Annotated in this window: 115 protein-coding genes and 1 riboswitch (2 of these 116 cut by a window edge); of the genes, 82 read left to right on the top strand and 33 right to left on the bottom strand. The window is 72.9% G+C overall.

Annotated elements, in window-relative coordinates; genetic code table 11:
* From rplC to truA, 32 genes are all read left to right on the top strand, one after another.
* On the top strand, positions 1-118 hold the 3' end of the coding sequence (gene rplC / locus AMK25_RS14840) for a 50S ribosomal protein L3 (RefSeq protein WP_073828947.1). 548 nt of this gene lie to the left of the window's left edge; the window shows 118 of its 666 coding nt (coding positions 549-666); the start codon falls outside the window, past its left edge; the stop codon is at positions 116-118.
* Entirely contained in the window at positions 115-780 is a 666-nt protein-coding gene (gene rplD / locus AMK25_RS14835) for a 50S ribosomal protein L4 (protein ID WP_073828946.1), read from the top strand. The genes rplC and rplD overlap by 4 nt, the downstream gene beginning before the upstream one ends.
* The gene (rplW, locus tag AMK25_RS14830) at positions 777-1,079 is read left to right on the top strand and encodes a 50S ribosomal protein L23 (protein WP_013288632.1); all 303 of its coding nucleotides are present in this window, start codon (positions 777-779) and stop codon (positions 1,077-1,079) included. Before rplD ends, rplW begins: the two co-directional genes overlap by 4 nt.
* Before the next feature lie 12 nt (positions 1,080-1,091).
* Positions 1,092-1,931, top strand: coding sequence for a 50S ribosomal protein L2 (gene rplB, locus AMK25_RS14825; RefSeq protein ID WP_030489588.1), 840 nt, complete (start codon positions 1,092-1,094; stop codon positions 1,929-1,931).
* Between the two features lie 12 nt (positions 1,932-1,943).
* Complete coding sequence (gene rpsS / locus AMK25_RS14820) at positions 1,944-2,225, top strand: 30S ribosomal protein S19 (protein WP_007073032.1); 282 nt, start codon at positions 1,944-1,946, stop codon at positions 2,223-2,225.
* A gap of 40 nt (positions 2,226-2,265) precedes the next feature.
* Complete coding sequence (rplV, locus tag AMK25_RS14815; protein ID WP_013288630.1) at positions 2,266-2,715, top strand: 50S ribosomal protein L22; 450 nt, start codon at positions 2,266-2,268, stop codon at positions 2,713-2,715.
* Complete coding sequence (rpsC, locus tag AMK25_RS14810) at positions 2,715-3,587, top strand: 30S ribosomal protein S3 (RefSeq protein ID WP_073828945.1); 873 nt, start codon at positions 2,715-2,717, stop codon at positions 3,585-3,587. The genes rplV and rpsC overlap by 1 nt, the downstream gene beginning before the upstream one ends.
* A gap of 3 nt (positions 3,588-3,590) precedes the next feature.
* Complete coding sequence (gene rplP, locus AMK25_RS14805) at positions 3,591-4,016, top strand: 50S ribosomal protein L16 (protein WP_007465292.1); 426 nt, start codon at positions 3,591-3,593, stop codon at positions 4,014-4,016.
* Entirely contained in the window at positions 4,016-4,252 is a 237-nt protein-coding gene (gene rpmC / locus AMK25_RS14800; protein ID WP_013288628.1) for a 50S ribosomal protein L29, read from the top strand. The genes rplP and rpmC overlap by 1 nt, the downstream gene beginning before the upstream one ends.
* A complete protein-coding gene (gene rpsQ / locus AMK25_RS14795; RefSeq protein WP_073828944.1) occupies positions 4,249-4,527 on the top strand; it encodes a 30S ribosomal protein S17 in 279 nt (92 codons plus the stop codon). The genes rpmC and rpsQ overlap by 4 nt, the downstream gene beginning before the upstream one ends.
* A 97-nt stretch (positions 4,528-4,624) precedes the next feature.
* Positions 4,625-4,993, top strand: a complete 369-nt coding sequence (gene rplN, locus AMK25_RS14790; RefSeq protein ID WP_007073026.1) for a 50S ribosomal protein L14 — start codon at positions 4,625-4,627, stop codon at positions 4,991-4,993.
* A complete protein-coding gene (gene rplX, locus AMK25_RS14785) occupies positions 4,990-5,310 on the top strand; it encodes a 50S ribosomal protein L24 (RefSeq protein WP_192900122.1) in 321 nt (106 codons plus the stop codon). Before rplN ends, rplX begins: the two co-directional genes overlap by 4 nt.
* Positions 5,310-5,879: a 50S ribosomal protein L5 gene (gene rplE, locus AMK25_RS14780; protein ID WP_018784556.1), complete on the top strand. Its 570-nt coding sequence runs from the start codon at positions 5,310-5,312 to the stop codon at positions 5,877-5,879. Before rplX ends, rplE begins: the two co-directional genes overlap by 1 nt.
* A gap of 1 nt (position 5,880) precedes the next feature.
* Positions 5,881-6,066, top strand: a complete 186-nt coding sequence (locus tag AMK25_RS14775; protein ID WP_007465272.1) for a type Z 30S ribosomal protein S14 — start codon at positions 5,881-5,883, stop codon at positions 6,064-6,066.
* A 98-nt stretch (positions 6,067-6,164) separates the two neighbouring features.
* Positions 6,165-6,572 carry a 30S ribosomal protein S8 gene (gene rpsH / locus AMK25_RS14770; RefSeq protein ID WP_073828943.1) on the top strand — a complete coding sequence of 136 codons (408 nt, stop codon included), beginning with the start codon at positions 6,165-6,167 and terminating at the stop codon, positions 6,570-6,572.
* Positions 6,573-6,588: 16 nt separating this feature from the next.
* On the top strand, positions 6,589-7,131 hold the full coding sequence (gene rplF, locus AMK25_RS14765) for a 50S ribosomal protein L6 (protein WP_073828942.1): 543 nt from the start codon (positions 6,589-6,591) through the stop codon (positions 7,129-7,131).
* On the top strand, positions 7,128-7,517 hold the full coding sequence (gene rplR, locus AMK25_RS14760; RefSeq protein WP_073828941.1) for a 50S ribosomal protein L18: 390 nt from the start codon (positions 7,128-7,130) through the stop codon (positions 7,515-7,517). The genes rplF and rplR overlap by 4 nt, the downstream gene beginning before the upstream one ends.
* A gap of 33 nt (positions 7,518-7,550) precedes the next feature.
* Entirely contained in the window at positions 7,551-8,165 is a 615-nt protein-coding gene (gene rpsE / locus AMK25_RS14755; RefSeq protein ID WP_013288621.1) for a 30S ribosomal protein S5, read from the top strand.
* Entirely contained in the window at positions 8,165-8,347 is a 183-nt protein-coding gene (gene rpmD / locus AMK25_RS14750) for a 50S ribosomal protein L30 (protein ID WP_073828940.1), read from the top strand. The genes rpsE and rpmD overlap by 1 nt, the downstream gene beginning before the upstream one ends.
* Entirely contained in the window at positions 8,347-8,790 is a 444-nt protein-coding gene (gene rplO, locus AMK25_RS14745) for a 50S ribosomal protein L15 (protein WP_018784561.1), read from the top strand. Before rpmD ends, rplO begins: the two co-directional genes overlap by 1 nt.
* A gap of 237 nt (positions 8,791-9,027) precedes the next feature.
* A complete protein-coding gene (gene secY / locus AMK25_RS14740; RefSeq protein ID WP_073828939.1) occupies positions 9,028-10,356 on the top strand; it encodes a preprotein translocase subunit SecY in 1,329 nt (442 codons plus the stop codon).
* A complete protein-coding gene (locus tag AMK25_RS14735) occupies positions 10,357-11,010 on the top strand; it encodes an adenylate kinase (protein ID WP_030501603.1) in 654 nt (217 codons plus the stop codon).
* A gap of 96 nt (positions 11,011-11,106) precedes the next feature.
* Positions 11,107-11,961 carry a type I methionyl aminopeptidase gene (map, locus tag AMK25_RS14730; RefSeq protein WP_073828938.1) on the top strand — a complete coding sequence of 285 codons (855 nt, stop codon included), beginning with the start codon at positions 11,107-11,109 and terminating at the stop codon, positions 11,959-11,961.
* 92 nt (positions 11,962-12,053) lie between these two features.
* Entirely contained in the window at positions 12,054-12,578 is a 525-nt protein-coding gene (locus tag AMK25_RS14725) for a DUF1707 SHOCT-like domain-containing protein (protein WP_073828937.1), read from the top strand.
* A 232-nt stretch (positions 12,579-12,810) separates the two neighbouring features.
* Positions 12,811-13,032: a translation initiation factor IF-1 gene (gene infA / locus AMK25_RS14720; RefSeq protein WP_007073013.1), complete on the top strand. Its 222-nt coding sequence runs from the start codon at positions 12,811-12,813 to the stop codon at positions 13,030-13,032.
* A gap of 92 nt (positions 13,033-13,124) precedes the next feature.
* On the top strand, positions 13,125-13,238 hold the full coding sequence (rpmJ, locus tag AMK25_RS14715) for a 50S ribosomal protein L36 (protein ID WP_012184307.1): 114 nt from the start codon (positions 13,125-13,127) through the stop codon (positions 13,236-13,238).
* A 207-nt stretch (positions 13,239-13,445) separates the two neighbouring features.
* Positions 13,446-13,826 carry a 30S ribosomal protein S13 gene (rpsM, locus tag AMK25_RS14710; RefSeq protein WP_013288614.1) on the top strand — a complete coding sequence of 127 codons (381 nt, stop codon included), beginning with the start codon at positions 13,446-13,448 and terminating at the stop codon, positions 13,824-13,826.
* 18 nt (positions 13,827-13,844) lie between these two features.
* On the top strand, positions 13,845-14,252 hold the full coding sequence (gene rpsK / locus AMK25_RS14705; protein ID WP_013288613.1) for a 30S ribosomal protein S11: 408 nt from the start codon (positions 13,845-13,847) through the stop codon (positions 14,250-14,252).
* A gap of 14 nt (positions 14,253-14,266) precedes the next feature.
* Positions 14,267-14,893, top strand: coding sequence for a 30S ribosomal protein S4 (gene rpsD / locus AMK25_RS14700; RefSeq protein ID WP_073828936.1), 627 nt, complete (start codon positions 14,267-14,269; stop codon positions 14,891-14,893).
* Between the two features lie 95 nt (positions 14,894-14,988).
* Positions 14,989-16,011, top strand: coding sequence for a DNA-directed RNA polymerase subunit alpha (locus AMK25_RS14695; protein ID WP_007073009.1), 1,023 nt, complete (start codon positions 14,989-14,991; stop codon positions 16,009-16,011).
* A 34-nt stretch (positions 16,012-16,045) separates the two neighbouring features.
* Positions 16,046-16,606 (top strand): 50S ribosomal protein L17, encoded by a 561-nt coding sequence (gene rplQ, locus AMK25_RS14690; RefSeq protein ID WP_030501600.1) that lies wholly within the window; start codon positions 16,046-16,048, stop codon positions 16,604-16,606.
* Positions 16,607-16,676: 70 nt separating this feature from the next.
* Positions 16,677-17,510: a tRNA pseudouridine(38-40) synthase TruA gene (gene truA / locus AMK25_RS14685; RefSeq protein WP_073828935.1), complete on the top strand. Its 834-nt coding sequence runs from the start codon at positions 16,677-16,679 to the stop codon at positions 17,508-17,510.
* Between the two features lie 7 nt (positions 17,511-17,517).
* Here truA and AMK25_RS14680 read toward each other — a convergent pair whose 3' ends face one another.
* The gene (locus tag AMK25_RS14680; RefSeq protein WP_241826362.1) at positions 17,518-18,747 is read right to left on the bottom strand and encodes a hypothetical protein; all 1,230 of its coding nucleotides are present in this window, start codon (positions 18,745-18,747) and stop codon (positions 17,518-17,520) included.
* 125 nt (positions 18,748-18,872) lie between these two features.
* Between AMK25_RS14680 and AMK25_RS14675 the strand changes: the two genes are divergently transcribed.
* From AMK25_RS14675 to AMK25_RS14665, 3 genes are read left to right on the top strand one after another with little or no spacing between them, the layout of a single operon-like run.
* Positions 18,873-19,478 (top strand): class I SAM-dependent methyltransferase, encoded by a 606-nt coding sequence (locus AMK25_RS14675; RefSeq protein WP_073829340.1) that lies wholly within the window; start codon positions 18,873-18,875, stop codon positions 19,476-19,478.
* Positions 19,479-19,519: 41 nt separating this feature from the next.
* On the top strand, positions 19,520-21,199 hold the full coding sequence (locus tag AMK25_RS14670) for an ABC-F family ATP-binding cassette domain-containing protein (protein ID WP_073828934.1): 1,680 nt from the start codon (positions 19,520-19,522) through the stop codon (positions 21,197-21,199).
* A 38-nt stretch (positions 21,200-21,237) separates the two neighbouring features.
* The gene (locus tag AMK25_RS14665) at positions 21,238-22,200 is read left to right on the top strand and encodes an aldo/keto reductase (protein WP_198937522.1); all 963 of its coding nucleotides are present in this window, start codon (positions 21,238-21,240) and stop codon (positions 22,198-22,200) included.
* Positions 22,201-22,646: 446 nt separating this feature from the next.
* Here the strand turns inward: AMK25_RS14665 and AMK25_RS14660 are convergent, their stop codons facing one another.
* Positions 22,647-23,558, bottom strand: a complete 912-nt coding sequence (locus AMK25_RS14660; protein WP_073828932.1) for a DUF559 domain-containing protein — start codon at positions 23,556-23,558, stop codon at positions 22,647-22,649.
* A 119-nt stretch (positions 23,559-23,677) separates the two neighbouring features.
* A riboswitch (TPP riboswitch) is annotated at positions 23,678-23,789 on the top strand.
* Between AMK25_RS14660 and thiE the strand changes: the two genes are divergently transcribed.
* From thiE to thiC, 7 genes are all read left to right on the top strand, one after another.
* A complete protein-coding gene (thiE, locus tag AMK25_RS14655) occupies positions 23,784-24,410 on the top strand; it encodes a thiamine phosphate synthase (RefSeq protein WP_073828931.1) in 627 nt (208 codons plus the stop codon). It overlaps the preceding riboswitch by 6 nt.
* Complete coding sequence (gene thiO, locus AMK25_RS14650) at positions 24,404-25,534, top strand: glycine oxidase ThiO (RefSeq protein WP_073828930.1); 1,131 nt, start codon at positions 24,404-24,406, stop codon at positions 25,532-25,534. The genes thiE and thiO overlap by 7 nt, the downstream gene beginning before the upstream one ends.
* Entirely contained in the window at positions 25,525-25,725 is a 201-nt protein-coding gene (thiS, locus tag AMK25_RS14645) for a sulfur carrier protein ThiS (RefSeq protein ID WP_073828929.1), read from the top strand. Before thiO ends, thiS begins: the two co-directional genes overlap by 10 nt.
* Before the next feature lie 5 nt (positions 25,726-25,730).
* Positions 25,731-26,504: a thiazole synthase gene (locus AMK25_RS14640; protein ID WP_073829339.1), complete on the top strand. Its 774-nt coding sequence runs from the start codon at positions 25,731-25,733 to the stop codon at positions 26,502-26,504.
* 62 nt (positions 26,505-26,566) lie between these two features.
* On the top strand, positions 26,567-27,319 hold the full coding sequence (locus AMK25_RS14635) for a thiamine phosphate synthase (protein ID WP_073829338.1): 753 nt from the start codon (positions 26,567-26,569) through the stop codon (positions 27,317-27,319).
* Positions 27,316-28,104, top strand: a complete 789-nt coding sequence (gene thiD, locus AMK25_RS14630) for a bifunctional hydroxymethylpyrimidine kinase/phosphomethylpyrimidine kinase (RefSeq protein WP_073828928.1) — start codon at positions 27,316-27,318, stop codon at positions 28,102-28,104. Before AMK25_RS14635 ends, thiD begins: the two co-directional genes overlap by 4 nt.
* A gap of 17 nt (positions 28,105-28,121) precedes the next feature.
* Positions 28,122-29,705, top strand: coding sequence for a phosphomethylpyrimidine synthase ThiC (gene thiC / locus AMK25_RS14625; RefSeq protein ID WP_073828927.1), 1,584 nt, complete (start codon positions 28,122-28,124; stop codon positions 29,703-29,705).
* Positions 29,706-29,749: 44 nt separating this feature from the next.
* On the opposite strand, the gene AMK25_RS14620 is transcribed toward thiC, so the two are convergent.
* From AMK25_RS14620 to AMK25_RS14605, 4 genes are all read right to left on the bottom strand, one after another.
* On the bottom strand, positions 29,750-32,440 hold the full coding sequence (locus AMK25_RS14620; RefSeq protein WP_073828926.1) for a hypothetical protein: 2,691 nt from the start codon (positions 32,438-32,440) through the stop codon (positions 29,750-29,752).
* 74 nt (positions 32,441-32,514) lie between these two features.
* A complete protein-coding gene (locus AMK25_RS14615; RefSeq protein WP_073828925.1) occupies positions 32,515-32,823 on the bottom strand; it encodes a cupin in 309 nt (102 codons plus the stop codon).
* The gene (locus tag AMK25_RS14610; RefSeq protein ID WP_073828924.1) at positions 32,820-33,770 is read right to left on the bottom strand and encodes an LLM class F420-dependent oxidoreductase; all 951 of its coding nucleotides are present in this window, start codon (positions 33,768-33,770) and stop codon (positions 32,820-32,822) included. Before AMK25_RS14610 ends, AMK25_RS14615 begins: the two co-directional genes overlap by 4 nt.
* Positions 33,771-33,772: 2 nt before the next feature.
* Positions 33,773-34,558, bottom strand: a complete 786-nt coding sequence (locus AMK25_RS14605) for an ABC transporter ATP-binding protein (RefSeq protein WP_073828923.1) — start codon at positions 34,556-34,558, stop codon at positions 33,773-33,775.
* A 286-nt stretch (positions 34,559-34,844) separates the two neighbouring features.
* Here AMK25_RS14605 and AMK25_RS14600 point away from each other — a divergent pair, with 286 nt between their 5' ends.
* Together AMK25_RS14600 and AMK25_RS14595 are read left to right on the top strand one after the other, a co-directional pair.
* The gene (locus tag AMK25_RS14600; protein WP_073828922.1) at positions 34,845-35,873 is read left to right on the top strand and encodes an ABC transporter substrate-binding protein; all 1,029 of its coding nucleotides are present in this window, start codon (positions 34,845-34,847) and stop codon (positions 35,871-35,873) included.
* Between the two features lie 102 nt (positions 35,874-35,975).
* Positions 35,976-36,809, top strand: a complete 834-nt coding sequence (locus AMK25_RS14595) for an ABC transporter permease (RefSeq protein WP_073828921.1) — start codon at positions 35,976-35,978, stop codon at positions 36,807-36,809.
* Positions 36,810-36,971: 162 nt separating this feature from the next.
* Here the strand turns inward: AMK25_RS14595 and AMK25_RS14590 are convergent, their stop codons facing one another.
* Positions 36,972-38,153 (bottom strand): ABC transporter substrate-binding protein, encoded by a 1,182-nt coding sequence (locus tag AMK25_RS14590; protein ID WP_073828920.1) that lies wholly within the window; start codon positions 38,151-38,153, stop codon positions 36,972-36,974.
* A 447-nt stretch (positions 38,154-38,600) separates the two neighbouring features.
* Here AMK25_RS14590 and AMK25_RS14585 point away from each other — a divergent pair, with 447 nt between their 5' ends.
* From AMK25_RS14585 to AMK25_RS14570, 4 genes are read left to right on the top strand one after another with little or no spacing between them, the layout of a single operon-like run.
* Entirely contained in the window at positions 38,601-41,645 is a 3,045-nt protein-coding gene (locus AMK25_RS14585; RefSeq protein WP_073828919.1) for a sensor histidine kinase, read from the top strand.
* Complete coding sequence (locus tag AMK25_RS14580; RefSeq protein ID WP_013288588.1) at positions 41,642-42,049, top strand: roadblock/LC7 domain-containing protein; 408 nt, start codon at positions 41,642-41,644, stop codon at positions 42,047-42,049. The genes AMK25_RS14585 and AMK25_RS14580 overlap by 4 nt, the downstream gene beginning before the upstream one ends.
* Before the next feature lie 59 nt (positions 42,050-42,108).
* Positions 42,109-42,471, top strand: a complete 363-nt coding sequence (locus AMK25_RS14575; RefSeq protein WP_030501578.1) for a DUF742 domain-containing protein — start codon at positions 42,109-42,111, stop codon at positions 42,469-42,471.
* On the top strand, positions 42,452-43,069 hold the full coding sequence (locus tag AMK25_RS14570; protein ID WP_073828918.1) for a GTP-binding protein: 618 nt from the start codon (positions 42,452-42,454) through the stop codon (positions 43,067-43,069). The genes AMK25_RS14575 and AMK25_RS14570 overlap by 20 nt, the downstream gene beginning before the upstream one ends.
* A gap of 11 nt (positions 43,070-43,080) precedes the next feature.
* Here AMK25_RS14570 and AMK25_RS14565 read toward each other — a convergent pair whose 3' ends face one another.
* Genes AMK25_RS14565 through AMK25_RS14545 form a run of 5 tightly spaced genes read right to left on the bottom strand, consistent with a single transcriptional unit; the run spans position 43,081 to position 50,609 of the window.
* Positions 43,081-44,169 (bottom strand): uroporphyrinogen-III synthase, encoded by a 1,089-nt coding sequence (locus tag AMK25_RS14565; RefSeq protein WP_073828917.1) that lies wholly within the window; start codon positions 44,167-44,169, stop codon positions 43,081-43,083.
* Positions 44,169-44,516, bottom strand: a complete 348-nt coding sequence (nirD, locus tag AMK25_RS14560) for a nitrite reductase small subunit NirD (protein ID WP_073828916.1) — start codon at positions 44,514-44,516, stop codon at positions 44,169-44,171. The genes AMK25_RS14565 and nirD overlap by 1 nt, the downstream gene beginning before the upstream one ends.
* Positions 44,513-47,032: a nitrite reductase large subunit NirB gene (nirB, locus tag AMK25_RS14555; protein WP_073828915.1), complete on the bottom strand. Its 2,520-nt coding sequence runs from the start codon at positions 47,030-47,032 to the stop codon at positions 44,513-44,515. The genes nirD and nirB overlap by 4 nt, the downstream gene beginning before the upstream one ends.
* The gene (locus tag AMK25_RS14550) at positions 47,029-48,504 is read right to left on the bottom strand and encodes an FAD-dependent oxidoreductase (RefSeq protein WP_073828914.1); all 1,476 of its coding nucleotides are present in this window, start codon (positions 48,502-48,504) and stop codon (positions 47,029-47,031) included. Before AMK25_RS14550 ends, nirB begins: the two co-directional genes overlap by 4 nt.
* Positions 48,501-50,609, bottom strand: coding sequence for a molybdopterin oxidoreductase family protein (locus AMK25_RS14545; protein WP_073828913.1), 2,109 nt, complete (start codon positions 50,607-50,609; stop codon positions 48,501-48,503). Before AMK25_RS14545 ends, AMK25_RS14550 begins: the two co-directional genes overlap by 4 nt.
* A 261-nt stretch (positions 50,610-50,870) precedes the next feature.
* Between AMK25_RS14545 and AMK25_RS14540 the strand changes: the two genes are divergently transcribed.
* From AMK25_RS14540 to glmM, 6 genes are all read left to right on the top strand, one after another.
* Positions 50,871-51,128, top strand: coding sequence for a DUF6364 family protein (locus AMK25_RS14540; protein ID WP_030269378.1), 258 nt, complete (start codon positions 50,871-50,873; stop codon positions 51,126-51,128).
* A complete protein-coding gene (locus AMK25_RS14535; protein ID WP_030501569.1) occupies positions 51,118-51,411 on the top strand; it encodes a type II toxin-antitoxin system PemK/MazF family toxin in 294 nt (97 codons plus the stop codon). The genes AMK25_RS14540 and AMK25_RS14535 overlap by 11 nt, the downstream gene beginning before the upstream one ends.
* 123 nt (positions 51,412-51,534) lie before the next feature.
* Positions 51,535-52,902: an MFS transporter gene (locus AMK25_RS14530; protein WP_073828912.1), complete on the top strand. Its 1,368-nt coding sequence runs from the start codon at positions 51,535-51,537 to the stop codon at positions 52,900-52,902.
* Between the two features lie 209 nt (positions 52,903-53,111).
* The gene (gene rplM, locus AMK25_RS14525; protein WP_013288574.1) at positions 53,112-53,555 is read left to right on the top strand and encodes a 50S ribosomal protein L13; all 444 of its coding nucleotides are present in this window, start codon (positions 53,112-53,114) and stop codon (positions 53,553-53,555) included.
* Between the two features lie 20 nt (positions 53,556-53,575).
* Positions 53,576-54,040: a 30S ribosomal protein S9 gene (gene rpsI, locus AMK25_RS14520; RefSeq protein ID WP_018784602.1), complete on the top strand. Its 465-nt coding sequence runs from the start codon at positions 53,576-53,578 to the stop codon at positions 54,038-54,040.
* A gap of 116 nt (positions 54,041-54,156) precedes the next feature.
* Complete coding sequence (gene glmM / locus AMK25_RS14515; protein ID WP_073828911.1) at positions 54,157-55,512, top strand: phosphoglucosamine mutase; 1,356 nt, start codon at positions 54,157-54,159, stop codon at positions 55,510-55,512.
* Between the two features lie 35 nt (positions 55,513-55,547).
* On the opposite strand, the gene AMK25_RS14510 is transcribed toward glmM, so the two are convergent.
* Genes AMK25_RS14510 through AMK25_RS14500 form a run of 3 tightly spaced genes read right to left on the bottom strand, consistent with a single transcriptional unit; the run spans position 55,548 to position 58,883 of the window.
* Positions 55,548-56,654, bottom strand: coding sequence for a threonine aldolase family protein (locus AMK25_RS14510; protein WP_073828910.1), 1,107 nt, complete (start codon positions 56,652-56,654; stop codon positions 55,548-55,550).
* Positions 56,651-57,838: a pyridoxal phosphate-dependent aminotransferase gene (locus AMK25_RS14505; protein ID WP_073828909.1), complete on the bottom strand. Its 1,188-nt coding sequence runs from the start codon at positions 57,836-57,838 to the stop codon at positions 56,651-56,653. The genes AMK25_RS14510 and AMK25_RS14505 overlap by 4 nt, the downstream gene beginning before the upstream one ends.
* A 31-nt stretch (positions 57,839-57,869) precedes the next feature.
* Positions 57,870-58,883, bottom strand: coding sequence for an MmpS family transport accessory protein (locus AMK25_RS14500; protein ID WP_073828908.1), 1,014 nt, complete (start codon positions 58,881-58,883; stop codon positions 57,870-57,872).
* Positions 58,884-59,155: 272 nt separating this feature from the next.
* Here AMK25_RS14500 and glmS point away from each other — a divergent pair, with 272 nt between their 5' ends.
* Positions 59,156-61,069 (top strand): glutamine--fructose-6-phosphate transaminase (isomerizing), encoded by a 1,914-nt coding sequence (glmS, locus tag AMK25_RS14495; RefSeq protein ID WP_073828907.1) that lies wholly within the window; start codon positions 59,156-59,158, stop codon positions 61,067-61,069.
* A 77-nt stretch (positions 61,070-61,146) separates the two neighbouring features.
* Here the strand turns inward: glmS and AMK25_RS14490 are convergent, their stop codons facing one another.
* Together AMK25_RS14490 and AMK25_RS14485 are read right to left on the bottom strand one after the other, a co-directional pair.
* Positions 61,147-62,814, bottom strand: a complete 1,668-nt coding sequence (locus tag AMK25_RS14490; RefSeq protein WP_241826361.1) for an alpha/beta hydrolase — start codon at positions 62,812-62,814, stop codon at positions 61,147-61,149.
* Positions 62,811-63,113 carry a hypothetical protein gene (locus AMK25_RS14485; RefSeq protein ID WP_073828905.1) on the bottom strand — a complete coding sequence of 101 codons (303 nt, stop codon included), beginning with the start codon at positions 63,111-63,113 and terminating at the stop codon, positions 62,811-62,813. The genes AMK25_RS14490 and AMK25_RS14485 overlap by 4 nt, the downstream gene beginning before the upstream one ends.
* A gap of 230 nt (positions 63,114-63,343) precedes the next feature.
* Between AMK25_RS14485 and AMK25_RS14480 the strand changes: the two genes are divergently transcribed.
* From AMK25_RS14480 to tsaE, 4 genes are all read left to right on the top strand, one after another.
* Positions 63,344-64,813: an NAD(P)H-hydrate dehydratase gene (locus AMK25_RS14480; RefSeq protein ID WP_073828904.1), complete on the top strand. Its 1,470-nt coding sequence runs from the start codon at positions 63,344-63,346 to the stop codon at positions 64,811-64,813.
* 85 nt (positions 64,814-64,898) lie between these two features.
* Positions 64,899-66,017 (top strand): alanine racemase, encoded by a 1,119-nt coding sequence (gene alr, locus AMK25_RS14475; protein ID WP_073828903.1) that lies wholly within the window; start codon positions 64,899-64,901, stop codon positions 66,015-66,017.
* A complete protein-coding gene (locus AMK25_RS14470; RefSeq protein WP_073828902.1) occupies positions 66,014-67,099 on the top strand; it encodes an alpha/beta fold hydrolase in 1,086 nt (361 codons plus the stop codon). The genes alr and AMK25_RS14470 overlap by 4 nt, the downstream gene beginning before the upstream one ends.
* Entirely contained in the window at positions 67,096-67,578 is a 483-nt protein-coding gene (tsaE, locus tag AMK25_RS14465; protein ID WP_073828901.1) for a tRNA (adenosine(37)-N6)-threonylcarbamoyltransferase complex ATPase subunit type 1 TsaE, read from the top strand. Before AMK25_RS14470 ends, tsaE begins: the two co-directional genes overlap by 4 nt.
* 1 nt (position 67,579) lies before the next feature.
* On the opposite strand, the gene AMK25_RS14460 is transcribed toward tsaE, so the two are convergent.
* Complete coding sequence (locus AMK25_RS14460) at positions 67,580-68,962, bottom strand: lipase family protein (RefSeq protein WP_073828900.1); 1,383 nt, start codon at positions 68,960-68,962, stop codon at positions 67,580-67,582.
* 182 nt (positions 68,963-69,144) lie between these two features.
* Here AMK25_RS14460 and ung point away from each other — a divergent pair, with 182 nt between their 5' ends.
* Positions 69,145-69,843, top strand: coding sequence for a uracil-DNA glycosylase (ung, locus tag AMK25_RS14455; RefSeq protein ID WP_073828899.1), 699 nt, complete (start codon positions 69,145-69,147; stop codon positions 69,841-69,843).
* Here the strand turns inward: ung and AMK25_RS14450 are convergent.
* A complete protein-coding gene (locus AMK25_RS14450) occupies positions 69,832-70,557 on the bottom strand; it encodes a helix-turn-helix domain-containing protein (RefSeq protein ID WP_073828898.1) in 726 nt (241 codons plus the stop codon). The two genes, ung and AMK25_RS14450, sit on opposite strands and share 12 nt — an antisense overlap.
* A 171-nt stretch (positions 70,558-70,728) precedes the next feature.
* Here AMK25_RS14450 and tsaB point away from each other — a divergent pair, with 171 nt between their 5' ends.
* The 6 genes from tsaB to AMK25_RS14420 all read left to right on the top strand — a co-directional run bounded on the left by tsaB (position 70,729) and on the right by AMK25_RS14420 (position 76,713).
* Positions 70,729-71,406: a tRNA (adenosine(37)-N6)-threonylcarbamoyltransferase complex dimerization subunit type 1 TsaB gene (gene tsaB, locus AMK25_RS14445; protein WP_073828897.1), complete on the top strand. Its 678-nt coding sequence runs from the start codon at positions 70,729-70,731 to the stop codon at positions 71,404-71,406.
* A complete protein-coding gene (gene rimI, locus AMK25_RS14440) occupies positions 71,403-71,846 on the top strand; it encodes a ribosomal protein S18-alanine N-acetyltransferase (RefSeq protein ID WP_073828896.1) in 444 nt (147 codons plus the stop codon). The genes tsaB and rimI overlap by 4 nt, the downstream gene beginning before the upstream one ends.
* Positions 71,847-71,851: 5 nt before the next feature.
* Positions 71,852-72,898: a tRNA (adenosine(37)-N6)-threonylcarbamoyltransferase complex transferase subunit TsaD gene (gene tsaD, locus AMK25_RS14435; RefSeq protein ID WP_073828895.1), complete on the top strand. Its 1,047-nt coding sequence runs from the start codon at positions 71,852-71,854 to the stop codon at positions 72,896-72,898.
* A 17-nt stretch (positions 72,899-72,915) separates the two neighbouring features.
* Complete coding sequence (locus AMK25_RS14430; RefSeq protein WP_030501549.1) at positions 72,916-73,170, top strand: hypothetical protein; 255 nt, start codon at positions 72,916-72,918, stop codon at positions 73,168-73,170.
* Positions 73,171-73,240: 70 nt separating this feature from the next.
* Positions 73,241-74,947, top strand: coding sequence for an ABC transporter ATP-binding protein (locus tag AMK25_RS14425; protein ID WP_073828894.1), 1,707 nt, complete (start codon positions 73,241-73,243; stop codon positions 74,945-74,947).
* On the top strand, positions 74,944-76,713 hold the full coding sequence (locus AMK25_RS14420; RefSeq protein ID WP_073828893.1) for an ABC transporter ATP-binding protein: 1,770 nt from the start codon (positions 74,944-74,946) through the stop codon (positions 76,711-76,713). Before AMK25_RS14425 ends, AMK25_RS14420 begins: the two co-directional genes overlap by 4 nt.
* Positions 76,714-76,767: 54 nt before the next feature.
* Here AMK25_RS14420 and AMK25_RS14415 read toward each other — a convergent pair whose 3' ends face one another.
* The 7 genes from AMK25_RS14415 to AMK25_RS14385 form a co-directional block, all read right to left on the bottom strand.
* On the bottom strand, positions 76,768-77,505 hold the full coding sequence (locus AMK25_RS14415; protein WP_073828892.1) for a DUF4142 domain-containing protein: 738 nt from the start codon (positions 77,503-77,505) through the stop codon (positions 76,768-76,770).
* 87 nt (positions 77,506-77,592) lie between these two features.
* On the bottom strand, positions 77,593-78,768 hold the full coding sequence (locus AMK25_RS14410) for an ROK family protein (RefSeq protein ID WP_073828891.1): 1,176 nt from the start codon (positions 78,766-78,768) through the stop codon (positions 77,593-77,595).
* Between the two features lie 30 nt (positions 78,769-78,798).
* A complete protein-coding gene (locus AMK25_RS14405; RefSeq protein WP_043328321.1) occupies positions 78,799-80,058 on the bottom strand; it encodes a sugar ABC transporter permease in 1,260 nt (419 codons plus the stop codon).
* Positions 80,055-80,867 carry an ATP-binding cassette domain-containing protein gene (locus AMK25_RS14400; protein ID WP_073828890.1) on the bottom strand — a complete coding sequence of 271 codons (813 nt, stop codon included), beginning with the start codon at positions 80,865-80,867 and terminating at the stop codon, positions 80,055-80,057. The genes AMK25_RS14405 and AMK25_RS14400 overlap by 4 nt, the downstream gene beginning before the upstream one ends.
* A gap of 103 nt (positions 80,868-80,970) precedes the next feature.
* Positions 80,971-82,074: a sugar ABC transporter substrate-binding protein gene (locus AMK25_RS14395; protein WP_073828889.1), complete on the bottom strand. Its 1,104-nt coding sequence runs from the start codon at positions 82,072-82,074 to the stop codon at positions 80,971-80,973.
* A 204-nt stretch (positions 82,075-82,278) separates the two neighbouring features.
* Entirely contained in the window at positions 82,279-82,758 is a 480-nt protein-coding gene (gene ybaK / locus AMK25_RS14390) for a Cys-tRNA(Pro) deacylase (RefSeq protein WP_073828888.1), read from the bottom strand.
* A 48-nt stretch (positions 82,759-82,806) separates the two neighbouring features.
* Positions 82,807-84,039 (bottom strand): THUMP-like domain-containing protein, encoded by a 1,233-nt coding sequence (locus tag AMK25_RS14385; protein WP_073828887.1) that lies wholly within the window; start codon positions 84,037-84,039, stop codon positions 82,807-82,809.
* Between the two features lie 255 nt (positions 84,040-84,294).
* Here AMK25_RS14385 and groES point away from each other — a divergent pair, with 255 nt between their 5' ends.
* The 3 genes from groES (at position 84,295) to AMK25_RS14370 (ending at position 88,055) form a co-directional block, all read left to right on the top strand.
* Positions 84,295-84,609 carry a co-chaperone GroES gene (gene groES / locus AMK25_RS14380; protein ID WP_018222648.1) on the top strand — a complete coding sequence of 105 codons (315 nt, stop codon included), beginning with the start codon at positions 84,295-84,297 and terminating at the stop codon, positions 84,607-84,609.
* A gap of 70 nt (positions 84,610-84,679) precedes the next feature.
* Positions 84,680-86,326, top strand: coding sequence for a chaperonin GroEL (groL, locus tag AMK25_RS14375; RefSeq protein ID WP_073828886.1), 1,647 nt, complete (start codon positions 84,680-84,682; stop codon positions 86,324-86,326).
* A 136-nt stretch (positions 86,327-86,462) separates the two neighbouring features.
* Positions 86,463-88,055, top strand: a complete 1,593-nt coding sequence (locus tag AMK25_RS14370; RefSeq protein ID WP_073828885.1) for a molybdopterin-dependent oxidoreductase — start codon at positions 86,463-86,465, stop codon at positions 88,053-88,055.
* A 168-nt stretch (positions 88,056-88,223) separates the two neighbouring features.
* Here AMK25_RS14370 and AMK25_RS14365 read toward each other — a convergent pair whose 3' ends face one another.
* Positions 88,224-88,607: a WhiB family transcriptional regulator gene (locus tag AMK25_RS14365; RefSeq protein ID WP_073829337.1), complete on the bottom strand. Its 384-nt coding sequence runs from the start codon at positions 88,605-88,607 to the stop codon at positions 88,224-88,226.
* A gap of 252 nt (positions 88,608-88,859) precedes the next feature.
* On the opposite strand from AMK25_RS14365, the gene AMK25_RS14360 reads away from it, so the two are divergent.
* Positions 88,860-89,669 carry a helix-turn-helix transcriptional regulator gene (locus tag AMK25_RS14360; protein WP_073828884.1) on the top strand — a complete coding sequence of 270 codons (810 nt, stop codon included), beginning with the start codon at positions 88,860-88,862 and terminating at the stop codon, positions 89,667-89,669.
* A gap of 18 nt (positions 89,670-89,687) precedes the next feature.
* On the opposite strand, the gene AMK25_RS14355 is transcribed toward AMK25_RS14360, so the two are convergent.
* A complete protein-coding gene (locus AMK25_RS14355; protein ID WP_073828883.1) occupies positions 89,688-90,092 on the bottom strand; it encodes a DUF5319 domain-containing protein in 405 nt (134 codons plus the stop codon).
* Between the two features lie 197 nt (positions 90,093-90,289).
* Between AMK25_RS14355 and guaB the strand changes: the two genes are divergently transcribed.
* The 4 genes from guaB to AMK25_RS14335 all read left to right on the top strand — a co-directional run bounded on the left by guaB (position 90,290) and on the right by AMK25_RS14335 (position 96,030).
* Entirely contained in the window at positions 90,290-91,852 is a 1,563-nt protein-coding gene (gene guaB, locus AMK25_RS14350) for an IMP dehydrogenase (RefSeq protein ID WP_073828882.1), read from the top strand.
* A 30-nt stretch (positions 91,853-91,882) separates the two neighbouring features.
* Entirely contained in the window at positions 91,883-93,001 is a 1,119-nt protein-coding gene (locus tag AMK25_RS14345) for a GuaB3 family IMP dehydrogenase-related protein (protein WP_073828881.1), read from the top strand.
* 87 nt (positions 93,002-93,088) lie between these two features.
* Entirely contained in the window at positions 93,089-94,483 is a 1,395-nt protein-coding gene (locus AMK25_RS14340) for a M1 family metallopeptidase (protein ID WP_073828880.1), read from the top strand.
* A gap of 89 nt (positions 94,484-94,572) precedes the next feature.
* Positions 94,573-96,030 carry a M1 family metallopeptidase gene (locus AMK25_RS14335; RefSeq protein WP_073828879.1) on the top strand — a complete coding sequence of 486 codons (1,458 nt, stop codon included), beginning with the start codon at positions 94,573-94,575 and terminating at the stop codon, positions 96,028-96,030.
* Between the two features lie 6 nt (positions 96,031-96,036).
* On the opposite strand, the gene AMK25_RS14330 is transcribed toward AMK25_RS14335, so the two are convergent.
* Complete coding sequence (locus AMK25_RS14330) at positions 96,037-97,137, bottom strand: LCP family protein (RefSeq protein ID WP_073828878.1); 1,101 nt, start codon at positions 97,135-97,137, stop codon at positions 96,037-96,039.
* Between the two features lie 140 nt (positions 97,138-97,277).
* Between AMK25_RS14330 and AMK25_RS14325 the strand changes: the two genes are divergently transcribed.
* Positions 97,278-98,960, top strand: a complete 1,683-nt coding sequence (locus AMK25_RS14325; RefSeq protein ID WP_073828877.1) for an FAD-dependent oxidoreductase — start codon at positions 97,278-97,280, stop codon at positions 98,958-98,960.
* Positions 98,961-99,079: 119 nt separating this feature from the next.
* Positions 99,080-100,636, top strand: coding sequence for a glutamine-hydrolyzing GMP synthase (gene guaA, locus AMK25_RS14320; protein WP_073828876.1), 1,557 nt, complete (start codon positions 99,080-99,082; stop codon positions 100,634-100,636).
* 6 nt (positions 100,637-100,642) lie between these two features.
* Here the strand turns inward: guaA and AMK25_RS14315 are convergent, their stop codons facing one another.
* A complete protein-coding gene (locus AMK25_RS14315) occupies positions 100,643-100,990 on the bottom strand; it encodes a PspC domain-containing protein (RefSeq protein WP_073828875.1) in 348 nt (115 codons plus the stop codon).
* Positions 100,991-101,134: 144 nt separating this feature from the next.
* On the opposite strand from AMK25_RS14315, the gene AMK25_RS14310 reads away from it, so the two are divergent.
* The 3 genes from AMK25_RS14310 (at position 101,135) to AMK25_RS14300 (ending at position 104,390) form a co-directional block, all read left to right on the top strand.
* Entirely contained in the window at positions 101,135-102,082 is a 948-nt protein-coding gene (locus tag AMK25_RS14310; protein ID WP_073828874.1) for an NUDIX domain-containing protein, read from the top strand.
* Positions 102,083-102,217: 135 nt separating this feature from the next.
* Complete coding sequence (locus tag AMK25_RS14305; RefSeq protein ID WP_073829336.1) at positions 102,218-103,129, top strand: NUDIX hydrolase; 912 nt, start codon at positions 102,218-102,220, stop codon at positions 103,127-103,129.
* A 346-nt stretch (positions 103,130-103,475) separates the two neighbouring features.
* A complete protein-coding gene (locus tag AMK25_RS14300; protein ID WP_073828873.1) occupies positions 103,476-104,390 on the top strand; it encodes a CDP-alcohol phosphatidyltransferase family protein in 915 nt (304 codons plus the stop codon).
* Between the two features lie 60 nt (positions 104,391-104,450).
* Here AMK25_RS14300 and AMK25_RS14295 read toward each other — a convergent pair whose 3' ends face one another.
* The 3 genes from AMK25_RS14295 to AMK25_RS14285 form a co-directional block, all read right to left on the bottom strand.
* Complete coding sequence (locus tag AMK25_RS14295; RefSeq protein WP_073828872.1) at positions 104,451-105,698, bottom strand: phosphatidylserine decarboxylase; 1,248 nt, start codon at positions 105,696-105,698, stop codon at positions 104,451-104,453.
* Positions 105,699-105,853: 155 nt separating this feature from the next.
* A complete protein-coding gene (locus AMK25_RS33225) occupies positions 105,854-106,255 on the bottom strand; it encodes a hypothetical protein (protein WP_073828871.1) in 402 nt (133 codons plus the stop codon).
* A complete protein-coding gene (locus AMK25_RS14285; protein ID WP_073828870.1) occupies positions 106,252-108,063 on the bottom strand; it encodes a PspC domain-containing protein in 1,812 nt (603 codons plus the stop codon). The genes AMK25_RS33225 and AMK25_RS14285 overlap by 4 nt, the downstream gene beginning before the upstream one ends.
* 176 nt (positions 108,064-108,239) lie before the next feature.
* Between AMK25_RS14285 and AMK25_RS14280 the strand changes: the two genes are divergently transcribed.
* From AMK25_RS14280 to AMK25_RS14270, 3 genes are all read left to right on the top strand, one after another.
* Entirely contained in the window at positions 108,240-109,490 is a 1,251-nt protein-coding gene (locus tag AMK25_RS14280) for an ATP-binding protein (protein WP_143194737.1), read from the top strand.
* A gap of 1 nt (position 109,491) precedes the next feature.
* On the top strand, positions 109,492-110,169 hold the full coding sequence (locus AMK25_RS14275) for a response regulator (RefSeq protein ID WP_073828868.1): 678 nt from the start codon (positions 109,492-109,494) through the stop codon (positions 110,167-110,169).
* Positions 110,170-110,752: 583 nt separating this feature from the next.
* A protein-coding gene (locus AMK25_RS14270) for a peptide ABC transporter substrate-binding protein (RefSeq protein ID WP_073828867.1) crosses the window boundary here: on the top strand, positions 110,753-111,134 show its start. Its footprint extends 1,262 nt past the window's final position; 382 of the gene's 1,644 nt are visible here — the first part of the coding sequence; it begins with the start codon at positions 110,753-110,755; the stop codon falls past the right edge of the window.

Below are 111,134 nucleotides of genomic sequence, written 5' to 3'. Positions count from 1 at the left end.
CGACACCGAGAACAACCTCCTGCTCGTCCGCGGCGCCATCCCTGGCCCGAAGGGCGCGCTGGTCCTGGTCCGCACCGCGGCCAAGGCGAAGGTGAAGAAGGGCGGTGCGGCCAAGTGACCACCGTTGACGTCATCAACGTCGAAGGCGCCAAGAGCGGCTCCGTGGAGCTGCCGGCCGACATCTTCGACGCGCAGGCCAACATCGCCCTGATGCACCAGGTCGTGGTGGCCCAGCTTGCGGCGGCCCGCCAGGGTACGCACAAGACGAAGACCCGCGGCGAGGTCTCCGGTGGAGGCAAGAAGCCGTACAAGCAGAAGGGCACCGGTCGTGCCCGCCAGGGCTCGACCCGCGCGCCGCAGTTCGCCGGCGGTGGCGTGGTCCACGGCCCGGTGCCGCGCGACTACAGCCAGCGCACCCCGAAGAAGATGAAGGCCGCCGCCCTGCGTGGCGCCCTCTCGGACCGGGCCCGCGCCGGCCAGGTGCACGTCGTCGAGGCGTTCGTCTCGGGTGAGAAGCCGTCCACCAAGGCGGCCCTGGCCACGCTGACCAAGCTGACCCAGGCCCGTCGGGTCCTGGTCGTGCTGAGCAGCACCGACGAGCTGAACTGGGTGTCGCTGCGGAACCTGCGCAACACGCAGGACGGCCGGGTGCACCTGATCGAGGCCGGCCAGCTCAACACCTACGACGTGCTGGTGGCCGACGACGTGGTCTTCACCAAGGAGGCCCTGGACGAGTTCCTGGGCGTTCCCGCCGAGACCACCGAGGAGGATGGCAAGTGAGCACGATCGCCGATCCGCGTGACGTCATCGTCGCGCCGGTCGTCTCGGAGAAGAGCTACAGCGAGCTGAACCGCAACTGGTACACCTTCCTGGTGCACCCGGACGCGAACAAGACGGAGATCAAGATCGCTATCCAGCAGATCTTCAACGTCCGCGTCCTGACGGTCAACACGCTCAACCGCGAGGGCAAGCGCAAGCGGACCCGTACCGGGTTCGGCAAGCGCAAGGACACCAAGCGCGCGATGGTGAAGCTGGCTGACGGTGACCGTATCGAGGCCTTCGGCGGCCCGGTCAGCTGAGGGGTGTAGACAATGGCTATCCGTAAGTACAAGCCGACGACGCCGGGCCGGCGTGGCTCGAGCGTTGCCGACTTCGCCGAGATCACCCGGTCGACGCCCGAGAAGTCGCTGCTGGCTCCGCTGCCGAAGAAGGGCGGACGCAACGCCCACGGCCGGATCACCACGCGGCACCACGGTGGCGGTCACAAGCGCCAGTACCGTCTGATCGACTTCAAGCGGGTCGACAAGGACGGCGTGCCGGCGAAGGTCGCCCACATCGAGTACGACCCGAACCGCACCGCGCGCATCGCGCTGCTGCACTACGCCGACGGCGAGAAGCGCTACATCCTCGCGCCGAAGGACATGAAGCAGGGCGACCGCGTCGAGTCCGGTCCGGGCGCCGACATCAAGCCGGGCAACAACCTGCCGCTGCGCAACATCCCGGTCGGTACCACCATCCACAACGTGGAGCTGCGTCCGGGCGGCGGCGCCAAGCTGGCCCGTTCGGCCGGCGTCGGCATCCAGCTGCTCGGCCGTGAGGGCGCGTACGCGACCCTGCGTATGCCGTCCGGTGAGATCCGGCGCGTGGACGTGCGCTGCCGCGCCAGCATCGGCGAGATCGGCAACGCCGACCAGTCGAACATCAACTGGGGTAAGGCCGGCCGTATGCGGTGGAAGGGCAAGCGCCCGACCGTCCGTGGTGTCGCGATGAACCCGGTCGACCACCCGCACGGTGGTGGTGAGGGTAAGACCTCCGGTGGTCGCCACCCGGTCAACCCGCAGGGTAAGCCCGAGGGCCGCACCCGTCGTAAGGGCCAGCCGAGCGACCGGCTGATCGTCCGCCGCCGCTACGCCACGCGTAAGCGCGGCTGAGGGAGATAAGACATGCCTCGCAGCCTGAAGAAGGGCCCGTTCGTCGACGACCACCTGCTCAAGAAGGTGGAGACGCAGAACGACAAGGGCTCGAAGAACGTCATCAAGACCTGGTCGCGCCGCTCGACGATCATCCCGGAGATGCTGGGTCACACGATCGCCGTGCACGACGGACGTAAGCACGTCCCGGTCTTCGTGACCGAGGCCATGGTCGGGCACAAGCTCGGCGAGTTCGCGCTGACCCGCACGTTCAAGGGTCACGAGAAGGACGACCGGAAGAGCCGCCGGCGCTGACGCCGCGGGCATACGGATAGAGGAACAAGGGGTTACAGCGATGCCAGGAAAGGGCGACGCTCCGGTGCTTCCGGGCGCGCGGGCGGTTGCGCGGCACGTGCGCATCTCGCCGATGAAGGCGCGCCGGGTGGTCAACCTCGTCCGCGGCCTGCCCGCGAAGGAGGCTCTCACGGTGCTGCAGTTCGCGCCGCAGGCTGCGAGCGAGCAGGTGTACAAGGTGCTCGCGAGCGCGATCGCCAACGCGGAGAACAACGAGCGGCTGGACCCCGACGCGCTGCTCGTCAGCGAGGCGTTCGTCGACGAGGGCCCGACCATGAAGCGGTTCCGGCCGCGTGCGCAGGGCCGGGCGTACCGGATCCGCAAGCGCACCTGCCACATCACCGTGGCGGTCGAGGCGGTCGCGGCGGCCACGCCGAAGAAGTCGGCGAAGAAGGCCGCTCCGGCCAAGCCGGCGGCTGAGGAGCAGAGCACGACGGAGGGTGCCGAGTAATGGGTCAGAAGGTTCACCCGACCGGGTTCCGGCTCGGCATCTCGACCGACTGGAAGTCCCGCTGGTTCGCGGACAAGCTCTACAAGGACTACATCGGCGAGGACGTCAAGATCCGCCGCATGATGTCCAAGGGCCTCGAGCGCGCCGGCATTTCCAAGGTCGACATCGAGCGCACCCGGGACCGGGTCCGCGTCGACATCCACACCGCCCGGCCGGGCATCGTCATCGGCCGTAAGGGTGCGGAGGCCGACCGGATCCGCGGCGAGCTGGAGAAGCTCACCGGCAAGCAGGTCCAGCTGAACATCATCGAGGTCAAGAACCCCGAGTCGGACGCGCAGCTGGTCGCCCAGGGCGTTGCCGAGCAGCTGTCCAGCCGGGTCAGCTTCCGTCGGGCCATGCGCAAGGCGATGCAGTCCGCGATGAAGAACCCCGCCTGCAAGGGCATCCGGGTTCAGGTCTCGGGCCGTCTCGGCGGCGCCGAGATGAGCCGGACCGAGTTCTACCGCGAGGGCCGGGTTCCGCTGCACACGCTGCGGGCCAACATCGAGTACGGCTTCTTCGAGGCCCGTACCACCTTCGGCCGGATCGGCGTGAAGGTCTGGATCTACAAGGGCGACGCCGTCCCGGGCCGCGAGGCCCCGGCCGAGGCCGCCCCGTCGCGCGGGCCGCGCCGCGACCGTGGCGACCGGCCGGACCGGCCGCGCCGTGGCCGCTCGGGCTCGTCCGGTACGACCGCCGGTGGCACCGAGGCCGGCCGGGCTGCCGCGACGACCATCGCGCAGCAGGCGGAGACGCCGGCCGGTGAGCCGGTCGACGCCGGCGCCGTGGCAGCGGCCACGACCCAGCCGGCAGAAACGCAGCAGGAGGGCTGACAGATGCTGATGCCGCGCAAGCCCCCGAAGGGCTTCCGCAAGCCGCACCACCCGGACCGCAGTGGCGCGTCCAAGGGTGGTAACCGGGTGGTGTTCGGCGAGTTCGGGATCCAGGCTCTCGAGCCGGCGTACGTGACCAACCGCCAGATCGAGTCGGCGCGTATCGCGATGACCCGTCACATCAAGCGTGGCGGCAAGGTCTGGATCACGATCTTCCCGGACCAGGCCCTCACCAAGAAGCCGGCCGAGACCCGGATGGGTTCCGGTAAGGGTTCGCCCGAGTGGTGGGTCGCCAACGTCAAGCCGGGGCGGGTCCTCTTCGAGATGTCCTTCCCCAACGAGCAGATCGCGCGAGAGGCGATGCGTCGCGCGATCCACAAGCTCCCGATGAAGTGCCGCATTGTTACGCGCGAAGTGGGTGAATCCTGATGGCAGCTGGCGTCAAGCCCTCCGAGCTGCGTGAGCTCTCCGAGGAGGAGCTGGTCACGAAGTTGCGCGAGGCGAAGGCGGAGCTGTTCAACCTCCGCGTGCAGGCCGCAACCGGGCAGCTGGACAACAACCGGCGGCTGCAGGTCATCCGTCGGGAGATCGCCCGGATCTACACGATCATGCGTGAGCGTGAGCTGGGTCTCTCGGCCGCGCCGACTGAGGTGACTGCATCATGAGTGAGAACACCACCACCGCCGCCGCGCGGGCCCGCCGCAAGGTTCGCGACGGCCTCGTGGTCAGCGACAAGATGGACAAGACCGTCGTGGTCGAGGTCGAGGACCGGGTCAAGCACGCGCTGTACGGCAAGATCATGCGCCGTACGCGCAAGCTGAAGGTCCACGACGAGCAGAACTCGGCCGGCATCGGTGACCGGGTCCTGATCATGGAGACCCGGCCGCTGTCCGCCACCAAGCGCTGGCGGCTCGTGGAGATCCTCGAGAAGGCCAAGTAGCGAAGGCTCGAGCTCGGCCGGTTTCGGTCGGGCGCAGGTTCCGCCAGGCTCCGGCCGCCCCGAGCGGCCGGAGAACCGGCAGACATAGGAGATAGACGTGATTCAGCAGGAGTCGCGACTGCGCGTCGCCGACAACACGGGTGCCCGGGAGATCCTGTGCATCCGGGTGCTCGGTGGCTCCGGTCGGCGCTACGCGAGCATCGGCGACGTCATCGTGGCCACCGTCAAGGACGCGATCCCCGGTGCCGGTGTGAAGAAGGGCGACGTCGTCAAGGCCGTCGTCGTTCGGACCGCCAAGGAGAAGCGGCGGCCGGACGGGTCGTACATCCGCTTCGACGAGAACGCCGCCGTCATCATCAAGGACGGTGGGGACCCGCGCGGTACCCGCATCTTCGGCCCGGTGGGCCGGGAGCTGCGGGACAAGCGGTTCATGAAGATCATCTCTCTCGCGCCGGAGGTGTTGTGACCGTGAAGGTCAAGAAGGGCGACACGGTCGTCGTCATCGCCGGCAAGGACAAGGGTGCCAAGGGCAAGGTCATCGCGGCCTACCCGCGGCAGGACAAGGTCCTGGTCGAGGGCGTGAACCGGGTCAAGAAGCACACCCGTATCAGCACCACCCAGCGTGGCGCCAAGACCGGTGGCATCGTCACCCAGGAGGCCCCGATCCACGTCTCGAACGTGATGGTCCTGGACTCCGAAGGCAAGCCGACCCGCGTCGGCTACCGGATCGACGACAACGGCCAGAAGGTCCGCATCGCGCGTAGCACCGGTAAGGACCTCTGATGACCACGGCTACCGAAACCAAGACTCTGCCGCGCCTCAAGGAGCGGTACCGCAACGAGGTGGTGGCCGAGCTGCAGAAGCAGTTCGAGTTCGCCAACCCGATGCAGGTGCCGCGGCTGGTCAAGATCGTCGTCAACATGGGTGTCGGCGAGGCCGCTCGCGACGCCAAGCTGATCGACGGGGCCGTTCGCGACCTGGCCACCATCACCGGCCAGAAGCCGCAGGTCCGGCGGGCCACCAAGTCCATCGCGCAGTTCAAGCTCCGCGAGGGCATGCCGATCGGCGCGAAGGTCACCCTGCGCGGCGACCGGATGTGGGAGTTCCTGGACCGGCTGCTCTCGATCGCGCTGCCGCGTATCCGCGACTTCCGCGGCCTGGACGGGCGCAAGCTCGACGGGCACGGCAACTACACGTTCGGTCTGACCGAGCAGTCGGTGTTCCACGAGATCGATCAGGACAAGATCGATCGCCAGCGGGGCATGGACATCACGGTGGTCACGACCGCCACGACCGACGACGAGGGCCGGGCGCTTCTCAAGCTCCTGGGCTTCCCGTTCAAGGAGAACTGAGATGGCCAAGAAGGCGCTGATCATCAAGGCGGCCGCGAAGCCGAAGTTCTCGGTTCGCGCGTACACCCGCTGCCAGCGGTGCGGTCGTCCGAAGGCGGTCTACCGCAAGTTCGGTCTCTGCCGGGTGTGCATCCGGGAGATGGCCCACCGCGGTGAGCTGCCCGGCGTGTCCAAGGCTTCCTGGTAATAGCCCGGCGCGCTCCGGCGCGTCAGCTGAACTGTCTCTTCGCCGTAGGCCCCGGGCCTGGCCCGGGGAACCCCGGCGAGAAAGGTTGACGAGTTTTCATGACGATGACCGACCCGATCGCAGACATGCTCACGCGTCTGCGTAACGCCAACCAGGCGTACCACGACCAGGTGACGATGCCGTACTCGAAGATCAAGGCGAACATCGCCGAGGTCCTCAAGGCCGAGGGCTACATCGCCACCTGGTCGGTCGAGGAGCCCGAGGAGGGTGCCGTCGGCAAGCGACTGGTCGTCGAGCTGAAGTACGGCCAGAACCGCGAGCGGAGCCTGGCCGGCATCAAGCGCGTGTCCAAGCCCGGTCTCCGGGTGTACGCCAAGTCGGACGGGCTCCCGCGGGTGCTCGGCGGGCTGGGCGTGGCGATCATTTCGACGTCCCAGGGGCTGCTCACCGACCGGCAGGCCCGCAAGCGGAGCGTTGGCGGGGAAGTCCTCGCCTTCGTCTGGTAACGGGAGACAGGTAGAAATGTCGCGTATTGGACGTAAGTCGATCCCGGTGCCTGCCGGCGTCGACATCACGATCGACGGCCGGACCGTCAAGGTCAAGGGCCCCAAGGGCGAGCTGAGCCACGTACTGGCCGAGCCGATCACGGCGGAGCGGGGCGAGGACGGCGAGCTGCACGTCAACCGGCCCAACGACGAGCGCAAGGCCAAGGAGCTGCACGGCCTGAGCCGGACGCTGGTGGCCAACATGATCGTCGGCGTGACCGAGGGCTATCGCAAGAGCCTGGAGATCGCCGGCACCGGTTACCGCGTGACCGCCAAGGGCAAGGACCTGGAGTTCGCGCTCGGGTTCTCGCACCCGGTCCTGGTGCAGGCGCCGGACGGCATCACCTTCACGGTGGAGAAGCCGACGCTGTTCCACGTGGCCGGCATCGACAAGCAGCAGGTCGGTGAGGTCGCCGCCAACATCCGGAAGATCCGCCCGCCGGAGCCCTACAAGGGCAAGGGCGTGAAGTACCAGGGCGAGGTCATCCGCCGCAAGGCTGGAAAGGCAGGTAAGAAGTGAGCGCCACGCTGCTCAAGCGCCGCCGCGGCGTCGCCGCCAAGCGTGCCGTCGGGCGTGCGCGTCGGCACTTCCGGGTCCGCAAGAACGTCAGCGGCACCGCCGAGCGTCCCCGCCTCGTCGTCACCCGCTCCCTGCGGCACATGGTGGCCCAGGTCGTGGACGACACCAAGGGTCACACCCTGGCGTCGGCCTCGACCATGGACGCCTCGCTGCGCGGCACCGAGGGCGACAAGAGCGCCCTGGCCGGCAAGGTCGGCGCCCTGCTCGCCGAGCGTGCCAAGGCCGCCGGCGTCTCGAAGGTCGTCTTCGACCGCGGTGGCAACCGGTACGCGGGGCGTGTCGCCGCGCTTGCCGACGCCGCCCGCGAAGCCGGGCTCGAGTTCTAGAAACCCCGTCACGAGAGAGAAGGAAGGCTGCTGATGCCAGGTCAACAGCGCCGTGGCGGCGGGTCCGGTGGCAACGAGGGTGGTCGCCGCGACAACCGCCGTGAGGGCGGCCGCGGAAACGCGCCCGTCGAGAAGACCCCGCACCTCGAGCGGGTCGTCGCGATCAACCGCGTCGCCAAGGTCGTGAAGGGTGGTCGTCGCTTCAGCTTCACCGCCCTCGTGATCGTGGGCGACGGCGACGGCACCGTCGGTGTGGGCTACGGAAAGGCCAAGGAGGTGCCCGCGGCGATCGCCAAGGGTGTCGAGGAGGCCAAGAAGCACTTCTTCAAGGTGCCGCGGATCGGTCAGTCGATCCCGCACCCGGTCACGGGCGAGGACGCCGCCGGTGTGGTGCTGCTCAAGCCGGCCTCCGCCGGTACGGGTGTCATCGCCGGTGGCCCGGTGCGTGCCGTGCTGGAGTGCGCGGGCATCCACGACGTGCTCTCCAAGAGCCTCGGCTCGTCCAACCCGATCAACATCGTGCACGCCACGGTGGCTGCCCTGAAGGGACTCGAGTCCCCGGAGCAGGTCGCGGCCCGTCGTGGTCTGCCGGTCGAGGACGTCGCGCCGGCCGCCATGCTGGCGTCGCGGGCGGGGGTGGCGTCCTGATGGCACGCCTGAAGGTCACCCAGCTCCGGTCCGTGATCGGGACCAAGAAGAACCAGCGTGATTCGCTGCGTTCGCTCGGTCTCAAGCGGATCAACGACGTGGTGGTCAAGGAGGACCGGCCGGAGATCCGCGGCATGATCTTCACGGTCAACCACCTCGTGAAGGTCGAGGAGGTCGAGTAATGACGATCAAGGTGCACCACCTGCGTCCGGCCCCTGGTGCCAAGACCGACAAGACCCGGGTGGGTCGCGGTGAGGGCTCGAAGGGCAAGACCGCCGGTCGCGGTACCAAGGGTTCGAAGGCCCGGAAGAACATCTCACCGGCGTTCGAGGGTGGGCAGATGCCCATCCACATGCGCCTGCCGAAGATGAAGGGCTTCAAGAACAAGTTCAAGGTCGTGTTCCAGGTGGTCAACCTGGACCGGCTGGCCGAGCTGTTCCCGAACGGCGGCCAGGTCGGCCCGGTCGAGCTGGTCGAGGCCGGCGCGGTCCGCAAGGGTCACCCGGTCAAGGTGCTCGGCACCGGCGACCTCGGTGGCGTGTCTCTCCAGGTCTCGGCGCACGCGTTCAGCGCGTCGGCCAAGGAGAAGATCACCGCCGCCGGTGGCTCGGTCACCGAGCTGTAAGGCGATGTTCATGGCGCCCGCTCAGTTGTTCGCAACTGGGCGGGCGCCATGGTCTACCGGCCACGTGTGCGCCGGGTAACATCGGATTCGTTTTATGTAGCCGGGCACATCTGCCCGGACCGGGGTCGGACTGTTAGAGTCCGTTCCCAGCCATGGATTCCGGGCACGCCGCCCGGCACACCACCCCGCCCCGCCAGGATTCGTCACCGGCGGCCCGCGTCGCGCAGGAGGAAGAAGTTGCTGTCCGCCTTTCTCAGTGCGTTCCGTACGCCTGACCTGCGCAAGAAGCTGCTGTTCACAGTAGGCATCATCGCGGTCTACCGGCTGGGCGCCACGCTGCCCAGCCCGGGCGTCTCGTACGGCAACGTGCAGAAGTGTCTCGACACCATCCAGGGTGGCAGCACCGGCGTGCTCAACCTGCTGGATCTCTTCTCCGGTGGCGCGCTGCTCCAGCTCTCGGTCTTCGCGCTGGGCATCATGCCCTACATCACCGCGTCGATCATCCTGCAGCTGCTGACGGTGGTGATCCCGCGCCTGGAGCAGCTCCGCAAGGAGGGCCAGGCCGGTCAAGCCAAGATCACGCAGTACACCCGCTACCTGACGCTGGGCCTGGGCGTCCTGCAGGCCTCTGCCTTCGTGGCGCTGGCCCGCTCCGGCCAGCTGTTCAACAACCAGTGCGACCAGTTCCCGATCGTGCCCCAGGGCACCGGCATCCCGGACTGGCTGACGCTGACCATCCTGGTCATGACCATGACCGCCGGCACCGGCGTGGTGATGTGGCTCGGTGAGCTGATCACCGACCGGGGCGTCGGCAACGGCATGTCCGTGCTGATCTTCACCTCGATCGCGGCTCGCCTCCCCAGCGAGGGCTGGAAGATCAAGACCACCAAGGGCTGGGGGATGTTCCTCCTCGTCATCGCCCTGGTGCTGGTGGTCATCACCGCTGTCACGTTCATCGAGCAGGCGCAGCGCCGCATCCCGGTGCAGTACGCCAAGCGCATGATCGGCCGGCGGATGTACGGCGGCACCTCGACCTACATCCCGCTCAAGGTGAACCAGGCCGGCGTCATCCCGGTCATCTTCGCCTCGTCGCTGCTCTACCTGCCGCAGCTCGCGCTCCAGTTCTTCGATCAGAACGACCCGGGCAAGGTCCAGGCGTGGATCCAGAACCACATCGTGAAGGCGAGCGCGCCGGAGCACATCGCGATCTACTTCCTGCTGATCATCTTCTTCACGTACTTCTACGTGTCGATCACGTTCAACCCGACCGAGGTCGCGGACAACATGAAGAAGTACGGCGGCTTCGTGCCGGGCATCCGCCCCGGCAAGCCGACCGCCGAGTACCTCGACTTCATCCTCAGCCGGATCACCCTGCCGGGCGCGCTCTACCTGGGCATCGTCGCGATCCTGCCGAACTTCTTCTTCATCTGGCTGGACAACCAGCAGTTCCAGAACTTCCCGTTCGGCGGCACCGCTGTGCTGATCATGGTCGGCGTCGGTCTGGAGACCGTGAAGCAGATCGAAAGCCAACTCATGCAGCGGAACTACGAAGGGTTCCTGCGGTAGATGCGACTCGTTCTGGTTGGCCCGCCGGGCGCGGGCAAGGGCACACAGGCGGAGTTCATCGCCGCGCACCTCTCGGTGCCGAAGATCTCGACCGGTGACATCTTCCGGGCGAACGTCTCCCAGGGCACGCCCCTGGGAGTCGAGGCCAAGCGGTACATGGACGCCGGCAAGCTGGTCCCGGACGAGGTCACCATCAACATGGTGCGCGACCGGCTCGCCGAGCCGGACGCGAGCGAGGGCTTCCTGCTCGACGGCTTCCCGCGGACCACTCCGCAGGCCGCCGCGCTGGACAAGCTCCTCGCCGACCTCGGCACCGCGCTGGACCTGGTCCTGGAGCTGGTCGTCGACGACGACGAGGTGATCCGGCGGCTGTCCGGCCGGCGCACGTGCCGGGGCTGCGGCAAGATCTGGCACGTCGAGTTCGACGCGACCAGCCGGGAGGGCATCTGCGACCGCTGCGGCGCGGAGCTGTTCCAGCGGGACGACGACAAGCCGGAGACCATCGCCGCCCGGCTGCGCGAGTACGCCGAGAAGACCGCGCCGCTTGTCGACTACTACGGCGCCCAGGGCAAGCTCGTCGGCATCGACGCGACCGGCCCGGTGGAGGACGTCACGGTCCGCGCCATCGACGCGCTGCGGTCGTACGGCGGCTGAGGTCCCACCCGCCACCTGGCGGATAGAGTGCGAGCAGCGGGGTACGTGCGACGTGCCCCGCTGCTCCGCGTACGCGCGACGAAAGGTAACACCACCATGCGCCGTCACCAGCTGGACATCCAGCTGAAGACCCCCGAGCAGATCGAGCTGATGCGGGCCGCCGGTCTGGTCGTCGCCCGTGCCCTGCGCCGGATGCGCGAGGCGGTGGCGCCGGGCGTGTCGACGGCCGACCTGGACGCGATCGCCGAGTCGACGATCCGCGAGGCCGGCGCGGTGCCGTCCTTCAAGGGCTACCACGGGTTCCCGGCGTCGATCTGCTCGTCGGTGAACCAGCAGGTGGTGCACGCCATCCCGTCGGCTCAGCAGGTGCTGCGCGAGGGTGACCTGATCTCGATCGACTGTGGCGCGGTGCTGGACGGCTGGCACGGCGACGCGGCCGTCACGGTGCCCGTCGGCGAGGTCGACCCGGCGCTGCTGAGGATGACGGCGGTGGCCGAGGACGCGATGTGGGCCGGGATCGCGGCGGCGGCGCGCGGGGCGGCCTCGGGCAAGGGCCGGCTCACCGACATCTCCCACGCGGTGGAGAGCGCGGTCCGCAAGGGCGGCCGGTACGGCATTGTCGACGGCTACGGCGGTCACGGCATCGGCACCGAGATGCACCAGGACCCGCACGTGCTCAACCACGGTCGTCCCGGCAAGGGCCCGCGGCTGGTTCCCGGCCTGGCGCTCGCCATCGAGCCGATGATCACCATGGGTTCGCCGCGTACTGTCGAGATGGCCGACGGCTGGACCGTGGTGACCCGGGACGGCTCGATGGCGGTGCACGTGGAGCACTCGATGGCGCTGCTGGACGACGGCGTGTGGGTGCTCACGGCCGAGGACGGCGGACGGGGCCGCCTGGGCGACCTGGTGACCGCCCGGCAGACTTCTGTCGACTCTCCGGCGGTCTGAGCCGGTGCCTCGACCCGTCCGGATGACCGGCACACGCCGTGCCGCCTTGGCCATGGGGTGCCATGCTGGTTCCCATGGATGAGCGCAACCGGATGCGGGCGGCCGACGCGGACCGGGAGGCCACCGCGGAGCGGCTTCGGGCCGCGCTGGCCGAGGGCCGGCTCGACCTGGGTGAGTACGACGACCGGCTGCGTCAGGCGTACGGGGCGAAGACCTACGGCGAGCTGGACGAGCTGCTGACCGACCTGCCCGGTCCCCGGCCGGCGGAGAGCTCGCTGCCGGCTCCGCGCGCGCCCGGGAAGAACCGGGTGGCCGATCGGGACCAGGCGGCCGTGAGCGCGCGCAACGCCTGGCTGCTGGGGGTGTGGGGGCCCTGGCTGAAGGTGGCCCTGATCCTCACCGCGATCTGGTTCGTCTCCCAGTTGGGTGAGGGCGAGTTCGAGGTCGACGACTACTGGCCGATCTGGGTGCTCGGCCCGTGGGGCGCCGTGGTGCTCTACCAGACGATCCAAGGGCTGGCGCACGGGGCGCCGGAGAACGACGCCGAGCGCCGGCGGCGCAAGCAGGTCGAGCGGGAGGCGCGTCGCCGGGCGAAGCGCGAGCTGCCGGAGACGTGAGCTGCGTCATATCCGCGTCCTGCGGGTGACAGTTGCGCCGGTCGGTTTGGCGAGCGCGCGCGGGTCGGCGTACACTTTCAGATCGGCGCACAGCGTCCACTCCGCCATGCCCACCCTGCGCTTCGGTGGGAGTCGGAGCCGCGGCTGGCGCGGGTTTCCTGATCTTGGTCAGTTCTCCCGTGTAAGACGTTGTGGGCCGTCCGGAGTAACCGACGTCAGGACAGCGGAGGACATGCCGAAAAAAGACGGAGCCATCGAGATCGAGGGTCGGGTCATCGAGCCCCTGCCGAACGCCATGTTCCGGGTGGAGCTCGCGAACGGTCACAAGGTGCTGGCTCACATCAGCGGCAAGATGCGGCAGCACTACATCCGCATCCTGCCGGAGGACCGGGTCGTCGTCGAACTCTCGCCGTACGACCTGACCCGCGGGCGCATCGTCTACCGCTACAAGTAAGCCTGACGGCGGCCGGGACGTTCCCGTGTCCGTCTTCGACGTCCGGGTCGCGCTGCGTCGCGCCTCCGGGCCAGATGGGAAGTAAGGCAACCGTGAAGGTCAAGCCGAGCGTCAAGAGGATCTGCAACAAGTGCCGGGTGATCCGCCGGCACGGCCGGGTCATGGTGATCTGCACCGACCCGCGCCACAAGCAGCGCCAGGGCTGACGCCCCACACATCACCAACTCGTCCCAGCCGCGGTCGGTGCGCAGCGCGTACCCCTCGTGGTTGACCCCCGGTCGGAGGCCGGGGCCCGCTCGGGCAGCGACCCATCCCGGTCGCCGGCGTTCGTCGCCGGAAGGACAGGGACGGTCGGGTAGCGGGGTGGGACGGGTCCACACCTCCGCCACACATCACGAGGAGTACGCCCGCACATGGCACGTCTAGTCGGCGTGGATCTCCCCCGCGAGAAGCGGATGGAGATCGCGCTCACCTACATCTTCGGGGTCGGTCGCACCCGCGCCCTGGAGACGCTCGCCGCGACCGGCATCTCGCCGGACAAGCGCGTTCGGGACCTCACGGACGAGGAGCTCGTCGAGCTCCGGAACCACATCGAGGGCAACTACAAGGTTGAAGGCGACCTGCGCCGCGAGGTCGCCGCTGACATCCGCCGCAAGGTCGAGATCGGCTGCTACGCCGGTATCCGGCACCGCCGCGGTCTGCCCGTGCGTGGTCAGCGCACCAAGACCAACGCGCGGACCCGGAAGGGCCCGAAGCGGACCGTGGCCGGCAAGAAGAAGCCCGGCAAGAAGTAACTAGGAGCGCACAGACTTATGCCACCGAAGGCTCGTGCCGGAGCCGCCGTCAAGAAGGTCCGGCGCAAGGAACGCAAGAACGTCGCCCACGGGCAGGCGCACATCAAGAGCACCTTCAACAACACCATCGTGTCCATCACGGACCCGACCGGTGCGGTCATCTCCTGGGCCTCCTCCGGCCAGGTGGGCTTCAAGGGCTCCCGCAAGTCGACTCCGTTCGCCGCGCAGCTCGCCGCCGAGGCCGCCGCGCGTCGCGCGATGGAGCACGGCATGCGCAAGGTCGACGTGTTCGTCAAGGGTCCCGGCTCCGGCCGGGAGACCGCCATCCGTTCGCTGCAGGCAGTGGGCCTCGAGGTCGGGCAGATCTCCGACGTCACGCCGCAGCCGCACAACGGCTGCCGTCCGCCGAAGCGTCGCCGGGTCTGAGAGGTTAGAGAGAGATGGCTCGTTACACCGGTGCTGACTGCCGCCGTTGCCGGCGGGAGAAGATGAAGCTGTTCCTCAAGGGCAGCAAGTGCGATGGCCCGAAGTGCCCGTTCGAGTCCCGGCCGTTCCCGCCCGGGCAGCACGGCCGCGGCCGCACGAAGGAGACGGAGTACCTGCTCCAGCTTCGTGAGAAGCAGAAGGCCCGTCGTGTCTACGGCGTGCTGGAGAAGCAGTTCCGCGGCTACTACGAAGAGGCCGTGAGCAAGGAGGCCAAGACCGGCGAGGTCCTGCTGCAGATCCTCGAGTCGCGGCTGGACAACGTGGTCTACCGGGCCGGCTACGCCAAGTCCCGGGACATGGCCCGTCAGCTGGTCAAGCACGGCCACTTCACGGTGAACGGCAAGAAGGTCGACATCCCGTCGTACCGCGTCAAGGAGCACGACATCGTCGAGGTGCGTGCGAAGAGCAAGGAGCTCACCCCGTTCCTCGTGGCGCAGGGTGAGGCCGGCTCGCGGACCGTTCCGGCTTGGCTGGAGGCGATCCCGAGCCAGATGAAGATCCTCGTGCACTCGCTCCCGGCCCGCCAGGTGATCGACACCCAGGTCCAGGAGCAGCTGATCGTCGAGCTCTACTCCAAGTAAGGGCTCGTTGCGGTGGCCCGTCCTCCGGGGCGGGCCACCGGAACAGTTGTGTCGTGGGCGTCAAATAGCGGGCGCCCCGGAAGAGAAGAGAAAAGATGCTCATCAGCCAGCGACCGTCTCTCTCCGAAGAGTCGATCAACGAGACCCGCTCCCGGTTCACCATCGAGCCGCTGGAGCCCGGCTTCGGCTACACGCTGGGCAACTCGCTGCGGCGTACGCTGCTGTCCTCCATCCCGGGTGCGGCGGTCACCTCGATCAAGATCGACGGTGTGCTGCACGAGTTCACCACGATCCCCGGGGTCAAGGAGGACGTGGTCGAGCTCGTCATGAACATCAAGGAGCTGTGCGTCAGCTCCGAGCACGACGAGCCGGTCAGCATGTACCTGCGCAAGCAGGGCCCGGGCGACGTGACCGCCGGTGACATCCAGCCCCCGGCCGGTGTCTCGGTGCACAACCCGGACCTGAAGCTCGCCACCCTCAACGGCAAGGGCCGGCTCGACATGGAGCTGACCGTCGAGCGGGGTCGCGGCTACGTCACGGCGGCGCAGAACAAGCAGGCGGGCGCCGAGATCGGCCGGATCCCGGTCGACTCGATCTACTCGCCGGTGCTCAAGGTGACGTACCGGGTCGAGGCGACGCGTGTCGAGCAGCGGACCGACTTCGACCGGCTGATCATCGACGTCGAGACCAAGCCGTCGATGGGCCCGCGTACCGCGCTGGCCTCGGCCGGCTCGACGCTGGTGGAGCTGTTCGGGCTCGCCCGTGAGCTGGACGAGACCGCCGAGGGCATCGACATCGGGCCGTCCCCGCAGGACGCCCAGCTGGCGGCCGACCTGGCCCTGCCGATCGAGGAGCTGGACCTGACCGTCCGCTCCTACAACTGCCTCAAGCGCGAGGGCATCAACTCCGTTGGTGAGCTCATCGGGCGTACCGAGGCCGACCTTCTCGACATCCGCAACTTCGGCCAGAAGTCGATCGACGAGGTCAAGATGAAGCTCGCCGGGATGGGCCTGGGGCTGAAGGACTCGGCTCCGAACTTCGACCCGGCGCACGTCGTGGACGCCTTCGGTGAGGCGGACTACGACACCGACGACTACCGCGAGACCGAGCAGCTCTAGTCCGCGCTGCCGCCACACCTGAGGAGCACCAAGCATGCCCACGCCCACCAAGGGCCCCCGCCTCGGCGGCAGCCCCGCGCACGAGCGGCTGATGCTGGCCAACCTGGCCACCGCGCTGTTCCAGCACGGCAAGATCCAGACCACCGAGACGAAGGCCCGGCGGCTCCGTCCGCTGGCCGAGCAGCTCATCACCAAGGCCAAGCGCGGCGACCTCGCCTCGCGCCGCCGGGTGCTGGGCGTCGTCAAGGACAAGGACGTGGTCTACGCCCTGTTCGACCAGATCGCGCCCCGGTACGCCAACCGCAACGGTGGCTACACCCGGATCGTGAAGACCGGTCCGCGCAAGGGTGACGCCGCTCCGATGGCGATCATCGAGCTGGTGGAGGAGCTTCAGGTCGCCGAGCCGAAGGCGAACAAGAAGACCGCCGCCCGTAAGGCCGCGCAGCAGGACAAGGTCGAGGCCCTGGCCCCGGCCGAGGAGAAGCCGCGCTCCAGCGAGGGCGACCAGGACGCCGAGGCCCCGGTCTCCGCGTCGGGTGACACCGCCGCCGCCCGCGAGGACAGCGACGAGGCCACCGAGAACGACAAGGCCTGAGATCAGGCTCGACCGGGCCCGGCATCCCCTCGGGGGTGCCGGGCCCGTCGCCGTCGACAGGAGGTACGAGGTGGACGAGCGGATCCGGCTGCGGCTGGACGTCTCGTACGACGGCACGGACTTCTCCGGCTGGGCGCCCCAGCCGACCCGGCGCACGGTGGCCGGCGTGCTCATGCAGACGCTGGACCTGGTGCTCGGCGCGGGCACGGCGACCGGCCTCACAGTGGCCGGGCGTACCGACGCCGGGGTGCACGCCACCGGGCAGGTCTGCCACCTCGACCTGCCCGCTGCGGTGTGGCGGGAGCACGAGGGGCGGTTGCTGCGCCGGCTGGCCCGGCTCCTCCCGCCGGACGTGCGGGTACGCGCCATGACCGAGGTGCCGGCCGACTTCGACGCCCGGTTCTCGGCCACGTTCCGGCGCTACGAGTACCGGGTCACCGACGCCCCGTGGGGCGCCGAGCCGCTGCGTCGCGGGGACACTCTGGCCTGGCCCAAGCCGCTGGACCTGGCGGCGCTGAACGCCTCCGCGGCCGGTCTGGTGGGCGAGCACGACTTCGCCGCGTACTGCCGGCGCAAGGAGAACGCGACCACGCTGCGCGAGGTGACCCGGCTGGACTGGCGGCGCGACCCGGACGGGATCCTGGTGGCCACCGTCCAGGCCGACGCGTTCTGCCAGAACATGGTGCGCAGCCTGGTGGGGGCGATGCTTGTCGCCGGGGACGGGCGGCGGCCGGTCCAGTGGCCGGCCGGCCTGCTGACCCGCCGGGAGCGGTCCAGCGAGGTGACGGTGGCGCCCGCGCACGGCCTGGCCCTGGTCGAGGTGGGCTACCCGGCCGACCCGGCCGAGTACGCCCGCCGCGCAGAGGAGACCCGCCGGTTGCGGGTGCCGGTGGCCGAGGGCTGACCGGAGGTCAGTCGGTGCCCCGCTGACCGGCGCTGTCCTCGGCCGAGTCGGCGTCCGGCTGTCCGGCCGTTCCACTCGCCGCGCGAAGGTCGAGCACGCCCCGGTTCAGGTGCAGCTCGATCAGGTCGTACATGATCTCTCGGGCGGTGGCGTCGTCGCTGCCAATGCGTTCCCCGTCGGCGCGGGTGACCAGGCAGAAGGCGACGTAGTGGCCGCGTACCTGCCAGGCGACCCGGGCCGCGGCCCGCTCCACCGCCTCGGTGTCGTCGCCCGCCGCCATGCCACGGAACCGTCCCTGCCGCTGGTCGAGCAGCGGCCGGATGCGGTCGCGTACCCGCTGGGCGGTGGCCACGTCGGTGAGGTTGAACAGGCCGGCGGTGACCAGGTGGTCGCCGTCGGGGGAGCGGAGCGTCCCCCGCACGACCTGGTTGCAGCCGAGCCGGACCAGCAGGTCGGCGATCTCGCCGGTGGCCGCGACCTGGCACTTCGTGCTGGCCTGGGTCTTGAGCACCCGGTAGGCCGGCTTTCCGTCGGTGACCACCAGGTCCTTGGCCGGGAAGACCTCCTTGGCGGTGAGCGCCGCCTGGTCGGTGTCCCGGGAGTCCAGGTCGGTCCCGCCGGACGGGGCGCTCGACTGGCTCGGCTGCGGCGTCGGCTGGCCTGTCGGCGGCGTGGTGGTGCGTTCGTCGAGCAGCGCGGCGACGGCGAGCCCGGTGAGTGAGAGCAGGAGCAGCACGGCGGCGCCGCCGACGAGCGCCTGCCAGAACCGGCTGCCGCCGTTACGGCGGTCGGCGCGCCGGGTCCGGGGCACCTCGGAGACGTCACCGGCGCGGGTGGTCGGGCTGGTCGGGATCGGCACGGCCTGCCGGGTCGCGGCCGCCGGCACGGGCGCGGGGGCGGGCGGTGCGGGCTGCGGCACCGGGGAAGGCGCCGGGGGTGGCGCGGGCCGCCCCGGTGTCGGCGCCGGGGCCGGCGGTGCCGGAGCAGGGGCGCGGGCGTCGTCGGCCACCCGTTGCTCGTCGGGTCCGGCCGGCGGCAGGGCCGGCTGCTCGGGCGGTCCGGCCGGCGGCAGGGCCGGCTGGGCGGCGGGACGGGCCGGTGGCGGCAGCGACGGCGTGGGAAAGCGGGAGCGCGACGGACCCGCGGGCGGCGGCGCGGCTGCGGGCCCGGTCGGGGCCGACCCGGGCTTCGGGTACTCCAGGAAGGCATCCTCATCGGACTCGTACCGGTACACCATGTGGCATAGAGTAGGACTGATTGTCCCTTTCAGGGGTAATATCGGGAAATTCTGGCGGAGTGGCGTCCCACTCCGCCCACGACACCGTCGCCGGAACCGTTCCGGCCCGGTGCGACAATGCCGACGTGACCGGCGACCATTACTTCACCGCTGAGCCAACGGCCCCGGCGCGTCCGCGCGAGGTCGAGTTCACAGTCGGCGGGCGCGACTACACGCTCGGCTCCGCCGCGGGCGTCTTCTCCGCCGACCGGCTCGACCCCGGCACCGCGGTCCTGCTGCGCAAGGCCGAACTGCCGGACGCCGACGTCACCGGCGCGCTGCTCGACATCGGCTGCGGCTTCGGCCCGATCACCTGCGTCCTCGCCACGTTCGCGCCGAAGGCCACGGTCTGGGCGGTGGACGTCAACGAGCGGGCCCGCGCCCTCACCACCGCCAACGCGGCCCGGGTCGACGCCGCCGACCGCGTCCACGCCGTCGCGCCCGACGAACTGCCGGACGACGTCACCTTCACCCAGATCTGGTCCAACCCGCCGATCCACATCGGCAAGCCGGAGCTGCACGGCCTGCTGCTGCGCTGGCTGCCGCGGCTCACCCCGGACGGCGTCGCCTGGCTCGTCGTCGCCCGGCACCTCGGCGGCGACTCGCTGCACCGCTGGCTCGTCGAGCAGGGCTGGTCAGTCGAGCGGCACGCCAGCCAGAAGGGCTACCGGGTGCTGCGGGTCACCCGGTAATCCGGTGTCGTCCACCGGCCCCGCTCGGGCAGGATGCCCGCGTGGGATACGTGGACGTGGCAGGGGTCGGGCACATCCTCCCGGACGGACGGGAGCTGTTCGCCGACGTGTCGTTCCGCGTCGGCGAAGGCGCCAAGGTGGCGCTCGTCGGCCCGAACGGCGCCGGCAAGACCACGCTGCTGCGGATGGTCGCCGGTGACCTGCCGGTGAAGACCGGCGCGATCGCCCGCTCCGGCGGACTCGGCGTGATGCGGCAGTTCATCGGCATGATCGGGGACGAGTCCACGCTCGCCGACCTGGCGCTCTCCCTCGCCCCGCCGGCGCTGCGCGACGCCGGGCGGCGGCTCGCCGAGACCGAGGCGGCCATGCGGACTGCAGAGGTCCGCGGCAAGTACAGCTCCACCGCCGCCAAGGCCCAGCTCGCGTACGCCGAAGCGCTCGCCGCCTGGGGCGAGACCGGCGGGTACGACGCCGAGGTGCTCTTCGACACCGTTGCCACGATCGTGCTGGACCTGCCCTGGGACAGCGCTCGCGACCGGCCGGTACGCACCCTGTCCGGCGGCCAGCAGAAGCGCTTCGCCCTGGAGTTGCTGCTGCGCGGCCCGGACGAGGTGCTGCTGCTCGACGAGCCGGACAACTTCCTCGACGTACCCGGCAAACGCTGGCTGGAGGCGCGGCTGCGCGAGTCGGCCAAGTCGGTGCTCTACGTCTCACACGACCGGGAACTGCTGGCGCAGACCGCCGACCGGGTCGTCGCGGTGGAGGGCGGCAGCGCCTGGGTGCACCCGGGCGGCTTCGCGAGCTGGCACGACGCCCGGTTGGCCCGCCACGCCCGCCTCGACGAGCTGCGCAAACGCTGGGACGAGGAGCACCAGAAGCTGCGCGAGCTGATGCTGATGTACAAGCAGAAGGCCGCGTACAACGACGGGATGGCCTCCCGCTACCAGGCGGCGCAGACCCGGTTGCGCAAGTTCGAGGAAGCCGGGCCGCCGCCCGTACCCCCGAAGGACCAGGACATCCGGATGCGCCTGACCGGCGGGCGGACCGGCAAGCGCGCGGTGATCGCCGAGCAGTTGGAGCTGGACGGCCTGACGTACCCGTTCGACCTGGAACTCTGGTACGGCGACCGGGTCGCGGTGCTCGGCGCGAACGGCACCGGCAAGTCGCACTTCCTGCGCCTGCTGGCCCGGGGCGGCACCGACCCGGAGCCGGGCAACACCCCCGTCGACGGCGCCGCCGCGCTCGCGCCCGTCGCGCACGGCGGCATGGTCCGGCTCGGCGCGCGCGTGCGGCCCGGGCACTTCTCGCAGACCCACGACCGGCCCGAGTTGATGGCGAAGACGCTGGTCGAGGTGCTGTGGCGCGGCGACGAGCACCGGGCCGGCATGGACCGGCACGCCGCCATGGCGGCGCTGTCCCGGTACGAGCTGGCCGGTCAGGGCGACCAGCGGTTCGGCACGCTCTCCGGCGGTCAGCAGGCCCGCTTCCTGGTGCTGCTGCTGGAGCTGTCCGGGGCGACGCTGCTGCTGCTCGACGAGCCCACCGACAACCTCGACCTGGCCTCGGCCGAGGCGCTGGAGGCCGGGCTGACCGCGTTCGAGGGAACGGTGGTCGCGGTCACCCACGACAGGTGGTTCACCCGTACCTTCGACCGGTTCGTGCTGTTCCGGGGCGACGGTGACGTGGTGGAGACTCCGGAACCGGTCTGGGACGTGGGCTGAGCCGCTCCCCGGGTGGGCGCCCGGGGAGCGGGCATAGGGTGGATCTCGTGAGTGAGATGACCTATCGTCGGCTGGGCGACTCCGGGCTCGTGGTGTCCGTGGTCGGCATCGGCTGCAACAACTTCGGCCGCAAACTCGACATCGACGGCACCCGGGCGGTGGTGGACGCCGCCCTCGACGCCGGGATCAACTTCTTCGACACCGCGGACATCTACGGCGAGCCGCAGGGCGCCTCCGAGGAACTGCTCGGCCAGGCGCTCAAGGGCCGCCGCGACGACGTGGTGGTGGCCACCAAGTTCGGCATGGACATGCACGGCGCGAACGGGCCGGACCACGACGCCCGGGGCGCCCGCCGCTACATCGCCCGCGCCGTCGAGGCGTCGCTGCGCCGGCTCGGCACCGACCACATCGACCTCTACCAGATGCACGAGCCCGACCCGGGCACCCCGATCGATGAGACGCTCGCCGCGCTCGACGACCTGGTGACCGCCGGCAAGGTCCGCTACCTCGGCAACTCCAACTTCGCCGGCTGGCAGATCGCCGACGCCGACTGGACCGCGTCGTCGCAGGGGCGTACCCGGTTCATCTCCGCGCAGAACCACTACTCGCTGGTGGAGCGCGGGGTGGAGGACGAGGTGATCCCGGCCTGCGAGCGGTTCGGCCTCGGCATGCTGCCGTTCTTCCCGCTCGCCAACGGGCTGCTCACCGGCAAGTACAAGCGGGGCGAGGCGCCCCCGTCCGGCAGCCGCCTGGCCGGTGGCGGCCGGTACGCCGAGCGGCTGGCCGCCGCGCGCTGGGACGTCATCGAGGCGATCGAGGCGTACGCGGCCGAGCGCGGGATCAGCATGCTCCAGGTGGCCATCGGTGGGCTGGCGGCGCGTCCCGCCGTGACGTCGGTGATCGCCGGCGCGACCACCCCCGAGCAGGTGAAGGCCAACGCCGAAGCCGGAACGTGGCAGCCGTCCGACGAGGACCTGGACGCCCTGGACGCCATCCTCTGACTGCCCCTGCCGGTTAAACGCGCCCGCCCGCGCGCGCGTTGGGGCCCGCTTGCGGTTGGTCCGCCCGTGTTCGGTCCGCTCGCGCGTCGGGCCGCGCCTTGGGTCCGCTCGCGCGTTCGGTCCGCCCGTGTTCGGCCCGTCCGCGCGTCGGGGGTGCGCCCGCTTGTCAGCGTGCGAGCGTCGGGGCTTGCCCCGAGCGGCGGCGTGCGCCCACCGGGGCCCGCTCGCGCGGAGGCACCCATGGCGTTCCACCCCGAGGCAGCGCTCACGATGGGTGGAACGGTATGGGTGTCAAAAGGGCCTTGAGACACCCATGGCGTTCCACTCGCGGCTGAATCTAGCGACGGGTGGAACGCCATTGGTGTCTTCGGGCGGCGGCCTTCTGACGCCCGTGGTGTCTCGGGCGGCCCGGCAGCGGGCTGCGGGCTGCGGGCTGCGGGTGCGGGTCAGCGGTTTGCTGCGGTGGCACGACGTTCTGCCAGGGCCTGGCGTACCAGGGCGACAGTGGCGTCGGGCCGGCGTAGCACGTCGTCGGCGGTGAACCGGAGTACGAGCCACCCGGCCGCGCGCAGCGCGTTCAGGCGTGCCACGTCCCGCCGGAAGTGAGCCCGCTCCCGGTGGTGGTCGCCGTCGTACTCGACCGCGAGGCGGAGTGCCGGCCAGGCCAGGTCCACCCGGGCCACGAAGCGTCCGCCGGCGCGTACCTCGTGCTGGGCGGTGAGCGGGCCGAGACCGGCGTCGAGGAGGAGCAGCCGCAGCCGTGTCTCCATCGGGGACTCGCTCAACGGCTCGGCCAGCGCCAGCACCTCGCGCAACAGCGGAGCGCCCGGCCAGCCCGGCCGGTCGGCGGCGTACGCCCGCAGGACGGGCAGCTTCACGACCCGGCGACGCAGTAGCACGTCGACGGCGACCAACGCCTCGGCGAGTGAGCCCTGTCGACCCAGGTCGAACGCGGTACGCAACGGGGTGGTGACCGGCAGAGCGCCGACGAGGGTGCGGTCCCGCTCCGGCAGCGGCGACCGGACCAACCGCAACCGTGGGTGCGGTCGCAGTCGAGCAGCAGTCGGCAGCAGCGCGGTGACCGGCGCGTCGCGGGTGAGCACGTCCGCGCCGAACAGCCAGGCGGCGCTGCGCCCTGCCAGCACGCCACCCGGAGGCAGGCGCAGCGCCACCGCCTCGCACCACATCCGGTGGTCGTCGGCGCGGTATCCGTCCCGGTGCACGTACACGTCCGGAAGCAGGCGGATCCACGTCGGCCCGCGCAGCATCGTCCAGGTGAGCAGCCCTTCGGAGACGGCGTGGCCGCCGCGGAACGGCAGGATCGCAAGGCGGCGCGGAACGCGGGCGGGAACGGACATCCGGGCAGCGTGTCGTGACGGGACGGTCACCCGCTGTCCCGGACCGGAAGGTGAACGCTTTCCTGGGAAAAACCTCACCTGGGCTTCCGTACGGGCGGGAGGCGTCGTACGGTAGGCCGCAAGTGACCCACGGGAGCCCGGTGCGGACCGGGCTGAGAGGGGGGCTGGGAGCCCCCGACCGTCGAACCTGATCCGGGTAATGCCGGCGCAGGGAGGAGCGTTGCCGTGCTGTCCCTGGGACGACTGCATCTCATCACCGACACCCGGCCGGGGCGTGACCCGCTCGCGGTGCTGCGTGCCGCCCTGCCGGTGGCCGGCGCCGAACTCGTCGTGCAGGTGCGCGTCGAGGACGACGCGACCGACCGGGAGGCGTACGAGCTGGCCCGGCTGGTGGTCGACGCCTGCCGGCCGTACGGGGCGCGGTGCCTGGTGAACGATCGGCTGCACGTGGCGCTCGCGGTGGGCGCCGCCGGTGGCCACGTCGGCGCGGACGACCTGCCGGTGGCCGCCGCGCGCCGGGTGCTCGGCCCGGACGCCGTGCTCGGCGCGACCGCCCGGGAACCGGTGGGCGCCCGCGCCGCTGTGGACGCCGGCGCCGGCTACCTGGGTGTGGGCCCGTGCCACGTCACCACCACCAAGTCCGGCCTGCCGGAACCGATCGGCCCCGAGGGGATCCGCGCGGTCGCCGACGCGGTGACCGTGCCGGTGATCGCGATCGGCGGGGTGACCGCCGCGAGCGTGCCGGAGCTGCGGGCCGCCGGGGCGTACGGGGTGGCCGTGGTGGGGGCGCTGAGCGGCGCAGCCGATCCCGCGCACGCCACCGCCGAGCTGATGCGGGCGCTGACGTGTTAAGAGGGGGCCCTTCCTCTACCGGAGGCGTTAACAGGGGGCCCTTCCTTACCGACGTGGCGGTGGTGGGGGGCGGGCCGGTGGGGTGGGCGATCGCGTGGCGGTGCGCGCAGCGCGGACTGCGCGTGGTGGTGCACGACGGCCGGCCCGGGTCGGGCGCGTCGTCGGTGGCCGCCGGGATGCTGTCGCCGGTCGCCGAGGCGTACTTCGGTGAGCGCGAGCTGACCGGGCTGCTCGTCGAGTCGGCCGCCCGCTGGCCCGGCTTCGCCGCCGAGCTGACCGAGGCGAGCGGCGTCGACATCGGGTACCGCACCGAGGGCACGCTCGTTGTCGGGCTCACCGCCGACGACCTGGCCGAGGCGGGGCGGCTGTGGTCGTACCAACAGGGGTTGGGACTGCCGATCACGCCGCTGCGCCCCTCGGAGCTGCGCGACCGCGAACCGGCGCTGGCGCCGCGTGTGCGCGGCGGCGCGGTGGCCCCCGGCGACCACCAGGTCGACCCGCGCCGGCTGGTCGCCGCGCTGCGCACGGCCGCGGAACGAGCCGGCGTGGAGCTGCGCCCGGCGCGCGTCGGCGCGCTGTCCGAGGTGGATGCGCGGGTCACTGTGGTCGCGGCCGGCTGCGGCGCGGCGGAGCTGACCGGCCTGCCGGTCCGCCCGGTGAAGGGCCAGGTGTTGCGGCTGCGCGCGCCGGGTGGCGGCCCGCCGGGCTTCCGGCACGTGATCCGGGGGTACGCGGACAGCGAGTCGGTCTACCTGGTGCCCCGGGACAGCGGCGAGGTCGTGGTCGGGGCGACAGTCGAGGAGCGCGCGGACACCGCTGTCACCGCCGGTGGCGTGCTGACACTGCTGCGCGCCGCCACGGAACTGGTGCCGGAACTCGTCGAGTACGAGCTGGCCGAAGCCGTCGCCGGGTTGCGCCCCGGTACGCCGGACAACGCGCCGATCATCGGGCCGCTGCCCGGGCGGCCGGGTGTGCTCGCCGCGACCGGGCACCACCGGCACGGCATCGTGCTCACCCCGGTCACCGCCGACCTGGTCACCGAGCTGATCGTCACCGGCGAGCCGGATCCCGCGCTCGCCCCCTTCACCCCGGACCGCTTCGGGAAGGAGCGCACGTGGAACTGATCGTCAACGGCACGGGCCGGACGCTGCCCGACGGTGTCACGGTCGCCGAGGTGGTCCGCACCGTCACCGACCGGGAGCGCGGGCTCGCGGTGGCGGTGAACGGCGAGGTGGTGCCGCGCGGCGGCTGGTCGGCGAGCGTGCTGCGCGACGGCGACCGGGTCGAGGTGCTCAGCGCCACCCAGGGCGGGTGAGCAGCATGTCCACGTTGGAGATCGGCGGGTTCGAGTTCGGCTCCCGGCTCATCCTCGGTACCGGTGGCGCGGCGAACCTGCACGTGCTGGAGCAGGCGATCCGGGCGTCCCGCACCGAGCTGGTCACGCTGGCGCTGCGCCGGGTGGACACCACGCCCGGCGGGTCGGGCGGCCTGCTCGACCTGGTGGAGCGGTGCGGCGTACGGCTGCTGCCGAACACGGCCGGCTGCCGTACCGCTGTGGAGGCGGTGAAGACGGCGCACCTGGCCCGGGAGGCTTTCGACACCGACTGGGTGAAGCTGGAGGTGATCGGCGACGAACGCACGCTCCTGCCCGACGGGGTGGAGCTGCTGCGCGCCGCCGAGGAACTGGTGGCGGACGGGTTCACAGTGCTGCCGTACACGTCGGACGATCCGGTGCTGGCGCGGCGGCTGGCGGACGTGGGTTGCGCGGCGGTGATGCCGGCCGGGTCGCCGATCGGCTCCGGGCTGGGCATCGGCAACCCGCACCACATCCGGCTGATCCGGCAGGCCGTCGACGTGCCCGTGGTGCTCGACGCGGGCATCGGCACCGCCTCCGACGCCGCGCTGGCGATGGAGCTGGGCTGCGACGCGGTGCTGCTGGCGAGCGCCGTGACCCGGGCCGCCGACCCGGTGGCGATGGCCACCGCGATGCGGTACGCGGTCGAGGCGGGCCGCCTGGCGTACGGCGCGGGCCGCATCACCCGCCGCTTCCACGCCCTGGCGTCCACCCCCGACGACGGCCGCCCCGACCTGTGACCGCGTCACGCGTTGCAGATCTTGGTACGGAGGCGCCCCCGGAGGGGCGGCCGCGTACCAAGATCCAGGGCGGGCCGAGCGGCGTCGTGGTGCTCACCGATCGGCGCCTCGCTCGGGGGGCGCTCGTCGACGTGTGCGCGGGTGCCGTGGGTGGGGGAGTGCGGTGGGTGGTGTTGCGGGAGAAGGACCTGCCGCGCCCCGAACGCCTCGCGCTCGCCGTCGATCTGCGCGCGATCCTCGCCGAGGCGGGCGGCACGCTCGTCGTCGCCGGGCCGGACCCGCTCGACGGGGACGCGGTGCACCTGCCGGCCGCCGGCCCGTACCCGCCGCCGGCCGTCGACCTGGTCGGCCGGTCCTGCCACGACACCGCCGAGCTGGCCCGGCTCACCACCGAGCACTACGCCACCCTGTCCCCGGTCTACGAGACAAGAACGAAGCCCGGCTACGGCCCGGCGCTGCGGCCGGCCGGACTCGCCGAGCTGGTGAAAGTCAGCCCGGTCCCGGTGCTCGCACTGGGCGGCATCGAAACGGCAGCTCAGGTAGCGGCCTGCGTAGAGGCAGGCGCAGCAGGAGTAGCAGTCCTGGGAGCCATCATGCGCGCCCAGGAGCCGCGAGAAACCGCCACCACGCTGGTCAGAGCCTTCCAGGAGGCGGCCACCCCCTTGACGTGCACCCACCCCGCGCGACCCGACGAAGGCCCGCACGCGACAGGGCTGCGGCCGACCGTGCCCACGGAGGGATCAAGCCTGACCGCCCGGAGTGGGCACGGTCGGCCGCAGCCCTCAACCGCAACCACCGGTGGAGGAAAGCAGTGACGCCGAAAACAGTTCTCACCGTGGCAGGATCCGACTCCGGAGCAGGAGCAGGCATCCAGGCCGACCTCAAGACGTTCGCCGCGCTCGGGGCGTACGGCACGAGCGTGCTCACCGCCGTCACCGCGCAGAGCACGCGGGGCGTGGACGCCGTCCTGCCGTTGCCCCCGCAGACGGTCCGCGACCAGATGGACAGCGTGCTCGGCGACTTCGACGTCCGGGCCGTGAAGACCGGGATGCTCGGCACCCCGGCGGTCGCCGACGCGGTGGCCGAGGCGGCCCGGGCCGGGCGGCTGCCGCACCTGGTCGTCGACCCGGTACTGGTCGCCACCAGTGGGCACCGGCTCGGCGTCGTCGAGGCGGTCGAACGGCTGCTGCCGTACGCGGAGGTGGCGACGCCGAACTGCGCGGAGGCCGCCGCCCTCACCGGAGGCTCGGTGGGCACCGTCGAGGAGATGGTGGCGGCGGCCGAGGCGCTGGCGGCGCGCGGCCCGGCGTTCGTGGTGGTGACCGGCGGCGACGTGGACGCCGACGGCGAGTCGGTGGACGTGCTGTCCGGCGGCGGGACGACGCGGCTGCTGCGCGCGCCCCGGGTGGACACCCGGCACAACCACGGCACCGGCTGTTCGTTCTCGGCCGCCGTCGCGGTCCGGCTGGCCGCTGGCGACGCGGTGCCGGTCGCGGTGGCGGCCGCCAAGGAGTACGTCACCCGCGCGCTGACCGGCGCGCGGACCTGGGAGCTGGGCGCGGGACGCGGCCCGCTGGACCACTTCGGCTGGTCCGCATGAGCGACAGGGAGGCTCACATGCAGGCACGTCGCAAGGTGTACGTGGAAGGGTCGCGGCCGGACATCCGGGTGCCGTTCGCCGAGGTGCCGCTGACCGGGGACAACCCGCCGGTACGGCTCTACGACACGTCCGGCCCCGGCTCCGACCCGGAGGTGGGGCTGCCCGCGCTGCGCGGGCCGTGGATCGCCGAGCGCGGTGACGTCGCCCCGGTCCGCGGCGCCGGCACGCCGCTGGCGGGGACCCGTCCGACGCAGCTCGCGTACGCGCGGGCCGGGATCGTCACGCCCGAGATGGAGTTCGTGGCGATCCGGGAGTCGGTGTCGCCGGAGTTCGTCCGGGACGAGATCGCGGCCGGGCGGGCGGTGCTGCCGCTCAACGTCAACCACCCGGAGTGCGAGCCGGCCATCATCGGCAAGGCGTTCCTGGTCAAGGTCAACGCGAACATCGGCACCTCGGCTGTCACCTCGTCGGTGGCCGAGGAGGTGGAGAAGCTGACCTGGGCGACCCGGTGGGGCGCGGACACCGTGATGGACCTGTCCACCGGCAAGCGCATCCACTCCACGCGCGAGGCGATCGTGCGGAACGCGCCGGTGCCGATCGGCACGGTGCCGATCTACCAGGCGCTGGAGAAGGTCGGCGGCGACCCGGTGAAGCTGAGCTGGGAGGTGTTCCGCGAGACCGTCGTCGAGCAGGCGGAGCAGGGCGTCGACTACATGACCGTGCACGCCGGGGTGCTGCTGCCGTACGTGCCGCTGGCGGTGGACCGGGTGACAGGCATCGTCTCCCGGGGCGGCTCGATCATGGCGGCCTGGTGCCTGGCGCACCACGAGGAGAACTTCCTCTACACGAACTTCGCCGAGCTGTGCGAGATCCTCGCCCGGTACGACGTCACGTTCTCCCTCGGTGACGGCTTGCGCCCCGGTTCCATCGCGGACGCCAACGACGAGGCGCAGTTCGCCGAGCTGCGTACGCTCGGGGAGCTGACGAAGATCGCCTGGGAGCACGACGTCCAGGTGATGATCGAGGGCCCCGGGCACGTGCCGATGCACAAGATCAAGGAGAACGTGGACCTCCAGCAGGAGTGGTGCCACGAGGCCCCGTTCTACACGCTCGGGCCGCTGACCACCGACATCGCGCCCGCGTACGACCACATCACCTCCGCGATCGGCGCGGCGATGATCGGCATGTTCGGCACCGCCATGCTCTGCTACGTCACCCCGAAGGAGCACCTCGGGCTGCCGGACCGGGACGACGTGAAGGCGGGCGTGATCGCGTACAAGATCGCGGCGCACGCGGCCGACCTGGCCAAGGGGCACCCCGGCGCGCAGGCGTGGGACGACGCGCTCTCCAAGGCCCGGTTCGAGTTCCGGTGGGAGGACCAGTTCAACCTGGCGCTCGACCCGGAGACCGCGCGGTCGTACCACGACGCGACGCTGCCCGCCGAGCCCGCGAAGACCGCGCACTTCTGCTCGATGTGCGGCCCGAAGTTCTGCTCCATGAAGATCACGCAGGAGCTGAAGGAGTACGCGGCGCGGGGCATGCGCGGAAAGTCGGAGGAGTTCGTCGCCGGCGGCTCACGGGTCTACCTGCCACTGGCGTGAGCGGGGCCGGGGCGGGCCGTCCAGGCCCGCCCCGGGGCCGCCTCTCAGTCGCGGTGGTGCCGCCCGGTACGCAGCGAGCGGGCGTCGTCGGCGTTGTCGTCCGAGGCGAGACCGGCGACCCAGTCCACGTACTCGTCGTCGGCCGCGTCGCCGGGCTCGGCCGTACGGTCCGCCGGCTCCGGTTCCACCTTCGCCCGGTTGCGCCGGAACAGGCCGCGCCGGGCCTTCGGCTTTCCGGCCGGCGCGTCGGCGTCGTCCGGTCCGGCGTGCCGCCCGCGCCGGGAATCCGTCTCCGCCTCCGCAGCGCTGGCCTCCGGCAGCGCGGCATCCGCCTCGCCCGGTGCGGCCTCCGATCGGGCGACGGGCCTCCCCGCCTCCGGCCGGGCGAGCGGCCCCGCCGGGCGGGCGTTCGTGGCGAGCGCGTCCCAACCGGTGCTCGCGCCCGGCTCGGGCAGGCCCCGGTGCCGGGGACGCTGCGCCGGCTCGGCCGGGACAGCCGCGTCCACGCCGTCCCGGGCCGGTGCGTCCGGTTCGGTGGTGGCGCGCTGCGGGCGGGCCGCCGGGGTGATCGGCCAGGCCGGGCGTACCTCGCCGGGCGCGCTGGTGACGTCCTCGAACATCGAGAACCGGGGCCGGGCCGGCGGGACCGGCGCCGGGGCGTCGAAGAAGAAACTGCGTCCGGAGGGTGCGACATCCCCGGTGGGGGAGTCGGTGCGAGGAGCCGGGCCGCCGAGGGAAGCGTCAGGCGTGCCGGGACGGCCCGGCGCCGAGGTGACGCTCGCGTCGTCCCGGCCCGCCGGTGGGATCGGGGCGGTGTCCGTGGCCTCCGGGGTCTGCCCGCTCGGCGTCGTCGGCGCGGCGTCGGTGTGGCCGTTCGGCGTCGTCGGCGCGACATCGGCCGGGTCGGATCCGGGGGAGGCCGGTACGCCGGCGCGCGGTCCGGTCTTCGGGGTGCGGGGACGCCGGGAGCGGGTGGAGCGGCCGGTTCCGGCACTGGACTCGGCCGGTGGTGCGGCGGGGGTGTCGCTGTCCGCGGCGGCCGGGGCCGATCCGGCGAGGGTGCCGCTGTCCGCGTCGGCCGGGGCCGATCCGGCGAGGGTGCCGCTGTCCGTACGTGGGCCGGGAACGTGGCCCTCGGCGGTGCCGCCGGTGGCCGGTGACGCGTCCTTCGAGGCGGTGCCCGCACCGGCGTCCCCGGCGCGGGGCGCTGTGGTCTCGTCTGCCGGTGACGCCGATCCGTCGGGCGTCCCACTGGCCCTGCCGGCGCGGGTACGGCGCGGCCGGGTCACCCGTGGCGCGGGCGCCGCCGCTTCCTGAGCCGGTTCCGGCGCTGCGTCGCCGGTCCCGGAGGGCGCGGAGCCGTAGCCGGTGGCCGGGGCGGCTGCGGAGGTGCCCTCGCTGTCCACGGGGGTGACCGCGGAGATGTCGGAGGCGCGGTCGGCCGTGGCTGTGCGGTCCGTGGCGGCTACTTCGCCGGTGCTGTCCGGATGTGCCGTGCCCCGAACCGGGCCCGGGCGGCCCGCGGCGAGGACGTCGATGGCCGAGGTCCGGCGCCCCGGGGGCAGCAGACCCGGCATGGGCTGGCCGTGGCTCACCTCGACCACGGCCGGGCGGTCGCCCGCCGGCTGTCCCGTGACAACGGCCGGCTGATCGGTGGCGGTCAGACCCGGGACGGCCGGCTGATCGGCGGCGGGAAGGCCGGTACCGCCAGGTGTCGCCGCCGTGGCCGAGCCGCCGGCCTCCGGCCAGTTCCAGTGCGCCGGCGCGGCGGCGCCGCTCGTCACCGGAGGCGCGGGCGGCGCGGCCGGTACGCCCGGAGCGGCCGAGTGCGGCAGCGGCGCGAGGATGTCGGTGGCCTCGACGGCGTCCGGATCGCCGCCGGCGGTGACCGGCCGGGGCAGCATCGTGGTGGCGGTCGAGCCGAGCGCCCCGGCGACGACAGCGATCAGCGCGCCGTAGTAGGGCGCGATCTGGTACCTGTCGGTCGCCGCGCCCGGGCCGGCGGTCAGGTAGGCGAACGCGACGAGCACCGGACCGGCCGCCCCGGCCGCGCCACCGACCAGCGGCGGCCACCCGGCCCGGCGGGCCAGCACGCCGACCGCGCCACCGGCGAGCAGGGCCAGCGTGGGCAGCAGCAGCATGGACAGGCGCTGGGCGGCCGCCGCATCCAGCCAGGACGGTTCGAGGACACCGAGCCGGACGGTGGCCAGCGGACGGTCCGAGACGATCGTGGGCGCGACGGACAGCAGCGCCAGCAGCCAGACGATCCCGGCGGTGATCGCCACACCCCAGCCGAACGGCGGCTTCAGCAGTACGGCGATCGCCGCGCCGGCGCCGACCACCGCGCCGAGCGCGGCGCAGACGCCGGCGGCCCAGACCGGGTCGACGGACCCGGCCAGCTCGGCCGCGCGGGCCGGTTGCATGCACAGCGGGGCGACCACTGTCGCGCCCAGCGCGCTGACGCCGGCGATGGAGAGCAGTTCGGTGGTGCCGCCGGGGAGGTCGTCCTGGCGGGCGAAGCGCTCGGTGAGGACGGCTCCGGCGACCGTCGCGACCACGGCGAACCAGCCCACCCAGACGAGCTGGGCGGGCCACCTGTTCACCGAGGCGTCGACGAACGCGCCGTCGAGGCGGACGACTCCGAAGCCGTACGCGATGCCCAACTGGCCGGCCCCGGCCAGTACGCTCACGCCGAGCGCCGTGAGCAGCAGCCTGCCCCACGTCCGAAAGGCCATGTCCGGCACGTTACGGCCCGGTGCCCCCGATCGCCACCTTGCCGCCGCGCGGCGCGGCGAACCTGCCGGCGTGGCTACTTCAGCTCGACCAGGCGGGCGAGGTAGGTGGTGTCGCCGACGTTCGTCAGCATGTGCACCGCGCCCGGATCCCGGTAGACGACGCCGCCGGTCGGCTCGTCGGCGTCGATGGTGGCGCCGTCGATCGTCTGCACCACGTTCTTCGCGCCCTGGATCGCCACCACCAGGTACGGGTGGTCGTGGCGGTGCAGCGGCTGTCGCTCACCCGGCTCCAGCCGGATGTGCCAGACCCGTACCCGGTCGTTCTCGTACACGATCTCCTGGCCCACCGGGCCGAGTTCGAGGTCGGCGGAGAGTTCGGTCATCGCGGTCCGTCCAGTTGGGGGAGCACCTCGGCGGCGATGAGCTCCACGTGGTCGAGGTCGTCGAAGTCGATAAGGCGCAGGTGGACCCGGGTGGCCCCGACCGCGGCGAACTCGCCGATCCGGTCGACGAGCTGGGCGGGGGAGCCGACCACCGGGTCCTCCGGCGGCAGCGCGCTGGTGACGTGCAGCGGGGCGGCCCGGCGCTGCGCCTCGGCGTCGGTGCGTCCGATCGCCACCACGATGCCGGCGGAGAGCGTCAGCGGGGCCCGGCCGGAGGCGTCCCGGCCGGTGCGGTCGCACGCCTCCCGGACCCGGTCGTACGCGGAGGCGGTCTCGGCCACGCTCTTGAACGGCATGTTGAACTCGTCGGCGTAGCGGGCGGCCAGCTCGGGCGTGCGCTTCGGTCCCCGGCCGCCGACGATCACCGGCGGGCCGGGCTGCTGCACCGGCTTGGGCAGCGCCGGCGAGTCGGCCAGCCGGTAGTGCTCACCGGTGAAGCTGTACGTCTCGTCGGCCGGGGTGCGCCACAGGCCGGTGACGATCTCCAGCTGCTCGGCGAGCCGGTCGAAGCGCTCGGCGACGGGCGGGAACGGGATGCCGTACGCGGTGTGCTCACGCTCGTACCAGCCGGCGCCGATGCCCAGCTCGACCCGTCCGCCGCTCATCCGGTCGACCTGGGCGACCATGACCGCCAGCGGGCCGGGAAGCCGGAACGTGGCGGACGTGACGAGCGTGCCGAGCCGGATCCGGGAGGTCTCCCGGGCCAGGGCGGCGAGGGTCAGCCAGGCGTCGGTGGGGCCGGGCAGCGCCGGCTCGTCCCCCATCGCCCGGTAGTGGTCGGCCCGGAAGAAGCCCTCGAAGCCGGTCTCCTCGACCAGCCGGGCGAACCGGAGCTGGTCGTCGTAGTCCGCTCCGCGGTGGGGTTCGGTGAAGACCGAGACCCGCATGGTCACCGTCCTCCCGCCGCGGGTACGCCCGGGGCGTCCCGCTCCATCAGCAGTTCGTGCAGCTCGGCGCTGATCCGCGCGACGTCGGCCAGGTGTGCGTGCCGGCCGAGCGTGCGGGGCCGGGGGACGTTCACCTCGACCACCTCGCGGATGCGGCCGGGGCGCGGGCTGAGCACGACGACCCGGTCGGCGAGCAGCACCGCCTCGTCGATCGAGTGGGTGACGAAGACGATCGTGGCCTTCGTCTCCATGTGCACCCGCTGGAGTTCGCCGGAGAGTTCCTCGCGGGTGAGCGCGTCGAGCGCGGAGAACGGCTCGTCCATGAGCATCACCCGGGGTGAGCCGATGAGCGACCGGCAGAGCGAGACGCGCTGCTGCATGCCGCCGGACAGCTCGTGCGGGAGCCGCTTCTCGAAGCCGCTCAGCCCGGCCATCTCCAGCAGCTGGCGGGCGCGGTCGCGGTGCTCGGCCCGGCGCCAGCCGAAGATCTCCACAGGCAGCAGCACGTTGTCCAGCACCGTGCGCCAGGGCAGCAGCGCCGGTCGCTGGAACAGCATGGCCACGTCGCGGCGGGGCCTGGTGATCGGCGTACCGGCCACTGTGATCTCGCCGCCGCTGACCGGGAGCAGGCCGGCGATCATGCGCAGGAGCGTGGACTTGCCGCAGCCGGACCGCCCGAGTACGGCGACGAACTCGCCTTCGGCGACGTCGAGGTCGATGCCGCGCAGCGCCTCCACCCGCCCCGAACGGCCGTCGAAGGTGCGGGACACCCCGGACAGTCGGATCATCTCCCGCCGGCTCCCTTCCACGTCGTCCCTAATGCGAGCCGGGCTAGCGTAGCGGACGGTGCTTATAGCACTGTCCGGGGTGGACGTCAGTCCACTTTCCGTCACGCAACTTCGTTTCCGTTCCGCAACCGGGACGGAGGGGGCACGCCATCCGCCTTCTCGTACGCTGTTGCGCGCGAAGAGTCCCCTCACGACGGTCCAGTCGGCCCAACCCCTCCTGCCGACCCCGTCGGACACACGACCCGACCGGCGAGAAAGTCCTGGTCGGAAAGGACATGGTGCACTGATGAGAAGGCTGACCCGTACGGTCGCCGCCGCGGCTCTGGCTACCGCCCTCGCCCTCGTGGGCGGCTGCAGCAGCGACTCGGACAAGTCCGAGAGCGGCGGCGGAAACGGCGGTGCGCTGGAAAAGGTGACGTACCTCACCTCGTTCGGCAACTTCGGCCGTGACTCCTACGCCTGGGTGGCGAAGGACAAGGGCTTCTTCAAGGAGGCCGGCTTCGACGTCGACATCAAGCCCGGCCAGGGCACCGGCTCCGTCATCCAGACCATCACCGGCGGCCAGGCCCAGTTCGGCCCGATCGACCTGACCGGTGGCATCCTCCAGCTCGGCAACGGCCAGGCGAAGGACTTCGTGGCGGTGGCGGCGATCCAGCAGCGCACCATGGCCGCGATCGTCACGGTCGAGGGCAAGAACATCGCCACCCCGAAGGACCTCGAGGGCAAGAAGCTCGCCGACACCCCCAGCTCCGTCGTGCGTAACCTCTTCCCCACGTACGCGCGGCTCGCCGGCATCGACGGCAGCAAGGTGACCTGGGTCAACGGTGAGGCGCAGAGCCTGATGCCGATGCTCGGCTCCGGCTCGGTGGACGGCATCGGCCAGTTCGTCGTCGGTCAGCCGACGGTGGAGACGGTAACCAAGAAGAAGCCGGTCGTCCTGCCCTACAGCAACGTGATGCAGGACCTCTACGGCAACGCGCTGATCACCTCCACGAAGCTCGCCAAGGAGAAGCCGGAGATGGTGAAGAAGTTCACCGCCGCGCTGCTCAAGGGCCTGGAGTACTCGCTGGCCAACCCGGACGAGGCCGCCGAGATCCTGAAGAAGAACGTGCCGGCCGCCGTCCCGGCCGCGGCCTCCGCCGAGCTTCAGCTGATGGCCGCGTACGTCCGGTCGAGCAACTCCGGCACCGCTATCGGCACGCTGGACAGCGGCCGGGTGGCCAAGAGCATCGCGCTGCTGAAGGGCGCGGGCGCGCTCAAGCAGGACCTCACCCCGGACCAGATCATCGACTTCGACCTCGCGCCGAAGGCCTGACCGGTCCGCTCGGGCCAACGGGGGTGCGACTCGCCGGACACCCGGCGGGGCGCACCCCCTTCCCGTGCCGGTCGCACCGACCGGCGCAGACAGGAGGACACGTTGACACAGTTGACCGAGGCCCGGCCGGAGGCGCCGCAGCCGCGCCCGGCGGCCCGGCGGGGATTCGCCGAGCGTCCGGCCGCGGTCGGGCTGCCGGCGCTCGGCCTGGTGATCGCGGTGGCGGCCTGGTGGCTGGTCACCTCGGGGCTGAACCTGGTGCACCCGGCCGCGCTGCCGCCGCCGCAGGCGGTGGGGGAGTCCCTCGCGAACGCCACCGACGTGCTGCTGCCCGCGTTGGGCATCACCACCTGGATGACAGTGCTCGGCTTCCTGCTCTCGTCGGCCGCCGGGGTGCTGATCGGGATGGCGCTGGCCGCGTCCCGCCGGGTCGAGCGGATGTTCGCGCCGTTGCTGGTGGCCGTGAACGCGGTCCCGAAGATCGCGTTCGGGCCGCTGCTGGTGGTGGCCGTCGGCTGGGGTCAGAAACCCATTCTGACCATGGTGTTCCTGCTCTGCTTCTTCCCGATCGTGCTCTCCACCGCCACCGGCCTGACCACCACGCCGGCGGACCTGGCGGAGCTGAGCCGGTCGCTGAACGCCTCGTGGTGGCAGTCGTTCCGCAAGGTGCGCTTCCCGTCCGCGCTGCCGCAGATCTTCGTCGGGCTCAAGGTGGCCATGCCGCTGGCCGCGATCGGCGCGGTGATCGGTGAGTTCTATTCGGATCGTCCCGGCCTGGGCTACCAGATCCTGCAGTACAACGGCGTCGGCGACACCGCCACCGCCTGGGCCGCGATCGTGCTGGTGGCCCTGATGAGCATCGTGCTCTACGCCGCTCTGAGCCTCGTCGAGCGCCTGGCCCTGCCCTGGGTGAAGGCCACCACCTCAGCCCGCTGAGAGCACCGACAAGAGCACCCGACGTCGACCGAGCACCCAGAAGGAAACCTCAACCCACGGGTCGCGGCCGACCACGAAGGTGTCGCCCCCGGCGCAACCGGCGCAGGGATCAAGCCTGACCGCCCGGAGCCGGTTGTGCCGGGGGCGACACCCCCACAGCGACTAACCGGCGAGCCGCCAACGACCACCACGAGCCACCAGCGTCGTCAACGCCTGCGGCATCAACCCGGAGTGGTTGTCCGGCGTCATCCGGATCGGCCCGGACAGCCCGTCCAGCTGCGAGGTCTCCAGCACGTCGCGCAGCGCGTCCCGGTCGACCTTGCCCGGTTCGCCACCGGCGCGCTGCTCAGCGTCGACGATCAGCTGGACCGCGTCCGCGGCGAACGAGGAGAAGCCGTTGTAGCCGCCGAACCGGGCGGTGTAGTCCTGGAACCACTGCCGGCGTGCGGCCTTGGCCGGGGTGGTGGCGATCACGTCGTCGATCACCATGGTCTGGGTGAAGATCAGCGTGGCCTCTTCGGTGGAGCGGGCCGACGGGCCCAGGAAGAGGTCGCCGGCGGCCGCGGCGTCGAAGAACAGCGACCCGCCGAACTTGCTCTGCCGGGCCGTGGTGGCGGCCAGCGTCGCCTGCTCCGGCGTGGTCCAGAGGACCAGGGCCTGCGGCTTGGCGTCGATCAGATCGTTGACCTGCGTGCCGACCTCGGTGTCGGTGAGCCGCACCGATTCGTTGCCCACCAGTCGCACCGTGGTCTTTTCCAGTTCCCGCCGCAGCGCGGTGAGCCCTTCCTGGCCGTAACCGTCGGCGCTGTGCAGCAGCGCGACCTTGCGGATGTTGCGCCGCTCCAGTTCGGTGGCGAGCGCGGCGGCGCTGTCGGCGGCGTTCGGGGCGAGCTTGAAGACATATCGTCGTTGGTCCACCGGTTCGGTGACCGCGCTCGACGAGGCCAGTGCGATCGTCGGAATGCGCTTCTCACCGATGGTGCGGGCCGCGCCGACGGCGCATTCGTTGCAGCCGCCCATGATGACGGCGCTGACCCGTGAGTCGCCGCTGAAATCATTGATGTTCCGCAAGGATTCCGCCGCGTCGGAGCGGTTGTCCTTGATCCTCAGGTCGATCCTCCGGCCACCCAGCGCGCCGGACGAGTTCACCTGCTCGACCTTCAGTTCCAGCGCCCGCTGGTACACCTTGCCGACCGGCGCCGACGCGCCGGAGAGTTCCAGGTCGGCGGCGATGACGATGGGGCTGGTGTCCTGCGGTTCCCCGCCGATTCCGCAGCCGGTGAGCGTGGTGGCCAGCACGGCCGATGCGAGCGCCGCGAAGCTCGCGGAGCGGATGGGGCTCAACTCAGTCCTCCAGGTGCGGCGCGGGCCGACGCCCGATCACCGCCGCTAGTCCGTCCTCAGTGGAGGAACGGGATTGGTGTGCCGTACGGTGTGCGCGAAGCCTGCAAAACCTTGCCAATGCCGGGGCCTGTGGTCAAGCCGGGATCTCGAGTGCTGTTTCGGGACAGCCATCCCACATGCTGGGGACACGGAACATTAACTGACAATTACTGCACAGAAGCGCGTGACCACTCTGGAGTGACATCCCCTGATCAGGGGGTTGGAGAAAAGAAGGTATTAGGTGATCGGATCACGGGTTGCGCCGACCCCGACCGTTTCCTGCCTCCCTGCGGCTTCCCAAACACGATCTCGTCTGATGAAATCGCGGCCGTGCCGCGCGCGGCGCTCGCCGCTGCACCAGGCACGGGTCAGCGGGTCGCGCGTGGAAGAAACGACGGAGGCGATGTCGTGAGCACCGGACCTACGACCCTGCCCGGGAGCCCCAACGCCGATCAGCGGAACCGGCGACGGCGCCTGCCGAGGCTGCGCGACGCGCGGATCCGCTCGAAACTCGCCCTCATCCTGGTCGTTCCGGTAGCGGCTGTCATCGCACTGGCAACTATCCGACTCGTCTCGGTGGGCCAGGGCGCGTTCGAGGCGGACCGGGTCCGGTCGCTGACGGCGGTGTCGGTCGACATCTCGGCGCTCACCCAGGACCTCCACAAGGAGCGGATGGCGGCGGCGGTCTTCCTGGCCCAGCCGGACCAGAAGCCGGACGCGTACAACCTGCGGGTGCGCCAGACCGACGAGCGCATCGCGGCGTACCAGGAGGAGCGGCGCCGGCTCGGTGACGTGCCGGGCGCGGTCAGCAACCAACTCAAGGTCATCGACGCCCACCTGTCCACGTTGAACGGCGTGCGCCAGGAGGTGCTCGACCGGTCGCAGATGCCGGTGGCCGAGGCCAGCCTGCGCTACGGCATCGTCCTGGACGACCTGGTCGCGTACAGCGACGCCCTGGCCCAGCAGCCGGGCGCGGAGAGCCTGGCCGACGCCCGCCGCGCGGTGGCCGCGTTCGCCCACGCCAAGGCCGCGGTGGCCGAGGAACAGGCGGTCGCCTTCACCGCGCTCGGCGCCGGCCGGATCGACGAGGAGCAGTTCTCCTCCTTCGTGGCCACCCTGACCAGTCAGCAGGAGGCGCTGCTCACCTTCTCCCGGTCCGCGACGCCGGCCCAGCGGGCCCTGGTGGACCGCACCGTCTCCGGTGACGCCGTCCAGCTCGCCGACCGGGTCGCCGCCGACCTGTCCCGCTCGGTCGGGCGCCCCGCGCTCGTCACCCGGCAGGAGGCCGCCGACGCCATCGGCGCGGTCGACGAGCTGATGCGGTGGGCGGAGATCCAACTCCTGGACGACCTGCTCGCCGACGCCGACGAGGTACGCGCCGACGTGATCCGGCAGGCGGTCGTGGAGGGCCTGCTGGTGCTGATCACGCTGGCCATCGCCGTGACGCTCGCCGTGGTGCTCGCCCGGTCGCTGAACGACTCGCTGCGCCGGCTGCGTGAGGGCGCGCTCGCGGTGGCGAACCACGACCTGCCGGACGCGGTGAGCCGGCTGCAGAACATCAACGCCATCGGCGACGGCGGCGTGGACGAGATCGTCCAGCAGGTCCGGGACCCGATCAAGCTGACCAACCGCGACGAGGTCGGCCAGGTGGCCGTCGCCTTCAACGTGGTCCACCGGGAGGCGGTACGGGTGGCGGCCGAGCAGGCCGCGCTGCGGACGAGCGTCTCGGCGATGTTCCTCAACCTGGCCCGCCGCTCGCAGAGCCTCGTCGACCGCATGATCGGCGAGCTGGACGCGATCGAGCGGTCCGAGGAGGACCCGAAGCGTCTGGCGCAGCTGTTCGAGCTGGACCACCTGGCCACCCGGATGCGCCGCAACGACGAGAACCTGCTGGTGCTCGCCGGCGCCGACTCGGCGGTGCCGCGTCGCGACGACGCGCTCCTGGTCGACGTGCTGCGTGCCGCGCAGTCCGAGGTGGAGCTCTACAACCGCGTCGAGTTCGGCACCGTCGACACCGACATCTCGGTGGCCGCCCACGCCGTCAACGACGTCGTACGGCTGGTCGCGGAACTGCTCGACAACGCCACCCGCTTCTCGCCGCCGAACACCTCGGTGGTGGCCGACGGCCGGCGGATCCGCGACTACGTGCTGATCCAGATCGAGGACCGGGGCCTCGGCCTCAGCGACGAGCAGCTCGACTCGCTCAACCGGCGCCTGGCCGCGCCGCCGACAGTCGACGTGGCCGCGTTCCGGCTGATGGGTCTGGCCGTGGTGAGCCGGCTCGCTTCCCGGTACGGCATCCGGGTCGAGCTGCGCCGCAACGTCGAGGGCGGCACTGTCGCCCAGGTCACGCTGCCGAACTCGACTGTGGTGCTGCCGGCCAACCGGGGTCAGGCCCCGCTGACCCGGCCGCGCCAGCCGCTGGCCGTCGAGCAGTCGCCGCTGAGCCAGGTCGGCGCCGCCGACGCGCTTGCCGGCGCCGGCCGGGGCGCCGCCACCGCGACGCTCGCCGACGGATGGCGCGGGGCCACCACCGCCCCGCCCGCCAGGTGGCAGACGCCCGCCGAGGTGCGTGACACCACTCCCGCCGTGCAGCTCGGCGGGGCGCCCGGCACGCTGCCGGCGGCCCCGGCCCCGGCCACGCAGGCCCCGGTCTCCGGGGCGGGCTGGTCGGCCGGCGGGCCGACGGTGGCGTACCCCGCGCTCGACCCGCTGCCCAAGCGGTCGCCCAGCACCGAGGCGGCGCAGCCGGTGGCGCCTCCGGCCTACCAGCCGCTCGCCGCGGCGCCGGCGGTGGAGACCACCCCGGCAACGCCCGTGGTGGCTCGTCCCGAGCAGCGGGCCGAGGCCCCGATATTCCGGGAGATGGAGGCGGTCTGGTTCCGCTCGCACGGAGAGGACGAGACCACCATCTTCACCCGGCCCACCTTCGACGAGCCGCCCGCGCCGGCCCAGCCGGCCGTGCCGCCGCCCGCGGCGTCGGCGCGTCCGCCGCTGCCCACCCGTACCCCGGGCGCGCAGGCGTCGGGGCTGAGCACGCCGGCCGCGTACAACGCACCGGCCGTGCCGTCCGCGCCACCCGCGGCGGCCGCCCCGTCGTCCCCGGTGGCCGCGCCGCCGCCACCGGCCGTCCCGGCGCCACCACCCGCCGCCGAGCCCGCACCCGGGATCGACCCGAGCGCCTGGCGTACCGCGGCCGACGAGGGCTGGACGCGGGCCAGCCGGGCCGCGGAGCCCACCACCGGCGGCACCACCCGTTCGGGCCTGCCCAAGCGGGTGCCGCAGGCCCAGCTCGTGCCCGGCGGGATCGAGCCGAAGAGCGGCCGGGACCGCAGCCGGCGCACGCCGGACGAGGTACGGGGGCTGCTCTCCGCCTACCACCGTGGCGTCCAGCGGGGCCGTACGGCCGGCGCCGACCCGAACAGCACCTCGACCAAGGAGACGAACCGATGAACAGGCCGGCGGCCATGCAGGACATGGGTTGGCTTCTCACCAACTTCGCCGACAGCGTGGCGGGCATCGCCCACGTGGTGGCGGTCTCCGCGGACGGGCTGCTGCTCGCCTCCTCCCGGGACCTGCCCGGGGACCGGGCCGACCAGCTCGCCGCGATCACCTCCGGCGTGGTGAGCCTGACCGAGGGCGCGGCGCGCATGTTCAGCGCCGGCGGGGTGCTGCAGACCGTGATCGAGATGGACAGCGGCTACCTGTTCCTGATGTCCATCAGCGACGGCTCCTCGATGGCCGTGCTCGCGGCGCGCAGCTGCGACGTGGGCCAGGTCGGCTACGAGATGGCGTTGCTCGTGGAACGGGTCGGCCAGGCGCTGGTCCCGCTGCCGAGGGACGCCGTCCGGTCCTGACCGGGCCGCCGACATGAGCCGGAGCCGCTGCGCTCCGTACGAGGGGAGGTGATCGCGAGATGGAACCGCGACGTGATCCGCGCGGCGCGCTGGTGCGACCGTACGCGGTCACCCGGGGCCGCACCGAGCCGTTGCAGAACATCGCGCTCGAGGCGGTGCTGTCGAGCACGCCCACGCAGTCTGCCGAGGCGCGGTTCGCCGGGCACGACAAGTACCGCATCTCCTCGGTCTGTGAAGGCCGGGCACAGTCGCTGGCGGAAATCGCCGCTTACACCCGGATGCCGCTGGGCGTCACCCGGGTGCTGGTCGCCGACATGGTGGCCGAGGGCCTGCTGACGCTACACACTGCCGCTCCCGCGACGGGTTTCGCGGCGCGGATGAACCTGCTTGGAAGGGTGCTAAGTGGACTTCGCGAACTATGACCCCGACGGGGTGAACCGCGGCCGGGAGATCATCTCCGCGAAGATCGTGATCGCGGGCGGCTTCGGCGTGGGCAAGACCACCCTGGTCGGTGCGATCTCCGAGATCCAGCCGCTGACCACCGAGGCGCTGATGACCGCGGCGGGCGTGGGCATCGACGACGCGTCGAAGGTGCCGGGCAAGGAGACCACCACGGTCGCCATGGACTTCGGCCGTATCACAATGGCCGAGGACCTGATCCTCTATCTGTTCGGCACGCCCGGCCAGACCCGCTTCTGGTTCATGTGGGACGAGATCATCCGGGGCGCGGTGGGCGCGGCGGTGCTGGTGGACACCCGCCGGATCACCGACGCGTTCGCGCCGCTGGACTACTTCGAGAACCGCAAGCTGCCGTACGTCGTGGCGTTGAACCGCTTCGAAGACGCGCCGCACTACGAGCTGGAGGAGGTCCGGGAGGCGCTCGCCATCTCCCCGGACGTGCCGATGGTCCTGTGCGACGCGCGCCATCGGGACTCGGTCAAGCAGGTGCTGGTGACTGTGGTCGAGCACGCGATGCTCCGCCTCCAGGCCGAGCACGGCTACCCGGCCTCGGTGGGCTGACCGCCTGCGGGTCAGTCGACCCGCAGGCGGTAGCCCCGCTTGACCACTGTCTGCACCACCCGGGGTGCCTTCAGGCCGACCCGCAGGCGGGCGACAGCCATCTCCACGGCGTGCTCGTCCGCGCCGCGCGGCAGCGTACGCAGCAGCGCGGTGCGGGAGAGCACCTTGCCGGGTGACGCGGCGAGCGCGCGCAGCACGGCCATCGGGGCCGGCGCGAGCTGGCGCAGTTCCCCGTCCACCACCGCGGCGTGGCCGCGCAGCGTCAGCACGTGCCCGGCCGCCTTCACCGAGACCGTGCGCCGGGGCAGCTCCTCGACGATGGTGCGGACCAGCGCGCCCAGCCGGGCCCGGCTGGGCGCGCTCACCGGCACTCCGCGCCGGACCAGCGGCTCGGCGGTGACGGTGCCCACGCACCCGGCCAGCACGTCGCCGCGCAGCGCCTCCAGCACGGTCTCGGTACGGTCCCCGGCCGCTCGCAGCAGGGCCTCGGCCGCCGGGGCCGAGGTGAACGTGACCGCGTCGACGAGCCGCCCGGCGACCAGGTCGATGAGCCGGTGCAGCGGCGCCGGGTCGGCCGGCGGCGCCCACCGGTAGACCGGCACCTCGATAACCGTGGCCCCGGCCGCCACCAGCGCGTCGGTGCACTCGGGTTGCCGCTCGCCGTGCAGTTGCATCGCCACCACCTGGCCGGCCACGCCGCGCGAGACCAGATGATCCACCACCTCGTCGCAGCTCTCCGACCCCGGCGACCAGTGCTCGCGCAGCCCGGCGGCGCGGATCGCCCCGGTCGCCTTGGGGCCCCGGGACACCACGTACGCGCGGGCGAGCGTGGCGCGCAGCGGCTCGGCCAGCCCCCAGCCCTCGGCCGCCTCCAGCCAGCCCCGCATGCCGATGCCGGTGTTTGCCATCAGCACGTCCGGCGGATGTTCCAGGCAGGCCCGGGTGGCCTCACGCAGGTCGGTGTCGTCGGCGAGCGGGACGATCCGCAGCGCCGGGGCGAGCACCACCCGCGCGCCGCGCCGCTGGAGCAGGGCGGCCAGTTCGTCGCGCCGCCGGTCCGCGGTGACCCCGATGGTGAAACCGGCCAGCTCGTCCCGCATCACTGCTCCTGCCGTAACCGCACCTCGACCTGGCCGTCCCGGTAGCGCACCCGGTGCCGCGTCAGCGTCACGCCGGGCAGGTCCAGGCACCGCCCGGTGGTGAGGTCGTAGACCTGCTTGTGCAGCGGCGAGGAGAGCGTCGGCACGCCGCCCCGGCTGCCCACGAGGCCGCGGGACATGACGTACGCGCCGCCGACCGGGTCGAGGTTGTCCACCGCGTACAGCCCGCTCGCGGTGCGGAAGACAGCTACCTGGACGCCGTCGACGAGCGCGGCCACGCCCCTGTCGAGGTCGAGCCGGTCCAGCGGGCAGACCGGCGTCCAGTCCAGCGTGACGACAGGGCTCATCGGCGTACCTCCGGCAGTCCGAGCGCGACGGGTTGACGGCGGTGCCCGGCGTCGCGGGCCGGCACCGGCTGGCCCCGCTCCCGGGTGAACGTGATGGACGGGTCGGGCACGCCGGGCGCGTTGACGAACGAGGCGAAGCGGCGCAGCCGCTCCGGGTCGTCCAGCACGTCACGCCACTCGTCGGAGTAGCTCGTGACGTGCCGGGCCATGGCCGCGTCGAGGTCGGCGCAGAGGCCGAGCGAGTCGTCCACGAGCACCGCCCGGAGATGGTCCAGGCCGCCGTCCATCGCCTCGATCCAGGCGGCGGTGCGCTGCAACCGGTCGGCGGTGCGGATGTAGTACATGAGGAACCTGTCGATCAGCGTGACCAGCTCGGCGGTGCTCAGGTCGGTGGCGAACAGGTCGGCGTGCCGGGGCCGGAAGCCGCCGTTGCCGCCGACGTACAGGTTCCAGCCGCCCTCGGTGGCGATGACGCCGAAGTCCTTGCTCCGGGCCTCGGCGCACTCCCGGGCGCAGCCGGACACCGCCGACTTGAGCTTGTGCGGCGCGCGCAGCCCTCGGTAGCGCAGCTCCAGCGCGATCGCCAGCCCGACCGAGTCCTGCACGCCGTAGCGGCACCAGGTGTCGCCGACGCAGGACTTCACGGTGCGCAGCGCCTTGCCGTAGGCGTGGCCCGACTCGAAGCCCGCGTCGACGAGCCGGCGCCAGATCTGCGGCAACTGGTCGACCCGCGCGCCGAACAGGTCGATCCGCTGCCCGCCGGTGATCTTCGTGTAGAGCTGGAAGTCGCGGGCCACCTCGCCGATCGCGATCAGCTTCTCGGGGGTGATCTCCCCGCCGGGAATCCGGGGCACCACCGAGTAGCTGCCGTCGCGTTGCAGGTTGGCCAGGAAGTGGTCGTTCGTGTCCTGCAGCGACGCCTGTTCGCCGTCGAGCACGTGCCCGGCGCCGAGCGAGGCCAGGATGGAGGCCACCACCGGCTTGCAGATGTCGCAGCCGCTCCCGCGCCCGTGCTCGGCGACGAGCCGGGAGAACGTGCCGATGCCCCGCACCCGGATCAGGTCGAACAGCTCCTGCCGGCTGATGTCGAAGTGCTCGCACAACGCGGTGGACTGGCGTACCCCGGCGGCGTCCAGCAACTGCTTGAGCATCGGCAGGCAGGAGCCGCAACTCGTACCGGCCCGGGTGCACGCCTTCAACGCCGGCACGTCGGTCGCCCCGCCGGCGATCGCCGCGTCCAGGTCGGCCCGGGTCACCGCGTTGCAGGAGCAGACCTGCGCGGCGGCCGGCAACGCGCCCGCGCCGGCACCCGGGCCGCCGGCCGGCGCCAGCAACGCCAGCGGGGGAGCGGGCAGCGGCCCGCCGACACTGGCCCGCAACGTCGGGTACGCGCTCGCGTCCCCGACCAGCACGCCGCCCAGCAGCGTCCGCGCGTCGTCGGAGAGGACCAGCTTCGCGTACGACCGGGTGGCCGGGTCGGTGAACGTCACGTCCAGGCAGCCTGGGGTGACGCCGTGCGCGTCGCCGAACGAGGCCACGTCCACGCCGAGCAGCTTCAGCTTCGTCGCGGTGTCCGCGCCGGGGAACGTGGCCGCGCCGCCGAGCAGCCGGTCCGCGACCACCTCGGCGGTGGCGTACCCGGGCGCGACCAGCCCGTGGCAGACCCCGTCCACCGCGGCGCACTCGCCGACCGCCCAGATCCGCTCGTCGGCGGTACGGCAGGAGGCGTCCACCAGCACGCCGCCGCGCGGGCCGAGCGGCAGCCCGGCAGCCCGGGCCAGCTCGTCGCGCGGCCGGATCCCGGCGGCCACCACCACCAGCTCCGCGTCGACAGTGCGGCCGTCGGCCAGGTCGAGCGCGGCGACAGTGCCGTCCGGCCCGGGGCGCAGCGCCGTGGTGGCCACCCCGAGGTACGGCGTGACGCCCAGCTCCTCGACGTAGCGGCGGAGCATCGCGCCGCCCGCCTCGTCCACCTGCACCGGCATCAGCCGGGGCGCGAACTCGACCACGCTGGTGTCGAGCCCGAGCAGCCGCAGCGCGTTCGCCGCCTCCAGCCCGAGCAACCCGCCGCCGATCACCGCGCCGGTGCGCCGCCCCCGGGCGTGCTCCCGGATCGCGGCCAGGTCGTCCAGCGTCCGGTAGACGAAGACGCCCGGCAGGTCAGTGCCGTCGACCGGTGGCACGAACGCGTACGAGCCGGTGGCCAGCACCAGCGCGTCGTACGGGTACTCCCCGGCCGCCGTGGTCACCACCCGGCGCACCCGGTCGACCCCGGTGGACGGCTCGCCCAGCCGCAGGTCCACTCCGTCGTCGGGGGTGTGCACCGTCAGCTCGTCGGCGTCCACCCCGTCGAAGACGGCTGACAGGCGCACCCGGTCGTACGCCGGACGCCGCTCCTCGGCCAGCACCGTGACCCGCCACCGCCCACCGGTGTCCCGGGCCCGCAGCGCCTCGACGAAGCGCTGCCCCACCATGCCGTTCCCGACCACGACCAGCCTGCTGCTTCGCTCGCTCATGACGCCACCTCCACCGTCTCGCGTACCTCGTCGGTTGCCTGCGGGTCGGCCTCGGCGAGCCAGGCGGCGATGCCGGCCACCGCGTCCCGGCAACTGCCGCAGCCGGTGGCGGCCCGGGTCGACGCGGACAGCGCCGCCGCCGTCCGGGCGCCCGCCCGCCAGCACGCCACCAGCGCGCCCTTGGTCACGTCGTTGCAGCGGCACACGGTCGCGGCGTCCGGCATCAGCGCCGGGGACGCGGCCGGCCCGGACGGCGTCTCGCCGAACGCCCGGCCGAGCAGCAGCGAACGCCGGTCCGCCGGCACCGGCGCACCCCTGTCGAACAGCTGGACCACCGTGCCGACCGCCGGGTTGTCGCCGAGCAGGATCGCGCCGGTCAGCCGCTCGTCCCGGATGCGCAGCCGGGCGTAGGTGCCCCGGGCCGGGTCGGCGAAGGTCAGCTCCTCGACCGGGCCGCCCGGGTCGCCGGTCCCGGCCACGTCACCCATCGCGGCCAGGTCGATGCCGGCCGCCTTGAGCCGGGTCACCGCCGGCCGAGGGCGGTAACGGGCCAGCGGATCCGCTCCGGTCAGCACGTCGGCCACCACCCGGGCCTGCGCCCAGGCCGGCGCGACCAGCCCGGTCAGCGTCCCGTCGTGCTGCGCGCAGTCGCCGATGGCGGAGATCCGCCGGTCGCTCGTCCGCATCCGGTCGTCCACCACCACGCCCCGCTCGACGGCGAGCCCGGCGGAGGCGGCGAGCGCGGTGTCGGGGCGTACCCCGCAGCAGAGCACCAGCAGGTCGGCGTCGAGCGGTTCGGCGTCGTCGCCCAGGTGCAGGCGGACGCCATCGGCGTCGGCGGTCACGGCGGTGGCCGCCGCGCCGAGCCGGGACCGGACGCCCAGGCCGGCGAGCGTGCCGGCGAGGACCGCGCCGGCCGGCGGGTCGAGCTGACGTTCCATCAGGTGCCCGACCGGGTGGACCACAGTCACGTCGAGACCCCGCGCGGCGAGCCCTCGGGCCGCCTCCAGGCCCAGCAGCCCGCCGCCGAGCACTGTCACGCGTCGCGCGCCCTCGGCGGCGGCGAGGATCCGCCGGCAGTCGCCGAGCGTGCGGAACGGGACGACCCGCTCGGGCAGCGGCGCGAGGCCCGGCAGCGGCGGCACGACGGCCACGCTGCCGGTGGCGAGCACCAGGTGGTCGTACCCGTGCCGCTCGCCGTCGGCGGTGACCACCTCCCGGGCGGCCCGGTCCACGGCGGTGACCGCCGCGCCGGTGTGCACCTCGACGCCCGGCCCGACCGCTTCGACCAGTTCCACGTCCGGCTCGCCGATGCGCCCGGCGAGCAGCGTGGAGAGCATGATCCGGTTGTACGCGCGGTGCGGCTCCGCCCCGAGCACGGTGATCCGCCGGTCCCCGCCGCGTGCGTGCAGCTCGGCGGCGAGCCGGGCGCCGGCCATGCCGTAGCCGACGACGACTATGCGTTCGTTCATGCCGGCTCCACCCGGACCGCGCAGATCTTGAACTCGGGCATCCCGGAGACCGGGTCGAGGGCGTCGTTGGTGACCGAGTTGGCGCGTTGCGCGCCCGGCCAGTGGAACGGCGCGAAGACTGTGTCCGGCCGGATCGCCGTGCTGAGCCGGGCCGGCGCCCGCAGCTCACCCCGGCGGGAGACCACACGTACCGGCGCTCCCTCGGTCACGCCGATCCGGGCCGCCAGGTCCGGGTGCAGCTCGACGAACCCGCCCGGTGCGGCCCGGCGCAACGCGGCCACCCGCCGGGTCTGCGCGCCGGACTGGTACTGCGCGAGCACCCGGCCGGTGGTGAAGTGCAGCGGGTAGTCGGCGCACACCGGCTCGGCGGCCGGCCGGTGGGTCACGGCGTGGAACCGGGCCCGGCCGTCCGGGGTGGGGAAGCGGTCGGCGAACAGCCGGGGGGTGTCCGGGCCGTCCCGGTCCGGGCAGGGCCAGAAGACGCCGGTGTCGGCGTCGATCCGGTCCCAGGTGATCCCGGCGTAGTCGGCCGGCCCGCCGGCCGAGGCCCGGCCCAGCTCCGCGAACACCTCACGCGGGTCGGTCGGCAGTGGCGCGCCGTCGGTCAGCCGCCCGGCGAGCGCGGCGAGGATCTCCAGCTCGGTACGGACCCCGGCCGGTGGCTCACGCAGCGCCCGGCGGCGCAGCACGCGGCCCTCCAGGTTGGTCATCGTGCCGTCCTCCTCGGCCCACTGGGCGACCGGCAGCACCACGTCGGCCAGCTCGGCCGTCTCGGAGCGGACGAAGTCCGCGACCACGAGCAGGTCCAGGGCGCGCAGCCGGGACTCGACCCGCGCCGCGCGGGGCGCGGACACGACCGGGTTGGAGCCGAACACCAGCAGCGCCCGCGCGCCCGACGGCGTGCCCAGCGCGTCCAGGAGCTGGTACGCCGGCACCCCCGGTCCGGGCAGCGCGTCCGGGTCGACGCCCCACACTCCGGCCACGTGCTCGCGGGCCGCCGGGTCGTCGATACGCCGGTAGCCGGGCAGCTGGTCGGCCTTCTGCCCGTGTTCCCGGCCGCCCTGCCCGTTGCCCTGCCCGGTCAGGCAGCCGTAGCCGGAGCCGGGGCGACCGGGCAGGCCCAGGGCGAGCGCCAGGTTGATGAAGGCGGTGACCGTGTCCACGCCCTTGGCGTGCTGCTCGGCGCCCCGCGCGGTGAGAATGACCGCCCGGTCCACAGTGGCCAGCGCGCGGGCGGTCGCGTACAGGTCGGCCACCGGCACGCCGGAGAGCCGTTCCACCTCCGCCGGCCAGTAGCCGGCGACCGTCCGCCGGACCTCGTCGAAGCCGGTGGTCCGCTCCGCGACGTACGCCCGGTCCAGCCAGCCCTCGGTGAGCGCGATGTGCAGCAGCGCGTTCGCCACCGCGAGGTCGGTGCCGGGCAGCGGTTGCAGGTGCAGGTCGGCCTGGCGCGCGGTGGCTGTGGCCCGGGGGTCCACGACGATCAGCCGGCCACCGCGTTCTCGCAGGTCGGTGACGTGCCGCATCAGCGGCGGCATGGTCTCGGCCGGGTTCGCGCCGACCAGCAGCAGCGTGTCCGCGCGGCCGAGGTCGGCCAGCGGGAAGGGCAGCCCCCTGTCGATCCCGAACGCCCGGTTGCCGGCCGCGGCGGCCGAGGACATGCACCAGCGCCCGTTGTAGTCGATGTGCCGGGTCCGCAGCGTCACCCGGGCGAAGCGACCCAGCGCGTACGCCTTCTCGTTCGTCAGCCCGCCGCCGCCGAAGACGGCCACCGCGTCCCGCCCGTGGCGGTGCTGCACGTCCAGCACGCCGGCGGCGACGCGGTCGAGCGCCTCGTCCCAGGTCGCCGGGCGCAGCTCGCCGCCGGGCCGGTCGCGCAGCAGTGGGGTGGTGAGCCGGTCCGGGTGGTCGAGCAGGTCGGCGGCGGTCCACCCCTTCTGGCACAGCCCGCCCCGGTTGGTGGGGAAATCCCGGGCGCCGACCTCGACGCCGTCGCCGGTGGCGCTCAGCACCATGCCGCACTGCAGGGCGCAGTACGGGCAGTGCGTGGCGACCTGTTCGGGGCGTGAACCCCTTCGCGTCGCCGTGCGTGCACCGTCTGTCATGTCGGAAAAGCGTGCCGTCGGGCAGTTTCCGGTCCGGGTCTGCTCTGTTTCGGTCCTGTCACGAGCGCTTCACACCGCACGCACGTGACGGAGCCGTCCGTGGGGTTTAGAATGTGGGACATAAATCTCATATATTAGGACCTGACCGACGAGCAGGTGGCCGGGTCTTCGGCGGCCGGCCTCCCTGAGGTCGCTGTCCGTTTCCGCGCTCGGCGGGGACGAGGATGACTATCGGTCATACCGCTGGGTAGTCTTCGCGGCATGACCGCCAAGGTGACACTGTCGTTCTCCGACGAGACGATCGAGGAGGCGCGCCGGTTCGCCAAGCGGGAAGGGCTCTCGCTCTCCGCCTGGATGGACCAGGCCGCCCGGGAGAAGGCGCTGCGCGAGGTCTTCACCGCGCACGCCGACGCGGTGGGCCGTGCCGGTCTCGACCTGGAAGCCGCCGCCCTGGCCGACGCCCAGGAGGTCGCGCTCGTCGACGACGCCCTGTTCGGCGGGCGTCCGCGTGCTGCGTAGGGGTGAGGTCTGGCGCATCTCCGGCGCCCGGGAGCGGTTCGGTCTGGTGATCAGCTCCGACGTCTACAACGCCACGGCGGTGCCGATCGTGATCGTGGCCGAGGTGGTCGAGGAGTCGCTGCTGCGCGACTCGCCGCTCGCCGTGCCGATGGGCGCGTACGTGGTGATGCCCGACCGGATCTCCTCGCCGATGAAGAAGTGGTTCGCCGAGTGCGTGGACGTGGCCGACACCGAGACCATGCAGCGGGTCGGCCGGGCCCTGCGGATCCTGCAGGAGCTGTGATCGCCTCACCGGCGCCGTCCGGCGGACGTGCGATCTCCGTTGCCGCGCCGACGCGCGCGGGGCACGCCGGGGAAACCACCGGCTGAGAGCGTCGCCTCGTCATCGACGAGGAGGAGTCCGTCAGTGAGCACGCTCGTTTCCGCACCGACCACGCCGCCGGCCACCACCGCCGGCCGGCTCACCGAATGGCGGCCGGAGGACCCGGCGTTCTGGGCCGCCGGGGGCGCCCGGGTGGCCCGGCGCAACCTGTACGTCTCGATCTTCGCCGAGCACGTCGGCTTCTCGGTGTGGAGCCTCTGGTCGGTGACAGTGCTGTTCCTGGGCCCCGGGTACGGCATCGACCCGGCCGGGAAGTTCCTGCTCACCGCCGTGCCGGCGGCGCTGGGCGCGGTGCTGCGGCTGCCGTACACGCTGGCGGTGGCCCGCTTCGGCGGCCGGAACTGGACCATCGTCAGCGCGTTGCTGCTGCTGGTGCCGGCGGTGCCGATGGCAGTGCTGATCGAGCCCGGGGTGTCGTACGCCACGTTGATGGTGCTGGCCTGCCTGTCCGGCGTCGGCGGCGGCAACTTCGCCTCCTCGATGGCGAACATCAACCTGTTCTTCCCCGAGCGGCTCAAGGGCCGGGCGCTGGGGCTCAACGCCGGTGGCGGCAACCTCGGCGTACCGGCTGTGCAACTGGTCGGCCTGGCGGTGCTGGCGACCGCCGGCGCCGCGTACCCCCGGCTGGTGCCGGCGGTCTACCTGCCGCTGATCGTGCTGGCCGCGCTGGCCGCGGCCCGCTGGCTGGACAACGTCCCGGGGGCGCGCAACGAGCCGGGCGCGCTGCGCGCGGCGGCCCGCGACCCGCACACCTGGGTGATGTCGCTGCTCTACGTGGGCACGTTCGGCTCGTTCATCGGCTTCGGCTTCGCTTTCGGCCAGGTGCTCCAGCTCCAGTTCCACGACCGCTTCCCGACGCCCGTCGACGCCGCCTGGCTGACCTTCCTCGGTCCGCTGATCGGCTCGCTGATCCGGCCGGTGGGCGGTCAGCTCGCCGACCGGCTGGGCGGGGCCCGGGTGACGTTCTGGAACTTCGTGGCGATGGCCGCCGGGGCCGGGCTCGTGCTGTACGCCGCCCGGGACCGGTCGTTCCCGCTCTACCTGGCCGGGTTCCTGGCGCTGTTCGTCTTCTCCGGCATCGGCAACGGCTCGACGTACAAGATGATCCCGGCGATCTTCCGGGCCCGGGCCGTCATGGAGAGCGAGCTGACCGGCGACCCGGAGGCGGCGCAGCGGCGGGCCCGGCGCCTGGCCGGGGCGGTGATCGGGATCGCCGGCGCGGTCGGGGCCTCGGGCGGGGTGCTGGTGAACGTGGCGTTCCGGCAGTCGTTCCTGGCCTCCGGCACGGCGGACGCCGCCTACCTGGCATTCATCGCCTGGTACGCGCTCTGCTTCCTGGTGACCTGGGTGGTCTACCTGCGTCCCGGGCCGCGTACGCTGGTCGGCGTGTGAGCTGCGCCATGGCGAACGCGCAGGCCACGCGGGGTACGACCCCGTTTTGACCTGCCGCAGGGCGGCCGGGTATCGTTGCCTGCTGTTGTACGACATTCTTAGGCGTGCCGCATCAGGTACGCTTGGTCGTTCGTGCGCGCTGGTCCGGCTGGGTATTCCTGGTCACCTCGGCGCGCGACCCCAGACCGACGACGAGACAAGGTAGACCTGTGCGTACGTACAGCCCGAAGCCGGGTGAGATCGAGCGTCAGTGGCACGTCATCGACGCCTCTGATGTCGTGCTGGGCCGCCTGGCGACCCACGCCGCCACGCTCCTGCGTGGCAAGCACAAGCCGACTTTCGCGCCGCACGTCGACACGGGCGACTTCGTCGTCATCGTGAACGCGGGCAAGGTCGCGCTGACCGGCAACAAGCGCCAGACCAAGGTTGCTTACCGCCACTCCGGTTACCCGGGTGGTCTGAAGCGGGTCGGCTACGACGAGCTGCTCACCAAGCGGCCCGAGCGGGCCATCGAGCTGGCCGTGAAGGGCATGCTCCCGCACAACAAGCTGGGCCGTCAGCTTCTCAAGAAGCTGAAGGTCTACGCCGGTGCCGAGCACCCGCACACCGCGCAGCAGCCGGTGCCGTTCGAGATCAAGCAGATCGCGCAGTGAGCGCGGGCGAAGGAAGCAGCATGACCGACATCACCGCCACCGAGGTCGCCCCCGAGGCCACCGAGGCGCCGGCGCCCGTCGCGCGCGCGCCCCGTGGTGACCGCCCGATCCAGACCGTGGGTCGGCGCAAGGAAGCCATCGTCCGGGTCCGGATCGTCCCGGGCACCGGCAAGATCACCTGCAACGGCCGTGACCTCGAGGCCTACTTCCCGAGCAAGGTGCACCAGCAGCTCATCAAGGACCCGCTGGTCACCGCCGAGAAGCCCGAGGCGTTCGACGTGATCGCCAACCTGCGTGGCGGCGGCACCACCGGCCAGGCCGGCGCGCTGCGGCTCGCCATCGCCCGGGCGCTGATCGTCAGCGAGCCCGACGACCGCCCGGCCCTGAAGAAGGCCGGCTTCCTGACCCGTGACGCCCGGGTCAAGGAGAGCAAGAAGTACGGCCTCAAGAAGGCCCGCAAGGCTCCTCAGTACTCGAAGCGCTGATCACCACAAGCGCCTTGTACTTCTGACGGACGGCCGGTCCGCTTCCCCTTCCCGGGAGGCGGACCGGCCGTTTCGCGTTTCTCCTCTCATCGGCAGTTCCACGGAGGTTGGCGGGTATGGGCCGGTTGTTCGGCACGGACGGCGTACGCGGGCGGGCGAACGCGGATCTCACCCCGGAGTTGGCGTTGGCGGTCGCGGTGGCCGCGGCCCACACGCTGGCCGAGACCGACAAGAGCCATCCGCCGCTCGCGGTGGTCGGCCGGGACACCCGGGCCAGCGGCGAGATGCTGGAGGCGGCGGTGGTCGCCGGGCTCACCAGCGCCGGCGCCAACGTGGTACGGGTCGGCGTGCTGCCCACCCCGGCCGTGGCGTTCCTCACCGCCGAGATCAAGGCCGACCTGGGCGTGATGCTCTCCGCCTCGCACAACCCGATGCCGGACAACGGCATCAAGCTCTTCGCCGCCGGCGGGCACAAGCTGCCCGACGAGATCGAGATGCGGATCGAGGAGGCGGTGAAGGCCAACGCCACCACCGCCTGGAAGCGCCCGATCGGCGCCGGCGTGGGCCGGGTCAACGACCTGCTCGACGGCGCCGACCACTACGTGCAGCACCTGGTCGGCACCGTGCCGCACCGCCTCGACGGGATCAAGGTCGTGGTGGACTGCGCCAACGGCGCGGCGGCCGACGTCGCCCCGGTCGCCTACCGGGAGGCCGGCGCCGAGGTGATCGCCATCCACGCCGAGCCGGACGGGCTCAACATCAACGACGAGTGCGGCTCCAACCACATCGACGCGCTGCGCGCCGCGGTGGTCGAGCACGGCGCGCACCTGGGCATCGCCCACGACGGCGACGCCGACCGCTGCGTCGCGGTCACCGCCGACGGCGACGAGGTCGACGGCGACCAGGTCATGGCGATCCTCGCGCTGGCCATGAGGGACGCCGGCGAGCTGACCCAGGACACCCTGGTCGCCACCGTGATGAGCAACCTCGGTCTCCGGCTGGCCATGTCCGAGCACGGCATCCGGCTGGTCGAGACCAAGGTCGGCGACCGGTACGTGCTGGAGGAGCTGCGCGCCTCCGGCCTGGCGCTCGGCGGCGAGCAGAGCGGGCACATCGTGCTGCCCGCGTACGCCACCACCGGCGACGGCGTCCTCACCGGCCTGCACCTGATGGCGCGGATGGCCGCCACCGGCACCTCGCTGGCCGAGCTGGCCGCCGTGGTCACCAAGCTGCCCCAGGTGCTGATCAACGTGCCGGTCGGCGACCGTACCGTCGGCGCAGCCGCGCCCGCCGTCCGTGCCGAGGTCGAGCGCGCCGAGGCCGAGCTGGGCGAGACCGGCCGCGTGCTGCTGCGCCCCTCCGGCACCGAACCGCTGGTGCGGGTCATGGTCGAGGCGGCCACCGAGGACACCGCGCGCGAGGTCGCCGAGCGCATCGCCGAGCAGGTACGCACCGCCAGCCCGGTCGCCTGACCGACCCGGGGCCGCCTGCTCCTACGACCCGTCGGTCAGCTCGTACCGACGCGGCGCAGGAAGCGGGCGGCCAGGTCCGCCACCGCGTCGGCGTCCAGCTCCTGCGCCGGACCGGCCACAGTCACCTCGGCCAGCGCCAGCCCGGGCACCTCGGTGTCCCGCCAGCCGCCGACGAACCACGCGCGTTCCTCCTCGGCCAGCGCCAGGTTGGCCGCGTCCAGGACGGCCGCCGGATACGGCAGCCAGAACCGGAACTGGTGGGTGTGCGGCGGCGTCGGGTGGACCCGCGCGCCGGGCAGGGCGGCCAGCGCCTCGGCCACCACCCTCGCGTGCGCCACGTACCCGGGGAGCCGGGGCAGCTCCCGGGTCAGCCCGGCGAGCGCTGCGAGCGCGGCCGGCCACTGCTGGAACAGCGTGCCGCCGTAGCGGTGCCGCCAGGCACGGGCGTACCGGATCAGCTCCTCGTCGCCGGCCAGCGCGGCCCCGGAAATGCCGCCCAGCGACTTGTAGAACGAGACGTACGTGCTGTCGGCCAGCGCCGCGATCTCGGCCGGCGAGTAGCCGAGGTGGACTGACGACTCCCAGAGCCGGGCCCCGTCGAAGTGCACCCGGGCACCACGGGCACGCGCCGCCGCGACCACAGCCACCAGCTCGTCCCAGGTCGGCAGCACGAACCCGGCGTCGCGCAGCGGCAACTCCAGGAAGAGCGTGCCGATCGGCTCGTCGAGCGCCGCCACCTCGTCGGCCGTCGGGTTGCGCGGCGCGCTCGTGGTGCGCACCGGGCGTACCCCGGTGAGCAGCGCCCACGCGTCCCGCTCGTGCGTCAGCGGATGGCTGAGCGGGTGCAGGCCGACACCGGCGCGGCCGGTCAGTTCCGCCCCGTACCGCATGGCCACCTGCTGCGCCATCGTGCCCGACGGGAAGAACACGGCGGCCTCCGCGCCGAGCAGCTCGGCGACCCGCACCTCCAGCTCCGCGACCGGTCCGCCCTCGCCGTACAGGTCGGGCAGGTAGTCCCCGGCCGCCGTGCCGAGAGCGGCGAGCTGCTCCGGCACGGAGGCCGGGCGTACGCCGGAGAGCATCGTGTCGCAGCCGCGCTGAGCGGCGAACCGGCGCAGTCGCGTGGCCTGCTCGTCGCTCATCCGCCCGCCCGAAGCCGGCGCAGCCGGGTCACCGCCTCGGCCAGCACCTCCGGCCGCTTGCAGAACGCGAACCGGACCAGCCGGCGGCCGGCCTCGACGTCGTCGTAGAACACCTGCGTGGGCACCGCCACCACCCCGCAGCGCGCCGGCAGCGCCCGGCAGAACTCCACCCCGTCCCGGCCGCCGAGCGGCGTGACGTCGGCGGTGACGAAGTAGGTGCCCTCCGGCGCGAGCACGCCGAACCCGGCGTCGGCGAGCCCGGCGACGAGCTGGTCCCGCCGGCGTTGCAGGTCGTCCCGGAACCCGGTGAAGTAGGCGTCCGGCAGCCCGAGAGCCACCGCCACCGCGGGTTGCAGCGGCCCGGCGTTGACGAACGTCAGGAACTGCTTCACCCGCAGCACCGCCGCCACCAGCGGCGCGGGGCCGCTGACCCAGCCGACCTTCCAGCCGGTGCAGGAGAACGTCTTGCCGGCCGACGAGATGCGCAGCGTCCGCTCCCGCATGCCCGGCAGCGTGGCCAGCGGCACGTGCGGCGCCGCGGCGTCGGTGAAGACCAGGTGCTCGTACACCTCGTCGGTGACCGCGTACACGTCGTGTTCCCGGCACAGCTCGGCGACCGTCGTCAGCTCGTCGGCGGTGAAGACCTTGCCGGTCGGGTTGTGCGGCGAGTTCAGCAGCACCAGCCGGGTACGCGGCCCGAACGCGGCGCGCAGCTCGTCCGGGTCGAACGCGTACCGGCCGTCAGCGCCGGGCCGCAGCGTCACCGGGCGCCGCACCGCTCCGGCCAGCGCGATCGAGGCGGCGTACGAGTCGTAGTACGGCTCGAAGCAGATCACCTCGTCACCCGGCTCGCAGAGCGCGAGGATGCTCGCCGCGATCGCCTCGGTCGCTCCGGCGGTCACCACGATCTCGCCGTCCGGGTCGTACTCCAGGCTCCAGAACCGGCGCTGGTGCGCGGCGACGGCGGCGCGCAGCGCGGGGATCCCCGGACCGGGCGGGTACTGGTTGTGGCCGGTCCGCAGCGCCTCGGCCGCGGCGGCGAGCATCTCCGGCGGGCCGTCGGTGTCCGGGAAGCCCTGCCCGAGGTTGACCGCGCCGGTACGCACGGCCAGCGCGGACATCTCGGCGAAGACGGTGGTGCCGAACGGCCGCATCCGGGCCACCAGGGGATCGGTCGTCGTCACGGCTGCGAGCCTACGGCCCGCCGCCACGGGCTCACCAGCCGAAGCAGGTCACGCCCCACCTTCCCGACTTCTGGGAGACGACCTTGCCGTCGATGGTTATCCGGCAGGTCAACCCAGCAGCGCTTCCGGGAAGGGTGACGATCTGGACCCGCTCACGGTTGTTCGTGGTGAACCTCAGCCGCCAGGACGAGTCCACCAGGTTGAGCTGGTGGAAGTCGCCGTTCGCGTCGTAGTACTGCACCTCCGCGTCGCCCTCGGAGCCGGTCACCTCGTACAGCACCGTGTACTTGCCGGGGCCGCCGGACGGGGTGGTCGCCGGCTTCGCCGGGGGCGCGGTCGGCTCGTCGGTCCAGTCGCCCGGTTCGCCGTAGATCGGTTCCTCGTACCGTTCGCCGGCTGCCGTCCCGTCGTCCATGGTGCTGCCGAGGAAGGCCAGCCCGACGCAACTGCAGACGATCAGCGCCAGGACGGTGACGATGCCGACGACCACCCCGACCGCCCAACCGCCGCCGCTGCGGCGCGGCGGCATCCCCGGGTACGCGTACGGCGGCGGGTAGGGCCCGGGCGGGTACGCGGTGGGCGGGTACGGCCCGGGCGGGTAAACGCCGGGCGGGTAGGCGCCGGGCGGGTAGGCGCCCGGCGGTGGCGACGAGCCGGGGTTGCCCGGCTGCGCCGGCCAGCCCGGTGCTCCCGGCTGGCCCGGCCACTGCGGTGTGCCCGGGCCCCCGGGCTGGGATGGCCACCCGCCCGGCGCCCCGGGCTGTCCCTGGTCGCCGGCGCCCGGCGAGTCGGCCGGAGCGGCCCGGCCCGGGTCGCCCGCGGGTCGCCCCTCGGCGCCGCCCGCCGGGTCGGGGTGACCGCCCTCGGCGCCGGGGGCGCTCAAGGGGGCCGAGGACGACGGCGACCAGGGCTCGGGTGGCGTCCACGGCTGCGGAGCGGCCAGCGGGTCCGGCGGCGTCCAGGTGGACGGCTGGGGGGTCACCGGCGCGGCGGTCGGGTCGACCGGTCCGGAGGTCGGCTCGGGGGCGGGGGTCGTCTCGGACATCGGCTCAGCTCACAGGGGGTACGGCGCGGACGCCCGCGGAACGATGGGCCCGGGGGGCGGAGCCCGGCCCCAATGTAGGCCGTGGCGGCCAGCCGCGTGGACCCGGTCCGTCCGGGCGTGCCGCGGCCCGAACCGGTACACACGCGGCAGATGAGCCCGGCTCGTGTGTTGTCCGACATTGCAGCCCCGGTGTTCGGTTCGCTCAAGTTCAGTGATCGTTAACCGGCATTCCGAGCACGCGCGATGAGCGAAACTCGGTTAGGCTGCGGACCATGTGTGGAATCGTGGGTTACGCCGGTGCGCGCCCGGCGCTCAGCATCGTGCTTGACGGACTGCGGCGGCTCGAATACCGCGGCTACGACTCGGCCGGTGTCGCCGTGGTCTGCGAGGACGAGCTGCTGACCGAGAAGAAGGCCGGCAAGCTCGCGAATCTGGAGAAGGTCCTCTCCGAGCGGGCGGCGGACAACCCCGAGGACTGCGCGGCCAGCCCGATCGGCATCGGCGACGGCACCACCGGCATCGGCCACACCCGGTGGGCCACGCACGGCGGCCCGACCGACCGCAACGCCCACCCGCACCTCTCCCCGGACGGCCGGGTGGCCGTGATCCACAACGGCATCATCGAGAACTTCGCGAAGCTCCGCGCCGAGCTGGAGGACGAGGGCGTCGAGTTCGCCAGCGACACCGACACCGAGTGCGCCGCGCACCTGATCGCCCGCGCGCTGGCCGACCTGCGCTCGGCCGGCGAGACCGACAGCCCGCAGCTCCTCGCCGCCGCCATGCGCGTGGTCTGCGGTCGTCTGGAGGGCGCGTTCACGCTGCTCGCCGTCGACGCCGGCATCCCCGGCGCGGTGGTCGGCGCCCGGCGCAACTCGCCGCTGGTCGTCGGCCGGGGCGACGGCGAGAACTACCTGGCCAGCGACGTCGCCGCGTTCATCGAGCACACCCGGGACGCGGTCGAGCTGGGGCAGGACCAGATCGTCCTGATCACGCCGGACAGCATCGACATCACCGACTTCCACGGTCAGCCGGCCAGCGGCACGGACTTCCACATCGACTGGGACTCGTCGGCTGCCGAGAAGGGCGGCTACGACTGGTTCATGCTCAAGGAGATCGAGGAGCAGCCGCAGGCGATCGCCGACACGCTGCTGGGCCGGCTCACCGAGACCGGCGAGATCGCCCTCGACGAGGTCCGCCTCAGCGAGCAGGACCTGCGCGACGTCGACAAGATCTTCATCGTCGCCTGCGGCACCTCCTACCACGCCGGCCTGGTCGCCAAGTACGCCATCGAGCACTGGACCCGCATCCCCTGCGAGGTGGAGCTGGCCAGCGAGTTCCGCTACCGCGACCCGGTGCTGGACCGGTCCACGCTGATCGTGGTGATCTCGCAGTCCGGCGAGACGATGGACACGCTGATGGCGCTGCGGCACGCCAAGGAGCAGAAGGCCCGCGTGCTGGCGATCTGCAACACCAACGGCTCCACCATCCCGCGCGAGTCCGACGCCGTGCTCTACACCCACGGCGGCCCGGAGATCGCCGTCGCCTCCACCAAGGCGTTCCTCACCCAGGTCGTCGCCTGCTACCTGATCGGCCTGCACCTGGCCCAGGTGCGCGGCATCAAGTTCGCCGACGAGGTGGGCGCGGTCGTCGCCCAGCTCCAGGAGATGCCGGGCAAGCTGCGGGAGCTGCTGGAACGGATCGAGCCGGTCCGCGAGCTGGGCCGCGAGTTGAAGTCCGAGCCGACGGTGCTGTTCATCGGCCGGCACGTGGGCTACCCGGTGGCGCTGGAGGGCGCGCTGAAGCTCAAGGAGCTGGCGTACATGCACGCCGAGGGCTTCGCCGCCGGTGAGCTGAAGCACGGCCCGATCTCGCTGATCGACCAGGGCACCCCGGTGATCTGCATCGTGCCGTCGCCGGTCGGCCGGGGCATGCTGCACGACAAGGTCGTCTCCAACATCCAGGAGGTACGCGCCCGGGGCGCCCGCACCATCGTGATCGCGGAGGAGGGCGACCAGGCGGTGGTCCGCTACGCCGATCACCTGATCTACGTGCCGCGTACGCCGACGCTGCTGGCGCCGCTGGTGACCACCGTGCCGTTGCAGGTGCTGGCCGCCGAGATCGCCGCCGCCCGGGGGCACGACGTCGACCAGCCCCGGAACCTGGCCAAGTCGGTGACGGTCGAGTAGTCCGCTTTCGTCCACGGTCCCTCCGCCCGTAGCCCTGGGCGGAGGGACCGCGCCGTCTCCGGCCCGCCTCGGGCGGGTCATCGGCCCAGCACGATCCGGGCCATGCCGTCCAGCGCCGGGTTGTCCGGGTCCCAGTAGCCGGTGTGGCCGTGCGGGGCGCTCGGGAACCGCCGCCCGCCGAAACCCGGCGCGCTCGGATCGGCGCCGAACCAGAGCCGCTCGCCGTGCGGGTCGAGCACGGCGAGCGCCGGGCCGAGGGGCGTACCGGCGAGCAGGGCGCGGCGGGCCAGTTCGTCCGGCGGACGCGCCAGCCGGATCACGTCGTCCGGCGCGGTCGACGACCAGACCTCACCGGCGGGCATCCGCAGCTCGGTGGCGTGGTCGACGCCGACGCCGGGCGAGCCGACGAAGACCAGCGCGTCCGCGCTCAGCCCGTGGTCCCGGGCGGCGGCGCCGACCACCAGTGAGCCGTAGCTGTGCCCGAGCACCGTCTGCCGGGCCGGCGAACCCTCGTGCGCGGCGCGCAGCCCCTCCTGGAAGCGGTGCAGGGCTGGCCCGGCGTCCTCGGCCTGCCTGGCGCCGGCCGCCTCGGTGAGGAAGTCGGGCGCGTCGTAGTCCAGCCAGAGTACCGCCGCCGCCTCCTCGCCCGGCCCCAGCGCCGCGCACCGCCGCAGCACCCGGGCGGCCCGGCCCAGCTCGTCCGGCGCGTCGGCGAGGTCCGAGGTCATGCCCGGGACGTAGGTCAGCACCGCGGCGGACCGGTCCGGGTTGCCGAGCGCCACCACCGCGCGCCCGTCGCCGCCCGGGTCCAGCCCCAGCAGGTACGCCCGCGGCAGCCCCGGCGCGGCGAGCCGCTCGCTGAGCCGTTCCAGCCCGCGCAGCGCCGCCTCGACGCCGGCCAGCCGGATGCGCCGGGACACCTCCAGCGGTCCGGCCGGCAGCGGGTGCAGCAGCGCGTGGCGGCGCGCGAGCAGTTCCGTCCGCCGGTCGCCGAGCAGCAGCCGGTTGGCCTGGTCCCGGGCGGCGGCCGGCACGCCGTCGAGGCGGCCGATCCGATCCGGTTCCCGCCCGACCAGCCAGCGCCGCTCGGCCGCGCTCAGCCCGGCCCACCAGCGGCTCACTTCGGTCGGCCCGGCGCCGGGGCCCGGCCGCCACGCGGGCGGGACGCTGACCCAGCCGGTCACCGTCGCGGTGGTCAGCTCCGCCAGGCGGCGAACCGCCTCCCGGTCGGCGGCGCCGGCGAGCGTCAGCGCGCCCCGGATCCCGGCCCGCGCGTCGACCACCGCCGGACCGGCCTGGGACACGGGCCGGGCCGGATCGGGCCGCACCGCGCCGGAGCGGTCCACGAGCAGGCCGCCGGACTCGGCGCGGGCCACCTCGGCGCCGAGCCGGGCCTTCGCCGCGCCCAGCCGGGCGCCGAACTCGGCCAGCACCTGGTCGGCCTCGAACAGGGCGGGCAGCACGTCGGTGAGGTCGGTGCGCAGGTCCCCGATCCGCCGCTGTGCCGCAGCCGAGGCCGCGCCCGACCAGCCGGGCCGGAGCGCGCCGATCCGGGCGGTCAGCGCGTCGGCGCGACGGCGCACCGGCCCGGCGAGCCCTCGCCAGGCCATCCCGGCGGTGGACCAGGCGCCCGGATCGGCCCGCCAGAGCTGCGCGTAATCGACCGGGACGTCCGCAAGGCCGCCGGACCGCCCGGCGGGGCTTGCGGAGCCTGGCGCGGACCGCCCGGGAGCGCCGCCGCTCACCGGAGCACCCCGGTGAGGCGGCGCGCGGCGCGCTCGTCCACCGCCTCGTAGCCGTCCGCCCCGCGGCGCAACGCCCCGGCGGTGTCGGCCACCCGGGCGCCGAGCGTGCCGGACCAGCGCCGCACCGCCGACTCCAGGTCGGCCAGCGCCGCCCCGGCCCGCCAGCCGTCCGCCGCCGCCACCAGCAGCGACTCCGCCGCCGCCCCCGGGCCCCGGGCCAGCCGGTACGCGTCGTCGGCCAACTCCCGCGCGACCGCGCGCAGCAGCTCCGGGTCGACGTCGAACGGTTTCTCCACCACGTGACCTCCCCAGGTCGCCCGACGCCATCCACCGGCCCCGGACACCGGGACGCTAGGCCGCCCGGCGGTCCCACCGCGGACCCCTGTGGACAACGGCCGGGGTTTTCCACAGGGCGCTTCCGCCAGCCGGTCCCGGGCTCGTACCGCCGGTAGGGTGAGGCCGTGATCGGGACAGCCGCGGGCGGAAGCTGAAGCCGGCCGCGCCGGCGCGACGAACGGGACGGGGTGGCATGAGACCGGTATGGCGCGTCGCGGACGTTCGCGCGGCGGAAGCGGGCCTGATGGCCACCCTCCCGCCCGGGGCGTTGATGCACCGGGCCGCGGCAGGGCTGGCCCGCCGCTGCGCGTTGCTGCTCGGTGACCGGGGCGGGGTCTACGGCGCCCGGGTGCTGCTGCTTGTCGGCTCCGGCGACAACGGAGGCGACGCGCTCTTCGCGGGCGCGCACCTGGCCCGCCGGGGCGCGGCGGTGGCCGCGCTGCTGCTGAGCCCTGGGCGGGCGCACGCGGAGGGTCTGGCTGCTCTGCGTGCCGCCGGCGGGCGCGTCGTCGACCGGCCACCCGCCGGAGCCGACCTGGTGGTCGACGGCATCGTGGGCATCGGCGGCACGGGCGGGTTGCGGGACACGGCCGAGCAGCTCGCCGCGAGCCTGACCGAGCACCTCGGCAGGGACGGCAGGCGCGCCACCGTGGTCGCGGTCGACGTGCCCAGCGGTGTCGAGGTCGACACCGGCCACGTCCCGCTGACCGACGCCGGGCGGCCCCGCGCGGTCCGCGCCGACGTGACAGTGGCCTTCGGCGCGCTCAAGCCGGCGCTGGCCGTCGGGCCGGCCGCCGAGCTGGCCGGAGAGGTCGAGCTGGTCGACATCGGGCTGACGCCGTGGCTGCGCGGCACGCCGGCGCTCCAGGTGATCGAGCTGACGGACGTGGTCGACTGGTGGCCGGCGCTGGGCGCGTCGTCGGAGAAGTACACCCGGGGTGTGGTCGGCGTGGCCACCGGCTCGGCCACCTACCCCGGCGCGGCGGTGCTCTCTGTCGCCGGGGCGCTCGCCGGCCCCACCGGCCTGGTCCGCTACGCCGGGAGCGCCAAGGACGAGGTGCTGCACCAGCATCCGTCGGTGATCGCCACCGGCCGGGTCGCCGACGCGGGCCGGGTGCAGGCGTGGGTCTGTGGCTCCGGGCTCGGCACCGGCGAGGACTCCGCCGCCGAGCTGCGCGCGGTGCTCGCCGCGCCGGTGCCGGTGGTGCTCGACGCGGACGCGCTGACGCTGCTCGTGGACGGCAAGCTGGCCGACCGGCTGCGCGGCCGGGACGCCCCGATCGTGGTGACCCCGCACGACCGCGAGTACGCCCGGCTCTGCGGCGAGATGCCGGGGGAGGACCGGGTCGCCGCCGCGCTACGGCTGGCCGCCTGGATGAACGCGGTGGTGCTGCTCAAGGGCGACCGGACGGTCATCGGCACGCCCGACGGCCGCGCGTACGTGAACCCGACCGGCACTCCGGTGCTGGCCACCGGTGGCACCGGCGACGTGCTGGCCGGGTTGCTCGGCTCGCTGCTCGCCGCCGGGCTGGCCCCGGAGCGGGCGGCCGGCGCCGCGGCGTACCTGCACGGGCTGGCCGGCCGGGAGGCGGCGCGCGGCGGTCCGGTGACCGCGCCCGACGTGGCCGCGGCGTTGCGTCCGGTGCTGGCCCGGCTGGGCTGATCCGGGCCGCGACGACCGGTGGCGATTGGCACCGCCCGCACGGCTCAGGGCGCTGATGATCACTGACGGAAGTAGGCTGGGGAGCATGTGGCAGTCGGAGGTGCGCGTCGACCTGGACGCGATCCGGGAGAACGTGGCCCGGCTCAAGGCCGGCACCAACGCCGAGCTGATGGCGGTGGTCAAGGGCGACGGGTACGGGCACGGCATGGTGCCGGCGGCCCGCGCGGCGCTCGACGCCGGTGCGGACCAGCTCGGCGTCTGCACGCTGGACGAGGCGCTGCGGCTGCGCGAGGAGGGCATCACCGCGCCGGTGCTGGCCTGGCTGCTCAGCCCCGGCCTGCCGCTGCACGACGGGATCACCGTCGGTGTCGACCTCGGCTGCGCCGGCCTCACCCAGCTCGACGAGATGATCGAGGCGAGCCGCCGGGCGGACCGCCCGGCCCGGCTGCACCTCAAGATCGACACCGGGCTGGCCCGTGGTGGCGCCACCGTCGCCGACTGGCCGGCGCTGCTGGAGGCCGCCGCGAAGGCCCAGGCCGACGGTCTGGTCGAGGTGGCCGGCGTGTGGAGCCACTTCGTGTACGCGGACTCGCCCGGCCACCCCACCACCGATCGCCAGCTCGCCGTCTTCCACGAAGGGCTGGAGATGGTGACGCGGGCCGGCCTGCGTCCGCGCTACCGGCACCTGGCCAACTCGGCCGCCACGCTGACCCGGCCGGACACCCACTTCGACCTGGTCCGTCCCGGCATCGCCGTCTACGGCCTGTCGCCGGTCGCGGGCGAGCAGTTCGGTCTGCGTCCGGCGATGACCGCCCGCGCCCGGGTGATGCTCACCAAACGGGTGGCGGCCGGCACCGGCGTCTCCTACGGGCACACCTACCTCACCGAGCAGGAGGCCAACCTCGCGGTGGTGCCGCTCGGCTACGCCGACGGGGTGCCCCGGCACGCCTCCAACACCGGGCCGGTCCAGCTTGCCGGCAAGCGCCGGAACATCTCCGGGCGGGTCTGCATGGACCAGTTCGTGGTCGACTGCGGCGACGACGAGGTGGCCGACGGCGACGTGGCGACGCTGTTCGGCAGCGGGGCGGACGGCGAGCCCACCGCCGACGACTGGGCCGAGGCCGTCGGCACCATCAACTACGAGATCGTGACCCGTTTCGGCGGCGTCCGGGTGCCCCGCGTCTACGACGGCGAGCGCGCATGAGTGTCCGGTTGCCGCGACCGCGTACCGCCGCCGGCAAGGTCGCCGGCCTGGTCGGCGCGGCCGTCGGCGTGGCCGCCGCCGGGCTCGCGGCTGGCGTGGTCAGCGAGCGGGTGCTGGTCCGCCGGCTCAAGAACGACCCGACCGACCGGTACGCCGACGAGGTGTTCGGCGAGCAGCGCTACGACCAGGCGTACCGGCTGGAGATGCCGGACGGCACCGACATCCACGTGGAGGTGGTCGAGCCGACCCGCCCGGTGGCCGGGCACCCGACTGTGGTGCTTGTGCACGGGTTCTGCCTGGACATGGGCACGTTCCACTTCCAGCGCAAGCGGCTCGCCGAGCGCGGCGACTACCGGGTGGTCGCGTACGACCAGCCGGGGCACGGCCGGTCCGGCCGGCTGGAGAGCGGCGAGTACGACCTGACCGCGCTGGGCCACACGCTGCGCCGGGTGCTCGACGAGGTGGCCCCGGAGGGTCCGCTGGTGCTCGTCGGCCACTCGATGGGCGGCATGACGATCATGGCGCTGGCCGAGCTGTACCCGGAGATGTTCGGTGACCGGGTGGTCGGCACCGTCCTGATGGCGACCTCGGGCGGTCTGGCGGCGGAGACCAAGCTGGTGGCGCCCGCGCTGCTCGGCCGGGTCGGCGCGCCGGTGCTCTACATGATGAGCAACGCCACCCGGTACGGCGGCACCGTGATCGACAGGGCGCGCCGGTCGACCTCGAACGTGGCCTGGCTGCTCACCCGCAAGTACGGCTTCGGCACCTCGACGCCGAGCCCGGCCCTGGTGTCGTACGTCGAGATGATGAACTCGCGCACCTCGGCCGACACGGTCACCCGCTACCTGCGCACTATCGCCACCCACTCCCGCTTCCCGGCGCTGGCCGCGCTGGCCGGCTCGCCGGTGCTGGTGATCGTGGGGGACAAGGACATGATCACGCCGGTGACGCACTCCGAGGAGATCGTCCGGCGGCTGCCGCACGCGGAGTTCGTGAAGATCCACGACAGCGGGCACGTGCTGATGCTGGAGCACGCCGACGACGTGAACGCGGCGCTGGAGAGGTTCCTGGAGTCGCTGTGACGGTGATCGTGGAGCTGAAGACCGTCGACGACACCCACGAGTTCGGGCGGCGGCTGGCCGGGGTGCTGCGTGCCGGTGACCTGCTGCTGCTCAGCGGCCCGCTCGGGGCCGGCAAGACCGCGCTGACCCAGGGCATCGGCGCCGGCCTGGGCGTACGCGGCGGCATCACCTCACCCACCTTCGTCATCGCCCGGGTGCACCGGCCCGACCCGGATCGGGGCGGCCGGGTGACGCTCGTGCACGCCGACGCGTACCGCCTGGGTGAGGCCGCCGACCCGCGGGCGGAGATCGACGACCTCGACCTGGACGCCTCGGTGGACGAGGCGGTCACCGTGGTGGAGTGGGGCGAGGGAATGGTCGAGCAACTGGGCGACGCGCACCTGCGGGTACGCATCGACCGCCGCGACGACGACACCCGGGCGGTCACGCTGGAGCCGGTGGGCGGGGACTGGGCCGCCCGGGTCGCCGAACTGTCCTGAGTCAGGGCTGAAGGGGCATCGTCCAGCAGTTGGAGTAGGCAGTCCGCCCGGCGAGCCGGTCGGTCAGCCAGGCCACCGCGTCGCCCTGGTCGGTGATGAGCGGCACCAGGTGGTTGGTGAGGATCTTGTCCCCGAGGTTGGGCAGGCTGATCGCCTGGTAGGCCACGTTGCCGCCCTTGCGGCACCAGTCGACAGCCAGTTGGCGGGCCTGCCGGTGGGGCACGATGTCGTCCTGGATGCCGGTCGCCACACGTACCGGGCCGGTGGGCTTTAGCGTGCCGATGCGCTGCCGGTCGAGGACGGCCTGGGCTTCGGGCGATGCGGCGATGACGGCGGTGAGGGATCGGCCGCCGGTGATCCACCTGGTGCTCTTGGTGAACGCGTACCGGAGGATCGCGTCGCCGACGCACATGGTCGAGGTGTCCTTCAGCGCGGCCCGGCCGGTGTCGTTGAGGGCGGCCTCGATGACGTCCCGCAGGGCCGGGTCGGACTGGGCGAAGCCGTTCAGCGACCACCCGAGCGCCCCCACCAGCGCGCTGCCGTCGATGCCGCCGATGACCGCGGTCAGGTCGGCGGGCGGCGCGCCGACGTAGGTTCCGGCGACCGGCACGTCGGGCGCGTAGGTGGACTGGAGTTCGGCGGCAGCGGCGCTGGCGCCCCCACCCTGGCTGTATCCGTACAGACCGACGCGGGACTCCGCAGTGACCGACGCTCCGGGTACGGCGCGGGCGGCGCGGGCCGCGTCCAGCAGGGCGCGTCCCCCGTCGAGGCGGTTGACGTAGGTGTGCAGCCGGTCGGTCGCGCCCAGGCCGACGTAGTCGGTGACGACGACCGCCGCGCCGGTGGCGAGGAGGCGGTAGACGGCGAGGGCCTCGTAGCCGACCGACACCGTGTCGCCGGTGAGCGTCAGCGGATGTTGCAGCGAGAACGACGGTGCGCACTGGTCGCCCTGCCCCATGGTCCCCGAGGCGACGGCGACCAGCGGGCGCGGGCCGGCGCCCCGCCACGCCGCCGACGGTTCGATGTAGGCGCCGGTCACCGCGACGGGCCGGCCGTTGGAGTCGGTGGACCGGTACATGAGCCGGGTGGCGGTGCCGGGCATCGGGCGGCCGTCGAGCCCGGGAATGCTCAGGCCGAGCGGCAAGGGCTCGGTGCGGATCAGCGTGCCGTTGGTGGCGGGCAGGTCGGCGGGCGGTTGGTAGAAGGCGGGAATGGTCACGCCGCGGGAGACCACGGGCGCGGCGCCGTCGGCGGACGCGGCTGTGCCGGATCCGGCCAGGTAGACGGCTGCCGCCGCGGCGACGGCCAGGATCCGGAGGCCGGTCGTGCGGCGGGGGGAGAGGGCGGTGGAGGGCGTGCGGGGACGGTTGTTTCTCCTGCTCACGGGCACTCCTAGCGAGCATCGATGGTGGTGGATGCAAGCTAGCAGTGGCGGTGTGGCGTAAGTAACTTGCCAGTAGGTTACGCTCCGGTAACTTTTCTCGTCCAGTGCCCGGCGCTGCCGCAGCACGGGAGTGTCGGTTGCGGCTGGTATGAAGATGGCGACCCCACGAGGAGAGGTTGCCGATGCCCGACGCCCCCACCCTGGACCTGCCGGCGCTGCTGCCGGAGGCCTGGCGTGCCGCGCTCACCCCCCACCTCGACCCGGCCCGCACCGCCGCGCTGGCCGAGTTCGTCACCAGGGAGTACGCGAGCGCCACTGTCTTCCCGCCGCTGGAGGACCTGTTCTCCGCCTACCGGCAGTGCGGGCCGGCCGACACGAGGGTGCTCATCCTCGGGCAGGACCCGTACCACAAGGCGGGCCAGGCGCACGGGCTGAGCTTCAGCGTCCGCGAGGGGGTGGCGGTCCCGCCGTCGCTGCGCAACGTCTTCAAGGAGATGAGCGAGGACCTGGGCGTGCCGAAGCCGCGCAGCGGCAACCTCGACGGCTGGGCCGCGCAGGGCGTCCTGCTGCTCAACTCGGTGCTGACCGTTCGGCAGGCCACCCCCGGCTCGCACGCCAACAAGGGCTGGGAGGAGTTCACCGACGCCACCATCCGGGCGCTCGACGCGCTCGACCAGCGCGTGGTCTTCCTGCTCTGGGGCGGCTACGCGCGCAAGAAGGCGGCGCTCGTGACCAACCCGCAGCACGTGGTGCTGGAGGCCGGCCACCCGAGCCCGATGAACCCGCGGGGCTTCCTCGGCAGCCGCCCGTTCAGCGCGGCGAACAAGGCCCTGGCCGACGCGGGGCTGCCCACCATCGACTGGGAGCGCTCAGCCGGCTGACCCGTCCGGCGCCTCGCCCGCCGCAGCGAGGCGCCGGCGGTACCGGGACAGCAGTTCGGCCGTACGCCGGTCGGTCACCTCCACCTCGAGCAGCGACTCGACCGGGTACGTGCGTTCACCGAGGCGGACCTCGATCGGCTCGGGCAGTTCGTCGCACATCCGGGCCCGCAGCTCGCCGAATCGGGTCCGCCAGCGGTGCTCGCCCGGTTCCTCGGGCTCCGGGTGGCCCCCGCCCCACTCCTGCCACCGGGCATCCCAGCGCTGCGCGCGGCCCCGCTCCAGGAACGCGGTGAACCGCGGGGAGTCCCGCCACCGCACCGCGATCTCGACCGCGTCCACCGGCAGCGGCGCGCCCTGCAACAGGGCCGCCGTGCCGCCCGCCAGCACGTACGGCAGGTCGCCCAGCGCGTCGATGATCGGGTCCAGCCGGAGATGATCGATCCGCTCGGTCAGCGCGGTCCCGGCCATTTCGTCAAGCGCCGCGTCCAGGTGACTGTCCAGCGGCTCGACCTCGATCCGTAGTTGCCGGCCGAGCGCGCCGAGCAGGCGTTCCGCAGTGGTCAGGCTGGGGAGCCGGTCGCCGCGCTCGATCCGGGCGATGGTCGCCTGGCTGATCCCTGCCCGGACGGCCAGCGCCTGCTGGGTGAGCCCGGCCATCTCCCGTTCGTGGCGCAGGGCGCGGGCGATCTCCTGGACCAGGCGACTCTCCGTCATCTCCGCAGGATGGCAGTCCGCCGTCGAGCGATATACCTGTGAGTCATATTTATGACCGAGAGGTATATCGCTCTCAGGTCATCTCTTCTGTCAGGACGCTACCCAACGTGACCGTGCGAGCGGCGAGGGCGTGCCAGGGGTGGGCGGAGCGGACGGCTAGGCTGGCTTACCGTGCTCGTACTCGTGGTGGACTCCTCGACGCCCGCGGTGACCGCGGCGCTGGCCGAGGTCTCGGCGGACGGCGTCGCGGTTCGTGCGTCCCGATGCACCGTCGACGCCCGCGCCCACGGCGAGCTGCTTGCGCCGCAGGTCGACGCCGTGCTCGCGGACGTCGGCGCGCGCCCCGCCGACCTGGCCGCGATCGTCGCCGGCCTCGGCCCGGGCCCGTTCACCGGGCTGCGGGTCGGGCTGGTCACCGCCGCCACCATGGGTCAGGTGCTCGGCGTCCCCACGTACGGTGTCTGCTCGCTGGACGGGCTCGGCCACCCGGCGGCAGCCGGCGAGCCGGTGCTGGCGGCGAGCGACGCGCGGCGGCGGGAAATCTACTGGGCCGTCTACGACGGCGCCGGCCAGCGTCTGGTCGGGCCGGAGGTCGCCGCCCCGGCGGTGGTCGCGCAGCGGGCACGCGACCTGGCGGTCACCGTCGCGGTCGGCGACGGCGCGCACCGGTACGCCGACGTGCTCGGCCTGCCGGTGCGGGACGAGCCGCGCTACCCGGACCCGCTGGCGCTGGCGCGTCTGGCCGCGCCGCGGATCCGCGCGGGCGCGCCCGGTGAGACGCTCACCCCGCTCTACCTGCGTCGCCCCGACGCGGTCGCGGCCACCGGCCACAAGCCGGTCCTGCCATGAGGCTGGGCCGGTTCCGCTGGTGGCACGTCGAGGAGGTGCTGCCCATTGAGGCGGACCTGTTCGGCGCAGAGCAGTGGTCGGCGGGGATGTTCTGGAACGAACTCGCCAACGGCCACTTCTACCTGGCCGCCACCGACGACGACGGCGCCGTGCTCGGCTACGCCGGACTGGCCGTCTACCCGCCCGACGAGGCCTGGGTGCAGAACGTCGCGGTCCGTCGCGACGCCCAGCGCCGGGGTGTCGGCCGGCTGCTGCTGGAGGCGCTGCTCGCCGAGGCCGCCCGGCGCGGCGTCCGCAGCACGCTGCTGGAGGTCGCCGCGGACAACGCCCCGGCGCAGCGGCTCTACGCCGGCTACGGCTTCGAGCCGATCGGCGTACGGCGCGGCTACTACCAACCGAGCAACACCGACGCGCTGGTCATGCAGCGCAACGAGGACTGACGAGCATGGCTGACGAACCCCTGATCCTCGGCATCGAGACCTCCTGCGACGAGACCGGCGTGGGCATCGTGCGCGGGCACACGCTGCTCGCCGACGCGCTGGCCTCCAGCGTCGAGGAGCACGCCCGGTTCGGCGGCGTGGTGCCCGAGGTGGCCAGCCGCGCCCACCTGGAGGCGATCGTGCCGACCATGGACCGGGCGTTGCGCGAGGCGGGCGTCACCATCGCCGACATCGACGCGATCGCGGTGACCGCCGGGCCGGGGCTCGCGGGCGCGCTGCTCGTCGGGGTCGCCGCCGCCAAGGGGTACGCGGTGGCGGCGGAGAAACCGGTGTACGGGGTGAACCACCTCGCCGCGCACGTGGCGGTGGACACGCTCGAACACGGCCCGCTGCCCGAGCCCGCCATCGCGCTGCTGGTCTCCGGCGGCCACTCCTCGCTGCTGCGCGTCGACGACCTGGCCCGCGACGTCGTACCGCTCGGCGCCACCATCGACGACGCGGCCGGCGAGGCGTTCGACAAGGTGGCGCGGCTGCTCGGGCTGCCGTTCCCCGGCGGACCGTACATCGACCGCGAGGCGCGTGCCGGTGACCCGGCGGCGATCGCCTTCCCGCGCGGGCTGACCGCCGCGAAGGACCTGGCCGGGCACCGCTACGACTTCTCGTTCTCGGGTCTGAAGACGGCGGTGGCCCGCTGGGTTGAGGCGCGGCAGCGGGCCGGTGAGCCGGTCCCGGTCGCCGACGTGGCCGCGTCCTTCCAGGAGGCGGTCTGCGACGTGCTGGTCGGCAAGGCGATCGACGCCTGCCGCACCAGCGGCATCGACACGCTGGTGATCGGCGGCGGAGTGGCAGCCAACTCCCGGCTGCGGGCGATGGCCGAGCAGCGGGCCGGCAAGCACGGCATCCGGGTGCGTACGCCCCGGCCGAAGCTCTGCACGGACAACGGCGCGATGGTGGCCGCGCTCGGCTCCCACCTGGTCGCCGCGGGCGTCGCGCCGAGCCGGCTGGACCTGCCGGCCGACTCGGCGATGCCGCTGACAGTGGTCAGTGTGTGAGCGGGGAGGGAACCGACATGATCGTCCGGATGTGGGAGGCCAAGGCCGAGTCGTACGGCTTCGCCGACCTGATCACCTGGGTCTGCGAGACCGCGCTGCCCGAGTTCGAGCACGACCCGATGCACGTCTCCAGCGAGGTGTTTTCCTCCACCGACCACCGGCTGGTGGTCATCTCCAAGTGGCGGAACAACCCCCGGGAGCTGCCCGAGCCGCCGGCGCGCCTGATCGCCCGCCCGCCGCACAGCTGGGACTTCGCCCAGGTCGACCGCTGACGCGAGGGTCGTCACGACGGCCGGAATTGGTTGGCGTCCCGGTCGTCCCGGCACCTAGCGTCGGTGGGTCATGCGCTTTTCACCGGCCGGCGACCCCGGCACCCCCGACGCGCGGTCGGCCACCCGATACCTCGTGTGGCTCGCCGGGCGGCACCCCTTCATCTTCGGCGCCGGTCTCGCGCTCGGCGTGATCTGGATGCTGGCCCAGGCGCTCGTGCCGGCCGTGCTCGGCCGCGCCGTGGAAGCCGGCCTGGCGCAACGCGACCCGGACGCGCTGGTGCGCTGGAGTCTGGCCCTGCTCGGGCTGGGTCTGGTGCAGGCCGTCGCCGGGATCCTGCGTCACCGCTGCGCGGTGCACAACTGGCTCGGCGCCGCCTACCGCACCGTGCAGGTCACGGTGGACGCCACCAACCGGCTCGGCGCCGCGTTGCCCCGGCGCGTCGCGGCCGGCGAGGTGGTGAGCATCGGCACCGCCGACATCGAGCACATCGGCAGCGCCATCGACATCACCGCCCGGGGCGTCGGCTCGGTGGTCGGCATCGTCACAGTCGCGGTGATCCTGCTCAGCGCCTCCCAGCCGCTCGGCCTCGTGGTGGTGTTCGGGGTACCGCTGCTGATGGCGCTCGTCGCGTTGCTGATCCGCCCGCTGCACCGGCAGCAGGCCGCGTACCGGGAGTCGACCGGCCGGCTCACCGCCCGGGCCGCCGACATCGTCTCCGGCCTGCGCGTGCTGCGCGGAGTCGGCGGCGAGCCGGTGCTGTCCGAGCGCTACCGGCAACGGTCGCAGGCGTTGCGCGCGGACGGGCTGCGGGTGGCCCGGGTCGAGTCGCTGCTGCAGGCCGCGCAGATCCTGCTGCCCGGTGTCTTCGTGGTGCTGGTGACCTGGCTGGGCGCCCGGTTCGCGCTGCGCGGCGAGATCAGCGCCGGTGAGCTGGTCTCGTTCTACGGCTACACCGCGTTCCTGGTCAGCCCGCTGCGCAACCTCACCGAGGCGGCCGACAAGCTGACCCGGGGACACGTCGCTGCTCGCCGGGTGGTCCGGCTGCTGCGGCTCGCGCCGGAGTTCACCGACCCGGCCACCCCGGTGCCGGTGCCGGCCGGCCCGGGCGAACTGGCGGACGTGCGTTCCGGACTCGTCCTGCGACCGGGCCGGCTCACCGCGCTGGCCACCGCCACGCCGCAGGACGCCGTCGAGATCGCCGACCGGCTGGGCCGGTACGCCGACGGGGACGTCACGCTGCACGGCGTACCGCTGCGGGACGTGGCACTGGCGACGGTGCGGGAGCGGATCCTGGTGGCCGACAACGACGCGCAGCTGTTCAGCGGCGTGCTGCGCACGGAGCTGGACCCGCACGACCGGGCCGGGCCCGGCGCCGTCGAGGCGGCGTTGGCCGCGGCGAGCGCCACCGACATCGTCGAGGCGCTGCCCGGCGGCCTGGACGGCGAGGTCGCCGAACGCGGCCGGGAGTTCTCCGGCGGGCAGCGGCAACGGCTGCGGCTGGCCCGCGCGCTCGTCGCCGACCCGGAGATGTTGATCCTGGTCGAGCCGACCAGCGCGGTGGACGCGCACACCGAGGCGCGCATCGCCGAACGGCTCGGCCCGGCCCGCCGGGGCCGCACCACGCTGGTCTGCACCACGAGCCCGCTGGTGCTCGGCCACGCCGACCACGTGGTCTTCGTGGAGGACGGCAAGGTCGTCGCCGAGGGCCGGCACGAGGAACTGCTCGCCGGCGAGCCGCGCTACGCCGCCACGGTGAGCCGGGAGGAGGACCGATGAGCAACGCGCTGCCCGTCGCCGACGTCGCCCAGGTCCGCCGGTACGTGCGGGAGCTGATCCGCCGCCACCCGCGGGGCCTGGCCGTCGCGCTCGGCCTGCACGCGCTCGCCGCGGGCGCCGGGCTCGTCGCCCCGCGCCTGCTCGGTGACCTGGTGCAGGGCATCTCCCAGGGCATCGCCGCGACGACTGTGGACCGGGTCGTGGCGGCCATCGCCGCGTTCGTGGTGGTGCAGGCGGTGCTGGTCCGCTTCGCGCACCTGGCCTCGGCCCGGCTCGGTGAGCGGGTGCTCGCCGAGCTGCGGGAGGAGTTCGTCGACCGGGTGCTCGCGCTGCCGCTCGCCACCGTGGAGCGGGCCGGCACCGGCGACCTGCTCACACGCACCTCGCGGGACGTCGCCGCGCTGTCCCGTACCGTCCGGTTCGCCGGACCGGAGACGCTGATCTCGGCGCTGACCGTGCTGCTCATCCTCGGCGCGCTGGTGCTGACCGGCCCGCTGCTGGCGCTGCCCAGTCTGCTGTCGGTGCCGGTGCTGTGGGCCGGCACGCGCTGGTACCTGCGCCGCGCGCCGCAGGGCTACCTGCGGGAGAACGCCGCCTACTCGGACATCACCGACGGGATCAGCGAGACGGTCGACGGGGCGCGGACCACCGAGGCGCTGCGTCAGGCGGCCCGCCGCCGGGCTCGCGGGGACGCCGACATCCGCCGGTCGTACGCCGCCGAGCGCTACACCCTCCACCTGCGGACCGTGTTCTGGCCGGTGGCCGAGTTCGGCTATCTGGTGCCGATGGTGGCGACGCTGCTCATCGGCGGCTGGTTCCACCTGAAGGGCTGGGTCAGCCTCGGCCAGGTCACCGCCGCCACGCTCTACGCCCAGCAGCTCACCGACCCGATCGAGCGGCTGCTCGGCTGGCTGGACGAGTTCCAGGTCGGCGGCGCCTCGCTGGCCCGGCTGCTCGGGGTGGCCGCCGAGCCGGACGAGCGCGCCAGGGCATCCGCCACGCCGGACCAGCGCGCCGCCGCTCCGGGCCGGGCGGGCGGCGAGGGCCGGCTCGCCGCGCGCGACGTGCGGTACGCGTACCGCCCGGGACACGACGTGCTGCACGGCGTGACGCTGGAACCCCGGCCGGGGGAGCGGCTCGCGATGGTCGGCCCGTCCGGGGCGGGCAAGTCGACGCTGGGCCGGCTGCTGGCCGGCGTGCACGCGCCGAACGCCGGCACTGTGACAGTGGACGGCCGCCCGCTGGCCGGGATGCCCCTGGCCGAGCTGCGTACCCATGTCGCGCTCGTCAGTCAGGAGCACCACGTGTTCATCGGCACGCTCGCCGACAACGTGGCGATGGTCCGGCCGGACGCCGCCCCGGCACGGGTACGCGCCGCGCTCGCCGCCGTCGACGCGCTGGACTGGGCGCTGGCCCTGCCGGACGGGCTCGACACGCCGGTCGGCGCGGGCGGCCACCCGCTCACCCCGGCGCAGGCGCAGCAGCTCGCGCTGGCCCGGCTGGTGCTCGCCGACCCGCACACGCTGGTGCTGGACGAGGCCACGTCGCTGATCGACCCGCGGGCGGCCCGGGCCCTGGAGCGGTCGCTGGCGGCGGTGCTGGACGGCCGTACCGTCATCGCCATCGCGCACCGGCTCTTCTCCGCGCACGACGCGGACCGCGTGGCGGTGGTCGCCGACGGGCGCATCACCGAGCTGGGTTCACACGACGAACTCGTAGTGGCCGGTGGCTCGTACGCCGCGCTGTGGCGGTCCTGGCACGGCTGAGAACGCGCGACGGGCCCCGGCGGACGTGCGCCGGGGCCCGCTCGACGGCCGGGGTCACGAGCGGCGGGTCAGCCGCCAGGTGGCGTACCCGCCGGTGCCCAGCGCGATCAGGAACACCGCCCACACCAGTCCGGTGCCGACCTGGAGTCCACCACCGCTGCCCACGTTGGCCTGGGCCGCGGCGACGAGCGAGTCGCTCTGCGCGGGCGGCAGCGCGGCCGGCGGCAGCTGCTGCCAGCGCACCAGCCCGGTGCTCTCCAGCATGGTCATGTGGTCGTTGACGAACTTGTTGGCGTCCTCGGCCAGCTTGCGCACGATCGGGTCGCGGGTGCTGGCCCGGACCGCGCCGATCACCGGGAAGATCTTGCCGTGGGCGACCCGCAACCGGGTGACGAAGATCTGGTCGAACCGGGCGCCGTTGGCGTTCCGCATCTCGGTCAGCCACCCCTGCTGCTCGGCCGTCGGATCCGTCGGCAGGGTGGCGCCGAGCTTGTTGGCCGCCTCGACCACCAGCTGGTCCAGCTCCGCGTGCTGCTTGGCGATCTCCGCGCCGACCTCGCGTACCCGGGCGGACTGGCCCTTCTCGGCCGCCATCTGCCCGGCCGGCATCTCCCACAGCCCGGCCAGCCGTACCCCGTTGAGCAGCGTCATGTCGGCGGCGTTCATCTGCACGCCGGGGTTGGGCGCGGCCTGCGCCGTCCCGGGAACGACGCCGATCCCCGCGCCCAGCGCGGCGAGCAGCAGTACCACCCGGTGCGCCAGCTTGCGGCGTGCGGATTCCAGCGATGCCATGGTTGCGGTGCCTCCTCGGTCCGGACCGGTACACGGGGTGTCGTGGACGGCCGCCCGTCCGCACACTGGTACGGATCACCGGGCCGATCAGTTCAGCGGATCGGCGAGGAGTCGTTCGAACGCCAGCTCGGCGGCGCCGATCAGCGCCGCGTCGTCGCCCAGCTTCGGGGTACGCAGCCGCACGTGCTCCAGGCACGCGGGCAGCCCGTTGGAGTTGAGCCGGCTGCGCACCTGCGCCGCGGCGGCCAGGTAGAGGTCGCGCATGGTGCCGCCGAAGATGACCATCTCCGGGTTGAAGATGTTCACCAGGTTCGCGACGCCGAAGCCGAGCCAGTCGCCGGCCTGCCGTACCGCGGTCTGGGCGCGGGCGTCGCCGCGGTCGGCGGCGTCGAAGACGGCGAGCAGCGCGTCCCGGCCACGCGCCTCGGACCGGCCCGCGGCGCGCAGCAGCCCGTGCTCGCCGATCTCGGTCTCCCAGCAGCCGCGCCGGCCGCAGTCGCAGCGCACGCCGTCGCGGACCACCACCATGTGGCCGACCTCGCCGCCGTAGCCGCCGTGCCCGGTCAGCCGCCGGCCCCCGGCGATGATGCCCGCGCCCACACCGACGTCGCCGTAGATGTAGATGACGTTGTCGCAGCCGACGGCCGCGCCCCGGGCGTGCTCGGCGTACGCGGCCACGTCGGCCACGTTGCCCACCGTGATCGGTACGTCTATCCCCAGCTCGACGGCGAGCGCCGCACCGATCGGCTGGTCCACCCAGCCGGTGGTCGGGCTGAGCCGGACCAGCCCGTCCTCGCGGCGGACCATGCCGCACACCGCCACCCCGGCGCCCACGCAGATCGCGTCCGGCGGCACCGACTGGTGCATCTCCTTGACCGCCCCGGCGAGCAGCGGGGCGGCCTCCCCGGCGACCAGGTTGCGCGGCCGCTCCATCTCCCGGCGGTCGAGCACCTCACCGCCGAGCCCGACCCGCGCGGCCCGCAGCCGGTCCACCTCGACGCTGTACGCGTACGCGTAGACCCGCTCCGACTCGGGCCGGACGACGAGTGACGGTCGTCCGGCCCGGCCGGTCTCCTTCGGCGTCCCCTCGCTGACCAGACCGGCGCCGGCCAGGTCCGCGGTCAGCGCGCCGATGGTGCTGCGGTTGAGTCCGAGCGCGGTGGTCAGCTCGGCGCGGGTGGTGGCCCCGTGAACGTGTACGTAGCGGAGCAATGCGCCCAGGTTCTGCCGACGGATCTCGTCCTGACTGGGGCCTGCGCGCATTGCCACTGCCATGTGTTTCCGTGCCCCTGCTCAGCGGTTGCCGGTGGCGGCGGCCCGCCGACGCGACAGCGCGTCGATGGTCGCCGCGGCGAGCAGCACCACGCCGGTGACCACGTACTTGACGCCCGAGCTGTATCCCATCAGTCCCATACCGTTGTCGATGACCGCGACCACCGCGCCCCCGAGCACGGCGTCGAGGACCCGGCCCTTGCCGCCGAAGAGGCTGGTGCCGCCGATCACCGCCGCGCCGACGGCGTAGAGCAGTACGTTACTGCCCCCGGTGTTGGGGTCGACCGAGTTGCCCCTGCTGGCGGCCACGATGCCACCGATGGCGGCCATCGAGGAGCAGATGACGAAGACGGAGATACGAATCCGGTCGACGTTGATGCCGGCCCGGCGGGCCGCCTCGGCGTTGCCGCCGACCGCGTAGATGTGCCGTCCGTAGCTGGTGCGCTGGAGCACGAACGTCCAGACGATCAGCAGCACCGCGATGATCGGCACCACGATCGGCACGCCCTTGAGCGAGGTGATCAGGACGTTGCGGCTGCGCTCCAGGTTGAGCACGTAGACCGCCACGCCGAGGATCACGGCCAGGCCGGCGATCCGCGCGCCGACCACCGTGAGCGGGTCGGTGAGCAGGCCACGGGCGGCCCGGTTGCGGTACCGGAGCAACTGCACTGCCGCGTACCCGGCGACGGCCACCGCGGCGAGCGCCCAGCCCAGCGCGGGAGAGAGGTTGCGGTTGGCGATCGCGACGAGCACGTCGTCGCGGATCGCGATGTTGGCGCCCTCGTCCATCAGCGTCAGCACGACACCCTGGAAGGCGAGGAACCCGGCGAGCGTCACCACGAAGGACGGGATGCCGACCTTGGCGACCAGCAGGCCCAGCACGGTGCCGATCACCAGACCGGTGACGACGGCGGCGAGCACCGCCACGTACCAGGGGTAGCCGAGCACTGTGACGACGTTGGCCAGGATCGCGGCACAGACGCCGCTGGCGAAGCCGGCGGAGAGGTCGATCTCGCCGAGCAGCAGGACGAAGACCAGGCCCATGGCGATGAGCGTGACCGCCGCGCCCTGGGTGAACAGGTTCGCCAGGTTGCCGGCGGTGAAGAACGACGGGCGGGCGATCGAGAAGCCCACCGCCAGCGCCACGAGCATCACCACCGCGGGGAGCGCGCCGATGTCGCCGCCGCGTACCCGGCGCCAGTAGTTGTTCACGTGGCTGTTCAGGGTCGGTGTCGGCGCGACGCCGGCCGGGCCTTCCTTCTTCACGACGATGGCGGTCATCGGATGGCTCCTGGGGTGGTGTCGGCGGGCGCGGCGCCGTTGCCGCCCGGCTCGCCGGTGAGGCCGAGGCCGCCGGATCGACCGGCGGTGATCAGCTCGACCACCTGCGAGTGGGTGATGTCGGAGGTCTTCACCTGGGCGACCATCTGGCCGAGGTAGAGCGCGGCGATCCGGTCGGAGACGGCGAAGACGTCGTTCATGTTGTGCGAGATGAGCACCACTGCGAGGCCGTTGTCGGCCAGTCGGCGCACCAGTTCCAGCACCTGGGCGGTCTGCGCGACGCCGAGCGCGGCGGTCGGCTCGTCCAGGATGACCAGCCGGCTGTTCCAGAGCACGGCCTTGGCGATGGCGACGGTCTGCCGCTGGCCGCCGGAGAGGCTGGCCACGTGCTGGCGCAGCGACTTCACGGTGCGCACGCTCAGGCCGGCGAGCGTCTCGGCGGCCATCTGCTCCATGGTCGGCTCGTCGAGCACGATGCCGCTGCGCTTCTCCCGGCCGAGGAACATGTTCTGCACGATGTCGAGGTTGTCGCAGAGCGCGAGGTCCTGGTAGACGACCTCGATGCCGAGCGCGGCGGCGTCGCGCGGGCTGTTGATGCTCACCGGCCGGCCGTCGAAGAGGAACTCGCCGGCGTCGGTGGGGTGGATACCGCTGATGCACTTGACCAGGGTCGACTTGCCGGCGCCGTTGTCGCCGACAAGCGCGGTCACCTCGCCGGGGTGCGCGGTGAAGGCGACGTCACGCAGCACCTGGACGGGACCGAAGCTCTTGTCGATCCCGCGTAGCTCCAGCAGGGGGGTTGCGGACACGGGGTTCTCCTTTGGGCGGAGGGAGGTCTCGGATCCCGTCCGGCGCGGGCGCCGCCCGGCACGGGGGAACCCGTGCCGGGCGGCGCCGCCTGAGGCGGGTGGGTCAGCTCACGCCGGCGTCGGTGCAGAGCTTCGCGAAGGCACCGGTGCAGAGCTCTTCCTTGGTGACGTAGCCGTCGGCCACCACGTCCTTGACGTTGTCCTTGAAGATGGCCTTGGGCTCCAGCAGCACGGCCGGCACGTCCCGGTTGCCCTCCGGGTCCTTGACCGTCTGGCCGGTGTCCTTCCGCTCACCCTTGGCGAGCGCGATGGCCAGGTCGGCGGCGGCGTCCGCCTCCTTCTTGACCGCCTTGTAGACGGTCATGCACTGGTCACCGGCGAGGATGTTCTGCAGGCCCTCCTTGGTGGCGTCCTGACCGGTCACCGGGACCTTGCCGTTGAGCTTGTTCTTCTTCAGCACCGAGATGGCCGCGTTGCCGAGACCGTCGTTGGCGGCGAGCACGCCGTCGATCTTGCCGCCGGCCTTGGTCATCTGCTGCTCGAAGATCGTGGCGGCCTGCGCGTTGTCCCACGCCGGTACCGGGTCGTCGGCGACCTTGGTGTACTCCTTCGAGTCGAACTTCGGCTTGAGCACCGAGTCGTACCCGTTCTTGAACAGGGTGGCGTTGTTGTCCGTCGGCGAGCCGTTGAGGTACGAGATCGACGGGTTCTTGACGCCCTTGTCGGTCAGGCACTTGCTCAGGCCCTCGCCCTGGAGCTTGCCGACCGCCTCGTTGTCGAAGCTGACGTAGTACTGGGCGGAGCCGCCCAGGGTCAGCCGGTCGTAGTCGATGGTCGCCACGCCCTGCGACTTGGCCTTGTCGAGCACGGCCTTGCCGGTGCCGGAGTCCAGGTTGACGATCATCAGGACGTTGACGCCGCTGGTGATCATCTGGTCGGCGATGGTCTGGAACGCGGTCTTGTCGTTCTGCGCGTTCTGGATGTCGGACTCGACGCCCGCCGCGTCGAACGCCGCCTTGAGGTACTTGCGGTCCGCGCCCTCCCAGCGGGCGGAGGACTTGCTGTCGGGCAGGATCACGCCGATCTTCGGCTTCTTGGCGTTGGAGCCGCCGGCCTCGTCGGAAGAACCGCCGTTGTCACCACAGGCGGCCATGCTGCCGGTCGCGAGGAGACCGACGGCCGCGAAGGTGAGGAAGCCCTTGCGCATGTGCAGGGTCCTTTCGGAGGTGGGGGAGTGGTGATGTTTTGTTGTGTCCGGCAACGTATTCCTCACCTCCCATGGGCCGCAAGACTGCCGAGGTCAGAAGTTTGTTGGCGGCGGTAACAATTCAGCAACGCGGTTGTCACCCGCGAGACACCGCCGGACGGGCGCGTTTCGGGAACGCTCCCACACGTACCGTCACGAGGCCCGTCAGACGGCGGCGATCGATGCCGTGGCCGCCCCGGTGAGCGTCACCAGATCCGTCGGCGTGAGCTGCACCTGCAAGCCGCGGCGGCCCGCCGAGACGTACACCGTCGGGTGCGCCAGCGCCGAGGAGTCGACGACTGTCGGTAGCCGCTTGCGCTGGGCCAGCGGGCTGATCCCGCCCCGCACGTACCCGGTCGCCCGCTCCGCCACCGCCCGGTCCGCCATCGCCGCCCGCTTGCCGCCCACCGCGGCGGCGAGCGCCTTCAGGTCCAGCTCGCCGGTCACCGGCACCACCGCCACTGTCAACCCGCCGTCGACCTCGGTGACGAGCGACTTGAACACGCGGTCCGGCGCCACGCCCAGCGCCGCGGCGACCAGCGCGCCGTAGTTCGGCGCGTCCGGCGAGACGTCGTAGGTGTGGGTGCTGTGGGCGATCTTCCGCTTGCTCAGCAACGCGATCGCCGGAGTGCCAGGGCCCGCCACCGGATCAAGCTAGCCCGGTCGTCGGCCGGCCGCGAGCCGAAACCGCGGTCAGCCGCCGGCCGGGACCGGCCGGCAGACGAGCACCGTGGGGTCGCCCGCGACCCGGGTAAGCACCAGGTCCGCCGCCGCGTCACCGGAGAGTCGCAGGTCACGGCGCAGCTTCTCCGGCTCCAGCGCCGAGCCGCGCTTGCGGATCTCGACCCGGCCGACCCGGCGCTCCCGCAGCAGGGCGCGCAGCCGCTTCAGCGAGAACGGCAGCACGTCGGTGATCTCCAGGCAGCGGGCGAACGGGGTGGGCCGGGCCTCGTCGGCGTACAGGTAGGCGATCGACGGGTCGGCGAGCGTGGCGTCGAGGTCCGTGGCCAGCTCGGCGACCAGGTGCGCGCGCACCACGGCCGGGTCCGGGTCGTACAGGAACCGCCGGACCGGCCCCACCGGCGCCTCGGCCGCCCCGGTGCCGGTGAGGTGATAGGAAGGGACCCTTTTAATGCCGGAGGCGTTAAGAAGGGGCCCTTCCTTCTCGCGCAGCAGTGTGGCGCGGCGGGGGACGCCGGCCAGCTCGCCGCACCACAGCGCCGCCTCGACCAGGTCGCCGTCCACGCTCACCCACTCCGCCTCGGCGCCGGCCGGGATCAGCGCGTGGTCCAGCCCTGGCGCCACCTTCACCACTGTGCGCGGCACCCGCGCGGCCAGGCCGGTGACGAAGTCCCACGGCGGTGAGTAGGCCCTCGGGTCGAAGACGCGCCGCCCGGTGCCGGCCCGCCGCCGCGCCGGATCGCAGAACGCGCCGTCGACCCGGCTCACGTCGAACGCCGTGGCGTCGCCGCACTCGACGGTCACCAGTTCCGCCAGCCCGGCGGCCCCGGCGTTCGCGGCGGCCATCGCGGCGGTGAGCGGGTCGGCCTCCACCGCGTACACCCGGATCCCGGCGCGGGCGGCGGCGAGCGCGTCGGCGCCCAGGCCGCAACCCAGGTCGGCGAGGGTGGTCACGCCCGCGGCGCGCAGCCGCGCGGCCCGCCGGTCGGCGACCACCCCGCGGGTGGCCTGCTCCAGCCCGGACCGGGTGAGGAACATCCCGTCGGCGCCCGCGCCGAACTTGCCGACCGCGCGGCGGCGCAGCTCCGCCTGGGTCAGCGCGGCGGCGGCGAGGTCGCCCGGAATCCCGGCCGAGCGCAGCGCGGCGGCCGCCGCCAGCGGGTCGCCGCCGGCCACCCGACCGGCCGCGGCCAGCGCGGCCGACCCCTCGGGGGTACGCAGCGCGGCGAGCTGGTCGAGATCCACGCGCCCATTGTCCCGGCTCGTTTCCGGCGCGACACGGAGGGCGACGCGTTGGCACTCTCCTTGACGGAGTGCTAGCCGAGGAATAACCTGCGATTAGCACTCTCACCCTGAGGGTGCCAACGCCCGGGCCCTGGTGCCCGGGGGTTGAGCGCCAGGCGGACCGGCACCCGCGACGACGGCCCCGCCCGGTGGCATGTGGCAGATTGACGCTGGTCGGCACGCCGGCCGGCAACGACACCAAGTACCCGGGAGGGTATGCCCGTGACTACCGCGACCAAGGTTGCGATCAAGCCGCTCGAGGACCGCATCGTGGTCCAGGCGAACGAGGCCGAGACCACCACCGCCTCGGGCATCGTGATCCCCGACACCGCCAAGGAGAAGCCGCAGGAGGGCACCGTCCTCGCTGTCGGCCCGGGCCGGATCGACGACAAGGGCAACCGCGTGCCGATCGACGTGAAGGTCGGCGACACCGTCCTCTACTCGAAGTACGGCGGCACCGAGGTCAAGTACGCCGGCGAGGAGTACCTGGTGCTCTCCGCCCGCGACGTCCTCGCGGTCATCGAGAAGTAAGCAACCGATCAGTGTCGTTGCCCCGGTCCGGCTCGCCGGGCCGGGGCAACGTCGCTTCGAAGGGATACTGATGGCGAAGATCCTCAGCTTCTCGGACGATGCCCGGCACCTGCTGGAGCACGGTGTCAACGCCCTCGCGGACACGGTCAAGGTCACCCTCGGCCCGCGCGGGCGCAACGTCGTCCTGGACAAGAAGTTCGGTGTGCCCACGATCACCAACGACGGCGTGACCATCGCCAAGGAGATCGAGCTCACCAACCCGTACGAGAACCTCGGCGCGCAGCTGGTCAAGGAGGTGGCGACCAAGACCAACGACGTCGCCGGCGACGGGACCACCACCGCCACCGTGCTGGCCCAGGCCATGGTCCGCGAGGGCCTGCGCAACGTGGCCGCAGGCACCAACCCGACCGGCCTGAAGCGGGGCATCGACGCGGCGGCCGCCAAGGTCTCCGAGGCGCTGCTCGGCAAGGCCGTCGAGGTCTCCAGCAAGGAGTCGGTCGCGAACGTGGCGACCATCTCCGCGCAGGACGCCGCCATCGGCGAGCTGATCGCCGAGGCGATGGAGAAGGTCGGCCGCGACGGTGTCATCACCGTCGAGGAGGGCTCCGCGCTCATCACCGAGCTGGAGGTGACCGAGGGTCTCCAGTTCGACAAGGGCTTCATCTCGCCGAACTTCGTCACCGACCTGGAGGCGCAGGAGGCGGTCCTGGAGGACCCGTACATCCTGATCACCACGCAGAAGATCTCGGCCATCGAGGAGCTGCTGCCGCTGCTGGAGAAGGTCCTCCAGAACAACAAGCCGCTGCTCATCGTCGCCGAGGACGTCGAGGGCCAGGCCCTGTCGACGCTCGTGGTCAACGCGCTGCGCAAGACCGTCAAGGTCTGCGCGGTCAAGGCCCCCGGCTTCGGCGACCGCCGCAAGGCGATGCTCCAGGACATGGCGATCCTGACCGGCGCCGAGCTGGTCGCCCCGGAGCTGGGCTACAAGCTCGACCAGGTCGGCCTGGAGGTGCTCGGCACCGCCCGCCGCGTCGTGGTCGACAAGGAGAACACCACTGTCGTCGACGGTGGCGGGCAGGCCTCCGAGGTCGCCGACCGGGTCGCCCAGATCCGCAAGGAGATCGAGGCGTCCGACTCGGAGTGGGACCGGGAGAAGCTGGCCGAGCGTCTGGCGAAGCTCTCCGGCGGCATCGCCGTGATCAAGGTCGGCGCGGCCACCGAGGTCGAGATGAAGGAGCGCAAGCACCGCATCGAGGACGCCATCGCCGCGACCAAGGCCGCGGTCGAGGAGGGTACGGTCCCGGGTGGCGGCGCCGCCCTGGCCCAGATCCTGCCGGCGCTCGACGACGACCTGGGCTTCACCGGTGACGAGAAGGTCGGCGTCTCGATCGTGCGCAAGGCGCTCGTCGAGCCGCTGCGCTGGATCGCCCAGAACGCCGGCCACGACGGCTACGTGGTGGTGCAGAAGGTCGTCGGCAAGGACTGGGGCCACGGCCTCGACGCCGCCACCGGCGAGTACGTCGACCTGGCCAAGTCCGGCATCATCGACCCGGTGAAGGTGACCCGCAACGCGGTCAGCAACGCCGCCTCGATCGCCGGCCTGCTGCTCACCACCGAGAGCCTCGTGGTGGAGAAGCCGGCCGAGCCGGAGCCGGCCGGCGCCGGTGGCCACGGCCACTCGCACGGTCACGGCCACCAGCACGGCCCGGGCTTCTGACCCGAGGAGTACGGCTCGACGTCAGGGCACACCGCCGACCCGGTGGTGTGCCCTGACGGCTTTCCCGGGCCGGGTCCCCTTACGGAACGCTGACGGAATTGGCAGCAGTCCCCGCGGGTCGACCAGACTGGATGCCGTGAGCACCCTCTCCCGCCGCCGCGCGGCGCTGGCCGGTGTCGTCGCCGCCGTGGTGGCGCTCGGCGCCGCCGAACCCGTTGCGGTCCTGACCGGCCCCCGGTCGGCTCCGCTCGTCGCCGTCGGCGGACTCGTCGTCGACCTGGTGCCCGAGCCGCTCAAGCAGTTCGCCATCAGCGTCTTCGGCACGTACGACAAGATCGCGCTGCTGATCGGGACGGCGCTGCTGCTGGCCGCCTTCGGGGCGCTGCTCGGTCTGGCGGCGGTCCGGCGGCTGGCGATCGGCCTGGCCGGCATCGCCGCGTTCGCCGCGCTCGGTGTCGCCGCCGCGCTGACCCGGGCCGGCGCTGACGCGTTCGACGCGCTGCCCTCCCTGGTCGGCGGCGGACTCGGCGCGCTGACGCTCTGGGCGTTCGTGGCCGGCCCGCTGGGCGCCGATTTGCCGTCCGCCCCGCCTCCGGCGGTCGCCGCGCTGGCCCGGGAGGGGGAGACGCCGGGCGGCTGGGAGCCGGCCCGGCCCGACGACGCGGAGTCGCGACGACGGTTCCTGCGTGGCGCCGGGCTGCTCACCGGCGCGGCTGCGGTGGCCGGGCTGGGCGGGCACTGGCTGGCCGGCCGGCGTGGCGTGTCGACGGCCCGGGACGCGGTGACGCTGCCCGCCCCGGCCGCGCCCGCCCCACCGCTGCCGGCCGGAGCCGACCTGTCGCTGTCCCGGCTCGCGCCGTACGTCACGCCGAACCGGGAGTTCTACCGGATCGACACCGCGCTGGTGGTGCCGCAGGTGGACCCGGTCACCTGGCGGCTGCGCATCCACGGGCGGGTCCGCAACCCGATCGAGCTGAGCTTCGACGACCTGCTCGCCCGTCCGATGGTCGAGCGTTACGTGACGCTCGCCTGCGTCTCCAACGAGGTGGGCGGCGACCTGATCGGCAACGCGCGCTGGCTCGGCGTACCGATCAGGAAACTGCTCGACGAGGCCGACCCGGAGGACGGCGCGGACCAGGTGGTCGGCCGGGCCGTCGACGGCTGGACCTGCGGCACGCCCACCTCGGTGCTGCGCGACGGGCGGGACGCGCTGCTCGCGGTCGGCATGAACGGCGAGCCGCTGCCGATCCGGCACGGCTTCCCGGTGCGGATGGTGGTGCCCGGCCTCTACGGGTACGTCTCGGCCTGCAAGTGGCTCACCGAGTTGGAGCTGACCAGCTTCGCCGACTTCGACGCGTACTGGGTGCCGCGCGGCTGGTCCGCGCAGGGGCCGATCAAGACGCAGTCCCGGATCGACACGCCCCGGCCTCGCAGCCGTCCCGCCGCGGGTCCGGTGACTGTCGCCGGTGTGGCGTGGGCGCAGCACCGCGGCGTCCGGCGCGTCGAGGTACGTGTCGACGGCGGCCCGTGGCAGGAGGCGACGCTCGCCCCGGCGGTGTCGGCGGACACCTGGGTGCAGTGGTCCTGGCGGTGGGACGCCACGCCGGGCGAGCACACGCTCCAGGTGCGGGCGACGGACACGACCGGCGAGACCCAGACGGAACAGCGGGCCCCGGTCGCCCCCGACGGCGCAACGGGATGGCACACAGTGCGAGTCACGGTCACCTGACCACCGCCCAGGCTTGATCAACACCAGTTCCCGGAAGTGGTGGCATCAGAGGCTCTGCGATATGACCATTTCGCCGAGCCGGTGTTGATCAAGCGGGGGCGGGACGGGCCCGACGCGACGACGCCGCGCCCCGGGATCGGGGCGCGGCGTCGGGGGTCGTGAAGCCGGTCAGGCGACCTTGCGCTGGTCTGGCACGGCGGTGTTGTGCGGACGGCCGAGGCGGGCCTCCAGCCGGGCGATGTCCACCCGGGTCTGCCGGCGGTCGGCCAGGTCCTCCCAGCCGAGCGCGAGCAGCCGCAGCCGCTCGGACTCGCTGAACCCGCCCCAGACGCCGTACGGCTCGCGGACGGAGAGCGCGTGCGCGGCGCACTCGGCGCGTACCGGGCAGGCGCGGCAGACGGACTTGGCGCCCATCTCACGGCGCATCCGGGAGGAGCCGCGCTCGCCGTCCGGGTGGAAGAACTGCGCGCTGTCGCGGCCACGGCAGGCCCCGAGCCGCTGCCAGTCCCAGAGCTCGTCGATCGGTCCAGGCAGCCTACGTACGTTCGACATCAGCACCCCTCCTCCCGCGCGGCACCGCGGAGAATGTTCGTGGCCAGCTACCGGGCGGCGGTCCGCGCGGGATGCCGGTTCCGGATGAACCCCTCGGTACCCGAGCCGTCCCCGCCTCACACATCTGTGATCGAAAACCTCGGACAGTCAGCGGCATATGCCCCATCTGTCGGAAAAGTTCGGATGATTGCCCGGAACCCCCTCCCGAGCCCACCTCCGCATGGTCTGCTCTGAGTCGGAGAGGAGCCCACTGTGCGTAGTGTTCTTGTGTGCGTTCGGACACCATTGGCGGCCCAGCATCTGACCTCCGCCGCGGCGCGGCTCGGGCTGTCCGGCGTCGTCCGGACGGCAGTCTCCGATCCGGAGGTGATGTTGCGGCTCGCCGAGCGTCCGGTGGACGTGGTGCTCGCCGACACCGCCCTGACCCGGCCGGACAGCGCCGGTTTCGTGCGCCGGGTGCTGGCCCGCGCGCCGCAGGCGGCGGTGCTGCTGCTCGGCGCCGAGGAGTCGGAGTCGGCGGCGGCCACCATCAGCGCCGGCGCTCGCGGACTGATCCAGAACGCCGACCACGACCTGACCAGCGCTGTGGCCAAGGCGCTGCTGCTGCTCTCCGCCCCCGGGCGGAGCAACCGGCACCGGGTCGCGGACACCGCCCGGGACGCGGCCGCGGTCGGCGGACCGGCCCGGTCGGCGGGGCGTACCCAGGGTGGACCCGGCTGGCCGGCGGCGGCGCCGGTGGATGCCGCGGGCCTGCCCACGGTGGTGCCTGTGCAACGGGGTGAGGACGCGGAGGACCCGGCGGCGGACGCGGCGGAGGCGCCCCGGCCGGGTGCCGGCCAGCGCGCGGCGCGGACGCCGCGCGGCGCGGTCGGGCTGACCGAGCGGGAGCTTCAGGTGCTGCTCGGCATGGCCGAGGGCAAGAGCAACGCGGAGATCGGGCGGGAGCTGTTCGTCTCCGAGGACACGGTCAAGACGCACGCCCGGCGGTTGTTCCGCAAGCTCGGCGCGCGGGACCGGGCACACGCCGTGGCGGCCGGGTTCCGGGCCGGCCTGGTGGCCTGACGAACCGGCTGTCGGCGCTCAGCTCTCGCTGGACTCGTCGGTGCCCTCGGTGAGCGTGTCGTGCACGCCGTCCGCGTAGCCACGGGCGTAGTCCCAGCTCACGTAATGGTCCGGGTCCGGGTCGTAGGCCGGCTCGTGCACCCGGGGACGCCCCGAGTTGAGCAGGTGGCGCAGGTTGCCGCGCAGCAGGTCCCAGTCGAAGTAGTGCGGCTCGCGGCAGTCCTCGCACTCGATCACCAGGCCGCGCACCCCGATCGGCTGGAGCAGCGCCTGGTAGATCTCCAGGTCGGCGAGATCCTCCAGCACGTCCTGGCGTTCGACGTCGGTCAGCGGGTCGAGCGCGTCGTCGTCGCCGGGGTCGTGCAGACCGGCAGCCGGATCGGCGGGATCGCCGTTGAACGGGTCGATGGGCTCGTCGTGCACCCTCTCACCGTAGACCCCGGGCCGCCGGAAAGCCCGCCCCAGCCCGCGCTGTGGCCCGGCCTACCCCCGGGCCCGCCGCTGCCCGGACGCGAACCGGCCAGTGGGTACGATGAGGCGACGCGCCGTCACCAGGCGCCCGCCGGTGCCCGCGCGCGCCGCCTCGCTGCAGCCCGATCGACCAGCTCAGGGGAGCAATCGTGGAGAATTCGCCCAGCACCGAGATCCCGGCCGGCACCGACGGTGGGGAGCTGGGTGGCCATCTGCCCGAGCTGCCGGCCGGTTCGGCCCGGGTGGTACCGCTCGGGTTGACCTTCGACGACGTGCTCCTGCAGCCGGGCGAGTCGGACGTCGTGCCCAGCCGCGTCAACACCCGCACCCGCCTCACCCGCAACATCGAGCTGACCGTGCCGCTGCTGTCCAGCGCGATGGACACGGTCACCGAGGCGCGGATGGCGATCGCCATGGCCCGCCAGGGTGGCATCGGCGTGCTGCACCGCAACCTCTCGGTGGAGGACCAGGCGCTCCAGGTCGACCTGGTCAAGCGCTCCGAGTCCGGCATGATCACCAACCCGGTGACCGCCAGCCCGGACGACACGCTGCGCGAGGTCGACGCGCTCTGCGGTCGCTACCGGATCTCCGGCGTGCCGGTGGTGGACGGGCAGGGCCAGCTGGTCGGCATCGTCACCAACCGCGACATGCGCTTCGTCTCCGACCCGGCCACGCCGGTGCGCGAGATCATGACCCGCACCCCGCTGATCACCGCCCCGGTCGGCGTGAGCAAGGACGACGCGCTCGGCCTGCTGCGCCAGCACAAGATCGAGAAGCTGCCGATCGTGGACGCGGGCGGCAAGCTGCGCGGCCTGATCACTGTCAAGGACTTCACCAAGAGCGAGCAGTACCCGAACGCCACCAAGGACGACGCGGGCCGGCTCCGGGTCGCCGCCGCGGTGGGCGTGGGTGAGGACGGCTACAAGCGGGCCCGCGCGCTCGTCGACGCCGGCGTGGACGTGGTCATCGTGGACACCGCGCACGGCCACCAGCGCGCCGTGCTGGAGATGGTCGCCCGGCTCAAGCGGGACGTGACCATCGACATCGTGGGCGGCAACATCGCCACGTACGCGGGCGCGAAGGCGCTCGTCGAGGCCGGCGCGGACGGCGTGAAGGTGGGCGTCGGCCCGGGCGCCATCTGCACCACCCGGATCGTGGCCGGGGTCGGCGTACCGCAGATCACCGCGATCATGGAGGCGGCCCGCGCCGCCCGCCCGGCCGGCGTGCCGGTGATCGGCGACGGCGGCATCCAGTACTCCGGCGACATCGCCAAGGCGCTCGTCGCGGGCGCCGACACGGTGATGCTCGGCAGCCTGCTGGCCGGCTGCGAGGAGAGCCCCGGCGAGCTGATCTTCATCAACGGCAAGCAGTACAAGGCGTACCGGGGGATGGGCTCGCTCGGCGCGATGCAGTCGCGCGGCCAGGGCAAGTCCTACTCCAAGGACCGCTACTTCCAGCAGGACGTGCTCGCCGAGGACAAGCTGGTCCCGGAGGGCGTCGAGGGCCAGGTGCCCTACCGGGGGCCGCTGTCCGCGGTCGCCCACCAGCTCATCGGCGGCCTGCGCGCCGCGATGGGGTACGTGGGCGCGGAGAGCATCCCGGAGCTGCACCGGCGTGGCCAGCTCATCCGGATCACCGCGGCCGGGCTCAAGGAGAGCCACCCGCACGACATCCAGATGACCGTCGAGGCGCCCAACTACCACTCCCGCTGACCCACCACCCCCAACCACCTGGAGTCCCCCATGCGTGACGTGGTCGAGATCGGGCTGGGCAAGACCGCGCAGCGCGGCTACCACCTGGACGACATCGCCATCGTGCCGAGCCGCCGCACCCGGGACGTCGACGACGTCTCCACCGCGTGGCAGCTCGACGCGTACCAGTTCGGCATCCCCTGTGTCGGCCACCCCTCGGACGCGACCATGAGCCCCGCCTCGGCGGTCCGGCTGGGCCAGCTCGGCGGCCTCGGGGTGCTCAACGTCGAGGGCCTCTGGACCCGGTACGAGAACCCGGCCAAGGTGCTGGAGGAGCTTGCCGGTCTCGGCGAGGACGCGCGGGCGACCAAGCGCCTCCAGGAGGTCTACGCCGAGCCGATCCGGCCCGACCTGATCGCCGAGCGGGTACGCGAGCTGCGCGAGGGCGGCGGCACGGTGGCGGTGCGGGTCTCCCCGCAGCACACCCTGGCGCTGGCCCCGGTGATCCTCGACGCGGGCGTGGACATCCTGGTCATCCAGGGCACGCTCGTCTCGGCCGAGCACGTCTCCACCACCGACGAGCCGCTGAACCTCAAGGAGTTCATCGCCGACCTGGACCTGCCGGTCGTCGTCGGCGGCTGCACCGACTACAAGACGGCGCTGCACCTGATGCGTACCGGCGCGGCCGGCGTGATCGTGGGCATCGGCGGCGACGACTGGTCGACCACCGAGTCGGTGCTCGGCATCCGGGTGCCGATGGCCACCGCCATCGCCGACGCCGCCGCGGCCCGCCGCGACTACCTGGACGAGACCGGCGGCCGGTACGTGCACCTGATCGCCGACGGCGACATGCAGACCTCCGGCGACATCGCCAAGGCGCTCGGCTGCGGCGCGGACGCGGTGATGCTCGGCGAGCCGCTCTCGCTCTGCGCGGAGGCGCCGGCCGGTGGTGCCTGGTGGCACTCCGCGGCCAGCCACCCGTCGCTGCCCCGGGGCGCGTTCGAGGTGGCCGGCGAGCCGCTCGGCTCGATGGAGAAGCTGCTGTTCGGCCCGGCCGACGAGCCGGACGGCCAGCTCAACCTCTTCGGCGGCCTGCGCCGCGCGATGGCCAAGTGCGGCTACCGCGACCTCAAGGAGTTCCAGAAGGTCGGGCTGGTCCTCGACCGCTGAGCACCGCTGAGCACCGCGCGACGGCGCGGGCGGCGGCCCGGACGTGTTCCGGCCCCGCCCGCGCCGTCGCGCGTCTAGGCTCGCCGGGTGAGGCGGCGGCGGATCTGGGCGGCAGGGCTGGTGGCGGTGGCGCTCGCGGCCGGCGGGTGCACGGGCGGCGACGACAACGGGTTCCGGGCGGGCGCGGCGGACGTCGGTGACCCGTACGTGCCGGGGGCCGGCAACGGTGGCTACGACGTGGGCCACTACGCGCTGGACGTGCGCTACGACCCGGCCGGCGACAAGCTCACCGGCACCGCCACGCTGACCGTCACCACCACCCGTGCGCTGTCCCGGTTCCAGCTGGACCTGGCCGGGCTGGACGTCGAGCGGGTCCGGGTGGACGGGGAGGCGGCGAAACACCGCCACGACGGCGCCGAGCTGATCGTCACCCCGCCGCGCGGGCTGCCGTCGGGGAAGCGGCTCACCGTCGAGGTGACGTACGGCGGGGTGCCGGAACCGCTGCCGAACGCCGAACTCGGCGACGGCGGCTTCCACGCCACACCGGACGGCGCGATAGCGCTCGGCCAGCCGGAGTCGGCGAGTACCTGGTACCCGGTCAACGACCACCCGTCGGACAAGGCCACCTACGACTTCGCGGTCACCGTGCCGGACGGGCTCGCCGCGCTCGCGAACGGCGTGCCGCAGGGCCGCACCAGCGCCGGCGGCTGGACCACCTGGCGCTGGTCCGAGCGCGCGCCGATGGCCAGCTACCTGAGCACACTGGTGATCGGCGACTACCGGGTCAGCACCGGCACGCACGCGGGCAAACCGCTGGTCACCGCCGTCGCCGAGGCGCTGCCCGCGGACGGGCCGGCCGCCGCGTCGGTGGCCCGCACCGGCGAGATCGCCGACTTCCTGGCCGAGCGCTTCGGCCCGTACCCGTTCGAGGCGTACGGCGGGATCGTGGTGGCCGACGAGCGCATCCGGTACGCGCTGGAGACGCAGAGCCGGCCGGTCTACGGGCCGGGCTTCTTCCGGGGCGACCGCCCGAACACCGAAGTGGTCGCGCACGAGCTGGCCCACCAGTGGTTCGGCGACAGCGTCTCGGTGGCCCGGTGGAGCGACATCTGGCTCAACGAGGGCTTCGCCACGTACGCCGAATGGCTCTGGGCCGAGCACGACGGCGGCCGGACGGTGGCGCAGACCGTCGCCGAACGGTACGCGGACACCGACTGGTCGAAGCCCACAGTCGACCCGGGCCGGTCCGGGATGTTCGGCGACGCGGTCTACCAGCGGGGCGCGCTCGCGGTGCACGCGCTGCGTCGCGCGGTCGGCGACGAGACGTTCTACCGCGTCCTGCGCGGCTGGCTGGCGCAGCACCGCAACGGCAACGTCACCACCGCCGACTTCGTCGGGTACGCCGAACGCACGTCCGGGCGGCCGCTGCGGACGCTGCTGGACGCCTGGCTGGTCGGCGCGACGCCACCGGGACTGCCGTGACGTGGGCGTGACCGCCGCTGGGTAGGCTGCCGCGGGCGGAGCGGCCCGTGGGCGGGGCCGCTGTTCGGGACCCCGGAGGGATCGAAGCGATGACGCGGCGCGGCGGACGACGACGGCTCGGGCTGCTGGCCTGCACGACGCTGCTGGTGGCCGGCTGCGGCTCGGCCGAGCCGGACCCGGGACCGGCGGCTTCCACCACTGCCGCTCCGGCGGCCACGCGCAGCTTCGCGGCGGGCGCGCCCGGCGCCGGGGACCCCTACTTCCCGAGCTACGGCAACGGCGGCTACGACGTCGCGCACTACACGGTGAAGGTGCGCTACGACCCGGAGACGGACAAGCTCAACGGCACCACCACGCTGCGGGCCACCGCGACCGCCGACCTGTCCGCGTTCAACCTGGACCTGGCCGGGCTGACCGTCCGCTCGGTCACCGTGGACGGCGCCGCCGCCCGGCACAGCCGTACCGGCAACGAACTGGTGGTCACCCCGGCCACCGGGCTGACCTCCGGCAACGGTTTCACCGCCGAGATCCGGTACGACGGGCGGCCGGAGGCGCTGCGGACCGAGGCGCTGGGCGAGGGTGGCTGGCTGCACACCTCCGACGGGGCGATCGCGCTCGGGCAGCCGGAGTCGGCGAGCACCTGGTACCCGGTGAACGACCACCCGTCGGACAAGGCCACCTACGACATCGAGCTGACCGTCCCGAAGGGACTGACGGCGGTCTCCAACGGCGTGCCGAAGGGGAAGACGACAAGCGGCGACTGGACCACCTGGAAGTGGTCGGAGGGCGCGCCGACCGCCAGCTACCTGACCACTGTGGCGATCGGCAAGTTCCGGGTCACCACCGGCGAGCACAAGGGACGGCCGGTGTACAGCGCGGTCACCACGCAGCTGCCCCAGGGCGCCCCGGACCGGTCGATCGCGCGGACCGTCGAGGTCGCCGACTACCTGGAGAGCGTCTTCGGGCCGTACCCGTTCGACTCGTACGGCGGGGTGGTGATCGCCGACGAGCGGATCCGGTACGCGCTGGAGACGCAGAGCCGTCCGGTCTACTCGGCCACCTTCTTCCGGCAGGGCGACAACACCGGCGTGGTCGCGCACGAGCTGGCCCACCAGTGGTACGGCAACAGCGTGTCGATCCAGCGCTGGCAGGACATCTGGCTCAACGAAGGGCTGGCCACGTACGCGGAGTGGCTGTGGGCCGAGCACAGCGGCTCGACCACCGTGCAACGCACGTTCGACCAGAAGTACGCGAACGCCGGCGCTCAGGTGTGGCGGACGCCGCCGGGCAAGCCGGGGGTGGAGAACCTGTTCAGCCGCTCGGTCTACGAGCGGGGCGGGATGACAGTGCACGCGCTGCGGGTGGCGGTGGGCGACACCGCGTTCTTCTCCGTCCTGCGTACCTGGGCGGCGGAGCGGAAGAACGGCAACGCCACCACCGCCGACTTCGTGGCGCTGGCCGAGCGGGTCTCCGGCAAGAAGCTGGCGAAGGTCTTCGACCCGTGGCTGTACGGCACCGAACGCCCGCCCACCCCGAAACCGCTGTAGGTCGCGTCAGTTCTTGACGCGCAGCGACGGGTGGGCGGTCAGGAAGGCGTCGACCCGTCCGCCGCGCAGCGCGGTGAGGAAGTCGCGGCCGAGCGGCTTGAGCTGCTCGCCCCGGTACGCGCCGCCGCTGCTCACCCCGGCGCCGGGCAGCACGACGAGCGTGAGCCGGTCCGCCGGCACGCCACCCAGGGCGTACGCGAAGTCGATCAGCTGCCGGCCGCCGCCGGCGTACACCAGGGTCCTGCCGAGCGCGGCGACTACCTGCTCGACCCGCTGCGGGTCGCGGGCGGTGCCCTCGTCGACGATCTTGCGGGCCAGCGCCCGGAGCAGTTGCTGCTGGTGCCGCTGGCGGGTGTAGTCGCCACCGGCGGTGTAGCGCTGCCGCGCGTAGTCCAGCGCCTGCCAGCCGGTCAGGTGCCGGGTGCCCTTCTCGTAGACCATCTGCGGACCGATGTAGCCGCCGCCGCTCAGCGTCCGCATGGTGCCGTCCGGGCGGCGGTGCCGGGATTCGACCCGCTGGTCCACGTAGAGGTCCACCCCGCCGAGCGTGTCCACCAGCTTGTCGAAGCCGCCGAACGTGATCACCGCCCCGGCGTCGATGCGCAGCCCGGTGTAGCGGGAGACGGTGGCGCGCAGCAGTTCGTACCCCTGGGCGGTGCTGGGGTTGGCCTTGTCGCCCGGCACCCGGCTGCCGTAGCTCATCGCGTGGGTGAGCTTGGTCCGGCCGCCCGGGTAGCGGGCCTTCGGGTAGGCGGGGATGTCCACCACCAGGTCGCGGGGGAGCGAGAACAGGTACGCCCGGTCCAGCCCGGCGGGTACGTGCAACAGCAGCACGGCGTCGGCGTGCGGCTCCCAGCCGGGGATGCTGACCCGGGTGTCGACGCCGACGAGCAGCAGGTTGAGCGGGCCCTTCAGGTCGGCGCCGGGCGGCGGCGTCGGGCTGGCGGTGGTCGGGGCGGGCGTCGGCGAGGCCGGCGGGGTGGTGCTCGGTCCGGCGGCCGGGGCGGCCGGGCGGTCGGCCACCAGCCGGGTGGTCACCACCGCTGCGGTGGCCACCAGCAGCGCGGCCACCAGCGCGGCCAGGCCCAGCAGGCGTCGTCTCGTCACGTTCGTGCCTCCCCGTGTGATTCGACGCGCCAGGGTGGCCGACAGGTTGCAGCGGCGGGAATCCCGGCGATCGAGCGCTCTGCATGATGTGCGAAAAAGCCTCGTTGGCGCTATAGCTACCCGTCGGTAATGATGCGTCCATGCGCTACGACGTGGTCGTCATCGGGTCCGGGTTCGGCGGCAGCGTCACCGCGCTGCGGCTGGCCGAGAAGGGTTACTCGGTAGGCGTCCTGGAGGCGGGGCGACGCTTCGCCGACGACGAGTTCCCGCGTACGTCCTGGCGCGCGCGGCGGTTCCTCTGGGCGCCCCGGCTCGGCTGCTTCGGGCTCCAGCGGATCACGCTGCTGCGCTCGACCGACCGCAAGGCCGGCGGCGGCGTGCTCGTGCTCTCCGGCGCCGGAGTGGGCGGCGGCTCGCTGGTCTACGCGAACACGCTCTACGAGCCGCTCGACGCGTTCTACGCCGACCCGCAGTGGCGGGACATCACCGACTGGCGCGACGAGCTGGCCCGCCACTACGACCAGGCGAAGCGGATGCTCGGCGTCACCACGTACCCGATCGACACCCGCGCGGACCAGGCCGTCCGCGCGGTGGCCGAGCGGATGGGGGTGGCGCACACCTACCACCCGACGCCGGTCGGCGTGCACATCGGGCGTCCCGGCGAGCGGGTGGCCGACCCGTACTTCGGCGGGGCCGGACCGGACCGCACCGGGTGCAGCCACTGCGGGTCGTGCATGACCGGCTGCCGGCACGGCGCCAAGAACACGCTGGTGAAGAACTACCTCTGGCTGGCCGAACGACTCGGCGTGCAGGTGCACCCGCTGACCACTGTGACAGCGGTCCGCCCGGACCCGGCCGGCGGGTACGCGGTGCACACCGAACGCACCGGCGCGTGGCTGCGCAAGCGGCGCGAGGTGATCCACGCCGACCAGGTCGTCTTCGCGGCCGGCGCGCTCGGCACCCAGCGGCTGCTGCACCAGATGAAGGCGACCGGCGCGCTGCCGGCGCTCTCGGCCCGGCTCGGCGAGCTGACCCGGACCAACTCCGAGGCCATCCTCGGCGCGTCGGTGGCGCCCGGCGCGGCCCGGCGGCGCGGCCTCGACTTCACCGAGGGGGTGGCGATCACCAGCTCGTTCCACCCCGACCCGCAGACCCACATCGAGCCGGTCCGCTACGGCAAGGGCTCCAACGCGATGGGGCTGCTCCAGTCGCTGCTCGTCGACGGCGGTCCCCGCCGGGCCCGGCGCTGGCTGGGCAGCATCGTCCGGCAGCCCGCGCTGGCCGCACGGATGCTGTCCGTGCGCCGGTGGTCCGAGCGCACCGTGATAGCGCTCGTCATGCAGTCGGTCGACAACTCGCTGACCACCCGGTACCGCAAGGGCCGGCTGGTCTCCGGCCCCGGCCACGGCGCGCCCAACCCGACCTGGATCCCGGCCGGCAACGCCGCGGCCCGGCTGCTCGCCGAGGAGATCGGCGGCACCCCCGGCGGGGCGGTCACCGAACCGTTCAACATCCCGGTGACCGCGCACATCCTCGGCGGCGCGGTGATCGGCGCCACCCCGGACGAGGGGGTGATCGACCCGTGGCACCGGGTGTACGGCCACCCGGGGCTGCACGTGGTCGACGGCGCGGCGGTCTCGGCGAACCTGGGCGTCAACCCGTCGCTGACGATCACCGCGCAGGCCGAGCGGGCCATGTCGTACTGGCCGAACAAGGGCGAGGCGGACCCGCGCCCGGCGCTCGGCTCGGCGTACACCCGGGTGGGGCCGGTGCCGCCGCGGCGCCCCGCCGTCCCCGCCCACGCCCCCGCCGCCCTGCGGTGAAAGGAAGGGCCCCTTCTTAACGCCTCCGGTAGAGGAAGGGGCCCTTGTTAACACATTCACCCCGCCACACCGCCGGGGCGCGTCCGGCGGCCCGGTGACTGTCGGTAGGCTTTGCGCACATGAGCACGCCTCGCCCCGTCCTCGTGGTGGACTTCGGAGCCCAGTACGCCCAGCTCATCGCGCGCCGTGTCCGCGAGGCGAAGGTCTACTCGGAGATCGTCCCGCACTCCATGCCGGTGTCCGAGATGCTGGCGAAGAACCCGGCCGCGATCATCCTCTCCGGCGGTCCGGCCAGCGTGTACGCGCCGGACGCGCCCCAGATCGACGCCGGGGTGTTCACCGCCGACGTGCCCGTTTTCGGCATCTGTTACGGCTTCCAGGCCATGGCGCAGGCGCTCGGCGGCACTGTCGCGCGCACCGGCAACCGCGAGTACGGCGGCACGCCGCTGCGCCCGCGCCTGACCGAGCCCGGTGTGCTGCTGCGCGACCTCCCGGCCGACCTGCCGGTGTGGATGAGCCACGGCGACTGCGTCACCGAGGCGCCGGAGGGCTTCACCGTCACCGCCGAGTCGGCGGGCGCCCCGGTCGCCGCGTTCGAGGACCTGCCCGGCCGCCGGGCCGGCGTGCAGTTCCACCCGGAGGTCGGGCACACCGCGCACGGCCAGGAGATGCTGACCCGCTTCCTGTACGACATCGCCGGCATCGAACCGACGTGGACGCCGTCGAACATCATCGACGAGCAGGTCGCCCGGATCCGGGAGCAGATCGGCGACAAGGAGGTCATCTGCGGCCTCTCCGGCGGCGTCGACTCGGCTGTCGCCGCGGCGCTCGTGCACCGCGCGGTGGGCGACCAGCTCACCTGCGTGTTCGTGGATCACGGCCTGCTGCGGGCCGGTGAGGCCGAGCAGGTCGAGAAGGACTACGTCGCCGCCACCGGCATCAGGCTGAAGGTGGTCGACGCCCGGGAGCGGTTCCTCGGCGCGCTGGCCGGGGTGACCGACCCGGAGCAGAAGCGGAAGATCATCGGCCGGGAGTTCATCCGGGTCTTCGAGGCCGCCGCCCGGGAGATCGCCGCGCACGGCGACGTGGAATACCTCGTGCAGGGCACGCTCTACCCGGACGTGGTGGAGTCCGGCGGCGGCACCGGCACCGCCAACATCAAGAGCCACCACAACGTCGGCGGCCTCCCCGAGGACCTGAAGTTCTCGCTGGTCGAGCCGCTGCGCACGTTGTTCAAGGACGAGGTCCGCACGATCGGCCTGGAGCTGGGACTGCCCGAGGCGATGGTGTGGCGGCACCCGTTCCCCGGCCCGGGCCTGGCCATCCGGATCATCGGCGCGGTCGACGAGGAGCGCCTCGCCGTGCTCCGCAAGGCCGACCTGATCGCCCGGCAGGAGCTGACCGCGGCCGGCCTGGACCGGGGCGTCTGGCAGTTCCCGGTGGTGCTGCTGGCCGACGTCCGCAGCGTCGGGGTGCAGGGCGACGGGCGCACCTACGGTCACCCGGTGGTGCTGCGCCCGGTCTCCAGCGAGGACGCGATGACCGCCGACTGGTCCCGGCTGCCCTACGACGTGGTGGCCCGGATCTCGACCCGGATCACGAACGAGGTCGCCGAGGTCAACCGCGTGGTCCTGGACGTGACGAGCAAGCCGCCGGGCACCATCGAGTGGGAGTGACGCGGCTCAGGCCGCGGGCGGCGGTCCGGCGTCCGGCCCGGCCGGCGGGACGACAGTGGCCGGCGGAGTCGGCCCGGTCGGCGGGACCGGCGGCCACCCGGGCGCGGTGCCCGGCGGGTGCGGCCAGGCGGGCGCGCCGGTCGGCTCCTCGGGCATCAGGAACCACATGATCGGGTACGCGAGCGCGGCGAGCCCGCCGGTGAGCACCGTGGCGGTCGCGAAGATCACCCGGATGAGCGTGGGGTCGGCGGCGAAGTAGCGGCCGAGGCCGCTGGCCACGCCGGCGATCATGCGGTCGCTGACCGGGCGGCGGAGCTGCTTGTACGGGGCGTGTGAGGGATTCGGGGAGGTCATGTCTCAACGGTGCCGCGCGCCGTGGCGGGCGACCTCGGTGACCGCCCGGAGCCCTACCCTGACGCATCCCTGAGACGCCAGCGAAGAGTCAGGAATCTGACTCTTTTCGATCCCGGTAACCCGCTGCGGGGAGAATTTGATCCCGTGACCACCTCGCTGGAGCCGCTCCGCAGGATCGCGGCATACGCAGTTTGTGCTGATTCGAACGGCCGAGTGTTGCTGGTCCGCGCATCGGAGCGCTCCGGCACCCCCGGCACCTGGTCGCTCCCCGGAGGAGCGGTCGACCACGGTGAGGACCCCAAGCACACAGTCGTCCGGGAGACCGCGGCCGAGACCGGGCTCTCGGTGACGGTCGCCGGCCTTCAGGACGTGCTCGCCGACATGCGGGCGCTGCCCGAGCGGCGCATCACGATCCACACCGACCGCCTCCTCTACACCGTCTCGGTACGCGGCGGGACGCTCACCGAGCGGGTCGACCGCCCGACCGACCTGGCCCGCTGGTTCACCCTCGACGAGGCCCGGGAACTGCCGCTGCGGTCGTTCACCGCGCGTGCCCTGGGCCTGCCTACCTCCACCGACGACATCGTGCCGGAGGAGGTGCCCGAGTTCCCCTCGTTCTACGCCGTGCCCGGCCCGGACGGGCTGCACCGGGCGCAGCGCTTCGCCGCGTACGCGGTGGTGACCGACCCGGAGGAGCGCGTACTGCTGACCCGGGTGTCCGACGGCTACCCGGGCGCCGGCTGCTGGCACCTGCCCGGCGGCGGCACCGACTACGGGGAGCAGCCGGGCGCCGCGCTGATCCGGGAGCTGGTCGAGGAGACCGGGCAGACCGGCCGCCTGGTCGAGCTGCTCGGCGTGGCCAGCCACCGGGATGCGGCCTCGCTCGGCCCGGAGGGCTACCCGATCGACTGGCACGGCGTACGCGCCTTCTACCGCGTGGTCGTGGACCAGCCGGCGACGCCCACGGTGGCCGACGTCGGCGGCTCCACCTGCGAGGCCCGCTGGTTCCGCCGTGAGGAACTCGGCGCTCTGCCCACCGATCGCCTCACCGAGGTGACCGCCGAGGCGGTCCAGGCCGCCCACCTCCTCTAGACCCACCCCGCGCACACCCGCGCCCCACTCCGGCGATCATGAAGTTGACGGCGGGAAATGTCCGCCTCGGTACCGCTAACCTCATGATCGACGGAGTGGGGCGCGGGTGTGCGCGGGCGCGGGGGAGTGGTGCGGGTGGAGCAGCGGCGGCGGGTCGCGGCGTACGGGATGCTGCGGGACTCCGACGGGCGGGTGCTGCTGGCGCGTGGCTCGGCGCGGTGCCCGTACCCGGGGGTGTGGCAGTTGCCCGGCGGGGGCGTCGAGCACGCGGAGCACCCGGCCGACGCGGTGGTCCGCGAGTTCGCCGAGGAGACCGGGCTGACCGTCGCGCCCGGCGCGATCCGGGCCGCCGTCGCCGACGTGGTCGCGTTCCGCGCCGAGAACGTCGCGATGCACACGGACCGGTTGATCTTCGAGGTCGAGGCACGGGACGGGCGGCTGCGACCCGAGCCGGACGGTGGCACCGACGAGGTGGGCTGGTTCACCCCGGAGGAGGCCGCCGGCCTCCCGTTGATGGTGTTCACCGCCGAGCTGCTCGGCCTGCCGGTGTCCCCGCTGCCGGCCGACATGCCCCGGGGCCTGCCCGTCGAACCGGCCGGCCTCACCGCCGACCGCCGCCAGCGCTTCGCCGCGTACGGGCTGGTCACCGACCCCGCCGACCGGGTGCTGCTCACCATGATCGCCGACGGCTACCCGGGCGCGGGCCGTTGGCACCTGCCCGGCGGCGGCACCGACCACGGCGAGCAGCCGGCCACCGGGCTGCTGCGTGAGCTGGTCGAGGAGGCCGGCCAGCTGGGCCGGGTGGTCGATCTGATGGCGGTGGACAACCTGCACAACCCGGCCGCGCTCGGCCCGGAGGGCCGTCCGCTGGACTGGCACGGCATCCGGGTGATCTACCGGGTACGCGTGGACGCGCCGACCGAGGCGGTGGTGACCGAGCTGGCCGGAGGCTCCACCGCGCGGGCGGCCTGGTTCGCGCCGGAGCAGGTCAGCGGCCTGTCGATGACCGACGTGGCGGCCCGCGCCACCGGGCAACGGGTGAGGTGAATCGCTCGCCGAGCCGCCCTGGGTGAGCTCCGGTACAGTCGGAAGTAGGGGTTGGCCGACGAAAACGGACGTTGAAGCCCGAGATGGGAATGATTGAGCGGTTCGCGCGGTTAGAGGAGATATAAGTACCGCCGGCAGCTATCGCCAAGCCCCTGTTCCCTGTGCAATGGTGTACTCCGCAAAAGGGCTGCCGGACCCGAAAGGTCCGGCACGAGACAGCCGGACACCCGCCCCGTCGAGGGCGGCCAGCCGATCCGGTGATGGAGGAAACGTGCCGAGAGCCCCATGGCGCCGGCGTCGTACGACTGACAGTCCGCGCCCCGCAGGGCGTCGCTGGGCGGGCAGGTTGCGCCGCAGCAGTACGTTCGCCCGCCAGGTGCTGCTGGTCCGGGTGGGCCGCCGGGACGGCGCGGCCGTTCCGGGGACCGACCTGGTCACCCCCGACCACCGTTACGCCGACCGCCAGCGCCTCCGCTACGGCCGGCTCGACACCGACATCGAGGCGGTACGCCCGGTCAGCCCGGCGCTCGCGCCGGCCGCACCGGTCGACGACGAGTCCCCGGCGATGTCGATCCCGCTCCTGCCGGGTGAGCGCACCGCCGCCCGCCGGGCCAAGTTCGCGCTCGTCAACGCGTGCACGCTGAGCAGCCTCATGCTCGGCATGCTGGCCATCTTCCTGGCCATGCGCGGTGACGTGCAGATCGCGGCGATCTTCCTGATCGCCTGCGTGGCCTTCGACGGCCTCGACGGCGCGCTGGCCCGCAAGCTCGGTGTGGCCAGCCCGTTCGGCGCGCAGATGGACTCGCTCGCCGACATGTGCTCGTTCGGCCTCGCCGCGCCGGTCGTGGTCTACGCCTCGCTCGCCGGTTCGGCGCCCCCGGCGGCCGCCGCGGTCTCCTGCGCGCTCGTCGCCGCGTGCGCGGCGATCCGGCTCGCCCGGTTCAACGTCTCGCCGAAGGACGGCCGCTTCTTCTGCGGCGTGCCGACCACCATGGCGGCGGCAGTGCTCGCCCTGACCGTGGCCATCGGCGTGCCGGTCCCCGGCCTGGTGATGGTGGCCGGCGTGGCGCTGCTCGCCTTCGCGATGGTGTCGAGCTTCCCGTACGCCAAGCTCGCCCGGCTGCTGAAGCTGCCGCCGTGGCTGTGGCTGGCCCCGGTGATCGGCGCGCTCGTCGACATCCGGCTCACGTTCGCCCTCGTGGTGGTGGGCTACCTCGTCAGCGGGCCGCTGCTCTGGCTGCACCAGCGCCGTACCGCCTGATCCCCGAGAACGACAAAAGGGGCGCCGCGAGAAGCGGCGCCCCTTCTTCGTGTCCGGCGCTCAGCGCCAGCGGGCGATCACAGTCGCGCCGCCGACCACCTTGTCGCCCGGACCGACCAGCGGGTCCGCCGCGTCGGCCGGCAGGTAGACGTCGGTACGCGAGCCGAACCGGATCAGGCCGAAGCGCTCGCCCCGCGCCAGCAGCGAGCCGACCGGCGCCCGCTGCACGATCCGGCGGGCGATCAGCCCGGTGCGCTGCGCCACCACCACGGTGCCGTGGTCGGTGTCCAGCACCGTGTACGCCGCCACGTTGTGCTCGGCGTCCGGCTTCATGGCGTTGACGAACCCGCCGTCGGCGACGAAGTAGTCGACCACCTTGCCGGCCACCGGGGCGCGGTTGACGTGCACGTCCAGCACCGACAGGAACACCGCGATCCGCAGCCACTCGCCGTCGCCGAAGCGTTCGTCCTGCAGTCGCTGCACGGAGAGCACCTGGCCGTCCGCCGAGGCGACCACCGCCGACGGGTCCTCCGGCACGTCCCGCTCCGGGTCCCGGAAGAACGCGGCCACCGGCGCGGCGGTCAGCGCCGGCAGCAGCCAGAGCTTCGACTTCGGCCGGGTGGCCCGGGCCAGGGCGGCCAGGCCGAGCGTGATGCCGGCGGCGGCCACCCCGTTGGAGTCGATGTGCATGCCCCGGGTCAGCGGCACGCTCGACGGCCGGTACGCCGGGGACAGCGAGGCCGCGAGCGCGACCGGCGCCGGGGTGAAACGCAGGTGGTGCACGCGTACCGGCGGGGTGTTGCGCAACACCAGGTCGGTACGTACGCCGTGCAGCACGCCCTGCCGGTCCAGTTCGCCGTCCGCGCCCTCGGTGCGGAACAGCGGCGCGGCGACGCTCAGCACGGCGCCGTCGGCCAGGTATTTCGTCAGCCCGTCGACAGCGGCGCGCGCCTGCTCGGCGGTGCCGGTGAACGGCTCGGCGACGACCACCACGGCGGCGGCGTCCGCCTCGGCGAGGGTCTCGACCACGCGTACCCGGTCGGCGACCCAGCGGCCCTGCGCGGTCACGTGCTCCCGCAGCGCGGCCGTCGCGGCGCCCTCCGCCGGTACCACTGTGAGCCGGTCGCCGGGGAGCAGCGCCTCGATCGCCGCGGCCAGCACCGCGGACTCCGGGGTCGCGCCGACCAGCAGGCCGGCCTTCGGGTCGTTGCGCCGGGCGAACTCGCTGACGAGCGTGCGGGCGGCGCGCTCGCCGATGCGGACCGCACCGGAGGGACCGGTGACGCGCACGGCGGGGGACTGGGTCATGTCGGGCGGGCTCCTGACGAGGTAGCGGACGGGCGGGCAGCGGCTCCGGCGACCCGACACGGCTCCGGCGTGGTCGGGTGCGCGGGCCGGCCGGCGGAGGCGAGATCTCCGCCGACCAGCATAGGCCGCGTTCCGAAGGCCCCGCAGTGGCGCGGTCAGGCCAGGTCGCCCGGCGTACGCCGCTCCTCGCGCGTCTCGTCCGCCGGCTGGTCCACCGTCGGCATCTCGCGGGTGGCGGGCTCCGACACGTCGGTGGTCGCCTCGGTGGCCCACTCGTCGGCCACGTCGGACGTCGCGTCGCCGCCGCCGGCCGGGCTGTCGTCCCGGTACGGCGCGGAGACCGTCGCCTCCGGTGGCGCGGGCTGCTCCGCGGTCTGCCCGGAGCGCAGCGCGCCGATCAGCCCGAGCAGCCCGATCAGGACCAGCCCGCCGGCCAGGAACCAGCCGACCGGAGGTACGGACAACCCGAGGATCCGGGCCAGCAGCCACCAGACGGACAGGCCGAGGAAGACGAGTCCGAAAGCGAACGACACGACGTCGGTGCGGTGCGCCTTCATCGGGTCACCTCCAGCTTGCCGGCGTTCACGTGGACGAAGAGGCGCAGTTTGCCGCCACCGGGACCGTCGGCGCCGACGTCGGTGGTCTCCCACTGGCGACCGCCGAGCCCGCCGCTGCGCCGGCCGAAGACCGTGGCGTCACCGGCGTTGACGTCGGCCACTGTGGTCACGTCGACGTTCGGCGGTACGACCACTGTCGCGTTGCCGAGGTTCACGTCGACTGTCACCTGCACGTCCTGCTTGTCGAAGTTGATCCCGCGCAGGTCGAGCACGGCGTCACCGAGGTTGTTCTCGTAGCGGTTGGCCAGGTCGCGCAGGTCGGTCGGCGCCCAGGTGACGTTGCCGTCGATGCCGCGCACCCGGTCGTAGGACTCGGCGATGGTGGCGACGCCGAGCGCCGCCGCGGTCACCAGGCCGAGGGCGATGAGCCAGCGGGCCCGGCCGAACCAGGTGCCCACGAGCAGGCCGAGGCCGATGGTGGCGAGCACCGCTGCGAAGTAGCCGGCCGCGCCGACCGGGAAGACGTCGAGCAGGTCGAGCATGGCCACCACGCCCAGCGCCAGGAAGATCAGCGAGAACGTGATCGCGCCGAGCGGGGAGCGCTCCTTCGGCCGCTTCGGCGGTCGCGGCGCCCGGACCGGCGGCTGCGGGGGCGGCGACCCGGCGTACGGGCCGTGCGGGGCGAACGGCGGGCGGTAGCCGCCGGGCGGCAGCGGCGCGCCCACCGGCCCGGGGGGCGGCACGGCTGCGGGTCCACCCAGCGGGGCGTCGGTGCTCCGGGTACCCGGCCAGGAGGGCGCCGCGCCGTAGGCCGGCCAGGTGGCGGTGTCGGCGACCGGACCGCTCACCGGCGGCAGCGCTGCGGTCGTCGGCTCGGGCCAGCCCGGCCGGGTGCCGGCCGCGGCGGGCCAGCCCGGCGCCGGCAGCGTCGGGTAGCTCGTCCCGGCCCCCGCGAGGCCCGGGTCGCGCTCGGACGTCGCGGGATGGCCCGGCTCGGACGGGGACGCGGGTGGGTAGCCCGGCTCGGACGCGGTCGCCGGCGGGTAGCCGGGCTCGGGCCGGCCGGCCGGCGGGTAGCCGGGCTCGGCGTGGGCGGCGTACGAGGCTGCTTCGGGGCGGACCGGCGGCGCGGCGGGCCCTGCGGCCCAGGCGCCCGGTGCCGAGGCCGGCGGCGCGGGCCAGGCCACCGGTGGCACCGGACCCGGCGGCGGGCCGGGCTGCGGCGTCGGCTGAGCCGGCCGCTGCCCCGGGCCGCGCTGTTCGCGGTTGAGCAGCAGCGCGCCGCCGATCAGGATCACCGCGCCCAGCAGGATGGCCCGGAAGCCGTCGGTGACGACGTAGGCGAAGCCGAGGGCGACCACGATGCCGAGCACGATCACGGTGATCGGCGACATGCTGGACCGGCCGCGACCGAGCATGGCCTCCACAGGTGACGCGGTGTCGCCCTCGCCCGGGATGATCAGCCAGCCGGCGACGTACACGATGATGCCGATGCCGCCGAAGAAGCCGAGCACGGCCAGCAGCACGCGCCACAGCACCGGGTCGGTGTTAGTGGCCCGGCCGATGGCGGCGCACACCCCGGCCAGGTAGCGGCCCTCGCGGGGGCGCACCAGGCCGTACCGGGTGGTGAAGCCGGCAGCGCCGGGCGGCGGGGCGTACCCGCCGGGTGGCGGGCCGGTGAACGGCGCGCCGCCGCCGGGCGGTGGGGTCGCGTGGTCGGTGGGGGGCGCCGACCCCGGTGGGGGCGGCGGCGGGGCGTCCTGTGCTGCCGCCCAGGGGCGGGGCGGACGGGCAGCGTCCTCGGTCATGCCTCCGATACTGCTGCCCCGGCCGCCCGGACTGCCTCAGGACCCGACCCTGACCCCACCCTGAGATCCGCCGGCGACGAAAGTCCGGGGCGTCCCCGTGGTCCGGGACGTCGCCGTCGTGTGACGATCTGAGCGTCGGCGTCGCCGGCTTCTCCGCCTCGACCTGGGAGTTTCCGATCAGCAGCACCCCCGCCCCGCACGTCCCGCGCCTCTACCGGGCCACCGAGCACCGGCTGGCCGCCGGGGTGGCCGCGGGCATCGCCGAGCACCTGGGCATCCCGGTGCTGCGGGTGCGGATGGCGTTCATGGTCCTGCTCGGGCTCAGCGGCCTCGGGCTGCTGCTCTACGCCGCCTTCTGGGCGGTGGTGCCACCCCGCCCCGGCGACACCGCCGTCCCGCCGCGCCGTGACCTCGCCCAGCTGCTGCCGTTCGTGGCGATCGGGCTGGGCGTACTGCTGTTGCAGGTGTTCGCCTTCAACTCGGTGGGCGCGGCCGGCACCGCCGGCTGGCTGGTGGCGATCATCGCGGTCGGCGCGGGCGTCATCTGGCACCAGTCCGGCCCGGAGCGGCGCCGGCAGTGGGGCGACGCGGCGGTGCCCTGGCTGGGCGCGGTGGTGGAGGAGACCGACCGGCGCGCGTTCGTGCTGCGCTTCATCGGCGGCGGCGTGCTCGTCGCGGTCGGCATCATCGGCGTGGCGGCCGTCTACTCGCCGGCGCAGAACTTCGACGCGGTGCTCAACGGCGTGATCTTCGCGCTGGTCGGGCTGGCCGGCGTCGGCGTGGTGACGGGTCCGGTCCTCTGGCGGACCTGGAACCAGCTCCGGTCGGAGCGGGAGGGACGCATCCGCGAGCAGGAGCGGGCCGAGCTGGCCGCCATGGTCCACGACCAGGTGCTGCACACGCTGGCCCTGATCCAGCGCAACGCCAGCGACGTCAAGACGGTGCAGCGGCTGGCCCGTGGCCAGGAGCGCTCGCTGCGCAACTGGCTCTACAAGCCGACCGCCTCGCCGACCGAGCGGTTCGCGGCCGCGCTGGAGCAGGCCGCCGCCGAGGTGGAGGACACGTTCGCCATCACTGTCGAGGCGGTGGTCGTCGGCGACCGGGAGACCGACGAGCGGGTGGGCGCCCTCGTGGCCGCCGCCCGCGAGGCTCTGGTGAACGCGGCCCGGCACGCCGGTGTGCAGACCGTGTCGCTCTACGCCGAGGTGGAGCCGGAACAGGTGAGCGTCTTCGTCCGGGACCGGGGCAAGGGCTTCGACCCGGATACGGTGGAGAATCACCGGCACGGCGTCCGAGGATCGATCATCGGGCGGATGAAGCGGCACGGCGGCCGGGCGGAGATCCGGTCCGAGCCGGGAGAGGGGACCGAGGTCCGGCTGATCCTGCCGATCAGCGGCTCCGGCTCCACGGCGGAAAGGGACAGGTGACATGTCCGAGCAGGAACCGGTCGAGGGCACGGCGCCGCGAGGGCCGCTGCGGGTCTTCCTCGTCGACGACCACGCGATGTTCCGGGCCGGCGTCCGCGCCGAGCTGGGCGCGCGGGTCGAGGTGGTCGGCGAGGCCAGCTCGGTGGCCGAGGCGGTGACCCGGATCGCGGCCACCCAGCCGGACGTGGTGCTTCTCGACGTGCACATGCCCGACGGCGGCGGCCGTGCCGTGCTGGAGGCGATGCGGCGTACCCACCCGCAGGTGCGGTTCCTCGCGCTGAGCGTCTCCGACGCCGCAGAGGACGTCATCGGGCTGATCCGCGCCGGCGCGCGGGGGTACGTCACGAAGACGATCTCCCCGGAGGAGCTGACCGACGCGATCCGCCGGGTGGCCGACGGTGACGCCGTGTTCAGCCCTCGGCTGGCCGGGTTCGTGCTGGACGCGTTCGCGTCCCGGCCGGACGCGCCGGTGGCCGACCCCGAGCTGGACCAGCTCACCAACCGGGAGCGCGAGGTGCTCCGGCTGCTCGCCCGCGGCTACGCCTACAAGGAGATCGCCAAGGAGCTGTACATCTCGATCAAGACGGTCGAGACGCACGTCTCCAACGTCCTGCGCAAGCTGCAGATGTCGAACCGGTACGAGCTGTCCCGCTGGGCCGCGGACCGCCGCCTGGTCTGAGCCCGCGCCGCACGGCGACCCCCTGGGAGGCATCGTCCCCCCGGGGGGTCGTTGGTGTCCGCACAGTCGATGTCGGTATCCTCCGGACGGACAAAAATGCCGCAGTCGTGCGCCCGTCGGCGGGCCCGGAGCGGGCGCGGTCCTCGTCACAGCGCTTGCGGGCGGCAGGGACGCCCGTCAACCCCTACGTGCCCGTCTTGCCTGTTCAGGGCCCTATCGTCCGTACGCTTTGTGATCTTTTCTCAAGTATCGGCAACGCGGCGGGCAACTAACGTCTTGATAACGGCACCTTCACGGAAAGGGCCGGTGGGTGTCACAGTGGCAGCACCTCACCCCCCGGTGTGAGGCATCTCGTCGGGCCTGCCGACCACGTGACGCCGCCACCAGCGTCGCCGCGTGGTTGTCGACCCTGCGCGGTGCCCGCGTCCAAGGTGTGGCGCCCGGCGGATCGGTACCCCTGGGGTGTCCCGAAATCCTCTGCGGTTAACCGACGTCCCGCTTGTCCGGGTCGCCGGTGGTGTCACCCCCAAACGTGCGTGAAACCCACGACGGAACCAGGTTAAGAAAGAGGAGGCCCCTCGGAATGAGAGTCTCGAAGCGGGCGAGCGGCGCGCTCGCGGTGGGCGCGGCATTCGCGCTCGTCGCGTCCGGCTGCTCCAGCGGGAACAACGACGGTGGCGACGCCGGCGCCAGCTCGGACGGCGCGATCGTCATCGACGGTACCCAGCCGGAGAACCCCCTGGTTCCGGCGAACACCACCGAGACCGGTGGCGGCGCGATCATCGACTGGATGTGGAGCGGTCTGGTCGAGTACCCCAACAACGGTGGGGCGCCGCAGAACCTGCTCGCCGAGTCGATCGAGACGAGCGACTCGAAGGTCTTCAAGATCAAGATCAAGCAGAACACCAAGTTCCACGACGGCACCACCGTCAAGGCCGAGAGCTTCGTCAAGGCCTGGAACTGGG

Source organism: Micromonospora sp. TSRI0369 (assembly GCF_001905625.1).
In the GTDB taxonomy this organism is placed as follows: domain Bacteria; phylum Actinomycetota; class Actinomycetes; order Mycobacteriales; family Micromonosporaceae; genus Micromonospora; species Micromonospora echinospora_A.
This window is presented reverse-complemented; position numbering and strand designations above follow the sequence as displayed.

What these genes read in the sequence shown, in the direction of transcription:
- AMK25_RS14540 (WP_030269378.1), top strand. Translation starts at nt 50,871, where the DNA reads ATGACCGCCAAGGTGACACTGTCGTTCTCCGACGAGACGATCGAGGAG.
- rpsE (WP_013288621.1), top strand. Translation starts at nt 7,551, where the DNA reads ATGCCAGGTCAACAGCGCCGTGGCGGCGGGTCCGGTGGCAACGAGGGT.
- tsaD (WP_073828895.1), top strand. Translation starts at nt 71,852, where the DNA reads ATGGCTGACGAACCCCTGATCCTCGGCATCGAGACCTCCTGCGACGAG.
- rplF (WP_073828942.1), top strand. Translation starts at nt 6,589, where the DNA reads ATGTCGCGTATTGGACGTAAGTCGATCCCGGTGCCTGCCGGCGTCGAC.
- AMK25_RS14395 (WP_073828889.1), bottom strand. Translation starts at nt 82,074, where the DNA reads ATGCGCAAGGGCTTCCTCACCTTCGCGGCCGTCGGTCTCCTCGCGACC.
- glmM (WP_073828911.1), top strand. Translation starts at nt 54,157, where the DNA reads ATGGGCCGGTTGTTCGGCACGGACGGCGTACGCGGGCGGGCGAACGCG.
- AMK25_RS14335 (WP_073828879.1), top strand. Translation starts at nt 94,573, where the DNA reads ATGACGCGGCGCGGCGGACGACGACGGCTCGGGCTGCTGGCCTGCACG.
- AMK25_RS33225 (WP_073828871.1), bottom strand. Translation starts at nt 106,255, where the DNA reads ATGAAGGCGCACCGCACCGACGTCGTGTCGTTCGCTTTCGGACTCGTC.
- AMK25_RS14480 (WP_073828904.1), top strand. Translation starts at nt 63,344, where the DNA reads ATGAGACCGGTATGGCGCGTCGCGGACGTTCGCGCGGCGGAAGCGGGC.
- rpmD (WP_073828940.1), top strand. Translation starts at nt 8,165, where the DNA reads ATGGCACGCCTGAAGGTCACCCAGCTCCGGTCCGTGATCGGGACCAAG.
- rpsI (WP_018784602.1), top strand. Translation starts at nt 53,576, where the DNA reads ATGACCGACATCACCGCCACCGAGGTCGCCCCCGAGGCCACCGAGGCG.
- AMK25_RS14275 (WP_073828868.1), top strand. Translation starts at nt 109,492, where the DNA reads ATGTCCGAGCAGGAACCGGTCGAGGGCACGGCGCCGCGAGGGCCGCTG.
- rpsM (WP_013288614.1), top strand. Translation starts at nt 13,446, where the DNA reads ATGGCACGTCTAGTCGGCGTGGATCTCCCCCGCGAGAAGCGGATGGAG.
- alr (WP_073828903.1), top strand. Translation starts at nt 64,899, where the DNA reads ATGTGGCAGTCGGAGGTGCGCGTCGACCTGGACGCGATCCGGGAGAAC.
- rplO (WP_018784561.1), top strand. Translation starts at nt 8,347, where the DNA reads ATGACGATCAAGGTGCACCACCTGCGTCCGGCCCCTGGTGCCAAGACC.
- AMK25_RS14775 (WP_007465272.1), top strand. Translation starts at nt 5,881, where the DNA reads ATGGCCAAGAAGGCGCTGATCATCAAGGCGGCCGCGAAGCCGAAGTTC.
- AMK25_RS14545 (WP_073828913.1), bottom strand. Translation starts at nt 50,609, where the DNA reads ATGACAGACGGTGCACGCACGGCGACGCGAAGGGGTTCACGCCCCGAA.
- rpmC (WP_013288628.1), top strand. Translation starts at nt 4,016, where the DNA reads ATGGCAGCTGGCGTCAAGCCCTCCGAGCTGCGTGAGCTCTCCGAGGAG.
- glmS (WP_073828907.1), top strand. Translation starts at nt 59,156, where the DNA reads ATGTGTGGAATCGTGGGTTACGCCGGTGCGCGCCCGGCGCTCAGCATC.
- AMK25_RS14325 (WP_073828877.1), top strand. Translation starts at nt 97,278, where the DNA reads ATGCGCTACGACGTGGTCGTCATCGGGTCCGGGTTCGGCGGCAGCGTC.
- rplB (WP_030489588.1), top strand. Translation starts at nt 1,092, where the DNA reads ATGGCTATCCGTAAGTACAAGCCGACGACGCCGGGCCGGCGTGGCTCG.
- AMK25_RS14660 (WP_073828932.1), bottom strand. Translation starts at nt 23,558, where the DNA reads ATGTCCGTTCCCGCCCGCGTTCCGCGCCGCCTTGCGATCCTGCCGTTC.
- rplQ (WP_030501600.1), top strand. Translation starts at nt 16,046, where the DNA reads ATGCCCACGCCCACCAAGGGCCCCCGCCTCGGCGGCAGCCCCGCGCAC.
- AMK25_RS14410 (WP_073828891.1), bottom strand. Translation starts at nt 78,768, where the DNA reads ATGCGCGCAGGCCCCAGTCAGGACGAGATCCGTCGGCAGAACCTGGGC.
- AMK25_RS14405 (WP_043328321.1), bottom strand. Translation starts at nt 80,058, where the DNA reads ATGACCGCCATCGTCGTGAAGAAGGAAGGCCCGGCCGGCGTCGCGCCG.
- AMK25_RS14610 (WP_073828924.1), bottom strand. Translation starts at nt 33,770, where the DNA reads ATGCGGGTCTCGGTCTTCACCGAACCCCACCGCGGAGCGGACTACGAC.
- rplE (WP_018784556.1), top strand. Translation starts at nt 5,310, where the DNA reads ATGACCACGGCTACCGAAACCAAGACTCTGCCGCGCCTCAAGGAGCGG.
- nirB (WP_073828915.1), bottom strand. Translation starts at nt 47,032, where the DNA reads ATGAGCGAGCGAAGCAGCAGGCTGGTCGTGGTCGGGAACGGCATGGTG.
- rimI (WP_073828896.1), top strand. Translation starts at nt 71,403, where the DNA reads ATGAGGCTGGGCCGGTTCCGCTGGTGGCACGTCGAGGAGGTGCTGCCC.
- AMK25_RS14315 (WP_073828875.1), bottom strand. Translation starts at nt 100,990, where the DNA reads ATGACCTCCCCGAATCCCTCACACGCCCCGTACAAGCAGCTCCGCCGC.
- AMK25_RS14450 (WP_073828898.1), bottom strand. Translation starts at nt 70,557, where the DNA reads ATGACGGAGAGTCGCCTGGTCCAGGAGATCGCCCGCGCCCTGCGCCAC.
- AMK25_RS14550 (WP_073828914.1), bottom strand. Translation starts at nt 48,504, where the DNA reads ATGAACGAACGCATAGTCGTCGTCGGCTACGGCATGGCCGGCGCCCGG.
- AMK25_RS14605 (WP_073828923.1), bottom strand. Translation starts at nt 34,558, where the DNA reads ATGATCCGACTGTCCGGGGTGTCCCGCACCTTCGACGGCCGTTCGGGG.
- rpsQ (WP_073828944.1), top strand. Translation starts at nt 4,249, where the DNA reads ATGAGTGAGAACACCACCACCGCCGCCGCGCGGGCCCGCCGCAAGGTT.
- AMK25_RS14425 (WP_073828894.1), top strand. Translation starts at nt 73,241, where the DNA reads ATGCGCTTTTCACCGGCCGGCGACCCCGGCACCCCCGACGCGCGGTCG.
- AMK25_RS14500 (WP_073828908.1), bottom strand. Translation starts at nt 58,883, where the DNA reads ATGTCCGAGACGACCCCCGCCCCCGAGCCGACCTCCGGACCGGTCGAC.
- rpsH (WP_073828943.1), top strand. Translation starts at nt 6,165, where the DNA reads ATGACGATGACCGACCCGATCGCAGACATGCTCACGCGTCTGCGTAAC.
- AMK25_RS14640 (WP_073829339.1), top strand. Translation starts at nt 25,731, where the DNA reads ATGTCCACGTTGGAGATCGGCGGGTTCGAGTTCGGCTCCCGGCTCATC.
- AMK25_RS14345 (WP_073828881.1), top strand. Translation starts at nt 91,883, where the DNA reads ATGCGTGACGTGGTCGAGATCGGGCTGGGCAAGACCGCGCAGCGCGGC.
- AMK25_RS14600 (WP_073828922.1), top strand. Translation starts at nt 34,845, where the DNA reads ATGAGAAGGCTGACCCGTACGGTCGCCGCCGCGGCTCTGGCTACCGCC.
- AMK25_RS14575 (WP_030501578.1), top strand. Translation starts at nt 42,109, where the DNA reads ATGGAACCGCGACGTGATCCGCGCGGCGCGCTGGTGCGACCGTACGCG.
- nirD (WP_073828916.1), bottom strand. Translation starts at nt 44,516, where the DNA reads ATGAGCCCTGTCGTCACGCTGGACTGGACGCCGGTCTGCCCGCTGGAC.
- map (WP_073828938.1), top strand. Translation starts at nt 11,107, where the DNA reads ATGCGCCGTCACCAGCTGGACATCCAGCTGAAGACCCCCGAGCAGATC.
- rpsC (WP_073828945.1), top strand. Translation starts at nt 2,715, where the DNA reads ATGGGTCAGAAGGTTCACCCGACCGGGTTCCGGCTCGGCATCTCGACC.
- rpsD (WP_073828936.1), top strand. Translation starts at nt 14,267, where the DNA reads ATGGCTCGTTACACCGGTGCTGACTGCCGCCGTTGCCGGCGGGAGAAG.
- rplV (WP_013288630.1), top strand. Translation starts at nt 2,266, where the DNA reads ATGCCAGGAAAGGGCGACGCTCCGGTGCTTCCGGGCGCGCGGGCGGTT.
- AMK25_RS14510 (WP_073828910.1), bottom strand. Translation starts at nt 56,654, where the DNA reads ATGAGCGACGAGCAGGCCACGCGACTGCGCCGGTTCGCCGCTCAGCGC.
- AMK25_RS14430 (WP_030501549.1), top strand. Translation starts at nt 72,916, where the DNA reads ATGATCGTCCGGATGTGGGAGGCCAAGGCCGAGTCGTACGGCTTCGCC.
- rplP (WP_007465292.1), top strand. Translation starts at nt 3,591, where the DNA reads ATGCTGATGCCGCGCAAGCCCCCGAAGGGCTTCCGCAAGCCGCACCAC.
- AMK25_RS14725 (WP_073828937.1), top strand. Translation starts at nt 12,054, where the DNA reads ATGCGGGCGGCCGACGCGGACCGGGAGGCCACCGCGGAGCGGCTTCGG.
- AMK25_RS14415 (WP_073828892.1), bottom strand. Translation starts at nt 77,505, where the DNA reads ATGGCATCGCTGGAATCCGCACGCCGCAAGCTGGCGCACCGGGTGGTA.
- groES (WP_018222648.1), top strand. Translation starts at nt 84,295, where the DNA reads ATGCCCGTGACTACCGCGACCAAGGTTGCGATCAAGCCGCTCGAGGAC.
- AMK25_RS14615 (WP_073828925.1), bottom strand. Translation starts at nt 32,823, where the DNA reads ATGACCGAACTCTCCGCCGACCTCGAACTCGGCCCGGTGGGCCAGGAG.
- AMK25_RS14470 (WP_073828902.1), top strand. Translation starts at nt 66,014, where the DNA reads ATGAGTGTCCGGTTGCCGCGACCGCGTACCGCCGCCGGCAAGGTCGCC.
- ung (WP_073828899.1), top strand. Translation starts at nt 69,145, where the DNA reads ATGCCCGACGCCCCCACCCTGGACCTGCCGGCGCTGCTGCCGGAGGCC.
- rpsS (WP_007073032.1), top strand. Translation starts at nt 1,944, where the DNA reads ATGCCTCGCAGCCTGAAGAAGGGCCCGTTCGTCGACGACCACCTGCTC.
- infA (WP_007073013.1), top strand. Translation starts at nt 12,811, where the DNA reads ATGCCGAAAAAAGACGGAGCCATCGAGATCGAGGGTCGGGTCATCGAG.
- AMK25_RS14580 (WP_013288588.1), top strand. Translation starts at nt 41,642, where the DNA reads ATGAACAGGCCGGCGGCCATGCAGGACATGGGTTGGCTTCTCACCAAC.
- AMK25_RS14285 (WP_073828870.1), bottom strand. Translation starts at nt 108,063, where the DNA reads ATGACCGAGGACGCTGCCCGTCCGCCCCGCCCCTGGGCGGCAGCACAG.
- AMK25_RS14680 (WP_241826362.1), bottom strand. Translation starts at nt 18,747, where the DNA reads ATGGTGTACCGGTACGAGTCCGATGAGGATGCCTTCCTGGAGTACCCG.
- AMK25_RS14420 (WP_073828893.1), top strand. Translation starts at nt 74,944, where the DNA reads ATGAGCAACGCGCTGCCCGTCGCCGACGTCGCCCAGGTCCGCCGGTAC.
- AMK25_RS14565 (WP_073828917.1), bottom strand. Translation starts at nt 44,169, where the DNA reads ATGCGGGACGAGCTGGCCGGTTTCACCATCGGGGTCACCGCGGACCGG.
- AMK25_RS14365 (WP_073829337.1), bottom strand. Translation starts at nt 88,607, where the DNA reads ATGTCGAACGTACGTAGGCTGCCTGGACCGATCGACGAGCTCTGGGAC.
- thiC (WP_073828927.1), top strand. Translation starts at nt 28,122, where the DNA reads ATGCAGGCACGTCGCAAGGTGTACGTGGAAGGGTCGCGGCCGGACATC.
- AMK25_RS14695 (WP_007073009.1), top strand. Translation starts at nt 14,989, where the DNA reads ATGCTCATCAGCCAGCGACCGTCTCTCTCCGAAGAGTCGATCAACGAG.
- AMK25_RS14620 (WP_073828926.1), bottom strand. Translation starts at nt 32,440, where the DNA reads ATGGCCTTTCGGACGTGGGGCAGGCTGCTGCTCACGGCGCTCGGCGTG.
- AMK25_RS14735 (WP_030501603.1), top strand. Translation starts at nt 10,357, where the DNA reads ATGCGACTCGTTCTGGTTGGCCCGCCGGGCGCGGGCAAGGGCACACAG.
- rpsK (WP_013288613.1), top strand. Translation starts at nt 13,845, where the DNA reads ATGCCACCGAAGGCTCGTGCCGGAGCCGCCGTCAAGAAGGTCCGGCGC.
- groL (WP_073828886.1), top strand. Translation starts at nt 84,680, where the DNA reads ATGGCGAAGATCCTCAGCTTCTCGGACGATGCCCGGCACCTGCTGGAG.
- AMK25_RS14295 (WP_073828872.1), bottom strand. Translation starts at nt 105,698, where the DNA reads ATGACCCAGTCCCCCGCCGTGCGCGTCACCGGTCCCTCCGGTGCGGTC.
- guaA (WP_073828876.1), top strand. Translation starts at nt 99,080, where the DNA reads ATGAGCACGCCTCGCCCCGTCCTCGTGGTGGACTTCGGAGCCCAGTAC.